At 53.0% G+C, this 114,592-nt stretch carries 112 protein-coding genes (2 of these 112 only partly in view); 49 read left to right on the top strand and 63 right to left on the bottom strand.

The window, feature by feature from the left end; genetic code table 11:
- The 3 genes from HF324_RS10395 to HF324_RS10385 form a co-directional block, all read right to left on the bottom strand.
- Nucleotides 1-250 carry the 5' end (the start) of a polysaccharide deacetylase family protein gene (locus tag HF324_RS10395; RefSeq protein WP_168802414.1) on the bottom strand. It extends 695 nt beyond the left edge of the window, so the window shows 250 of its 945 coding nt (coding positions 1-250); it begins with the start codon at nucleotides 248-250; its stop codon lies beyond the left edge, outside the window.
- A 108-nt stretch (nucleotides 251-358) separates the two neighbouring features.
- Nucleotides 359-820 (bottom strand): carboxymuconolactone decarboxylase family protein, encoded by a 462-nt coding sequence (locus HF324_RS10390; RefSeq protein WP_168802413.1) that lies wholly within the window; start codon nucleotides 818-820, stop codon nucleotides 359-361.
- 63 nt (nucleotides 821-883) lie between these two features.
- A complete protein-coding gene (locus HF324_RS10385) occupies nucleotides 884-1,459 on the bottom strand; it encodes a Crp/Fnr family transcriptional regulator (RefSeq protein WP_168802412.1) in 576 nt (191 codons plus the stop codon).
- 48 nt (nucleotides 1,460-1,507) lie between these two features.
- Here HF324_RS10385 and HF324_RS10380 point away from each other — a divergent pair, with 48 nt between their 5' ends.
- Entirely contained in the window at nucleotides 1,508-2,443 is a 936-nt protein-coding gene (locus HF324_RS10380; RefSeq protein ID WP_168802411.1) for an ADP-ribosylglycohydrolase family protein, read from the top strand.
- On the opposite strand, the gene HF324_RS10375 is transcribed toward HF324_RS10380, so the two are convergent.
- Nucleotides 2,428-3,180: an SDR family NAD(P)-dependent oxidoreductase gene (locus tag HF324_RS10375; RefSeq protein ID WP_168802410.1), complete on the bottom strand. Its 753-nt coding sequence runs from the start codon at nucleotides 3,178-3,180 to the stop codon at nucleotides 2,428-2,430. The two genes, HF324_RS10380 and HF324_RS10375, sit on opposite strands and share 16 nt — an antisense overlap.
- 95 nt (nucleotides 3,181-3,275) lie before the next feature.
- On the opposite strand from HF324_RS10375, the gene HF324_RS10370 reads away from it, so the two are divergent.
- Nucleotides 3,276-3,659 (top strand): winged helix-turn-helix transcriptional regulator, encoded by a 384-nt coding sequence (locus tag HF324_RS10370; RefSeq protein ID WP_168859726.1) that lies wholly within the window; start codon nucleotides 3,276-3,278, stop codon nucleotides 3,657-3,659.
- Here HF324_RS10370 and HF324_RS10365 read toward each other — a convergent pair.
- Nucleotides 3,643-4,143, bottom strand: coding sequence for a DUF2004 domain-containing protein (locus HF324_RS10365; protein WP_168802408.1), 501 nt, complete (start codon nucleotides 4,141-4,143; stop codon nucleotides 3,643-3,645). The genes HF324_RS10370 and HF324_RS10365 overlap by 17 nt on opposite strands.
- 299 nt (nucleotides 4,144-4,442) lie before the next feature.
- On the opposite strand from HF324_RS10365, the gene HF324_RS10360 reads away from it, so the two are divergent.
- The gene (locus tag HF324_RS10360; RefSeq protein WP_168802407.1) at nucleotides 4,443-5,354 is read left to right on the top strand and encodes a serine hydrolase; all 912 of its coding nucleotides are present in this window, start codon (nucleotides 4,443-4,445) and stop codon (nucleotides 5,352-5,354) included.
- A gap of 68 nt (nucleotides 5,355-5,422) precedes the next feature.
- Here the strand turns inward: HF324_RS10360 and HF324_RS10355 are convergent, their stop codons facing one another.
- From HF324_RS10355 to nirB, 6 genes are all read right to left on the bottom strand, one after another.
- Entirely contained in the window at nucleotides 5,423-6,862 is a 1,440-nt protein-coding gene (locus tag HF324_RS10355; protein WP_168859725.1) for a rubredoxin, read from the bottom strand.
- Nucleotides 6,863-6,864: 2 nt separating this feature from the next.
- A complete protein-coding gene (locus tag HF324_RS10350) occupies nucleotides 6,865-10,362 on the bottom strand; it encodes a nitrate reductase (protein ID WP_168859724.1) in 3,498 nt (1,165 codons plus the stop codon).
- Nucleotides 10,363-10,384: 22 nt separating this feature from the next.
- Nucleotides 10,385-11,674: an MFS transporter gene (locus tag HF324_RS10345; RefSeq protein WP_192023244.1), complete on the bottom strand. Its 1,290-nt coding sequence runs from the start codon at nucleotides 11,672-11,674 to the stop codon at nucleotides 10,385-10,387.
- A 40-nt stretch (nucleotides 11,675-11,714) separates the two neighbouring features.
- Nucleotides 11,715-13,031, bottom strand: coding sequence for an alginate export family protein (locus tag HF324_RS10340; RefSeq protein ID WP_246269482.1), 1,317 nt, complete (start codon nucleotides 13,029-13,031; stop codon nucleotides 11,715-11,717).
- A 79-nt stretch (nucleotides 13,032-13,110) separates the two neighbouring features.
- The gene (gene nirD, locus HF324_RS10335) at nucleotides 13,111-13,485 is read right to left on the bottom strand and encodes a nitrite reductase small subunit NirD (RefSeq protein WP_168802404.1); all 375 of its coding nucleotides are present in this window, start codon (nucleotides 13,483-13,485) and stop codon (nucleotides 13,111-13,113) included.
- Between the two features lie 23 nt (nucleotides 13,486-13,508).
- Complete coding sequence (gene nirB / locus HF324_RS10330; protein WP_168859723.1) at nucleotides 13,509-16,007, bottom strand: nitrite reductase large subunit NirB; 2,499 nt, start codon at nucleotides 16,005-16,007, stop codon at nucleotides 13,509-13,511.
- A gap of 176 nt (nucleotides 16,008-16,183) precedes the next feature.
- On the opposite strand from nirB, the gene cobA reads away from it, so the two are divergent.
- Nucleotides 16,184-16,915: a uroporphyrinogen-III C-methyltransferase gene (gene cobA / locus HF324_RS10325; protein WP_168859722.1), complete on the top strand. Its 732-nt coding sequence runs from the start codon at nucleotides 16,184-16,186 to the stop codon at nucleotides 16,913-16,915.
- Between the two features lie 55 nt (nucleotides 16,916-16,970).
- On the opposite strand, the gene asnA is transcribed toward cobA, so the two are convergent.
- The 3 genes from asnA to HF324_RS10310 form a co-directional block, all read right to left on the bottom strand.
- Nucleotides 16,971-17,954 (bottom strand): aspartate--ammonia ligase, encoded by a 984-nt coding sequence (asnA, locus tag HF324_RS10320; RefSeq protein WP_168802401.1) that lies wholly within the window; start codon nucleotides 17,952-17,954, stop codon nucleotides 16,971-16,973.
- A gap of 291 nt (nucleotides 17,955-18,245) precedes the next feature.
- Complete coding sequence (locus tag HF324_RS10315) at nucleotides 18,246-18,536, bottom strand: hypothetical protein (RefSeq protein WP_168802400.1); 291 nt, start codon at nucleotides 18,534-18,536, stop codon at nucleotides 18,246-18,248.
- A gap of 95 nt (nucleotides 18,537-18,631) precedes the next feature.
- A complete protein-coding gene (locus HF324_RS10310; protein ID WP_168802399.1) occupies nucleotides 18,632-19,567 on the bottom strand; it encodes an SRPBCC domain-containing protein in 936 nt (311 codons plus the stop codon).
- Between the two features lie 137 nt (nucleotides 19,568-19,704).
- Here HF324_RS10310 and HF324_RS10305 point away from each other — a divergent pair, with 137 nt between their 5' ends.
- Nucleotides 19,705-20,310: a 5'-methylthioadenosine/S-adenosylhomocysteine nucleosidase family protein gene (locus HF324_RS10305; RefSeq protein WP_168859721.1), complete on the top strand. Its 606-nt coding sequence runs from the start codon at nucleotides 19,705-19,707 to the stop codon at nucleotides 20,308-20,310.
- Between the two features lie 12 nt (nucleotides 20,311-20,322).
- A complete protein-coding gene (locus HF324_RS10300) occupies nucleotides 20,323-20,898 on the top strand; it encodes a thioredoxin family protein (RefSeq protein ID WP_168802397.1) in 576 nt (191 codons plus the stop codon).
- On the opposite strand, the gene xth is transcribed toward HF324_RS10300, so the two are convergent.
- From xth to HF324_RS10285, 3 genes are all read right to left on the bottom strand, one after another.
- Nucleotides 20,899-21,675, bottom strand: a complete 777-nt coding sequence (gene xth, locus HF324_RS10295; protein ID WP_168802396.1) for an exodeoxyribonuclease III — start codon at nucleotides 21,673-21,675, stop codon at nucleotides 20,899-20,901.
- A gap of 91 nt (nucleotides 21,676-21,766) precedes the next feature.
- The gene (locus HF324_RS10290) at nucleotides 21,767-22,414 is read right to left on the bottom strand and encodes a hypothetical protein (RefSeq protein WP_168859720.1); all 648 of its coding nucleotides are present in this window, start codon (nucleotides 22,412-22,414) and stop codon (nucleotides 21,767-21,769) included.
- A gap of 5 nt (nucleotides 22,415-22,419) precedes the next feature.
- Nucleotides 22,420-22,932, bottom strand: coding sequence for an RNA polymerase sigma factor (locus HF324_RS10285; protein WP_168802394.1), 513 nt, complete (start codon nucleotides 22,930-22,932; stop codon nucleotides 22,420-22,422).
- A gap of 255 nt (nucleotides 22,933-23,187) precedes the next feature.
- Here HF324_RS10285 and HF324_RS10280 point away from each other — a divergent pair, with 255 nt between their 5' ends.
- From HF324_RS10280 to HF324_RS10265, 4 genes are all read left to right on the top strand, one after another.
- Nucleotides 23,188-23,643, top strand: a complete 456-nt coding sequence (locus HF324_RS10280; RefSeq protein ID WP_168859719.1) for a hypothetical protein — start codon at nucleotides 23,188-23,190, stop codon at nucleotides 23,641-23,643.
- Between the two features lie 137 nt (nucleotides 23,644-23,780).
- Nucleotides 23,781-24,518 carry a hypothetical protein gene (locus HF324_RS10275; RefSeq protein ID WP_168859718.1) on the top strand — a complete coding sequence of 246 codons (738 nt, stop codon included), beginning with the start codon at nucleotides 23,781-23,783 and terminating at the stop codon, nucleotides 24,516-24,518.
- Nucleotides 24,519-24,596: 78 nt separating this feature from the next.
- Nucleotides 24,597-25,574 (top strand): 3-keto-disaccharide hydrolase, encoded by a 978-nt coding sequence (locus tag HF324_RS10270; RefSeq protein ID WP_168802392.1) that lies wholly within the window; start codon nucleotides 24,597-24,599, stop codon nucleotides 25,572-25,574.
- Between the two features lie 268 nt (nucleotides 25,575-25,842).
- Entirely contained in the window at nucleotides 25,843-26,592 is a 750-nt protein-coding gene (locus tag HF324_RS10265; RefSeq protein ID WP_168859717.1) for a metallophosphoesterase family protein, read from the top strand.
- Here the strand turns inward: HF324_RS10265 and HF324_RS10260 are convergent.
- Nucleotides 26,575-27,420, bottom strand: a complete 846-nt coding sequence (locus HF324_RS10260) for a helix-turn-helix transcriptional regulator (RefSeq protein ID WP_168802390.1) — start codon at nucleotides 27,418-27,420, stop codon at nucleotides 26,575-26,577. The genes HF324_RS10265 and HF324_RS10260 overlap by 18 nt on opposite strands.
- 65 nt (nucleotides 27,421-27,485) lie before the next feature.
- Here HF324_RS10260 and HF324_RS10255 point away from each other — a divergent pair, with 65 nt between their 5' ends.
- The gene (locus tag HF324_RS10255; RefSeq protein ID WP_168802389.1) at nucleotides 27,486-28,673 is read left to right on the top strand and encodes an MFS transporter; all 1,188 of its coding nucleotides are present in this window, start codon (nucleotides 27,486-27,488) and stop codon (nucleotides 28,671-28,673) included.
- Nucleotide 28,674: 1 nt separating this feature from the next.
- On the opposite strand, the gene HF324_RS10250 is transcribed toward HF324_RS10255, so the two are convergent.
- Genes HF324_RS10250 through HF324_RS10235 form a run of 4 tightly spaced genes read right to left on the bottom strand, consistent with a single transcriptional unit; the run spans nucleotide 28,675 to nucleotide 31,009 of the window.
- On the bottom strand, nucleotides 28,675-29,367 hold the full coding sequence (locus HF324_RS10250) for a class I SAM-dependent methyltransferase (protein WP_168802388.1): 693 nt from the start codon (nucleotides 29,365-29,367) through the stop codon (nucleotides 28,675-28,677).
- 57 nt (nucleotides 29,368-29,424) lie between these two features.
- Nucleotides 29,425-29,994, bottom strand: a complete 570-nt coding sequence (locus HF324_RS10245; protein WP_168802387.1) for a Crp/Fnr family transcriptional regulator — start codon at nucleotides 29,992-29,994, stop codon at nucleotides 29,425-29,427.
- 21 nt (nucleotides 29,995-30,015) lie between these two features.
- On the bottom strand, nucleotides 30,016-30,420 hold the full coding sequence (locus HF324_RS10240; protein ID WP_168802386.1) for an NUDIX hydrolase: 405 nt from the start codon (nucleotides 30,418-30,420) through the stop codon (nucleotides 30,016-30,018).
- 25 nt (nucleotides 30,421-30,445) lie between these two features.
- Nucleotides 30,446-31,009 carry a peroxiredoxin gene (locus HF324_RS10235; RefSeq protein WP_168859716.1) on the bottom strand — a complete coding sequence of 188 codons (564 nt, stop codon included), beginning with the start codon at nucleotides 31,007-31,009 and terminating at the stop codon, nucleotides 30,446-30,448.
- Nucleotides 31,010-31,132: 123 nt separating this feature from the next.
- On the opposite strand from HF324_RS10235, the gene HF324_RS10230 reads away from it, so the two are divergent.
- From HF324_RS10230 to HF324_RS10195, 8 genes are all read left to right on the top strand, one after another.
- On the top strand, nucleotides 31,133-31,792 hold the full coding sequence (locus HF324_RS10230) for a GNAT family N-acetyltransferase (RefSeq protein ID WP_168859715.1): 660 nt from the start codon (nucleotides 31,133-31,135) through the stop codon (nucleotides 31,790-31,792).
- 70 nt (nucleotides 31,793-31,862) lie between these two features.
- A complete protein-coding gene (locus HF324_RS10225) occupies nucleotides 31,863-33,446 on the top strand; it encodes an oleate hydratase (RefSeq protein WP_168859714.1) in 1,584 nt (527 codons plus the stop codon).
- A 31-nt stretch (nucleotides 33,447-33,477) separates the two neighbouring features.
- Nucleotides 33,478-34,374, top strand: a complete 897-nt coding sequence (locus HF324_RS10220; RefSeq protein WP_168802382.1) for a 3-hydroxyacyl-CoA dehydrogenase — start codon at nucleotides 33,478-33,480, stop codon at nucleotides 34,372-34,374.
- 148 nt (nucleotides 34,375-34,522) lie between these two features.
- Nucleotides 34,523-34,648: a cytochrome c oxidase subunit 2A gene (locus tag HF324_RS10215; protein ID WP_168802381.1), complete on the top strand. Its 126-nt coding sequence runs from the start codon at nucleotides 34,523-34,525 to the stop codon at nucleotides 34,646-34,648.
- Between the two features lie 12 nt (nucleotides 34,649-34,660).
- Entirely contained in the window at nucleotides 34,661-35,113 is a 453-nt protein-coding gene (locus HF324_RS10210) for a cupredoxin domain-containing protein (RefSeq protein ID WP_168802380.1), read from the top strand.
- A gap of 6 nt (nucleotides 35,114-35,119) precedes the next feature.
- A complete protein-coding gene (locus HF324_RS10205; RefSeq protein ID WP_168802379.1) occupies nucleotides 35,120-36,802 on the top strand; it encodes a cbb3-type cytochrome c oxidase subunit I in 1,683 nt (560 codons plus the stop codon).
- A gap of 1 nt (nucleotide 36,803) precedes the next feature.
- Nucleotides 36,804-37,463, top strand: coding sequence for an SCO family protein (locus tag HF324_RS10200; protein ID WP_168802378.1), 660 nt, complete (start codon nucleotides 36,804-36,806; stop codon nucleotides 37,461-37,463).
- A complete protein-coding gene (locus HF324_RS10195; protein WP_168802377.1) occupies nucleotides 37,453-37,989 on the top strand; it encodes a c-type cytochrome in 537 nt (178 codons plus the stop codon). The genes HF324_RS10200 and HF324_RS10195 overlap by 11 nt, the downstream gene beginning before the upstream one ends.
- A gap of 34 nt (nucleotides 37,990-38,023) precedes the next feature.
- On the opposite strand, the gene HF324_RS10190 is transcribed toward HF324_RS10195, so the two are convergent.
- From HF324_RS10190 to HF324_RS10175, 4 genes are read right to left on the bottom strand one after another with little or no spacing between them, the layout of a single operon-like run.
- Nucleotides 38,024-39,184 (bottom strand): TlpA disulfide reductase family protein, encoded by a 1,161-nt coding sequence (locus HF324_RS10190; RefSeq protein WP_168859713.1) that lies wholly within the window; start codon nucleotides 39,182-39,184, stop codon nucleotides 38,024-38,026.
- 18 nt (nucleotides 39,185-39,202) lie between these two features.
- Nucleotides 39,203-40,432, bottom strand: coding sequence for a TlpA family protein disulfide reductase (locus tag HF324_RS10185; RefSeq protein WP_168802375.1), 1,230 nt, complete (start codon nucleotides 40,430-40,432; stop codon nucleotides 39,203-39,205).
- A gap of 32 nt (nucleotides 40,433-40,464) precedes the next feature.
- Nucleotides 40,465-41,808, bottom strand: a complete 1,344-nt coding sequence (locus HF324_RS10180) for a RagB/SusD family nutrient uptake outer membrane protein (protein ID WP_168859712.1) — start codon at nucleotides 41,806-41,808, stop codon at nucleotides 40,465-40,467.
- A gap of 11 nt (nucleotides 41,809-41,819) precedes the next feature.
- Complete coding sequence (locus tag HF324_RS10175) at nucleotides 41,820-44,876, bottom strand: SusC/RagA family TonB-linked outer membrane protein (RefSeq protein ID WP_168859711.1); 3,057 nt, start codon at nucleotides 44,874-44,876, stop codon at nucleotides 41,820-41,822.
- Nucleotides 44,877-45,183: 307 nt separating this feature from the next.
- Between HF324_RS10175 and HF324_RS10170 the strand changes: the two genes are divergently transcribed.
- The 3 genes from HF324_RS10170 to HF324_RS10160 are packed head-to-tail and all read left to right on the top strand — an operon-like array spanning nucleotide 45,184 to nucleotide 47,877.
- Entirely contained in the window at nucleotides 45,184-46,125 is a 942-nt protein-coding gene (locus HF324_RS10170; RefSeq protein ID WP_168859710.1) for a LytS family sensor histidine kinase, read from the top strand.
- A complete protein-coding gene (locus tag HF324_RS10165) occupies nucleotides 46,118-47,176 on the top strand; it encodes a sensor histidine kinase (protein ID WP_168859709.1) in 1,059 nt (352 codons plus the stop codon). The genes HF324_RS10170 and HF324_RS10165 overlap by 8 nt, the downstream gene beginning before the upstream one ends.
- Before the next feature lie 5 nt (nucleotides 47,177-47,181).
- Nucleotides 47,182-47,877, top strand: a complete 696-nt coding sequence (locus HF324_RS10160; RefSeq protein ID WP_168802370.1) for a LytR/AlgR family response regulator transcription factor — start codon at nucleotides 47,182-47,184, stop codon at nucleotides 47,875-47,877.
- 1 nt (nucleotide 47,878) lies between these two features.
- Here the strand turns inward: HF324_RS10160 and HF324_RS10155 are convergent, their stop codons facing one another.
- Nucleotides 47,879-48,460 carry a PhnA domain-containing protein gene (locus HF324_RS10155; protein ID WP_168859708.1) on the bottom strand — a complete coding sequence of 194 codons (582 nt, stop codon included), beginning with the start codon at nucleotides 48,458-48,460 and terminating at the stop codon, nucleotides 47,879-47,881.
- Between the two features lie 223 nt (nucleotides 48,461-48,683).
- Between HF324_RS10155 and HF324_RS10150 the strand changes: the two genes are divergently transcribed.
- The 4 genes from HF324_RS10150 to HF324_RS10135 are packed head-to-tail and all read left to right on the top strand — an operon-like array spanning nucleotide 48,684 to nucleotide 52,738.
- Nucleotides 48,684-48,938 (top strand): hypothetical protein, encoded by a 255-nt coding sequence (locus HF324_RS10150; protein ID WP_168802368.1) that lies wholly within the window; start codon nucleotides 48,684-48,686, stop codon nucleotides 48,936-48,938.
- 46 nt (nucleotides 48,939-48,984) lie between these two features.
- Nucleotides 48,985-50,706, top strand: coding sequence for a carbamoyltransferase family protein (locus HF324_RS10145; RefSeq protein WP_168859707.1), 1,722 nt, complete (start codon nucleotides 48,985-48,987; stop codon nucleotides 50,704-50,706).
- A 6-nt stretch (nucleotides 50,707-50,712) separates the two neighbouring features.
- Nucleotides 50,713-51,699 carry a glycosyltransferase family 2 protein gene (locus tag HF324_RS10140; RefSeq protein WP_168802366.1) on the top strand — a complete coding sequence of 329 codons (987 nt, stop codon included), beginning with the start codon at nucleotides 50,713-50,715 and terminating at the stop codon, nucleotides 51,697-51,699.
- 19 nt (nucleotides 51,700-51,718) lie between these two features.
- Nucleotides 51,719-52,738 carry a glycosyltransferase family 9 protein gene (locus HF324_RS10135; protein WP_168859706.1) on the top strand — a complete coding sequence of 340 codons (1,020 nt, stop codon included), beginning with the start codon at nucleotides 51,719-51,721 and terminating at the stop codon, nucleotides 52,736-52,738.
- Here HF324_RS10135 and HF324_RS10130 read toward each other — a convergent pair.
- From HF324_RS10130 to HF324_RS10110, 5 genes are read right to left on the bottom strand one after another with little or no spacing between them, the layout of a single operon-like run.
- Entirely contained in the window at nucleotides 52,713-53,795 is a 1,083-nt protein-coding gene (locus HF324_RS10130; RefSeq protein WP_168802364.1) for a glycosyltransferase family 9 protein, read from the bottom strand. The genes HF324_RS10135 and HF324_RS10130 overlap by 26 nt on opposite strands.
- Before the next feature lies 1 nt (nucleotide 53,796).
- Nucleotides 53,797-55,290 carry a D-glycero-beta-D-manno-heptose 1-phosphate adenylyltransferase gene (gene rfaE2 / locus HF324_RS10125; RefSeq protein ID WP_168859705.1) on the bottom strand — a complete coding sequence of 498 codons (1,494 nt, stop codon included), beginning with the start codon at nucleotides 55,288-55,290 and terminating at the stop codon, nucleotides 53,797-53,799.
- Nucleotides 55,274-55,858 carry a D-glycero-alpha-D-manno-heptose-1,7-bisphosphate 7-phosphatase gene (locus HF324_RS10120; protein ID WP_168802362.1) on the bottom strand — a complete coding sequence of 195 codons (585 nt, stop codon included), beginning with the start codon at nucleotides 55,856-55,858 and terminating at the stop codon, nucleotides 55,274-55,276. The genes rfaE2 and HF324_RS10120 overlap by 17 nt, the downstream gene beginning before the upstream one ends.
- Nucleotides 55,859-55,861: 3 nt before the next feature.
- The gene (locus HF324_RS10115; protein ID WP_168802361.1) at nucleotides 55,862-57,115 is read right to left on the bottom strand and encodes a glycosyltransferase family 4 protein; all 1,254 of its coding nucleotides are present in this window, start codon (nucleotides 57,113-57,115) and stop codon (nucleotides 55,862-55,864) included.
- 32 nt (nucleotides 57,116-57,147) lie between these two features.
- Nucleotides 57,148-58,128 (bottom strand): glycosyltransferase, encoded by a 981-nt coding sequence (locus HF324_RS10110; RefSeq protein ID WP_168859704.1) that lies wholly within the window; start codon nucleotides 58,126-58,128, stop codon nucleotides 57,148-57,150.
- Nucleotides 58,129-58,438: 310 nt separating this feature from the next.
- Here HF324_RS10110 and HF324_RS10105 point away from each other — a divergent pair, with 310 nt between their 5' ends.
- The 3 genes from HF324_RS10105 (at nucleotide 58,439) to bglX (ending at nucleotide 62,396) form a co-directional block, all read left to right on the top strand.
- Nucleotides 58,439-58,942 carry an inorganic diphosphatase gene (locus HF324_RS10105; RefSeq protein ID WP_168859703.1) on the top strand — a complete coding sequence of 168 codons (504 nt, stop codon included), beginning with the start codon at nucleotides 58,439-58,441 and terminating at the stop codon, nucleotides 58,940-58,942.
- A gap of 235 nt (nucleotides 58,943-59,177) precedes the next feature.
- Complete coding sequence (locus tag HF324_RS10100) at nucleotides 59,178-60,092, top strand: TolB family protein (RefSeq protein ID WP_168802358.1); 915 nt, start codon at nucleotides 59,178-59,180, stop codon at nucleotides 60,090-60,092.
- A 33-nt stretch (nucleotides 60,093-60,125) separates the two neighbouring features.
- Nucleotides 60,126-62,396, top strand: coding sequence for a beta-glucosidase BglX (gene bglX / locus HF324_RS10095; RefSeq protein WP_168859702.1), 2,271 nt, complete (start codon nucleotides 60,126-60,128; stop codon nucleotides 62,394-62,396).
- 158 nt (nucleotides 62,397-62,554) lie between these two features.
- Here the strand turns inward: bglX and HF324_RS10090 are convergent, their stop codons facing one another.
- On the bottom strand, nucleotides 62,555-63,319 hold the full coding sequence (locus tag HF324_RS10090; protein ID WP_168859701.1) for an SDR family NAD(P)-dependent oxidoreductase: 765 nt from the start codon (nucleotides 63,317-63,319) through the stop codon (nucleotides 62,555-62,557).
- Between the two features lie 151 nt (nucleotides 63,320-63,470).
- Here HF324_RS10090 and HF324_RS10085 point away from each other — a divergent pair, with 151 nt between their 5' ends.
- On the top strand, nucleotides 63,471-64,361 hold the full coding sequence (locus HF324_RS10085; RefSeq protein ID WP_168802355.1) for a helix-turn-helix domain-containing protein: 891 nt from the start codon (nucleotides 63,471-63,473) through the stop codon (nucleotides 64,359-64,361).
- On the opposite strand, the gene HF324_RS10080 is transcribed toward HF324_RS10085, so the two are convergent.
- From HF324_RS10080 to HF324_RS10050, 7 genes are all read right to left on the bottom strand, one after another.
- Nucleotides 64,362-65,465 carry a Gfo/Idh/MocA family protein gene (locus HF324_RS10080; RefSeq protein WP_168802354.1) on the bottom strand — a complete coding sequence of 368 codons (1,104 nt, stop codon included), beginning with the start codon at nucleotides 65,463-65,465 and terminating at the stop codon, nucleotides 64,362-64,364.
- Nucleotides 65,466-65,567: 102 nt separating this feature from the next.
- Nucleotides 65,568-66,986, bottom strand: a complete 1,419-nt coding sequence (locus HF324_RS10075; protein WP_220101289.1) for an arylsulfatase — start codon at nucleotides 66,984-66,986, stop codon at nucleotides 65,568-65,570.
- An 18-nt stretch (nucleotides 66,987-67,004) separates the two neighbouring features.
- The gene (locus tag HF324_RS10070; RefSeq protein WP_168802353.1) at nucleotides 67,005-68,783 is read right to left on the bottom strand and encodes a RagB/SusD family nutrient uptake outer membrane protein; all 1,779 of its coding nucleotides are present in this window, start codon (nucleotides 68,781-68,783) and stop codon (nucleotides 67,005-67,007) included.
- An 18-nt stretch (nucleotides 68,784-68,801) separates the two neighbouring features.
- Nucleotides 68,802-72,236 (bottom strand): TonB-dependent receptor, encoded by a 3,435-nt coding sequence (locus HF324_RS10065; RefSeq protein WP_168859700.1) that lies wholly within the window; start codon nucleotides 72,234-72,236, stop codon nucleotides 68,802-68,804.
- 226 nt (nucleotides 72,237-72,462) lie between these two features.
- The gene (locus tag HF324_RS10060) at nucleotides 72,463-73,575 is read right to left on the bottom strand and encodes a FecR family protein (protein WP_168859699.1); all 1,113 of its coding nucleotides are present in this window, start codon (nucleotides 73,573-73,575) and stop codon (nucleotides 72,463-72,465) included.
- Between the two features lie 111 nt (nucleotides 73,576-73,686).
- The gene (locus HF324_RS10055) at nucleotides 73,687-74,244 is read right to left on the bottom strand and encodes an RNA polymerase sigma-70 factor (protein ID WP_168859698.1); all 558 of its coding nucleotides are present in this window, start codon (nucleotides 74,242-74,244) and stop codon (nucleotides 73,687-73,689) included.
- A 95-nt stretch (nucleotides 74,245-74,339) separates the two neighbouring features.
- Entirely contained in the window at nucleotides 74,340-75,560 is a 1,221-nt protein-coding gene (locus tag HF324_RS10050; RefSeq protein WP_168802349.1) for a sensor histidine kinase, read from the bottom strand.
- A 296-nt stretch (nucleotides 75,561-75,856) separates the two neighbouring features.
- Here HF324_RS10050 and HF324_RS10045 point away from each other — a divergent pair, with 296 nt between their 5' ends.
- The 5 genes from HF324_RS10045 (at nucleotide 75,857) to HF324_RS10025 (ending at nucleotide 80,155) form a co-directional block, all read left to right on the top strand.
- Entirely contained in the window at nucleotides 75,857-76,774 is a 918-nt protein-coding gene (locus tag HF324_RS10045; protein WP_168802348.1) for a glycerophosphodiester phosphodiesterase family protein, read from the top strand.
- Between the two features lie 81 nt (nucleotides 76,775-76,855).
- Nucleotides 76,856-77,584: a hypothetical protein gene (locus HF324_RS10040; protein WP_168859697.1), complete on the top strand. Its 729-nt coding sequence runs from the start codon at nucleotides 76,856-76,858 to the stop codon at nucleotides 77,582-77,584.
- A gap of 50 nt (nucleotides 77,585-77,634) precedes the next feature.
- A complete protein-coding gene (locus HF324_RS10035) occupies nucleotides 77,635-78,489 on the top strand; it encodes an NAD(P)-dependent oxidoreductase (protein ID WP_168859696.1) in 855 nt (284 codons plus the stop codon).
- A gap of 44 nt (nucleotides 78,490-78,533) precedes the next feature.
- Entirely contained in the window at nucleotides 78,534-79,409 is an 876-nt protein-coding gene (locus HF324_RS10030) for a helix-turn-helix domain-containing protein (RefSeq protein ID WP_168802345.1), read from the top strand.
- Between the two features lie 56 nt (nucleotides 79,410-79,465).
- Entirely contained in the window at nucleotides 79,466-80,155 is a 690-nt protein-coding gene (locus HF324_RS10025; RefSeq protein ID WP_168859695.1) for an SIP domain-containing protein, read from the top strand.
- Between the two features lies 1 nt (nucleotide 80,156).
- On the opposite strand, the gene HF324_RS10020 is transcribed toward HF324_RS10025, so the two are convergent.
- From HF324_RS10020 to HF324_RS10010, 3 genes are all read right to left on the bottom strand, one after another.
- On the bottom strand, nucleotides 80,157-82,517 hold the full coding sequence (locus HF324_RS10020) for an ABC transporter permease (protein ID WP_168859694.1): 2,361 nt from the start codon (nucleotides 82,515-82,517) through the stop codon (nucleotides 80,157-80,159).
- Between the two features lie 144 nt (nucleotides 82,518-82,661).
- A complete protein-coding gene (locus HF324_RS10015) occupies nucleotides 82,662-83,132 on the bottom strand; it encodes a GNAT family N-acetyltransferase (protein WP_220101288.1) in 471 nt (156 codons plus the stop codon).
- 27 nt (nucleotides 83,133-83,159) lie between these two features.
- Nucleotides 83,160-83,993 carry a mechanosensitive ion channel family protein gene (locus HF324_RS10010; protein WP_168802342.1) on the bottom strand — a complete coding sequence of 278 codons (834 nt, stop codon included), beginning with the start codon at nucleotides 83,991-83,993 and terminating at the stop codon, nucleotides 83,160-83,162.
- Nucleotides 83,994-84,151: 158 nt separating this feature from the next.
- Here HF324_RS10010 and HF324_RS10005 point away from each other — a divergent pair, with 158 nt between their 5' ends.
- From HF324_RS10005 to HF324_RS09995, 3 genes are read left to right on the top strand one after another with little or no spacing between them, the layout of a single operon-like run.
- Nucleotides 84,152-84,376: a hypothetical protein gene (locus HF324_RS10005; RefSeq protein WP_168802341.1), complete on the top strand. Its 225-nt coding sequence runs from the start codon at nucleotides 84,152-84,154 to the stop codon at nucleotides 84,374-84,376.
- A gap of 20 nt (nucleotides 84,377-84,396) precedes the next feature.
- A complete protein-coding gene (locus HF324_RS10000) occupies nucleotides 84,397-84,621 on the top strand; it encodes a hypothetical protein (protein ID WP_168802340.1) in 225 nt (74 codons plus the stop codon).
- A 37-nt stretch (nucleotides 84,622-84,658) separates the two neighbouring features.
- The gene (locus HF324_RS09995) at nucleotides 84,659-84,859 is read left to right on the top strand and encodes a hypothetical protein (RefSeq protein ID WP_168802339.1); all 201 of its coding nucleotides are present in this window, start codon (nucleotides 84,659-84,661) and stop codon (nucleotides 84,857-84,859) included.
- Between the two features lie 61 nt (nucleotides 84,860-84,920).
- On the opposite strand, the gene HF324_RS09990 is transcribed toward HF324_RS09995, so the two are convergent.
- The 4 genes from HF324_RS09990 to HF324_RS09975 all read right to left on the bottom strand — a co-directional run bounded on the left by HF324_RS09990 (nucleotide 84,921) and on the right by HF324_RS09975 (nucleotide 88,529).
- A complete protein-coding gene (locus HF324_RS09990) occupies nucleotides 84,921-85,829 on the bottom strand; it encodes an SDR family NAD(P)-dependent oxidoreductase (RefSeq protein WP_168802338.1) in 909 nt (302 codons plus the stop codon).
- Between the two features lie 72 nt (nucleotides 85,830-85,901).
- The gene (locus HF324_RS09985; protein ID WP_168802337.1) at nucleotides 85,902-86,645 is read right to left on the bottom strand and encodes a metallophosphoesterase family protein; all 744 of its coding nucleotides are present in this window, start codon (nucleotides 86,643-86,645) and stop codon (nucleotides 85,902-85,904) included.
- A gap of 2 nt (nucleotides 86,646-86,647) precedes the next feature.
- Nucleotides 86,648-87,394, bottom strand: a complete 747-nt coding sequence (locus HF324_RS09980; RefSeq protein WP_168859693.1) for a nucleotidyltransferase — start codon at nucleotides 87,392-87,394, stop codon at nucleotides 86,648-86,650.
- 154 nt (nucleotides 87,395-87,548) lie between these two features.
- On the bottom strand, nucleotides 87,549-88,529 hold the full coding sequence (locus HF324_RS09975) for a GlxA family transcriptional regulator (RefSeq protein ID WP_168802335.1): 981 nt from the start codon (nucleotides 88,527-88,529) through the stop codon (nucleotides 87,549-87,551).
- Nucleotides 88,530-88,637: 108 nt separating this feature from the next.
- Here HF324_RS09975 and HF324_RS09970 point away from each other — a divergent pair, with 108 nt between their 5' ends.
- Complete coding sequence (locus HF324_RS09970) at nucleotides 88,638-88,784, top strand: hypothetical protein (protein WP_168802334.1); 147 nt, start codon at nucleotides 88,638-88,640, stop codon at nucleotides 88,782-88,784.
- A gap of 14 nt (nucleotides 88,785-88,798) precedes the next feature.
- On the opposite strand, the gene HF324_RS09965 is transcribed toward HF324_RS09970, so the two are convergent.
- Nucleotides 88,799-89,575, bottom strand: a complete 777-nt coding sequence (locus HF324_RS09965; protein WP_168802333.1) for a 3-keto-disaccharide hydrolase — start codon at nucleotides 89,573-89,575, stop codon at nucleotides 88,799-88,801.
- 32 nt (nucleotides 89,576-89,607) lie between these two features.
- The gene (locus HF324_RS09960; protein ID WP_168802332.1) at nucleotides 89,608-89,907 is read right to left on the bottom strand and encodes a hypothetical protein; all 300 of its coding nucleotides are present in this window, start codon (nucleotides 89,905-89,907) and stop codon (nucleotides 89,608-89,610) included.
- 149 nt (nucleotides 89,908-90,056) lie between these two features.
- Here HF324_RS09960 and HF324_RS09955 point away from each other — a divergent pair, with 149 nt between their 5' ends.
- The gene (locus HF324_RS09955; RefSeq protein WP_168802331.1) at nucleotides 90,057-90,560 is read left to right on the top strand and encodes a DinB family protein; all 504 of its coding nucleotides are present in this window, start codon (nucleotides 90,057-90,059) and stop codon (nucleotides 90,558-90,560) included.
- On the opposite strand, the gene HF324_RS09950 is transcribed toward HF324_RS09955, so the two are convergent.
- The gene (locus tag HF324_RS09950) at nucleotides 90,561-91,460 is read right to left on the bottom strand and encodes a polysaccharide deacetylase family protein (protein ID WP_168859692.1); all 900 of its coding nucleotides are present in this window, start codon (nucleotides 91,458-91,460) and stop codon (nucleotides 90,561-90,563) included.
- Nucleotides 91,461-91,564: 104 nt separating this feature from the next.
- Here HF324_RS09950 and HF324_RS09945 point away from each other — a divergent pair, with 104 nt between their 5' ends.
- Genes HF324_RS09945 through HF324_RS09935 form a run of 3 tightly spaced genes read left to right on the top strand, consistent with a single transcriptional unit; the run spans nucleotide 91,565 to nucleotide 93,473 of the window.
- Complete coding sequence (locus HF324_RS09945) at nucleotides 91,565-92,200, top strand: ABC transporter ATP-binding protein (protein WP_168802329.1); 636 nt, start codon at nucleotides 91,565-91,567, stop codon at nucleotides 92,198-92,200.
- On the top strand, nucleotides 92,197-93,318 hold the full coding sequence (locus HF324_RS09940; protein WP_168859691.1) for a hypothetical protein: 1,122 nt from the start codon (nucleotides 92,197-92,199) through the stop codon (nucleotides 93,316-93,318). The genes HF324_RS09945 and HF324_RS09940 overlap by 4 nt, the downstream gene beginning before the upstream one ends.
- Before the next feature lie 35 nt (nucleotides 93,319-93,353).
- Nucleotides 93,354-93,473, top strand: coding sequence for a helix-turn-helix domain-containing protein (locus HF324_RS09935; protein ID WP_309475662.1), 120 nt, complete (start codon nucleotides 93,354-93,356; stop codon nucleotides 93,471-93,473).
- A gap of 3 nt (nucleotides 93,474-93,476) precedes the next feature.
- Here the strand turns inward: HF324_RS09935 and HF324_RS09930 are convergent, their stop codons facing one another.
- From HF324_RS09930 to HF324_RS09915, 4 genes are read right to left on the bottom strand one after another with little or no spacing between them, the layout of a single operon-like run.
- Nucleotides 93,477-94,289 carry a DNA glycosylase AlkZ-like family protein gene (locus HF324_RS09930; RefSeq protein ID WP_168859690.1) on the bottom strand — a complete coding sequence of 271 codons (813 nt, stop codon included), beginning with the start codon at nucleotides 94,287-94,289 and terminating at the stop codon, nucleotides 93,477-93,479.
- A 55-nt stretch (nucleotides 94,290-94,344) separates the two neighbouring features.
- A complete protein-coding gene (locus HF324_RS09925; protein ID WP_168859689.1) occupies nucleotides 94,345-94,665 on the bottom strand; it encodes a DUF3817 domain-containing protein in 321 nt (106 codons plus the stop codon).
- 2 nt (nucleotides 94,666-94,667) lie between these two features.
- Nucleotides 94,668-95,132 (bottom strand): hypothetical protein, encoded by a 465-nt coding sequence (locus HF324_RS09920; RefSeq protein WP_168802325.1) that lies wholly within the window; start codon nucleotides 95,130-95,132, stop codon nucleotides 94,668-94,670.
- A 53-nt stretch (nucleotides 95,133-95,185) separates the two neighbouring features.
- Complete coding sequence (locus HF324_RS09915; protein ID WP_168802324.1) at nucleotides 95,186-96,097, bottom strand: helix-turn-helix domain-containing protein; 912 nt, start codon at nucleotides 96,095-96,097, stop codon at nucleotides 95,186-95,188.
- Between the two features lie 70 nt (nucleotides 96,098-96,167).
- Between HF324_RS09915 and HF324_RS09910 the strand changes: the two genes are divergently transcribed.
- On the top strand, nucleotides 96,168-96,623 hold the full coding sequence (locus HF324_RS09910; protein WP_168802323.1) for a hypothetical protein: 456 nt from the start codon (nucleotides 96,168-96,170) through the stop codon (nucleotides 96,621-96,623).
- Here HF324_RS09910 and HF324_RS09905 read toward each other — a convergent pair whose 3' ends face one another.
- The 4 genes from HF324_RS09905 to HF324_RS09890 form a co-directional block, all read right to left on the bottom strand.
- Complete coding sequence (locus tag HF324_RS09905) at nucleotides 96,624-97,196, bottom strand: NADPH-dependent FMN reductase (RefSeq protein ID WP_193114989.1); 573 nt, start codon at nucleotides 97,194-97,196, stop codon at nucleotides 96,624-96,626.
- A gap of 69 nt (nucleotides 97,197-97,265) precedes the next feature.
- Complete coding sequence (locus HF324_RS09900) at nucleotides 97,266-97,580, bottom strand: hypothetical protein (protein ID WP_168802322.1); 315 nt, start codon at nucleotides 97,578-97,580, stop codon at nucleotides 97,266-97,268.
- A gap of 6 nt (nucleotides 97,581-97,586) precedes the next feature.
- Entirely contained in the window at nucleotides 97,587-99,035 is a 1,449-nt protein-coding gene (locus tag HF324_RS09895; RefSeq protein ID WP_168859688.1) for an alpha-L-fucosidase, read from the bottom strand.
- Nucleotides 99,036-99,136: 101 nt separating this feature from the next.
- Entirely contained in the window at nucleotides 99,137-100,900 is a 1,764-nt protein-coding gene (locus HF324_RS09890; RefSeq protein WP_168859687.1) for an erythromycin esterase family protein, read from the bottom strand.
- Nucleotides 100,901-101,086: 186 nt separating this feature from the next.
- Here HF324_RS09890 and HF324_RS09885 point away from each other — a divergent pair, with 186 nt between their 5' ends.
- A complete protein-coding gene (locus tag HF324_RS09885; RefSeq protein ID WP_220100710.1) occupies nucleotides 101,087-102,124 on the top strand; it encodes a mechanosensitive ion channel family protein in 1,038 nt (345 codons plus the stop codon).
- 23 nt (nucleotides 102,125-102,147) lie between these two features.
- Here the strand turns inward: HF324_RS09885 and HF324_RS09880 are convergent, their stop codons facing one another.
- The gene (locus tag HF324_RS09880) at nucleotides 102,148-103,638 is read right to left on the bottom strand and encodes an aminotransferase-like domain-containing protein (protein WP_168802319.1); all 1,491 of its coding nucleotides are present in this window, start codon (nucleotides 103,636-103,638) and stop codon (nucleotides 102,148-102,150) included.
- A 65-nt stretch (nucleotides 103,639-103,703) separates the two neighbouring features.
- On the opposite strand from HF324_RS09880, the gene HF324_RS09875 reads away from it, so the two are divergent.
- From HF324_RS09875 to HF324_RS09860, 4 genes are all read left to right on the top strand, one after another.
- The gene (locus HF324_RS09875; protein WP_168802318.1) at nucleotides 103,704-104,330 is read left to right on the top strand and encodes a pyridoxamine 5'-phosphate oxidase family protein; all 627 of its coding nucleotides are present in this window, start codon (nucleotides 103,704-103,706) and stop codon (nucleotides 104,328-104,330) included.
- Between the two features lie 221 nt (nucleotides 104,331-104,551).
- Entirely contained in the window at nucleotides 104,552-105,886 is a 1,335-nt protein-coding gene (locus HF324_RS09870; RefSeq protein WP_168802317.1) for a GntP family permease, read from the top strand.
- A 101-nt stretch (nucleotides 105,887-105,987) separates the two neighbouring features.
- A complete protein-coding gene (locus HF324_RS09865) occupies nucleotides 105,988-108,522 on the top strand; it encodes a phosphocholine-specific phospholipase C (protein WP_168859686.1) in 2,535 nt (844 codons plus the stop codon).
- 50 nt (nucleotides 108,523-108,572) lie between these two features.
- Nucleotides 108,573-109,343 (top strand): hypothetical protein, encoded by a 771-nt coding sequence (locus HF324_RS09860; RefSeq protein WP_168859685.1) that lies wholly within the window; start codon nucleotides 108,573-108,575, stop codon nucleotides 109,341-109,343.
- A 44-nt stretch (nucleotides 109,344-109,387) separates the two neighbouring features.
- On the opposite strand, the gene HF324_RS09855 is transcribed toward HF324_RS09860, so the two are convergent.
- The 4 genes in view from HF324_RS09855 to HF324_RS09840 are tightly spaced (at most 19 nt apart) and all read right to left on the bottom strand, a layout consistent with a single transcriptional unit that may run on beyond the window.
- On the bottom strand, nucleotides 109,388-110,383 hold the full coding sequence (locus HF324_RS09855; RefSeq protein ID WP_168859684.1) for a Gfo/Idh/MocA family protein: 996 nt from the start codon (nucleotides 110,381-110,383) through the stop codon (nucleotides 109,388-109,390).
- A gap of 19 nt (nucleotides 110,384-110,402) precedes the next feature.
- Nucleotides 110,403-111,596 carry a Gfo/Idh/MocA family protein gene (locus tag HF324_RS09850; RefSeq protein ID WP_168802313.1) on the bottom strand — a complete coding sequence of 398 codons (1,194 nt, stop codon included), beginning with the start codon at nucleotides 111,594-111,596 and terminating at the stop codon, nucleotides 110,403-110,405.
- A gap of 11 nt (nucleotides 111,597-111,607) precedes the next feature.
- Entirely contained in the window at nucleotides 111,608-112,807 is a 1,200-nt protein-coding gene (locus HF324_RS09845; protein ID WP_168802312.1) for a nucleoside permease, read from the bottom strand.
- A 4-nt stretch (nucleotides 112,808-112,811) separates the two neighbouring features.
- Nucleotides 112,812-114,592, bottom strand: the 3' portion of a protein-coding gene (locus HF324_RS09840; protein WP_168859683.1) for a PQQ-dependent sugar dehydrogenase. Its footprint extends 1,312 nt past the window's final position; only the last 1,781 of its 3,093 coding nucleotides appear in the window; its start codon lies off the right edge, out of view — the gene reads right to left on this strand; the stop codon is at nucleotides 112,812-112,814.

Below are 114,592 nucleotides of genomic sequence, written 5' to 3'. Positions count from 1 at the left end.
AGGTGGATGCCGGCAGATCGCGGTAGCCCTGCTGCATGTTTTGCGGAAAAGGACTTTCTGCATTGTCCGGCTGACCGCCGGCTTCAAACTGCATGGATACGGACACCACCAGCCGGGAACCATCTGCCCACCGGGAAGTATTATCGATGGTTTTCGTTTGCTGACCGTTAGCCCAGAGATGGGTAAAGGGTAAAACGCCGAGTGCGCCTGCGGCGCTTGTTTGTTTAATAAATGTTCTGCGGGTGCTCATACATTCGGGCTGTTTATAACCACAAATGTCGGCTGCCGGCAAGCTATTTTTTTTGTACTTCTGATTGAAAAATCAGTAAAAGTAAAAGACAGGCTTGCCGCCACGCATTTACTGCTTATGTTCGGCAGCCACCACCGGCACCCGCATATGCGTGCTGACCCCTACCCTGGTCAGGGCGTTGATGGAGAGAATTGCTGTGATCAGATATGCAATATATGTTTCGTCAAAATGATGCAAAGCCAGCTGATACGTTTCTTCGCTCAGCCCATGCTGATGGATCAGCGTAATCTCTTCTGTCATGGCCAATATTACTTTTTCTTCATCGCTGAAGAGTCCGGCCTCGCGCCAACCGCTTAATACGAACAACCGCTGCAGCGACTCGCCATGCTGCAACGCGGTACGGTTATGCATATCCATACAATAAGCGCAGCCGTTGATTTGCGCAGTACGTATATCGATCAGGTCCTTATGGGATTTTTTCAGCGGGCTGGCGGACAGAAACGTATCCATAGCCAATATGGCTTTATATCCTTCGGGAATCAGTTTTTTCATGTTGAGACGTTGACTCATGGCTGTTATTTTTTGTTACTTCACAAAAATACAACGCCTTCTTCCGGCAAAACTTAAACCCGTTTAAGAAATACGTCTGGCCCTCAGTTCGCTGAGATATTCGGGCGTAAGGCCCAGGTAAGACGCCAGCAGGTGTTGCGGCACCCGTTGTGCGAACTCAGGGAAATTGCGGCTGAAATGAAGATATAGCTCTTCCTTGGAATAGTCGCCCTGGTAACGGGTCCGGTACTGCGCCGCGGCATGTGCCTTTTGATGTACCAGCCGGAAATAACGTTCCATCTTCGGAAAACGTGCCAGCATCGTTTCGCGGTCAGCCACGCTGATAGCCAGCACTTCAGATGTTTCTACCGCCTGAATGCAGAATTCGGAAGGTATCTGTAATTGCAGCGAAGTATAGTCGGCTATCCACCAGTTTTCAATGGCAAACTGAATGGTTTTCTCCACGCCTTTATTGTTGACGAAAAATAACCGCAGGCACCCTTTCACCACAAAGTAATCGTACCTGCAGACTTTCCCTTCTTCCAGCAAGCGGACCTTTTTCGCGGGGGTAACGGTCTCAAAAAAAGAGAGGATGGCCGTCAGTTCCTCTTCACTGACATCCACCAGTTTCCGGACGTGTTGTTTAAATACTACAGACATGGTCCTTCAAAAATACCACAAAATCTGCAAAAGCCTTATCTTCCGGACATGATGACATCAGGAACACCGGCGCTGGCCTGGCGGTCGCTATGGGGATTATCCATAGGGGATGCTTTCGGTGAAACATTTTTCGGCAAAGAGGCGGAAGTCCTTGAAAGGATGGCCAACAGAACCCTGCAACCAGGCGATTGGCTATTTACCGATGATACCGTACAAGGTATTGGCGTATTCCGGACTTTGTCCGCCTGTGGTACTATTGATCAGGACTACCTCGCCCAGGCGCTGGCCTGTAATTACCTGCTCGATGACTACCGCGGATATGGCGGCACTGCCCATTCCATCATGAAAAGCATTGCCGCGGGAGAATCGTGGCAAACCGTAAGCTGTGCGGTATTTGATGGGATGGGCTCTGCGGGTAACGGTGCTGCGATGCGTTCAGGGCCTATAGGCGCCTGGTTTGCCGGCGACCCGGTCACCGTAGTGGCACAGGCCAGGCTGGCAGCAGAAGTCACCCATGCACATCCGGAGGCCATCGCAGGCGCCATTGCAGTAGCGTTAGCCGCCTGCTGTTGCGCCACAGCCCGGACACAGGACACGACCCTTTCGTCTTCCGTATTCTTCGATTTTATTATCCATCATCTGCCCGAAAGCGATATCAAATATAAAATCCGGAAAGCCGCTACATTGCCCGTCAGCTACGATATACGGACCATCGTGTCCGTACTGGGCAATGGCACGCTGCTGACGGCGGCAGACACAGTTCCTTTCGCACTCTGGTGCGCGGCACATCATCACGAACACTTCGAAAATGCGCTGTGGACAGCTGTCAGCGGCCTGGGAGACCGCGACACCATCGCTGCCATTGTTGGCAGCATCACCGTATTATACGCAACAGATGATACTATTCCCACAGTATGGGCGGAACGCACGGAGAAAATAGAGACCTCGCCGTTTTTTAACAGTGATTATCAAAACGCGCCATAACGCATACCGCCGTCCACCGTCACTGAGGTACCGGTCACATACTTCGCTCTTGGCGACGCCAGGAAGGTGACCATATCGGCTATGTCCTCTGTTTCCCCGAAATCACCCAGAGGTATTTCTTTTGATGCAAACTGTTGCCTTGCCTCTCCCTGGAAAAACGGACGGATATTCTCTGTATCGATCAGCCCCGGCTGCAGGTTCACCACCCGGATACCATATTTACCCAGCTCACCGGCCAGCTGCTTGGCCCATACCACTACCGCAGCTTTGGCCACAGAGGAGGCATTGATGGTCCGCAGTTCAAAAGTGCTGGTCACATTGATGATAACACCCTGGCGGCGTTCGATCATCGCCGGCAGGAACTGTTGTGTCAACTGCCGTAGCCGGTCAAAATGCAGCATAAAAGAAGCATCCCAGTCTTCATCTGCTCCGATAACGTCCAGCGGCACGCTTCTGCCGGCATTGTTGACCAGGATATCCACCTGTCCCAAACCAGCCCATGCGGCGGCAGCGATTTTCTCTGTTGCGTCAGCGGCCATAAAATCCTGCGACAGCACCACCGGTTCCACACCTCCTGCCGCCACCACCTCCTCCCGGAGGCTGTTCAATAAATCATCGTTTCTGCCGATAGCCAGTACTTTTACGCCTTCTGCTGCCAGTTCTTTGGTAATAGCACGGCCCATACCCTGACTGGCACCTGTTACGACCGCTGTTTTTCCTTTTAAAAAGAGATCCATGACTGTTGCTTTAAATTTCTTTGTAAAAGTAGCGGGCAACGGTTAATTTTAGGTAGTATACAGTCAATTGTATGGTACATACAAATATGTAAGTAATGGGAACCAGAAAGCAAAACTCTACCTATAGCCGCAATGAAAAATGCATCATCGATTGCGATCTTACCTTCGCCGTTTACCTGCTGGGCGGCCGATGGAAACTCCTGATACTCGATAAGCTCGCGAAACGCAAAATGCGCTTCAGCGAGCTCAAAAAAGAATTTTCGTATATCACTGAACGTATGCTCACGCTGCAGCTCCGGACGATGGAACAGGACGGACTGGTAAAACGGACCGTTTACGCTGAAGTACCGCCACGGGTAGAATACGAGCTGACAGAAACGGCACGTGAACTGGCCCCTATCTTAAGTCAACTCAGCGACTGGGGCGGCAAACAACGGAAAATAGCACAGCAGGGAACGGCGGTTAACTCTCCCACGTGATGTCGATGAGTTCGCGTTGTGCATCCCGGTTTACCACCAGCAGTTGATCTTCCGGCTCTCCGTCGATATAAATCGTATAGTCGAAAACAGCATAACTGGTAGTTCCGTATTTGCCATCCGGGTAAAAACCTACGCGGCATAATTGGAGTTTAGACAACAGGATGGCGGCCTTTTCTTCATCGGTCTCTGCCTCTCCTACTAAATCAGCCAGCTGCTCCTCCGGCAATTCTTCGATATAAAAACGGAAATACTTCTGCGTTTCGCCCTCACTCGTTTCAAAATCCTGTTGAAGCGCAGCCTTGTTCTTCACATCCAGCTGATCTATATCGCGCAACCATTCGGCCAGCATGGCCGCGTTGTCTGCATCGATACGGGTATGTTCAAAATTTAAGTCAAGGTTAATACCAGCTGTCGTGGTTATGCTGTAATACTCTTCCAGCTGCTCGCGATTGATTTCTCCGAAGTGGGGTAATGGATGTTGCATGTGTTGTTATTTATTATTTTAGATCGCAAATGTAACCCATTCAAACGGTATATTAATGATTAAAGAAACATCCACAGAATATATTGTGACTGGAAGCTTGGTGGCCAGGAATAAAATTATTCTTCGGCGCTGACTTTAATCATCTAAGAAATCCGCCTGATGACAGGAACTGTATACTATCAGCGTTATAGCTATCAATGTAAAAAAAGGCAGGGACGCATAAGATAACGATGTCACCAAAGGTACTTTTATTCCTCCGCTTTTCTTGCTATCTTTTGCCGCACAATTACAAGACTCCTATGCGTACACTCACTATCCTCGCGTTGCTGCTATGGCCTGTCCTCACTTTTTCACAACTGAAGAAAAAGCCGAATGCCCGTCTGCAGCAAAACCTGCAACAGATTGTCGATAAGTTTAAAGGCACCGCAGGCGTGTACGTACAACAGTTACAGACCGGCGAATGGGCAGCCATCAATGCGGACACCATCTTCCCCACTGCCAGCATCGTTAAAATCCCGTTGCTGGTGGGCCTGTTCGACAAACTGGAAAAAGGAGAACTGGGATACCACCAAACACTGATATACCGCGACTCTGCCAAAACCGGCGGCTCCGGACTAATGCAGTTTTTCAAAGACAGCTCCGAAACGGAGGTAAGTATACTGGCAGCGTTAATGATGGCTTACAGCGATAATACCACCTCGCTCTGGAACCAGCAGCTGGCCGGCGGTGGCGCCGCTGTCAACGCACTATTGGAAAAATACGGCTTAAAAGATACCCGCGTTAATTCCCGCACACCGGGACGTGAGGAAAACAGGAAAATATATGGCTGGGGACAGACAACGCCCCGTGAGATGGCTACCCTGGTCACTAAAATTTTCCGGGGAGAAGTGATCAGCCGCGCTTCCAGCGAACGGATGTACCGGCTGATGACCAAAGGATACTACGACGAACAGGCCCTCACCCAGGTCCCGCCCTATGTACAGGCCGCTGCCAAAACAGGTTCCGTCAACGAGTCACGCTCGGAAGTGGTGCTTGTCAACGCCCCCCACGGCGACTACGTTTTCTACATCGGCACCAAAAACATCAAAGACCAGCGTTGGGTGGCCGACAATGAGGCAGTCAACATGATCCGGGAAATTTCCGCCCTCCTCTGGAAACACTTTGAACCCAAAAGCAAATGGACACCCGTTTTCCGGACCGATAAATACTAAGAAATATTTAGAGAAAGTCCTGTAAATAACAACAGCCGTCCCGCTTTACGGAGACGGCTGTTGTCATTTTATACGATCGCCGGAACTTCCCGGAAGGTGTCCTTGTCTGCCTCGCACACCGAACAACAATAACTGTCCGGCAACTCCGCAAAGGGCGTCCCCGACGGCACCTGCTGTTCTTCGTCGCCCACCGCTTCATCGTAGACCGTCAGACAGGCCACGCACTGATGCACCTTCTTACCGCTGCCGGCAGGCGCCACCGGCAACTCCTGCGCTTTCACGAAATGCTGCAGCATGTCCGTCTCGCTTCGCTGTTCGTAAAACAACCTGCACAGCGACGTCACATAAGGTCCCAGCTGTTCTTTGGACACATCTTCGCGGTAAGGTATCAGCGAAGAAGAATTAGCGTTAAACCCCGCGGTATACAGGATGTCGTAACGCTGCATATATTTCAGCTTACTGCCATGGCGGCTGGCCCTCCTCCGGATCACGATATTACCGAACAGGCTCGTCTGCTCCTGTGTCCGGATACTGAAACACAGCCCGTAGGTACGCACATCCGCCACATCAAAATGACGGATGATATGACGTTTTAGTATCAGCCCGTCTTCGCCGTTGTCCTCCACCTGCCAGTTTAACTCGTTAGCGGCATGGCGCACATTAATACCGTACTTCCCCAGCAAATAATCCCAGAGATACCGGTGCCCGGGATCAATATTTTTGATCACCAGCGATTTCCAGGGAGTACTGTACAACTGCCCCGTACGGGTTTCCATACACAACCGGCACACCTCCTTTAAAAAAGGAACAGGAAAAGCTTCGTCCCTCCGGTAGATGCCCAGCCAGTAGCTGTTTTCATACTTATTAAAGCCTTCGTAGTAAGGCAGATGAAAAGCCGGCAGCTCCGGCTCTCCGTCCTTTTCCCGGAAAAGATAGGGCAGCTGCGCTTTAATATCCGCAAACACAGCAGCAGGCGACTGCCCCCGTCGCAACAATGTTTCTGCCGCTTTGCTAACTGCTGCAATGCTGTTGGTATAAATCAGCTCCGGCCAAAGAAAAAGTTCCTGGCTCCCCGGCAAACGAAGGTACAAATGCCAGTAGTGAACGGCGCCGGAAGACACCCAGTTGATATGCCCCGTAAAAAGGGGGACAAATGTCTGCTTGCTGTCGCAGATATTTATTTTTAATGTCGGCGAATAATCAAACTGATTGAAGACGTCTTTATATATACCTTCTACCAGCCAGGTATCATGCAAAAAAATACCTGCCGCGGGGTAAGCGCTCAGAATATTGGGATGCTCCGAAAGCACTATCTGCCGGTCATTACAAGCGGCATTAAAAGCAGCCAGCTGTTTGTCGGGCACATCGAGCAACAACTGCTGCCGCAGCCCGAAGCGTACATGCGTGACCGTTGCAGCTGCTGCAATGTCCAACAGCTCCAGCAGCATTCCCGGAGGAATAATGCCGCCCCTGAAATTAACTTGTATGGTATGTGTTTGTCTGGCCATAATTACGCTGGCATAGATACCGGAACAGCGAGGCTTTTTTCCAGTATTGCTTTTACTTCAGAACGACAGCTGCCGCAACCCATTCCCGCGCCGGATGCCTGGCACAACGGTTGCAGCTGATGACAGCCTGCCGCTATTTTTTCCTGTATATTCCCCTCCCCCACATTGCCGCAGGAACAGACCAGCCGGCCAATCACAGGCGCTCCCTTTTTCCCGGAACGCAACAACTCCAGCCGCTTGTCCGACAGTTCCATGCGTTGCTGTATCAGGTCGCGGAACTCCGGGAATTCGGACTTATCGCCGATCAGGATAGCCCCCACGAGGCGGTCCTGGTGAATAATACATTTTTTGTAATACCTTTTGGCTTTATCGATAAAAACCACTTCCTCATAAGCCGGATCGTCGGGCGTTTCCACCATCCCCAGCGAACAGAAATCGGCGCCGTGCATTTTGAGGATGTTCATCGACAGTGAACCCTGGTAATAACTTCCGATGTCTCCGTTCAGGTAGCGCGCCACCACTGCGGCCTGCTGCTCTGCCGCCGCCGTGATGCCGTACAACATCCCTTTAAACGAAGCTATTTCACCCATGGCGAAGATATCCGGGTCAGCCGTCTGCAGGTATTCATTGACGATGACGCCACGATCACAGGGCAGCTGTATGGCTTGCGCCAGCTCGATATTAGGCGCCGTACCGATGGACATCACCACGGCCTGGCAGGCGATATACCGCCCGCTTTTCAGGTGGATGCCTTCCAGCTGGCCCTGCCCGGAGAACCGGTCCACTTCATCATTGTAATAGATCTCTATGCCGCGGTCTGTCAGCTCCTGGTACAACAGCTGGCCGCCGAGCGTGTCCAGCTGCCGGTCCATCAGCCGCGAGGTGCGCTGTAACAGGCCCACATCTATCTGCATCTCTTTCAGGGACGCCGCCAGTTCAATCCCCAGCAGCCCCCCACCGATGATCATGACCTTTCCTTTCTGCGGACGGACATGCGCTTTAAAAGTGTCTGCGTCGTGGCGGGTGCGCATAGTGAAGATACCGTCCAGCGCAGGCACATTCCTTAAAGTGGCGGCACGGCTGCCGGTGGCCAGTATCAGCACATCGTACGTATGAGTGTTACCATTACTGTCCGTCACCGTCTTCAGGGAACGGTCGATATGCACGATACTGACGCCCCTATGTAAGGTAATGCCGGTTGCTTTTTCTTCGCTGTGCGTCATTTTCACCAGCTGCTTCCATGACTGTGTGCCGCTGATATAATCAGGCAGCATCACCCTGTTATAAAACGGCTGGTCTTCTTTGCCGAAAACCACCAGCTCATCGCGGGTATTCATTTCCCGGAAGGTTTTCACAAAGCCGCATGCAGCAGCGCCGGCGCCCACGATCACGATCTTCTGCACCGGCTTGTTGTAACGCGCTACCTGCACTGCGGCGAATTTAAAATCCGGCTGTTTGGAAACAGGGTCCAGCCGCTTGCTGGTGAGGTTATTGGCCCGATGCAGATCGTTGTTCAGTATTTTACCCCAATGCATGGGCAGAAACACCACTCCTTTTTTGATGGTATCACAGCAACGCGCTTTTACCCGCACCTCGCCCCGTTGATTCGTTACCGTTACCATGTCACCGTCGGCGATATTCCGCTCGGCGGCATCCTCGTGGTGTATCTCCAGGAATGCGCTGTCGATATGCTGCTTCAGCTTGTTCACCTTGCCGGTTTTGCTCATCGTATGCCATTGATCGCGGATACGCCCCGTGGTGAGGATGAGCGGCCACTCCGGCGTGAGCGGTTCCGAGCGGTGATCGTCGCCAAAACTGTGTATCACCGCCCTGCCTTCGCCGGTATAAAAACGGTGGTCGGTAAAAAGCCTTGGCGTCCCTTTTCCTTTGTAATAGGGCCACTGCACGCTGCGTTGCGCTTTCAGTATATCATAATTCAGTCCGCTGATGTCGATGTTGGTACCGGCCGTCAGCTGCACATGCTCCTTGTAGATATCTTCCATGGAAGCATAGTCAAATCCTTTATAGCCCATCTTCTGCGCGAAGCGGCAAATAATTTCCGCATCGGGGAGCGCTTCTCCCGGCGCATCGGTGATCTTTCCGAGGTAACTGATACGGCGCTCGGCATTGGTCATCGTGCCTTCTTTTTCCGTCCAGGCGGCGGCGGGCAACACCACATCGGCATAATGCAGCGTTTCCGGCCGCGAGGAGATTTCCTGCACGACTACATACTTCGCTTTTTGCAGCGCCGCCTCTGCGAAACGCACATCGGGTTGGCTGACCAACGGGTTGGTACACATGATCCAGATGGCTTTCAGCCGGCCGTCATGCAACGCATCGAACATCTCCGTGGCGGTGAGGCCCGGCCTGGCGGAGATCTCTGTTCCGCCCCAGAACTGCTGCACTTCCCGGCGATGCGCCGGATCACTCAGCAGCCGGTGCGCCGGCAACAGGTTGGACAGCCCGCCTACTTCCCGGCCGCCCATCGCGTTGGGCTGGCCTGTCAGCGAAAAAGGGCCGCTGCCCGGCTTTCCGATATGCCCTGTGACCAGGTGCAGGTTAATCAGGCTAAGGTTTTTATGGGTACCGGCGGCGCTCTGGTTCAGGCCCATCGTCCACAGCGACATGAAGCCGCCCGCTTTACCGATCCAGTCGGCCGCTTCATACAGTGCGCTTACTTCAATGCCGCAAATAGCGGCGGCTTCCGCGATGCTACGCTGCATCACGGCAGCCTCGTATTGCTGGTAGCCTTCTGTATGCGCCGCTATAAACCGTGCATCCACATCGCCATTTTCTATCAGCGCCCTGCCGATGGCATGATGCAGCACGATATCCGTTCCGGGGTTGATTTGGAGATGAAGGTCTGCGATGCTGCAACTCTGCGTTACACGCGGGTCGCTGACAATGATCTTCAGCCGTGGGTTGGCGGCCCTGGCGGCTTCCACACGCCGCCAGAGGATGGGATGGCACCAGGCCGGGTTGGCGCCGGCCACCAAAATACAGTCTGCTTTTTCTATATCGTCGTAAGTACCGGGCACCGCATCTTCCCCCAGCGCCATTTTATACGCCGCCACCGCACTGCTCATACACAGCCGGGAATTGGTATCGATGTTATTGCTACCGATAAATCCTTTGATCAGTTTGTTGACAACATAATACTCTTCGGTGAGACATTGCCCCGAGGCGTAGAACGCCACTGCATCCGGTCCATGTTTCTGTATGACGGACGCAAAGACCGCAGCGGTCCTTTCCAGCGCCTGGTCCCAGCTCACCCTTTGCCGCGGCAGGTTACGGTGGTACCGCATTTCAGGATACAGCAGCCTGTCCGACGTATCCATCACCGTATAATGCAGGTTCATTCCCTTGGAACAAAGCATGCCTTTGTTCACCGGGTGGTCCGGATCACCTTCCACCTGCAGCTTTCCCTGCCGGTCTTTGTGTACCAGTATGCCGCATCCTACGCCGCAATAACAACAGGTCGTTTTAAGAGGGGACTGCATAGCTGCCGTTTTAAAATTATCATCAGGAAATCACTACCGGCGCATCTTCCGTAGTCACAACAGTCATTTCCGCTTTCGGTGCAAACCGGGTAAAAAGTACCAGTCCGCCTACTGCCATCACTATCACGCCGATATAACTGAATGCTTCGATGTACGTGATATGCTCCGACTTAAACAAAAAGCCGAACAGCATACCGCCGATGTTACCACCGGCGCCTACGATACCGTTGATCAGCCCCGCATTGCGCCGGCTGAGAAAAGGCACGATGCCATAGGTCACGCCGTTGGCCATTTTAAGGAACAGGGCAAAACTCAGCATCGCCACGATGGCCATGCCCAGTGAACCCGCACGGGCAAATAACAGCAGCCCGGCGCCTTCCAGCAGCAACATCGCCGCCAGCAGCCAGCCTTTGCCTTTGATACCGGCTTTGGCGCCGGCTTTATCTGCCGCGATGCCGCCCAGCGCACGGGCAAAAAGATTCATAAACCCGAAGACGCCGGCCCAGAATCCGGCGCTGCTTTGTGATAAATGGAAAGTGTCTACGAAGTGTAATGCCGCCACATTATCAAAGGTGATCTCCATGCCAAAACACATCCCGTAGGCAATGGTGAGCATCCAGATACGCCAGTCACGCAACACGCTCCAGTCGATGCTGTCTGCTTTTGCGGTACGTGGCAGTGTATCAAAGTTACCTTCCGGCGTGTCCTGTGTATAGCGGTAGTACAACCATGCCACGCCCAGCATCATAAGGCCCGGCAGGACCATGGCGTAACGCCAGGCTTCTCCTTTCGTATAGCCGAGACCGACGATAGCCGCAAAGATCAGCGGCATCACCATATTGGTGACGCCACCGCCAAGGTTGCCCCATCCGCCCGCGATGGCATTGGCCGTGCCTTTGATGTTGGCGGCAAACATGAGGGACGTATGAAACTGCGTGATGACAAATGCGCCGCCTATCACACTGATGGCTAAACGAAAAAGTAAAAAAGAGGTATAATCTTTTGATAGCCCCACAAGGAAAACCGGCAGCGATCCCAGCAGCAGCAGTCGGACAGCCGTTTTACGCGGCCCCCACAGGTCACAGAGACGGCCGATCAGCAGCCGGGCGATGATAGTGCCCGACACAGAGGCAATCATGATATTGCCGATCTGCGCTTTGCTGAGTCCCATGTCTTCCCGGATGGTGGGCATCAGCGGCGCCAGGCCAAACCATCCGAAAAAACAAACAAAAAACATCAGCCAGGTAATATGAAAAGTCCGCATCTGTACGGAGTCTATACGGAATATATTGAGTTTATCGAGTGCGGGCATATCATTGGGTATTTAGTCATTTGGATATTTAGCTATTCAGTTATTTGATCCGCCATTCAGGATGGATATTGACGGTCACGTACGCCCAGTTATTATTACCGGATGCGTTAGCGACCTGTTTTATCTTCGCCAGGGAAGGCGTGCTCCAGAAATGGCTGTAACCGGCTTCAAAAGCGATCATACCGGTAAGCGTATACGTTGCTGTTATATCGGCTTCGGTGCCTAGTCTTTTATTGTAGCCGTCAATAGCGGCGGCGCTGAAGAACGCATGTACGTCGGCGCCGGCTGTAAAGCGGCTGCCGGCTTTCCACTTCGCCCGGAGGTAGTAATCCTGTAGTCCTTTACCGGCAAAGGGACTAGCGACATAGAAATAGTCCATATATCCCCAGAACTTATGCGGCGTACCATAGAGCGGATCAAAATCGGGCGTGGTAAAGTCGGCGCCCAGGCCGGTGCTCAACTGCCGGCCCCACCCCTGCTGCAGGTACCCTGAGAGCAATGCGCCGCTGACCGTTTGCCCGTTAGCGTTAGTACCGCCCTGGTAGTAACCGGCGGCCGTCCACAGCAGGCGGTCGTGCTGACCGGTATAGTATAATCCTGTCGTCATGCGGCTGTACACCCCCGCCTGCCATTTTTTCTGTGCCGGGCTAACGGTCGTGTCTATCTGAAATGCGGAGAACTGGTCGGCCAGGAAAAGGAAGGAAAGGCTTCCCTGCTGAAACCTGCGCGACACGTATAAAAACTCCAGGCTTTTATAGGCGGGACCGCCGTTGGTATTACCCGGATAGTTACCGGTGGGCAACGGGTTGTATACCGTTCCGGAGGCGTTTTCTTTGTTCTGGTTAAACGCCAGCCCCGCGTGTGCGGTCCAGGCGGCGGTTTCATATTTCAGGAGGGCTGCGTCGTGGCGGCGGCCCTGTTGTAGCCAGTCGAGGTTGCCCAGCAGCCGGCTGTCGTCGTATACGAGTTCCTGCCGGCCAATCTTCAGCGACAGGCGGCGGTCCTTCGACAGGGTGTCTGTAAGCAGTATCTCTGCCCAGGCTTCATGCAGCATAAAGCCGTTGTTGTCCGGAGTGGTGGTGCGGTTAATAGTGGAGGCGTCCTGTCCCCAGACGCGTATATCCTGTACCGTAAGTCCCAGTTTGAGGCGGTAGCTGTTCAGGCCGGCCATGAGACGGGTACGCTGGGAAGTAAAAAAGGCGGGGGAAGCGCCCCGGGTCTTGGGGGCGCCCTGCCCGTCGCGCAGTTCGGTGCGGGTACGCAGCTGGGCGCCTAACGTAAACTGGCCATAGCCTTGCTGCGACAGCAGCAGACCGGGCAGCATCCAGGGGATGCCACCGTAAAACCACTTTTTCATGTACCTTTGGTTGATTTTAATTGAGCCAATCAATATAAGATCAGGAACCCGGTCAGCCTGCCAGCTACCGGGTTTCGCTTTATACAACTACCATTGCAGTATCTTCACTGACGCCGATATATACCAGTCCGTCTGTAACGCGTACCGGGTAAACGGTCAGCGAACATTCCGCCTCATCGGACAGGCAGCGCCCGTCGAGCAGGGAGAATGTTTTTTTGTGAAAGGGACAGGCTACTTTCGGCTCATCTTTTACCGTGCCGGTCATACCGCGGCTCAGCGCCATCTGTTTACGATGTGGGCACAGGTTTTGTGTGGCGTACCACTGGTTCTTCCGGGCGAAATAAAACAACGCAATTTGCTCTTCTCCGTATTTTACGCACACGCCTCCGTTGTGTGGCACGTCCGACGCTTTACAAGCCAGGAACCAGTGAATCGTTGTTGATGAGATAGACATAGCAGTGCATTTTAAGGATAATATTATTTCCACTCTGCGGCTTTCTTCTGGTTACGCAGGGTTTCAAATTTTACAGTAGGGTCTTTTTCCTCCGGGGAGTTGATGAAGTGGGAGAAGCGCCGGCGCAGTTCCGGGTTTTCCACCACTTCCCGCCATTCGCATTTGTAGCTGTCCACCAGCGCCTGCATTTCAGCTTCCAGCTGGGCGCCGATACCGAGGCTGTCCTTTACCACTACGTTGCGGAGGTAGTCGATGCCGCCGTCCAGTTTGTTCAGCCAGGTGGCGGTGCGGGTGAGCGGATCGGCGGTTTTGATGTAGAACATCAGGAAACGGTCGATGTAGCGGATACAGGTTTCGCTGTCCAGGTCCGCCGCCAGCAGTACCGCGTGTTGCGGTTTGGAGCCGCCGTTGCCGCAGACGTACAGGTTCCAGCCTTTTTCGGTAGCGATGATGCCGAAGTCTTTGGACTGCGCTTCCGCACATTCGCGGATACAGCCGGAGACGGCCGATTTGATTTTATGTGGCGCGCGGAGGCCACGGTAACGTTCTTCGATACGGATGGCGTAGCTCACGCTGTCATGCAGCCCGAAGCGGCACCAGGTGGAACCGACGCAGCTTTTGACGGTGCGCAGCGCTTTGCCGTAGGCATGGCCGCTTTCAAAACCGGCGTCGATCAGTTCTTTCCATATCAGCGGCAGGTCGCCGAGGTGTGCGCCGAACAGGTCGATGCGCTGCCCGCCGGTAATTTTTGTGTAGAGGTTGTATTTCTGTGCTACCTCGCCGATAGCGATCAGTTTCTCCGGGGTAATTTCCCCGCCGGGGATACGCGGTACAACAGAATAGGTGCCGCCTTTCTGGATATTGGCCAGGTAGCGGTCGTTGGAATCCTGTGCAGTATCATTTCCTTTGGCGAGGATCATGTCGTTCCACAGGCTGGCCAGGATGGAAGCTATTACCGGTTTGCAGGTTTCGCAACCATCGCCCTGACCGTAGTGGTCCAGCACTTCATCAAAGGAGCGGAGTGATTTTACGCGGATAAGGTCCAGCATTTCCTGCCGGGAATAGGTAAAGTGTTCGCAAATCACGCTGCGGATGTATTTGCCCTGTGATTTAAGGGTGGCAGTGATGATATCTTTTACCATGGGGGCGCATCCGCCGCAGCAGGTGCCGGCTTTGGTGCATTTTTTAATATCATCGAATGATTCATGTCCTGCCGACACCGCCTCGCAGATGGCACCTTTACTTACGCTTTCACAGCTGCAGATAAGCGCATCGTCCGGCAGGGCGTCCACGCCGGCGCCGGCAGGCGCGCCTTCTTTCGCAGGCCCCATCAGTAATGTGGCGGGGTCCGCAGGCAGGGTCAGTTTATTTTTCACGGTCTGCAACAGCATATTATACGCGCTGGCTTCTCCGATTAAGATGCCGCCCAGCAGCTGCTGCCCGTCGGGCGTGATATCGATACGTTTGTAGATGCCTTTCAGCCGGTCTTCAAATACGATGCTGTGGCAGTTGCCGGCAGGGGAAAAGGGGTCGCCGAAGCTGGCCACTTCTACGCCGACGAGCTTCAGGCGGGTGCTCATGTCAAACCCGGTGAAGGCCTTTATTTCGTTGGTGAGGTGTGCCGCTACCACTTCCGCCATTTCATAACCCGGCGCTACCAGGCCATAGATCATATTTTGATACAGGGCGCATTCGCCGATGGCGTAAACAGATGGGTCGGAGGTCTGTAGCTGGTCGTTGACCACGATGCCGCCACGGGGACCTGTTTCGAGGCCGGCCGCTTTTGCCAGTTCATCCCTGGGTTTGATGCCTGCCGATATCACCAGCATGTCTGTTTTCAGGAAGGTGTCGTCTGTGAACTGCAGGCCGCTGATAGCATCTTCCCCGGTTATCTTTTTGGTGTTTTTGCTGGTCAGTACTTTCAGTCCCAGCTGTGCCAGTTTCTCCTGCAGTAACAGGGAACCTTTATCGTCTATCTGGCGGGGCATCAGCCGGGGGGCGAACTCTACGACATGGATGTTCGTCATGCCCAGGTCCAGCAGGGCTTTGGCTGCTTCGAGGCCCAGCAGGCCGCCGCCGATGACGGCTCCTGTGCGCGCATGCGGCGCATAAGCCTTCATCATTTCCAGGTCTTCTATGGTGCGGTAGAGGAAGACGCCTTTTTTCTCCACGCCCGGGATGGGAGGCACAAAGGCTGCCGATCCGGTGGCCAGTACGAGGTAGTCGTATGTTTCCACGATGCCGCTATGGGTGTGCACCGTTTTCTGTTCCCGGTCGATGGCCGTTACCGGATCGGCAAGATGCAGCCGGATGCCTTGTTGCGCATACCATTCAGCGCTGGCCATTAAAAGCTCGTCCCCTGTTTTACCCTCGAACCAGGAGGTGAGATGTACACGATCATAGGCCGGACGAGGCTCTTCACCGAATACGACCAGTTCAACAGACGTTTTCGCGGATTTGGCGAGCATTTTCTCACAGAACTTGTATCCGACCATGCCGTTTCCGATAACCACGATTTTCATTGGAAGAGATTTTGGATGAGAATTATATTATAATATTATTAATATGATATTATTATTAACAAATACTATCATTTTTAACACCGTTTCAGCTATCTTGATGATGAAATTAATTATTTTGACTTTATTTTTAAATAGTTTTCTTGTAATTACTTCATATTAATTTATTCATAATATAAATGATAACACCCTTTTTATCTCTGGTAGGCGCTGGTCCGGGGGACCCGGAGCTGATCACCCTGAAAGCCATCAACGTGATCCGGCAGGCGGACGTGGTCTTATATGATGCACTGGTACATCCGGCCCTGCTGGACTATGCGCCGCCACAGGCGGTCCGGCAGTTTGTAGGCAAGCGTTGCGGCAGCCACAGCCTGCCGCAGGAAGAAATTAACCGGTTGATTGTAACGATGGCCCGGCAGTATGGCCATGTAGTGCGCCTCAAAGGAGGAGATCCTTTTATTTTCGGCAGGGCAACGGAGGAAATAATGGTTGCCCGGCAGCATCATATAGGCGTGGCGGTTATTCCCGGCATCAGCAGCGTAACGGCGGTACCTGCTTCACAAATGATACCGCTGACCAGCAGGGGGCTGGCGGAAAGTTTCTGGGTGACGACCGGCACCACCCGGTCCGGCCGGCTGTCGGACGATATTGAGCTGGCCGCCCGGTCCAGCGCCACGGTCGTCATCCTGATGGGCATGCACCACCTCGGAGACATCCTGCAAATCTTCATCCGGCAGGGTAAACAACACACGCCGGCAGCCATTATACAGGAGGGCACCACGCCGCAGGCCAACATAGTCACAGGTACAGTCGCCGATATCCAGGCACGCGCACAGGCAGCAGCTATCGGTCCGCCGGCTATTATTATTATAGGAGAGGTGGTTCCTTCCTTATCCCGGAAGCATCCATAAAAAAAATCCCCGGAAGCGGTGCGCTTCCGGGGACTTTCCTTTTAAAGAATATCGTTTATAGTTGACCTTCCGGCCAGATACCGGACTGCACGTCTGAGATATGTTTACGTTGCAGCAGGAACATACAGAGGCGTGACTGCCCGATACCGCCCCCCATACTCAACGGGTATACCTCGTTCAGTACATTGCTGTGGAACAACAATTCGCTGCGATGGCCACAGTCTTTCAGCGACAGCTGTTCACGCAGGGAGCCGGCGTCTACCCGGATACCCATGGAAGACAGTTCCAGCGCACTGTTCATAACCGGGTTCCAGAGGATCAGGTCACCGTTCAGGCCATTGAAACCTTCTTCGTTGGCTGTGGACCAGTCGTCATAATCCGGGGCACGATCGTCATGTACCGCCTGGTCAGACAACAGGCCGCCAATGCCCATAATAAACACAGCGCCATATTCTTTGGCGATACGGTTCTCCCTCTCTTTGGGTGTAAGGCCCGGATAACGTTGCAGTAATGTTTCGCTGTCGATAAAATAAACAGATGAAGGCAGGTCAAGCGTCTTTTCATGCGCTTCTTCCAGCATGGCATTGGTATCGAGGACCGCCTGGTAGATCTGCGCTACCGTGTCTTTCAGGTAACTGATACGGCGGTGTTCCGGCAGGATGCGTTTCTCCCAATCCCATTGGTCTACGTAAAAGCTGTGAACCGGCGACACCACTTCATCCGGACGGATAGCCCGCATGTCTGTTACGATGCCCTGTTCCGGCTCCAGTCCCAGTTGATACAGACGCATACGCTTCCATTTGGCCAGCGACTGAACAATTTCCACCGGGTAGGGAATATTTTTCAGGTTGAACTTTACGGGTTTTTCCACGCCATTGAGGTCGTCGTTAAAGCCGGTACCGGATTGAACGAACAGAGGGGCAGACACTTTGGTCAGCGACAGCCGTTGGCTGAGGCGTGCCGGGAAATAATCTTTGATGAGGGATATTCCCTTCTCCAGGTGGAGAATATCGTTTGTTTTTGCAGTTAATGTGATCATCTTCTTAAAGTGGTATAAGATTGTTTTGGATAGATTTTAACATTTAACACAAAACTATAAATATTCACTAACAAATCATCACATTAAAGAATATTTTTTCAACAAAAACAGGTTCTGATTAATAAAAAATCATAAAAACTATGCAGATTTTGCATTTTTACTATACAGATCTTGTTAATATATTTTAATATATTAATTATCAAATGATTACACATCATAATGAGAAATTGAAAAATAGAAGGAAAATAGATGGCCAGAGGGCGAAACGGCCACAAAGAACAGCTGAGAGATTTAATTTATGGTGGCCTCTACCCACCTTTTCAACGTTTCCCGCTCCTCACCTGTCAGTTTCACTTCACCGCCAAGCGGCATTCTTCCTTTCACAAACACCTGTTTATAAATGTCTTTGGCGTTTCTTTCCATATTCTTCTCTTTGAAAACGCGGAACGGGTTATTACGCACATGACAAACATTGCATTTTTCCCGGAGCACCAGCAGGGCTTTCTGTTTGTCATCTTCCGGGGTGGCGGGGGCTGCATAAGCAATACACAACAGGGCAATGAGTATGATCAGGTATTTCATGGTTTTATTTTTTACTCAAAATTACCTGCCGCCCTCCCCGGAAAATAGAACAAAACCGTCAGGCTTCATAAATAAAAATGATACCATCTTTTTCTTTAAACTGCCGCCTCACAACGTTTTTTGATCAACGCCAACGCTGTGCCCCAGTAGTAGTTGATATGCCTGTCCGTAGCATATTTACCGGTGTTGGTCTGCGTAAAATCAAGCATAGTGCCTGTATCTGCAGCATTCAGGCGGAAGGTAATGATCCCGTATTGTTCCGGTTCATCCGGTCTTTCGGAAAGAGAGCTCCAATGGGTATATGACAGTAGCTGTTCCGGTTCGAACGCCAGGATCACCCCTTTGTTTATATAAGGGATGCCGTGCAGATCGCCGGTGAACACCAGCGGGCTACCTGCTTTCCAGCCGGACTGAATATGCACCGGGGAATCCATCATCCATAAATTTATCTTTTCCGGGTTGGTCAGCATCTCCCACACCGTGGCTGCCGGCGCCTGAATGAACACCGACTTGTTCACCGTATTACCGGCAAACAACTGCGCATCTATCCGCTTTTTCTGCCGCAGGTGATGCTGCATGTGCACCACTGCGAAACGCAGCCACTCCCCCGCCGTGAAATATCCCAGCCCCGGATGCTGTGTTTTCCCGGTGGCACTGTCAATATCAACGTTGCGGCACACCGCTGCCACTGACTGTTGGATAGATAATAATCCCTGCCGCAGCTGGTCGATGCTTTCCGGTTGCGGAATAAATGTGTTGGTAGCCGGACCGGCAATCTGCACGTCCGGAAACCCGTGGGCCAGTATCTTCCGGCCTTCTTCCGTTATAGGCTCATGTTGGTGCTCATTAGCCGTCAATGCCGCAGCCACTTGTTCAACGTACCAACCGGTATCGTCGATGATATGCTGGTATACCTGCCCGAGCGACCATGCCGCCGCCTTTGTGGGCCTGCAGATCATCTCCAGTGAATAATCGTCCAGAAAGGCCACCCATTGGCCGAGGGTATCGTTAAATTGTTGCAGTGGGTCCATGGTAAGCCAATGTAAGAAAATCAGGGCAATAATCCGGTATCCTGCAGGTAACCATCTCCTCAAAACACCGCTCCGGTACCGCATTTTAGCGTAACTTTGCGGCAATTTAATATTACCAACACAACTGTAGAAGACATATGATCCATGGACCGTCGGCACAGCCGCAACACATCACCAACCTGTTGAACCAGCGACCGCTTTTTGTTTTTGCGCTCAGCTCTGAAGCTGCAGAAGAATTCAACGAAGACAATATCCTGATTGCAGGCATCGGAAAAGTGAATGCTGCTTTTAACCTGACGAAGAAAATACAGGAAGAAAGGCCCGGCCTGATCGTTAACCTGGGCTCCGCCGGCAGCTGCACTTTCAAACGTGGCGAAGTAGTATGCTGTAACCGGTTTATTCAACGGGACATGGACGTCACCGGCCTCGGTTACCGTAAATATGAAACGCCATTCTCCAACCTGGAACCGGTGCTGGAATACGGCATTCAGCTGGACGGTTTTCCCTCCGGCATCTGCGGCACCGGCGACAACTTCGAGACAGCACACGTGGCTGCCGATTATAATGTCCTCGACATGGAAGCATATTCCCTCGCGATGGTAGCAATGAAAGAGAATATACCTTTTCTGTGCCTGAAATATATCACGGATGGCGCCGACGGCGGTGCAGCAGAAGAGTGGACCGAACAGGTACACCACGCCGCAGCAGCCTTCCGGAAGATTATCTCCGGCCTTCAACAATAAAAAATGTGAGTGATGAATTTTACAGACTATTTGCAGCTGTTTGAAAACATCCTGCAGGACGCAGATCCGAAAGCACCTTACAACAATCCCGACTACCTCAACTACACCAAACTTAACTGGTCGAGGCAACAGCGCTGGCTGAAGACCGGCGTTATTACCGACGCGATGGCCGCCGCCGTTAAAAATATCACCGCACCTCAACAGTGGGTGATCATCACCGAACCGTGGTGTGGCGATGCCGCGCACATTGTTCCGTTCCTGTATAAAATCGCAGCCTTAAATCCGCTGGTCACCATAGACATACAACAACGCGATACGCCGCCTTTCCTGATAGAACAATACCTCACCAACGGCACCAAGTCCATCCCGAAACTGGTCATCCGTGACAGTGACGGCAACGACATGGCCGTATGGGGACCCAGGCCGGCAGGTTGCCAGGTATTGTATAACAAACTGAAAGAAGAAAAAGCGGATTTCGAGCGGATGAAGATCGAACTGCAGCAGTGGTACAACGAAGACAAAGGCAAAAGCTTACAGGCGGAATTGCTGGAAGTACTGACACAGGTGCAGAAAGTCAGCCTCGCCTGATTACGCGCCTTTTAATTCCACCCATACCGGCGCATGATCGCTGGACTTCTCCCATCCCCGCACATGACGGTCGACGCCCGCCGCTATCAGGCGTTTATCTACCTCGGGGCTCAGCAGAAAATGATCGATCCGCAGGCCGGCATCCCTTTCATAGGCATTACGAAAGTAATCCCAGAAAGTATAGATCTTCTGATCCGGATACAGCTTGCGGATAGCGTCTGTCCATCCCTGTGCTACCAGCGCATGGAAAGCTGATTTCACTTCCGGCCTGAACAGGGCGTCGTCTACCCAGCGCTCCGGCTTATACACATCGAGGTCGGTAGGCATCACATTATAATCGCCCGTAAGGATGACCGGTGTTTTTTGCGCAAGCAGTTCCTTTGCGTGGTCCGTCAGCCGTTTAAACCAGCTGAGCTTATAATCGAATTTAGGTCCCGGTGCAGGATTGCCATTAGGCAGGTACAGGCACCCGATCAGTACGCCGTTGATAGCCGCTTCCATATACCGGCTGTGCACATCTTCCTCATCTCCCGGCAGCGTTCTTCTGATTTCCTGCGGCTTTCCCACTTTCGACAGGATCGCAATACCATTCCAGCTTTTCTGGCCATGCCATATCACATCATATCCTGCTTCCCGGATGGCCGATTCGGGGAACTTCTCCTGCGGCGCTTTCAGTTCCTGCAGACAAGCCACGTCAGGGGCAGACTCTTTCAGCCAGCGTAGCAGCACCGGCAAACGGGCATTGATACCATTGACATTATAAGTAGCTATTTTCATGGGAAACAGGTCTTGGTTATCTATCCAAGATAACTAAAAATCCCGGAAGCTAACGCCGGAAGAGACGATGATCACGTACTATCCCTGTTTATCATCCTTCGCGGAATACTTTGATTTCTTCCAGCATTTCCATGGAGCGGATGACGGGCGTCCACTCTTTTCCTTCAAAGAGCCACCGGAACCATGAACGGCCCCTGTTTTCATAACGGATATTACGGAAAAACCAGACCGCAGCGATGGTAAAACCGGCTGTCACGATTCCCTGTGCTGCCAGCAGCCAGCTGTTTTCTTTCACAAACATGCCTGCATGAAGATAAAAGGTCGTCCATACCGGCAGTTGCAGCCACAGCAAACGGGCGCACCACAAGGTGGAGGACTTCAGCCTGGATAGTTTTTCCTGTGTGTCCAGCACGGGTCCCGAGATATCTATCTGTTCTATCAGCAACAGCTGATAAAGATAGATACCGATAGCTATCGTGGTGAGGAGGGACTGAATACCCATAGACACCAGGAAAAAAGGGCTGGCGGTATAAAACATGCTGACCAGCAGCGTGTCGATAAAGGCAACCCACAAAATACCCGCCAGCAGGGCAAAGTATTTGACAGGTCTCATAGAGGCGAGAAACGAATGGATTTTAATGCCGGTAATTTCTGCTGCGTTTTTTCTGTTCAACAACAGGTTGTCTGCCAAATGTTTTTCGTACGATTTCCAAAGATGAATAATGTCTTTGTCTTCCATGACGGTTACGTTTTAATACGTGAAAATTGCTGCCTCAGCAGGTCTTTGATCCTGCCGATCTTTGTCGCCACATTCGTCACGGAAATGCCCAGTATGTCCGCAATCTCCTGATGGCTTTTTTCTTCAAGGTATAATAGTATCAGCGCACGGTCCAGCTCCCTGAGGTTATGAATAAACCGCTGCAGCCACTGCAGCCGCTCATCCGTTTCCTTCCCCGGCCCGGTGTCCACCATTTCCAGCACTGCCGTCTCCAGCGTCCCCGTCGCCGCTTTCCGGCGGGTCTCCCGGCGGTAAAAAGAAATGGCCACATTCAGCGCAATACGGTATACCCAGGTACTGTACTGCGCCTGCCCGCTGTTATAATGCCCAAATGCTTTCCATAACTGTATTATAATCTCCTGGACCAGGTCTTTCCTGTCCTCCTCCTGCCTGCACCAGGCGCCGGCCACCTTATAAATGATGCCCTTGTGCGCCTCCATGACGGACAGGAACTGGTCTGTACTAATAGCTGCATCCATTGGTGAAAAATGTTACTGTTATATTATTCGCCGGAGGAAAGAAAAAATCACAGGACAGGCTGTTTTTTTTCGGAAGGGTCCGGCAACGGGCATGTTAATCGGCTGTTAATCATTGATTTTTAGGGAGATCAGGAGAGACGAACCCTTGTTTGTGCCGTAGTATTGCAGTAACATGGCGAAGACCACATCATCGTCCCGTCCATGCCAGACCAGCCATCCCGGCTTCAACCCAAAGTTTCAACTAACCTGATTGTTATGAGAAAAACTGCACTGCTCCTGCTCACCATTTTACTGTACACCCCGCACATCGTCGCACAAAACAGGGACATCAACTCTACCGGGTTGTATATCCATACCGATAAACATATCTACACCCCGGCAGAAAAAATATGGTTCACCGGCTACCTGCTCAACATCCGCGCTACGGACACCCTACCCTATCATACACTTTTCGTAGCCCTCATCAATCCCAATACCCGCAAACCAGTGCTCAACGAACGTTTCGCCTTCGACCGCGGCGTGGCCAAAGGCCTGCTGGTACTACCGGACACCCTTCCCCCCGGCGACTACGCCCTCGTCGGTTACACCAACAACTACATCGCCGACAACCACGAACAGGAGTTCCAGCAGTGGATCTCCGTCCGTAAACCACATCAGCCCCCTTTAAGACCAGGAAAACACCGGCGGACACTACGCGCACGGCTACACTAAAAATACCCGGGTCCAATATCTGCATCCGGCTGGACACCGACTCAACAACCTATCGTCAACGGGGCCTGGTCAACTGCCGCCTGGAACTCACGGACACCACCGGCAAACCCATACAGGGACTGTTCTCCGTAGCCTGCGTGTGCGAAAAAAGACTGCGCAAACATGATAAATGGGATATCAGCCATTATTACTTCATCGACCAGTACCGGCTTCCCGCTTCGATAGACCTTTCCACGGCGCAACAAGAGCTCAACCCCGTCAGCGGCTTCGTCACCAAAGGATCTAAAAAAGTAAAGAAACCCATCCCCCTGCTGCTGATGAAAAACAATGAAATGATCACACTCAAAACCAATAAGGACGGCATCTTCTGCCTCAACTCCTATCAGCTCATCACCCCCCCGGGCCAACCGGACGCCATCCTCAGCGTCGTGAAAGGCAACCAGTCAGAATTTAAAATCAATTTTCTGAATGATATAGAAAGGGTGAATCACCAACTGGCTAAAATCAACTACCCTTACACACCGGAAGAGATGACCGACAGCACCATCTTCATGCCTGAAGAAATGTCCGCCATGGCTGCTGCCGCACAGACGCCCCCCGCGCCCGGATTACCGGTGCCCCAACAGGAGCCCGGGTATGTTAAAAAAGTCAAACCGGTATATACGCCCCCTGAATTTCAACAGGCCAGCGACACCATCGCCACGCCCAACTTCAACAGCACCCTTTACTGGAACCACCTGATCAATACCGATGAACAAGGTCACGCAAACTTTACCTTCCGGCTCAATGATCTCCCCGGCGTATTCGTCTGCGTGGTCCAGGGCATCTCCACCATGGGCGTCTTCAGCAAATACCTGCGGTTCGTAGTAAGATAAGCATTTGTAAAAAACCGAATAAGGCGCTATCTTGTTCTGCTGATAGATTTTATGAATCAGCTAAAAAACATGATACATATGCGCAGAAACATCCTGGTACTCGGCATGAGCGGCTTGTTAACACTGGGAGCCATGGCTCCGGCAATGGCCTCCGGCCGTACGCAGCCCGGCACCACCCAGGCGCCCACCGACGCTAAAGCACTGATTGGCCGCTGGGACATCACCATCGACGAAAACGGCAAACCTGCCCCTTCCTGGCTGGAAGTAAAGCTCTCCGGCTTCAAAACCCTCGTGGGATATTTTGTAGGCACCTCCGGCAGCGCCCGCCCCGTCGCTAAAGTGAACTTCGACAACGGCAAATTCAGCTTCTCCATCCCGCCACAATGGGAAAGCGGCAACCAGGACTTCCTCATCGAAGGCGAACTGACCGACGCCGGCATCCAGGGCACCATCACCACCAGCGAAGGCAAAAAATACAACTGGAAAGGCGTAAAAGCCCCTTACCTGAAAAAAACCGGCGCTGTTGCCTGGGGTAAACCCATCAACCTGTTCAACGGTAAAGATCTCACCGGATGGAAAGCCGCCGGCAAAGAAAACCAATGGATCGTGAAAGATGGCATCCTCACCAGCCCTCACTCCGGCGCCAACCTGGTGTCCGAACAGAAATTCACCGACTTCAAACTGCACGCTGAATTCAGATACCAGAAAGGCAGCAATAGCGGCATCTACCTGAGAGGCCGTCATGAAGTACAGATCGAAGACAGCAATCCGGACACTCACCCGTCCAGCGTGCTTTTCAGCGGTGTGTACGGCTTCCTCGCCCCCAGCGAAATCAACGCCCTCGGACCCGATAAATGGCAGACCTACGACATCACCCTCACAGGTCGCATGGTCACCATCGTGGTAAATGGTAAAACCGTCATCAACAACCAGGAAATACCCGGCATCACCGGCGGCGCGCTGGACAGCAACGAAGGCGAACCCGGTCCGATCTACATCCAGGGCGACCACGGTCCGATTGAATTCAGGAAACTCGTGATCACCCCCGCTAAATAGGATTTACGATTTTGATTTAGGAATTTTTTGATTTACGATTTTTTGATTTGAGGGAAACCATATATCCCCGAAATCCCTAAATCGTAAATCAAAAAATCCCCAAATAAAGTATTTATGATTTTTTGATTTGAGGAAACCATATATCCCCGAAATCCCTAAATCGTAAATCAAAAAATCCCCAAATAAAGTATTTATGATTTTTTGATTTGAGGAAACCATATATCCCCGAAATCCCTAAATCGTAAATCAAAAAATCCCCAAATAAAGGATGATGAAAATAGCCGTTATCAGCGATATCCATGGTAACCTGCCCGCCCTTCAGGCGGTACTGGAAGATATTTCCCGCTATGGCGCCGATCAGATCTACTGCCTGGGCGATCTTACCGATGCCGCCCCCTGGCATAACGAGGTCATAGCCCAAATCCGCGCCCTGCGCATTCCCACTATCATGGGCAATCACGATGAACGCATCGCATACGATCTCCCGGTAAAACCACTCGCCAAACACGGCCCGGAAGAACGCGCCGCCCGCATCACCGCCATTGAATACACCCGCAATACCATCACGGCCGATCATAAACAGTTTCTTCGCACGTTGCCTTCGCTGCTGCACCTCCGCTTTGGCCAACACCGGCTGCTGCTCGCCCACGGCAGCCCCGAAAGCAACGAGACCTACCTCTATGCCGATCACCCGGAAGCAGCGCTGCTGGACATGATGGAAAAGGCGCATGCAGACGTCCTCATTATCGGCCATACCCACGTATCGTATATCCGCCCCATCGGTTACGGACAGAAACTGGTGATCAATACCGGCTCGGCCGGACGCAGCAAAGAAGCCGACAGACGGGCAGCTTACCTGCGCCTCGAGATCCGCGACCCGCACGCCGCTACACTGCCGGAACTGCTCCGGGCAACCATACAAAAAGTAGCATATAATATGGAACTAACGACAACGGGCATACGCAACAGCCCCGTTCCGGACTTTTATGCCGATTTCCTGTCAGGCGCCCTTACCTGACTTTAACTGCGTACGGTAGGAACGGGGATTGGTCCCCTTCATTTTGCGGAAGAATTTATTGAGATGACTGAGGTCGCCAAACCCATACTGGCCGGCAATTTCCTTAATACTCATGTCACTGTAGCGGAGCTTGTTTTCGATCTGCCGGCTTTTGTATTCGTTGATATAATCGCGGACAGAGACGCCCAGTTCCTGCTTGAACAATACCTGCAGCCGCGCTTTTCCCATCTGCAACGCCGGCGCCATCATCTCCTGCTGTAATTGAGCGGGGTTGGTAATATGCGTATGGATATAATGCATCGCCTGCGTGAGCGCCACGGAACGCTGCGGGCCCTGTTCCGCTTCTGCCGGCAGTCCCGCCAGCAACGCCAGCACACCACGTATCAGGTGCAACACCCCTTCATTGGAAGGTACCGGCTGCAGCTGCCATTCCGCTGCAATCACCTCCATCACACTGCTGATACGGACCAGCACCTCTTTCGCCATCACCGGTACGCCATGCGAACGCGTGGCCACGATCAGCTGCTGAAAACGCTGCTCCCACTGCGCGATGGCCGCCGGCTGCAACTGTTGGCCGAGATACACATTGGTAAACTTCAGCACCGTGTATTTCGTCTCTTCTTCAATATAAAAGATATGCTCATCTTCCGGCGCCAGCGCATAATAACAGGGGCCTTCATATCGGAAGGTCTCCCCGTTCAGCTGGTGCGTACCGCTTCCGTGATGAATGAATATCAGTTCAAAATGATTGTGGTTGTGCAGTTCAAAGGGCCACTCCCGTGTCTGAAAATGCCGGATAAACAAATCGTCGTGCTGGATCAGTCGCATTTTGATACAAGTAATATCCTCAAAAGTACAAGTTTTCCGCAGCCCTGCCAATGTAGGTTTGTAAGATGAAAACAACGCCTTACCATCCATTTACCATCCCGCTGATGGCCATATCCGCCGGGGTGACCGTAGCCAACATCTACTACAACCAGCCTATCCTGAACGATATCAGCGCCGCCACAGGCGCCACTGCAGGCGAAGCAGGTAGGGTGTCTACCCTGGCCCAGCTGGGATACGGACTGGGCATGTTTTTTATCCTGCCGCTGGGGGATAAGCTGGACCGCCGCAAACTGATCACCGCGCTGACCAGCCTGCTGTTTGTCTCCCTCCTGTTGCTGAGCATCGCCCGGAGCATACAGCTCATCTGCCTGCTCAGCTTCCTCGTGGGCATCGGTTCCACGCCCGCACAGATACTGCTGCCGATGTCGGCCACTATCAGCACGGGCGACAGGGGCAAAACCGTGGGGCGGGTATTTGCCGGCATCCTCATTGGCATACTGGGCGCCCGCGTCGTGGCAGGCGTAGTGTCCGACCTGCTGGGCTGGCGGTATGTATTTGCCATCTCCGCTTTGCTGGTACTGACCGTCACCATTCTCCTCCACCGTTACCTGCCGGTGGTGCCGCCGAAGTTTCGCGGCAGCTATCCGCAGTTACTCCTTTCTACCGTAAAACTGATCGGCGAATACAGCGTTTTACGCCAGGCAGCCTTGCTCGGCGCTTTTACATTTGGCACTTTCTGTTCTTTCTGGACCACGCTGACGTTCCACCTAAGCGCTGCGCCACTGCACTATTCCGCCTCCCGCATCGGCCTCTTTGGCCTGATCGCTATCGGCGGCGCACTGGCGGCGCCAGCCTTTGGCAAACTGGCAGACAAAGGACAGATATACAAATCACTGCTGCTTACCGTTTCGATGATCATTGTCAGTGTCCTGCTGCTGAAAATATTTCCACACTCGGTGCTCATGCTGTCTGTCAGCATCTTCCTGCTGGACGTAGGCGTGCAGGCCACCCAGATCACCAACTTCACCAGGATATACAGCCTGCATGAACATGCCCACAGCCGGCTCAACACCGTATACATGACCGCTTATTTTATAGGCGCCGCCATCGGCACCTCCTGCGGCGTTGCCGCCTGGCAGTATGGCGGCTGGGACATGGCCACCTGGCAGCTGCTGCTGTGGAGCGTCATCGCACTGGGCATCGTAGGATGGTCCGCCAATACTCAGCCCCGCATGATGACAGCCAAACGGTAAACTATTTTATCTTCTGTCCGTGAATAAATACGGTACTGCCGATCACATAACTTTTGACCTGCAGGGAAGGTTGACCAAACAGGGCTACCGTTTGGGCAACAGAATACACTTCGCCGAATTCATGTATCAGCCGCAGGGATGACATAAAAACGCGGCTGATCTTCCTTTGGCTGGTCATCGAATAGAAATAGTAGCGGCCACCGGGTTTCAGCACCCGCAGCGCTTCGTTTACAAACGCCTGTTTATTGTCAAAAAGGTGAATGGTGCCAAAGCTGCAGACGGTGTCGAAAGTATTGTCCGGGAAAGGCAGCTGAAAGGCGTCGCCCTGCAACAGCTGTATATGGGCGGGCAACGGCCGGCCGCCCCCTGAGAGCCTGGCCCGCGCTATCTTCAGCATTTCGACGGAGCGGTCCAGCAGTATGCAGTCATTGCCGGTAGCCCTGTACAGGTGCGCCGTTTGCGCGAGGCCGCCACAACCGATGTCCAGCACGGTGCCGGATGAACGGAGAATAGCATCGGCGGCGAACGCCTGGTAGTCCTGCCGGGAGGTGTCCCAGAAAAAGCGGTTGAACCAGCGGGTACTGACCAGCCTTTCGTAGTAGCCGGCCTTACAGTCATAAGAGGCCCGGGCGGGGTTGTCCAGGCAGGTGTAGATGCCCCGTGTCAGCGGGCGGATTGGATCGGTATGGCTCACTTCATATAGTTTTCAGCAAAGGTAGCTGGCAAACCTCCCGGCGTGGATGAACCTGGGTTAAGAAATCCGTTTACGGATGCGGCTGAGTGCCTGAGGGGTGATACCGATGTAGGAAGCGAGGTGTTTCAAAGGTACATAGCGGAACAACTGCGGCGCCAGGCGGAGCAGGTCCAGGTAACGTTCTTCGGCCGTCTTCGTCAGCAACGACAGCTCCCTGGCGGATTTGATCAGCAACATCTGTTCCGTCGCCAGCCTGCCTATCCTGTCTACGATCCGCAGCCGGTCGTACATTCGCTGCAGATCGTCATGATGAATACGCCACAACCGCGTCTCCGTGATGGTTTCACCGTAGTAACGCGAAGGCTCACGGGTATAAAACGAACTGTATACGCACATAAACCACCCGTCAAACGCAAATCCGACAGTGGTTTCATCGCCGTTGCCGTTTTCCACGTAGAAGCGCACCACGCCGCTGTCCACGAAGGTGAGATAGTTCTCCGTCTCCCCCGCCTGCAAATAGAAGGTTTTAGCCGGATATGTTTTCGGCTCGAAGCAAGCGGAAAAAATACGCCAGTCCTCCTCGGAAATATTGACCTGCTGACGGAGAAAATCGTACATGCGCTGCATGGTATCTGTATTAAGAGGCTATTAATCCACCAGTCCGTCCTGTTGCAGTTTTTCAAATGCCAGCAATACGCCGCGCACCTGGTGAGGTTCCTGCCGGTAAGCTTCCAGGCTGAAGAAGCGTACGGCGCCTATTTCCGCGGAAGGCTGCGGTGTTTGCCGCAGCTGATGCCGGAAACAATCCTGCCGCATGAGCAGGTCTTTTTCGCCGAAAGCAGGCGCCGTGATGTGATAATACCATTGCAGGCTGTCCGCTGTAAGGTCCATGTTCAGCTCTTCTTTTATTTCCCGCTGCATGGCCTGCAGCGGTGTTTCGCCGGCATCCACCTTGCCGCCCGGCAGGTACCAGGCGCCTTTGTTCTTACTGAAAGCCAGCAGCAGCTCCCTGTTTTCAACGACAATCAGGCCAACACAATCTATGTAGTTCATCCCGCAAAAGTAAACAAAAGCAGTTTTACCTGGTAGTAGCCTTCAGATATGCCAGCACGGCGTCGATATTTTTATCTGGCGGGAATACAGGGTAAAAATATTTGCGAAGATATCCGTCTTCGAAGACGAGCGTCACTCTTTTCAGCAGTACCAGTGACTCCACATAATGCAGCGGCAGCCGCAGCGCTTCGCTGAAGTATCGTTGTTCGTCGCTCAGGAGATGAAAGGGAAGGTGTATGCGTTCCCGTTCGGAACGCTGCATCTCCGGTGATTGGGTGCTCATACCGAATACGGCCGTCTGCAGCTGCTGCAGCTCCTGGTAATGGTCCCGGAAAGAGCAGGCCTGTGGCGTGCATCCACGGGCGCCGGGTATCTCGTCCCATCCCGGTGGCAGCGGGATATGCGAAGGCCCAGTCATTGGGTAACAGTAAATCACTAGTCTGCCCGGTATATCCCGCAGCGATACCTTTGTCCCGTCGGTAGATGGCAGCTGAACCGCCGGTATTTGTATGCCGCTGAGATGATCGCAGGCACCGTCGTCTTCCGGCACCGGCAGATGCGGCGGTAAATAAGTCAGATCCGTTTCCATGGTATTCCGTTTGTGATGTCAAAATTAGTTCGTCAACGAAACATATAACAGATACAGAATACAAATATTTAACTATAACAGATGTTGTTGTGAGATCTCAAATGACTACCTTTGTGCTGTCTTATGACAACAGATGAAACATATGAGCAAGCAGACCCTCATGTAGTGGAAACATGGCTGAAAGGATGGTCACTGGCGCGGGAACTCCCTCTTCCGATAGCCGACCACGGCGGACTTAGGGTAGATGTAGGATGGCCTGACCAACAAACACGATACGTTTTTCCTGCGCTCGGTCCCGGTTTATTTCATTTCGCCAACACCATCGTTCAGCCGGCAGTTTTTCTCAAAATATGTGCGCCGGCATCCCTCGTAAGACCTGTGCTTCCTCCCCGCTGGGTAATACAGGCGCCCGGATTTATGATGACCCGCACCCTGCCTGCCCACCCCTCCCGCTTACCGCTGCCGGAAGGATACACACTGACTTTTGACACCGCCAACGCCGGCCCCATCGCCAGCATACATGCATCCAACGGCGAAGTAGCGGCCAGCGGCCGCCTGGCTATCGTTGACGACTACATCATTTATGACCGCATCGCCACCACGCCGGCGCATCAGCGCCGCGGGCTGGGAAGCGCCGTCATGGCCGCCCTCACCACTGAAGCCGTCTCGCGTGGCATCAGGAAGGGCATACTCGTGGCCACCCCCGCCGGTAAAGCACTGTATGAAACGCTCGGCTGGAAAATGTACTCGCTGTACACCACTGCAGTTATCCCGCACAATTAACACAACAAAACAACCACCCGGTTGTTAACTCTTCACATACTCCGTTAAACCGCTTAAAAATTGATTGATTATGCACGATAGCAACAAACACGCCTGGTTTGTAGGCGGAGGCCTCGCTTCACTGGCAGCAGCCGTTTACCTGATTGAAGACGCAGGTTTCAAGGGAGAAAACATTCATATCATTGAAGCGCTACCGGTCCTCGGCGGCAGCAACGACGGCGCCGGCGCCAAACAGGAAGGCTTTGTATGCCGCGGCGGCAGGATGCTCAACGAAGAAACATACGAGAACTTCTGGGACCTCACCAGCCGCATCCCGTCCCTCGAAGTACCCAATATCTCCGTAAAAGACGAGATACTGGCTTTCGACCACGCTAACCCCACCCACGCAAAAGCGCGACTGATCGACAAATACGGTAAGATCCTCGATGTACATTCTATGGGTTTTGATCACGACGACCGTATGAAGATGCTCAAGCTCTTTTTCACCGACGAAAATGAACTGGACCATATGACCATCCGCGAATGGTTTGGCGACCACTTCTTTACCACCAATTTCTGGTACATGTGGCAGACAACGTTCGCATGGCAGGAATGGTCCAGCCTCTTTGAATTCAGGAGATACATGAACCGCATGATCCTTGAGTTTTCCCGGATAGACACGCTGGAAGGCGTTACCAGGACACCTTACAACCAATATGAATCCGTGATATTGCCCATCAAAAAATATCTTGACAAATTCGGGATAGACTATTCCCTGAAAAGGACAGTAACCGATCTCGTTTTCAAAGATGGCGACGGTATCACGGTAACGGCTATACAATACCAGGACGCCGACGGAAAAACCGGCAGTATCGCCTTACAGGAAGGCGACCTGTGTTTCTTCACCAACGGCTGTATCACCGATAACTCCAACAACGGCGATTACAAAACACCGGCCCGCTACCTGCCGGACAATCCGCCTTCTTTCGCACTCTGGAAAAAAATCGCGCTCAAAAAACCGCGTCTCGGCAACCCGGACCCTTTCTTCGGTAAACCCGACGAAACCAAATGGTACTCCTTTACCGCTACTTTCCGGGGCAATACCATGCTGAAGCTCATAGAGGCCTTCTCCGGCAATAAGCCCGGCAGCGGCGCACTCATGACCTTCCGCGACTCTTCCTGGCGTATGTCCATCGTGGTAGCCGCGCAACCGCATTTCAAAGCGCAGGGCGACGATACCACCATCTTCTGGGGCTACGGCCTCTATCCCGACAGGACCGGCGACTTTGTCCAAAAACGGATGATCGACTGCACCGGTGAAGAAATCCTCACGGAACTCATTCACCAACTGCATTTTGAACAACATGAAAACGAGATCAAAGAAAGCGTCGTCAATGTCATCCCCGTGATGATGCCCTATATCGACGCATTGTTTCAGCCGCACGCCAAAGCCGATCGCCCGCCGGTAGTACCCAAAGGCTCCACTAACCTGGCCATGATCAGCCAGTTTGTGGAAATCCCGCAGGATATGGTGTTTACAGAAGAATACTCCGTCAGGGCCGCCCGCACCGCCGTATACACGCTGCTCAACATTGATAAGGAAGTAGCGCCGGTAACGCCTTACAACCGCCGCCCAGACGTACTGGCGAAAGCCGTACACACCGCTTACCGTTAATCGTATTTCCATCACCGGCCAATCCTAAAATATGAATATAAAAACAGTCACCGTAGCCGGCAGCGGCGTATTAGGCGCACAGATCGCCTTCCAGACCGCCGTCCACCAGTACCAGGTCCATGTGTACGACATCAGCGATGCCGTACTCGAAAAAGCCAAAACTACCCTGCAGCAATTGGCTTCCGCTTATCAGCATGACCTCGGCCTGGAAAAAGCAGACACCGATGCAGCATTTAGCCGTATCCGTTATTTCACCGACCTGGCCGCCGCCGTAAAAGGCGCCGACCTGCTGATAGAAGCCATCCCGGAAAACCCTGCCATCAAAACGGAGTTTTACCAAAAGCTGGCCGCCGTAGCCGACCCGCAGACGATCTTCGCCACCAACTCCTCCACCCTGCTGCCCAGTCAGTTCGCAGCAGCCACCGGAAGACCGGCGCAGTTCCTGTCACTCCACTTCGCCAATGAAATCTGGAAACACAACACCGCAGAGATCATGGGCCATCCGGGAACGGACAAAGCCACCTTCGACACCGTGGTAGCCTTTGCGAAATCCATCGGCATGGTAGCGCTGCCACTCCACAAGGAGCAACCCGGCTATATCGTCAATTCCCTGCTGGTACCGCTGCTCGACGCAGCCACCACCCTGCTCGTAAGAGGCGTGGCCGATGTGGAAACCATCGATAAAACATGGATGGTAGCTACCGGCGCGCCCGTGGGCCCATTCGGTATCCTGGACGTGGTAGGTATCACCACTGCCTATAACATCACCAACATGGCCGCCGAAAAGACCAAAGACCCGGAGAAAATAAAAGCCGCCGCTTTTCTCAAAGAGAACTTCATTGAGAAAAACAAACTGGGCACCGCCACCGGCGAGGGCTTTTACAAATATCCCAACCCCTCCTACCGGCAACCCGGTTTCCTGAAATAACGATGATCCGTTTCCCCGGGCTAAACCCCGGGGAAACGGATACATAAAGCTCCTTAAAAAATAGTTTTTCTTCCCCTCCGGCCCCCCAAAATCAAACATTTCCCGCGCTCGTTTGTAATACAGAAAGATCGCTATTAAATCCTGTTCTATGCAAGAATCCAACAATCCGGAAAAATTCGTCCCCCGCGGCGCTATTGCTTTCTTCGCGCTGCTGATAGTACTGGGACTGATAATATGGTTCGGTATCTATTTTCTCATGCTCTCCAGGATATAAACCGTTTTCCTCATGATCGACAAATATGAACGGAACGTCATCATTGTGGCTTTGCTGTTATCCGCCCTCTTTATCTTTTCACTGTTCTACGCGATGGGCGCCAGAAAAGCAGACGTCACGGAATGCCTTCCCTACGACAAATCGTACGAAACGGCGAGGGTCAACCAGATCGACAAATCCACCTACCAGATCTTTTATGTAGCCCGCATGTGGAGCTTTGAACCAGCTATCACCTACATACCGGTAGGCAGCGAAGTAGACCTTTTCCTCACCTCGCAGGATGTGGTGCACGGCTTCGACATCTACAACAAAAACGTAAACCTGATGGGCGTTCCCGGCGGTGTGGCCAAAACCACCGTCCGGTTTGACCAGCCCGGCGTATACAAAGTGGTATGTCATGAGTTCTGCGGCACCGGCCACCAGAACATGCAGGCGGAAATAATTGTCAACTATCCCAAAAAATAAGTCGCAATGAATGTAAGCAGATACCTTAAAAACATCATCCTCGCTGAACTGTTTGTACCGGTATTATTACTCACCATTGGTATTTATCACGGGCTGATGCAGGTGATCTACCGCGCCGGTGTGATCCACCAGGCTTCTGTGGCTAAGCTGGACTACTACCAGGGCCTCACGCTGCACGGGGTGATCAATGCCATTGTGCTCACCACCTTTTTTGCCGTTGCTTTCGGCCATGCTACCATCGCTTTCTTCCTGAAGCAGGAACCGGGCCGCAAAGCCTCCCTGCTGTCACTCCTGCTGATGGTGATTGGCACCCTGATGGCCGCTGCCGCTATGTTGTCGGGCAAAGCATCGGTCTTATATACATTTTATCCGCCGCTGAAAGCACATCCGGCTTTTTATATCGGCACCGCCATGCTTATCGTAGGCTCCTGGGTAGCTTACTGGGACTGGGCCGTCATTTACGTACGCTGGAAACGCGGGCACCGGGAAGAAAACACACCGCTGGCCGTGATCGGCACACTGGTCAATTTCACTATCTGGTTCGTATGTACGCTGGCGGTAGCCTACGAAGTGCTGGTACTGCTGGTGCCCTGGAGCCTTGGCTGGACCGCCGGGGTCAACGTAATGCTGGCGCGCACCCTGTTCTGGTTCTTCGGCCACGCGCTGGTATATTTCTGGCTGTTGCCCGCCTACATCATGTTTTATACCATGCTGCCCAAACTGGCCGGCGGCAAGCTCTACTCCGGCACCGCAGGACGCATCGCCTTTTTCCTCTTTCTGCTGTTCTCTATCCCCATCGGCGTGCACCATCAGTTCGGAGAGCCATCCATCGGCAGGGGCGTCAAACTCACACAGTCGCTGCTTACCTTCGCCGTAGCCATCCCCAGTTTCATCACCGCTTTCACCATTGCGGCCTCGCTGGAACATGCCGCCTGGCTGCGGGGTGGCAGAGGACTCTACTCCTGGATATGGAAACTGCCGTTCTTCCGGAAAGATGTATTCCTCTTCGGTTACCTGATCAACGGCCTCATCCTGTTTATCTTCGGCGGACTGACCGGCCTGGTGAACGCGTCTTATTCACTCAACAATACTGTACATAATACGTCCTTTATACCCGGACATTTTCATCTCACCGTAGCCGGCCCGGTATTCCTGGCCATCCTGGGCATGTCGATTTTCCTGGTATCGCAGCTCACCGGTAAAAAGATATACCTGCCGGCTATTAATACCATTATCCCCTATCTGTGGACCGTAGGCGTACTGATCTTCTCTGCGGGGCTGATGTGGGGCGGACTGATGGGAGAACCACGGCGCACCAATATGGGACTAACGTACCTTAATCCCGCCAGTGAACAGTACCATCCCTACTGGGTGATCTCCAGTATGCTGGGACTGGCAGGCGGCGGTATCATGTTTGCCGCAGGGTTCCTGTATTTCATCGTGTTCTTCGGTACTTTCTTCCGCAAGCGCAGCGCGGCATCCATGATCGACTTTCCTGTCAGCGAAAGCCTGCACGAAGAAAAAAGAATTCCGCTGTTCGATACATTCCGGCCATGGCTGGTAGTGATGGGTTTCATCATCTTCATGGCTTACCTGCCTGCCATCTCCGATGCATTGAACAATACCGGCAAAAAGGCCCCGCCCTACCTGCCTACGGACCCTACCCCCATCGTGACTAAAAAACCATGACATGCGCATCCGCTTCCGGAACATATTGTATTCGTGGCAGGCAGCCGTTATCACGCTGATATGCCTTCCGCTGCTGGCCTATGGCCTCGTGCGGTGGACCGAAGACCGCTATGCGCCGCTGCCCTTCTATGGCACCAACAACGCCGTCGTCAGCGGGCCGAATGACGCAGCGCGCCTGCCGGCATTTGCATTCACCAATCAATATGGAGCAACGGTAACGAACACACGGCTGCAGCATCATATTACCATCGCGCATTATTTCTTTACTTCCTGCCCCACTGTATGTCCCGCCATGATGCGGCAACTGCAGCAGGTATACGCCGCTTTCCGCAACGATACAGGCATCTGCTTCGTATCACTGACAGTAGACCCGCTGCGCGACAGCAGTACCGCCCTGCTGCGTTACGGCCGGCGGCTGTCTTTACCGGCACAGGGCTGGGAACTGCTCACCGGCGACAAACCATCGCTCTACCGCTTCGCCCGCAAAGGTCTTTATATCACCGCTACCGATGGCGACGGCGGCCCGGACGATTTCATTCATAGTGAAAATATCGTATTGCTCGACCGGCAGCAACATATCAGAGGTTATTACCAGGGCACGTCTGCAACAGCTGCCGGCCAGCTGATCGCAGACATCAAAAAACTGCAACATGAACGGTAAACTGATCCTTATAATACTATTGTTTTGCTACAGCCTGCCCTCCGGGGCGGCTGACCCGGCAGAAGGCAAAAAACTGTTCCAGGCACGTTGCGCCTCCTGTCATAACGTGAATAAAAAACTCACCGGTCCTGCCCTCGCCGGGGTAGACCAGCGTCACAGCGAAGCATGGATCCTCCAATTTGTAAAAGCGTCCCAGAGCATGGTGAAAGCCGGCGATAAAGAAGCGCTGGCCGTATACAACGCCAACAACCAGGTAGCCATGCCGGACCATCCCGACCTCTCAGATGACATGATCCGCGATATTCTGGCCTATGTGAAAGAAGAAGCCGGCAAAGCGCCGCAGGCCGACGATGCACCTTTCTCCCGGCCTGGACAAAAAGAACCCAACCTGATGCCTCTCAGCATTTATAATTTCCCTTTTATGATTGCCTACATTGTGCTGGTGGTTATCATCATTATACTGCTCGTATTCCTGGTCAATGTGAAAGGGTATGAACACCATATGGAAGAAAAACAGAAAGAATAAAAAGCCCCGCAGTAAAACTGCAGGGCCGTTACGATTACAAACCAAACACCGATTTAAGTTGCTGGTCAAGTTCATCACCGCCGTTACCGACAATTTTGAACAACACCTTACCATCCTTATCGAGTAATATCTTGGTCGGAAACCCCTCAATGCCATAGGCCATGACCATGTCTGCATCTTTTTTGTTGTAGTTGTTGAGTACCTGTATCCAACTCAGGCCATCTGACTGGATAGCGCCGAGCCAACTTTTTTTAGCGGCCTCCAGATCGTCTGATTTCTCTTCAGCGATACCTACTATCTCAAATCCTTTGTCTTTGTATTTTGAATAGATCTCTTTCAGATGTGGATGGCTCGCACGGCAGGGGCCACACCAGCTGCCCCAGAAATCGAGCAGCACATATTTTCCCTTCAGCGAGGCTAATGTAAACGGCTGTCCGTGATTATCCATCTTGGTAAATCCGATCGCCTTTGCCCCTACTTCGGTAGCTTTCGCGCCGGAAATACGGGAAACAATGTATTTAGCGAGATACGTATTTTTATACGTGCCGGACAGTTTATGATACGCCGCTTCATAAGCCGTCATATCGTAATCGCCGGTCAACCGGCTCAGTAACATAAGGCTCACAAAAGATCCCGGGTGTTTGGCAATAAATTGTTTCCGGATGTCCAGCAGCCGTTCCTTCGCTGCTTTCTGTTCTGCCATCGCGGCATTCCTGGCCACACTGTCCTCTTTTTTGAATCGTTTTTTCCTTATCTCCCAATCCTGCGCAATGAATGGCGCTTCTGCCTGATGCAGTTTGTCCAGTTCCTTATTCTCCCGGCCCCCGGCAACTGTTCCTTTATACAGTTCCGTGGCGTCGGCAGTGATAGTGATATCCCTGTTGGTGATGATAAAGTCCAGGCTGGGGGCGGGCATGAACATTCCGCCTTTTACAAACTCATAACGGGCCGACGGGTGCGCAGAAGATAAAGTACCAACAACGGGTTCGTCTACGCGGCCGGTGTACACAAAGGCATCGCCGTTGTGAGCGACCGCAGTATCCATGATACGTTTACCGTCGGCTAAGCGGGAAATCGAAAGCCGGTAATCGCCCTGCCCTTTGATATTGGCGGTAATTTTAAAGCCCCTTTCCTGGGCGCTTGAAATGATCGCCAGCAGTAAACCGCCGGCGATCATCAGGATTGTTTTTTTCATGATTGGTGTATTGATTTTCTAGAAGCCCATCATCGGCATGGCCGCTGTTTTCTTCGGCTCGGCCTGGGTGCCTTTTGCTACGATATCTTTTACTTTAGCTTCTGCCTCATCCGAGTAACCGGTAAAACGTTCCAGGATTTTACCTTGCCGGTCAACCAGGTACAGCGTTGGAATGCCGGAAAACTGGAACTGTTCCATGGTTTTGTCTTTGTTATCGCTCAGCAGCTGCTCCCAGGGCATAGCTTCTTCCGTCATCGCTTTTTTCCAGGCTTTCTGATCGGTATCAATAGAGATGCTCACAACTTCAAAGCCCTTGTCTTTGAAAGCGCTGTACAGCGCTTTCACTTTGGGAATAGCCTGGCGGCAGGGACCGCACCAGCTTGCCCAGAAATCTACCAGTAGGTATTTACCCTTGTATTTTTCCAGTCCTTCGATGGTGCCCTGCGCACTCGGGTATTTAACAGAAGGCATGGGTTCGCCGGTTTTCAGTTTCATGGCCTGTGCCCTGTTGGTCAGAATGGTCTGTTTCAGCTTCTGCGCTTCTGTCAGCCAGGGATAACGGACAATGAGGGCTTCCAGCATTTTCATGGCTTTCTCGTATTGCGCCGTGTTTTCCGTGCCGGCCATACCGCGCAGTGCGTATACCAGCACCGGACGGTCGATGAAGGAACGAATGAGGACATCCTCACGCTGCTTGTAATCGTCGCGCATAGGGTTGTACTTTTTGGTGTTCTTCATATAGGCGGACCAGGTAGTGTCGGTTGACTTTTTAGCATAGTACTCCATATTGTACTCATCGATCATCCGCCGGTAGTTCAGCTCACCGTTAAGCGTCATCATATTGATGAAGTTGTTGTCGTAAGATCCCTCCACATAGTTATAATGTGGTATTTTTACTTTGTACCGTGCCGTATCATAACCTCTCATGGCCACTTTCACATCGGCATCGCTCCAGAAGGAAGCACGGTCCCAGTGCAGCGCATCGATCACATATATCCCCTGATGGTCTTGTTTGACATGAAAAGTGAAAGTATTGTCCTTGCCAACAATGGTGGAGTCTACCGCCACCGGTTTTCCGGACAGGTTATCTTTTAAAAGCCATACCTTTTGTTCCGTTGCTTTGGGATCGGTAAATTCAACAGACCCTTTTACTGTAATGGATTTCACCTGCTTGTTCTGCTGTGCGTGCAGTGCGGCCGGAGCGGCCAGTAAAGCCAGCAAAACACCGGTTCTTCCTGCTTTTTTCATGATTGTCATTGTTTAAATTTTTATGATTTCCGCTATTTACTATAGTCAGCGTTTTGTGTCAGATCAGGATTGAGTGCAAACTCGCGGCTGGGAATGGGCAGCAGCACATGCGATGCCGGCTGTCCGAACGACTGCAGCCAGGCGTTCATTTTACCAAAGCGCTGCATATCGCTCCAGCGAAGTCTTTCGCCTACAAACTCACGACGGCGCTCCATTTCTATCTCTGCGAGGAAAGCGGTGGTATTGGCGAAGTCGCTGTTGTTGCGCTGCGATGCATTTCTGGCGGTACGCAGCTGGTTATATGCCGTTACATCCACCACGCCTTTGCGAGCGGTGGCTTCCGCAACGATCAGGAAAGCTTCGGCATAGCGGCAGATGGGATAAGAAGGTGTGGCTTCCTCCGGGAACTTGGTCACGAAGTACACGGAGTCCAGGATCACGCCGCCTTTGTTTTTCAGGAAAAAAGTGCGGCGCACGTCGCTGGCATCGTAGGTTTTCAGCAACATGCTGTCCACCCAGGTATTGCCGCTGCCTGCTCTGGGCATGTCGGCATATTTACCGGGACCGAATACCTGTCCCAGGCCATATTGCGTGCTGCCATTGATAGCCATCTCATTGATATGGTATATCATTTCCGTACTGTTGGTAGCGGACCTGAAGATATCGCCGAAGCCGGACTGCAGCGCCAACCGTTTGGAGTTGATCACCGCATTGGCCATCGCCAGGGCATCGTCATGACGGCCCAGGTTGAGGTACAGTCTGGCCAGCAGCAGTTGCGCAGCCTGCCTTGAGCCATTCAGCGACCTGCCGTTATAATCCGGCAGTTGCGCCGCGGCAGCTTTCAGGTCTGCCTCAATGAGCCGCCTTACTTCACCAACGGCATTGCGTACCGGATGGCTCTTGGGGTTTTCACCCCCTTTGATGATCACCACATCGCCAAACATTTCCGTCAGCAACATATAGGAATATGCACGAAGAAGATAAGCCTCTCCGAGGTTGGCGGCGATCAGGCTGTCACCTCCGGGCTGCTGTTCCCCAAAGCTGATGGCCATGTTCACATTGGCAATGCACTGATACGGCTGCTTATAGGCAAAGGTGAGCGCGTTGTCGGTAGAAGGGACGTTGTTTCCTTCGTAGGTCAGGTTGGAAACAGACTGGAAGTCGTCTCCCATCACGTCCTGCAAACCGAATATCTGGTACAGGGCGTTGTTGGTGAGCGCCAGTTTGGCGCCATTAATCACCAGCGGCAGGTTGGCACGGTTGATCTGGTCAAAGGTCACCTGTGTATTGGGTTGCACATTGTCCAGGTTTTTGCTGCAGGATGCGAACAGTAAGGTACCGGCAACGGCTATATGAAATATACATGTCTTTTTCATGAGCGCAACAATTAGAAGGTCAGGTCAATACCGATAACAGCGGAACGCGGGTTCGGCAGGTTAGTGGAAACGATGCCTGTGTTGGACACCGCTTCGGGATCAAAGCCCTTGTAAGGCGTAATGGTCAGCAGGTTCTCCACAGACCCGTAAATGCGCACCTGGTTGAGCTTTGCTTTCTGCAATACTTTTACCGGCAGCAGGTAAGCCAGCGACACGTTACGTAAACGCAGGTACGACGCATCGGTGATGAACTGTGTGGACGGCTTGCTGTTCCAGTCGGCCGTCTGGCCTGCGCCATGCACGCCGGTCACTGCCCGTGGAATGTCCGTCACATCGCCGGGCTTACGCCAGCGGTCTGCCAGGTTACTGAACTTATTAGGCATCACGCTGGTGTAGTCGAGGCTGTAATTGCGTAACGTCTGTTCGTAATAATCATACACTTTATTGCCTGCGACATAGGTAACCAATGCGTCCAGCGTAAAACGTTTATATGACAGGGAGACAGCAGTGCCGCCGGTGAACTTTGGTAAAGCAATGGGGATAGATACATAGTCGTTCGCATCCCAGCGACCGTCTTTGTTGCGATCGGTATAGGTCATATCGCCGGTCAGCGGATCGACGCCCTGCGATTCAAACACCATCACGGAACCTACGGGTTGTCCTACTTTGGAGCGGGACTGTGGCCCGCCAAACACCAGCGCGCCAAAGGGAGCGGTCGAGTCTTTCATGGAAAGGATCACGTTGCGGTTGATGTTCATATTGGTGCTCACCTTCCAGCCAATCGTCGCTCCGGCGCGGCTGTTGACCGTCAGTTGCAGATCCGCGCCATAGTTGCGGATGCTGCCGATGTTGTCCGGCATACTGCCAGCGCCGAATATCCAGGACACATCGGTATTGCTCATCAGCCCGTCGGTGGTTTTGTTGTAGTAATCTGCCGTCAGGGTAACACGGTTGCCGAACAAGGCAATGTCTACGCCGGCGTCCATCTGTTTGGTTCGCTCCCATCTGATATTGGGGTTACCGATCAGGGTATTCAGCACCAGCGCCTGACCACCCATGTAAGAGGTTGCCTTCAGTAGGTTGCGGGCATCGAAATAACCCAGGGGACGCATGTTACCGCTGATACCATAGCTGGCACGGACCTTCAGTTGGCTGACCGCGCGCTGGCCTGCCATGAAACCTTCGCGGGACAAGTCCCAGCCGGCGGAGACGGAAGGAAACCAGCTGTAGCGGTTGTCCTTCACCAGTTTGGAAGATCCATCGCGACGCAGGGAGGCGTTCAGCATATATTTACCGTCCCAGTCAATACCAGTACGCAGGAACCAGGCATCAGATATCTCCTTGTTGTTCAGATGAAGGCTGCCGATATTGGAAGCAGCACCGTAACCGGCTGCAGCAGCGCCGCCGGTGACATTGTCAATTTGCGGGAAGCCGTTCAACTCATAACCGAAACTGTTCAGCTCATTGTTATAGTAGGTATAGCCCAATGTGCCGTTGACGCCCAGTTTACGGAAACGTTTATTATACGTGAAGTAGTTATCGAAGTTATAGGAGAAATTATCGGTGCCCTGCATTTTGTATAAGCCGCCGGTGCTGTAAGCGAGGTAACCGACAGGCAGCAGGAAACTGCTGTTCAGGCCATTGTATTTGGTAGCATTGAAGGAAGAGCGGAAGGATAACTCCTTCAGCAGTTGAAGATCTGCCGACAGGCTTCCCAGGTAGATGTTGGTTTTGTTCTTGTTATTATTGTCCATCATGATGCCCAGGGGGTTGTTTTGCAAACCGGCGTAGTACCCCATCCTGCCGTTGGACTGGTACACCAGTTCATCAGGTGTATCCGGCCGCACGGCAAAAGCCGTCGCCAGCGGATTGGACATATCTTTACTCACAGATTGCGTCAGGTTGATGTTACCGTTTATTTTCAGCCAGTGGTTTACCTGCTGGGTAACGTCGAGACGGCCGGTGTACCGTTCAAACCTGCCGACGCCCATAGAAGCCACCTCCGCGTAGCGGCCGAGGGACATATAGTAGCTGTTTTTTTCGCCGCCGCCGCTCATACTGGCCTGCAGGTTGTTGACCGGTGCATTTTTATGTTTGATACGGTCCAGCCAGTCGATGCTGCGGTCACCCATTTTCAGGCCCGCCAGCTGCCCCTGCAACACTGTTTTTTCATCCTGCAGCTGCTTGAGGCGCCCGGGAGGCGTTGCGCCAGGGTTGGCCAGGATGGCGTCGATATCACCGATACGATTGTTGCGGGAGTCGTTAAAAGCGGAAGTGTATTCCGCGGTGTTCATCATACGGCGCTTGAACGGCACGTTATTAACACCGGTATACATGTTGACATTGAGGGAAGGTTTGCTGTTGTTTTTCCCTTTTTTGGTGGTGATGATGATCACCCCGGTGGAGCCTCTGGCGCCGTAGATCGCTGCGGAAGCGGCATCTTTCAGTACTTCGACAGACTCGATGTCCTGCGGATTGATACTGTTGATAGAGATGGTATTGCCATCCACTACCAGCCCGTCGATAACGATGAGCGGATTGGTAGCCACCGCGCTGACTGACTGGGCGCCGCGGATCATAATGCCGGATGCATTGCCCGGCGTTCCTTCGCGGGAAGCGACATACACTCCCGGCACACGTCCCTGCAGCGCCTTCCCAAAATCGCTGACAATGTTTTTCTCTGCCGTCAGCTCGCCGGCTTTCACCGAAGCGATGGAGTTGGTCACGCTGGACTTGGATTGTGTACCGTAACCCACTACGACGGCATCCGTCAGCGAAATAGCTTTCATCTTCATGAAGATGGGTGTTGTTTTAATCAGGCTGGCCGCTACCATTACGTTTTCAAAACCGATGGAAGTGATCTGCAACTGTGCATTGGCCGGCACATTTAGTTCGAATTCGCCTTTTTCGTTGGTGGTGGCGCCCGTTTTAGCGCCGATCACCTTCACGGTGGCCCCCGGAACAGGCTGCCGGGTGGTGGCGTCTTTTACCGTCCCTTTCAAGACCTGTTGTGCATAGGCGGAGATACCGGACATGCATAAAAGGATAAATAAAACTGACTTTCTCATACAAGTGGTTGGTTGATGATAATGGTTGGTTACTGTCCCCGAACATTGTGTTGCCAAAATAGGGATCGTGTTATTTTTTCATCCGGATAATGGACGTACCGGGACCGTAAATGTATATTCCCACCTTTTCCGGGGATGAACGCCACTATGGGTCTGGCAGGCGCTTTTCCGCCGGCAATAAGGATTTAGCAGGTATCATCCTGTCATTTGAAAGGATGAACAGGCGTTTTACGGGGACGAAAAAAATAAGCCGGCAAGGATGCAGAAAACCGTGGGCCATGTACTATCTTCAACCCGCTGTTAACTTATGCGCAATCGTAAACCATACCGTTATTTTACACACTTGCTGGTGTGGATGGCGTTGGTACTGCTGTATGCCTATCCATCGCTTAAACTCAATCTTCATTCTGATTTCGGACTGAAAAGGGTACTGGTACAGGACATCCTGTATGGGTTTATCAACTTCCAACTGTTCTTTCTCCTGGTGTTTGCGTGGTTGCCGGCGCCGGTGCAGCAACGGCGGCATCAACAGGTGATCGTGCGGAGCATACTGGCGGTGGCGGGTTTTGCGCTGATAAAATATGCTATAGGTTGTATATTCCCCGATCAGGTCCTGTTAAGGATGTATTCCATGGTAGGAAAGCCGCATATTTACTTTAGCTTTTCAAATTATTTCCTGATGGCCACCAAAACGGGACTGGGCGTAGCTTTGCTGGCCTATAGTTACCGGCTGCTGTTGCAGCGGCAGCAAACGGGGCCCCGGGACCGTCAGTTGGCATCCGCCGCAGAAGCGGCACGGGCGCGTTATATACGAATGCAGGAGAACTCGCGGCTGCTAGTGCAGAACCTTCAGCAACTCACCCCTATTCTCGAAGATGAGCGCAAACGCGGTCAGGAGGGCGTGAAAGCCATCCTCCTGTTATCGGACCTGTTACGTTACATGTTGTACGACAAAGCGCTGGAAAAAGAAACCGTTAGTCTTCCAAAAGAAATGCTCAATTTTGAAAGATATGTGGAGCTGCGCAACCTGTGTCACCACGAACAACCGCTCGTGCTGTCCGTCACCGGTGATACGCAACAGGGAACGCTGGCCGCGCTGCAGCTCCAGCAAACCACCGAAACCGCGCTGCAACAGCTGTCTGCCGACGGCGCCCCGGTGGCCATCCGGATACAGGTAAGGCAGGATATGGTTAGGCTTAGTGTACAGGAGCAACATTATCAATTTAAACTGTATCCCGATCATGCCTGATGCTCGTCGTTCTTTCCGGGAGTTTGCAGGCATGCTGGCCGGCTGGCTGGTGCTGGTGTACAGCAGCAACCTGATGACTGTCTTACGTTTCAATGACCAAACCATCCGGCTGGTACATATCAACAGCGCCGCCCTGGGCCTGGTCAACTTCCTGTTCTTCTACTGCTGCTATCGCTGGATAGCCATACCAGTGCTGGAGAAGCGCCGCCCGTTGCTGGCGGGGCTGTTGGTACCGGTCCTGCCGGCATTCACCTTGCTGAAATACGGTTTTATTCATCTTTTTTTTGCGCAGGATATTTTATACCGGGGCCATCAGATTATCAACGGGCAAAAAGTGGAATTGTACACCTCCCTCGGGAACTACTTTGTGAACGGCCTTTGGAGCAACCTGGTGATAGTGGTCGCCGCCTTTTCCTTTTGCCTGTTTCGCTTATGGCTGCAGGAAGAAAAGAAAAGAGTACTGCTGCAACAGCAGCAGTTGCAGGCAGAATCCGGGTTTCTGAAGATGCAGCTCAACTCTCATTTTCTGATCAACAGTCTGAACAGCATTTATTCACTCGCGCTGATGGGATCACCGGAGGTAGTAAAAGCCAATAAAACGCTGGCACATTTGCTGGCTTATATGGTAGACCAGCCTTCCGATATCGCGTACCGTGCGCCTATCCGTGAGGAGATCAGCTACCTGCAGGACTTCGTGACTTTACAGCGGTTGCGTACCGGTTTTAATGAAGGCATTATCTTTCATACGCCGGACGTGTTACCGGAGAAAAATATTGCGCCGCTGCTGCTGGTGCCCTTTGTAGAGAATGCGTTCAAACATGGGGTCAGCAACCGTCCGGAGAAAGCGGTCACCATTACGTTGGCGTGCAACGAGCAGCAGTTGCTGTTCAGCGTGCATAACTATGTGTCGGGCCAGCAGCGCGACAAAACAGGCGGCATCGGGCTGGACAATGTCCGGAAGCGGCTGCAGCTCCTCTATCCCGGCCGGCATCAGCTGGACATCCGGGACACCGGAGCGGAATATTTCAGTAACTTAGTGATCAATTGGTAAAGGATATGGGTGTAAAGTGTATTGTGGTAGATGATGAACCACTGGCAGCGCAGGTATTGGTGTCGTTTATTCATAAAACGCCGGACCTGCAGCTGGCAAAGGTGTTCCACAACCCTGTGGAGGCGCTGGCCTTCGTGAAGCAGGAAAAAATCGACCTTATCTTCCTGGATATACAGATGCAGGAGCTCAGCGGCCTGGAACTGATGCAACTGGCGCCTCCGGGCGTACAGGTGGTACTGGTGTCCGCGTATGACGAATACGCAGTGGAAGGTTTCGACCGGGAAGCGATAGACTACCTGTTGAAACCTGTATCTTTTGAGCGGTTTGCCAGGGCTGTGCAACGGGTACTGGCCCGCAGCACGGTCGCCGTTTCACAGCCGGCCGGCACCGATTATATTTTTGTCCGTACCGATAAAAGGATCGTACGGGTAGATGTTAAAGACATCCTGTTTGTAGAAGCGCTCCGCAATTATGTGGCCATCCAGACGGTCAAACAAAAGATCCTCACCTTACAAAACCTCCGCAGTTTTGAAGAGATACTGGCGCCGTTCCGCTTTATACGGGTACACAAATCGTTTATCATCCCGCTGGATAAAATCGACAGCATCGAAAAACAACGCATTTTCACAGGGCCGCACTGCGTACCTATTGGCGACGCTTATCTGAAACAGTTTATGGAAGCTATCAGCATGCCGCGATAGCTTAGTTTTGTTTTCTCACATATTTGGTCAGAATCACGATCAGCTGGCCTTCGATCTTACCTTCGATCTGCTCTTTGTTATCTTCTACGAGGCGGATATTTTTCACCACCGTGCCCATCTTGGCGTTCAGGGTAGAACCTTTTACATCGAGAGATTTGATCAGCGTTACGCTATCGCCGTTTTGCAATACGTTGCCGTTGCAATCGCGATGAAGCTCTACAGCATCGTCGTTGTCATGGTCGCCGGTAGCCTGCGCCCATGCCAGCGTTTCCTCTTCCAGGTAGAGCATATCGAGGCTTTCCATGGCCCAGCTTTCTTTTTTCAGCCGGTGCAGCATACGCCAGGCCAGTACCTGGATGCCCGGTACTTCGCTCCACATGGCGGTGGTAAGGCAGCTCCAGTGCTGGCTGTCCAGCTCGGCCTTCCGGTCTATCTGGGCGCGGCAGGTGTCGCAGATCAGCACGGTGCTGTCCGGACCGTCGCCGGAACGGGGTGCTACGTCATGCAGGTTAAGTTTGTCTGTTGAGCCGCACAACTCGCACTGGTTGCCGCTTCTTTGCTGTAATTGTTCTTCGATTTTCATGATTCGTTCGCTAAAAAATGCGCGCAAAGATACTCTTTTTTACGGGTACAGCCATTCACCGGGCATTTAACCGGATACATGCTGTAAAATATCTCCCATTCTGTCCCCCGTTTCCCCTATCGGATGAGTAAGTGTTTCCGCATATTCGTTTCCATAACAGCGTATCTGCGGCCGCTGGCATCGTGGCGTAGTCTTTGGGCTTCCTTTCATAAAAATCACGCTTATGTTATTTCCGACACCATCATCAACCATCCGGCGGAAACGCCCGTCATTTCTGCCCAGTGCAGCATCGCAGAGAGTACCTGTGGCCATCGCAGCGGAACCAGGAGACACTCCCGACGAAGAAGACACAGTGGAAGATCCTGATCCTGTACTGGACGAAAGCGACCTGGAAGAAAACAGCCTCTCCGATGAGGAGGCCGATAACATTGAATGGGAACCTGAAGAAGAACAAGAGGGAAGTTCAGGAAATGCCTGAACTACTGCTACTAACCCGTTAGATTCATTGATTAATCATCCATCTTATGTACACCTTAGGTATTAACGCCGCTTTCCATGATTCAGCCGCCTGTCTGGTGAAAGACGGGCAGCTGGTGGCAGCAGCTGAAGACGAACGTTTTACGCATATCAAACACGGGAAAAGACCGATTCCTTTTGCCGCTTACGAACTGCCTTACCACGCTATCAACTATTGTTTGCAGTCAGCCGGTATCCGGTTACACCAGGTTGATCATTTTGCATATTCCTTTGATCCCTATTTGCTGATGCCTGCCGGAACGGGGGAAGAAGCGGAAATCAACCTTCCGCTTTTCCCCGCTGGCAAAGAGATGCCGGAGAAATGGCTGTCGCCCTGGGACCCGCTCTTTTTGCAGGCCATCGCCAATGCGCCCGGACAGTTGACAGATGGTTATCCACACCATCTGCAGCCCAACTTTAGGGATGCGGTGATCAACCGGCGGGACCAGTGGCATTACCTGGAACATCACCTCTGCCATGCCGCCAGCGCTTTCCTGCCTTCTCCCTACGAAGAGGCAGCCGTGCTGACGATCGACGGCAGGGGCGAGAAAGCCACCACTACCTTCAGCACCGGCGCACAGCACTCCCTGACGCGCATCAGCCAGGTGAATATGCCGCATTCGCTGGGACTGCTTTATGAAAGAATTACCACGCACCTTGGCTTTTTACATTCATCAGATGAATATAAAGTGATGGCCCTTGCCTCCTATGGAAAACCCGTTTATGTACAAGTCCTGCGGGATATCATCGCCTTGTCGGACAACGGCAGCTACCAGATAGCCGATATCCCGCTGGAGGAGATACTGGGGCCGCAACGGAAGAAAACCGATCCTTTCCTGGCCATGCATTTCGACATAGCGCATTCCATGCAGGCCGTATTACAGGAGAGCGTGCTGCAACTGGCATCCTGGCTCAAACGTGAAACGGGCAGCGACAACCTTTGTTTTGCCGGCGGCGTAGCGCTCAACTGCGTGCTCAACGCCACGCTCCGGGATGCCGGTATCTTCCGTAACATCTGGGTGCAGCCTGCCGCCGGCGACGCCGGCACTGCGCTGGGCGCCGCCCTGTGGGCAGACGCACGCCTGCGGCAACGTACATCGAAAGACTTTGTCATGGACCACGCTTACTGGGGCCCTGCTTATACCGACGCGGAAATTGAGCAGTTCCTGCAATGGACAAAAACGCCTTACCGCAAGCTGGACAATATTGCTGAAGAAGCCGCCTCGCTGCTGGCACAGGATAAAATCATCGGTTGGTTCCAGGGCCGTATGGAATTCGGTCCGCGTGCGCTGGGCAGCCGTTCTATCCTCGCCTCGCCACTGCATGCGGATATGCAGGCGCGGCTCAACGAGGTGAAAGACAGGGAAGACTTCCGGCCGGTAGCGCCGGTGGTGACGGAAGAAGCCGCGGCCGAATGGTTTGAAGGCGCCGACTATTCTCCCTTTATGCTTTTTGTATACCGGGTAAAGGAAGATAAAAAAGCGCTTATTCCCGCCGTGACCCACGTGGATGGCACCGCCCGCATACAGACAGTCAACCGGGAACAACATCCGCTGTATCACGAACTGCTGCAGGCCTTTGAAAAAAAGACCGGCGTGCCGGTACTGATCAACACCTCTTTCAATACGCTGGGCAAACCCATTGTGTGCACGCCCCGCGATGCGCTGGAATGTTTCTGGTCCTCCCCTTTCGATGCATTGGTGATCGGTTCGTTCCTCATCGAAAAATAAAGGCGTATGAAACAAAACATTAAAATATCTGTGATCATTCCAACGTGGCGCCGGCCTTCGCTACTGACCGACTGCCTGCATGCGTTATCGCTTCAGTATTTTCCTGTGGACCATTTTGAAGTGATCGTTGTCAGCGATGGCGACGATCCCGACACCGCAGCTGCGATCCGCTCCTGGCAGGGCACCAGCCCGTTGCAGCTGCAATATCTCCAGCTGCCGGCCAAAGGCGGACCGGCAGCTGCCCGTAATATGGGCTGGCAAAATGCCATCGGGCAGCTGGTCGCTTTCACCGATGACGACTGTCAGCCAGAACCCGGATGGCTGGAGAGCCTGTGGTGCCGTCATCGTATTACCAAAGCGCCGGTGGCCTACACCGGCAAGGTAGTAGTGCCGCTGCCCGCTGAAAAAGCAATCACCGATCATGTCCGTAACACCGCCCATCTGGCCCTGGCCGATTTTATTACAGCTAACTGCGCCTGCACCCGCGACGCATTGCTGCTGACAGGCGGCTTCGATGAACAGTTTACCATGGCCTGGCGGGAAGACAGCGACCTGGAATTTAAACTGCTGCAACAGCATATACCCATACAATATGTCCCTGCGGCAGTGGTACGGCATCCGGTGCGGCCCACCCGTTGGGGCAGCAGTATGCGCGACCAGCGCAAGGGCGCCTTCAACGCATTGCTGCATCGTAAACATCCGGAGCTGTACCACGAACGTATCGGACAGGCGCCGCCACCATTGTATTACGCAATGGTGCTGAGCCTGATAGCCGCCATTGGCAGCGCTGCTGCCGGGCATCCGGCTATGGCGCTGTTTTTCCTGGTGCTTTGGGTGATCGCCTGGTTATATTTCACCAGCAGAAGGCTCACCGGTACCAGTCATTCGCTGTCCCATATTTCCGAGATGCTGATCACGTCCGCCGCCATCCCTTTCCTTTCGGTGTATTGGCATATCTACGGTATGATCAAATACAGGTCGTTTTTTGTTTAACGAATTAACATCCACCGCCATGTTACAAGATGTGCAACGTATCATCATACTCCGCGCCCTGAAGCTGGGCGATCTGTTATGCACGGTTCCTGCCTTCCGGGCGTTGAGGCTGGCTTTCCCGACAGCGCATATTACGCTTGCCGGCCTGCCATGGGCCACTGCCTTTCAGGAACGTTTCCCGCATTATATCGATGAACTGGTGACGTTCCCCGGTTATCCCGGCCTGCCGGAACAGGAGCCTGATGCCGCGGCGTTCGATGCTTTTATGCAGGGAAGGCAGCAGGCTGGTTACGACCTGGCGCTGCAACTACAAGGCAACGGCACTATCGTCAACGATATTGTGAAACAGTGGAATGCCCGGTACACGGCCGGGTTTGTGCCGGCAGGCGAAACACCGCCCACGCCTTTGTTCACCACCTACCCGGAGGATTTGCATGAGATCCAGCGGCATCTGCGCCTGCTGGAACATATCGGCATACCCGCCACACAAACGATGCTGGAGTTCCCGCTCACATCGGCCGACAGGCGTGCTTTTGAAGCGCTGGCACTCCCGGCAGGCGATTATGAATATGTCTGTATCCATCCCGGCGCCAGCGTGCCGGAACGGCGGTGGCCCACCGCATACTTCGCCGCTATGGCCGATTACCTGGCCAGCGAAGGATGGAAAGTAATACTGACAGGCACCGCGCAGGAAAAAGCCCTCACCGCGGAAGTGAAGGGCTACATGCGGTTTCCCGCCATCGATCTTGCCGGCGGCACCTCGCTGGGCTGTATGGCACAACTGATCAGGAATTGCCGCGCGCTGGTATGCAATTGTACCGGCGTATCCCATATCGCAGCGGCCACCGCTACGCCCAGCCTGGTGATCAGCATGGACGGAGAGCCGCACCGTTGGGCGCCGCTCCGGCATCACCTGCATTGTACGATCGACTGGACACGGCAGCCTGCGATGGAGCGTATCTACCACCAGTGTGACGAATTGCTGGCACGCACCAGTCACAGAGAGCCGGTATTCAAACCAGCTGCAACGCCTTGTTGACGGCGTGCAGCACATTTTCCACCGTTGCCATGGGCAACTGCTTTTTCTTTATCTGCTGATAGTGCCAGGTCAACAAAGTATTCCTGCTTTGCTGTTTCTCCGGCACATCGAAATACAGCACCGTCCCTCTTCCATGCCACGGCGTATGCTGCAGGTTGGTCATGGCATACAACACGATCACCGGCGTGGAAGTAGCCGCCGCAATATGAATAGTACCGGTATTCACCGAAATGATCAACGGACTTCTTCTCACCAGCAAGGCGAACTCGCGAAGCGAAAAAGCACCCGCCATATTAATAGCACGATGGTCGCCGATGGCCTGTTGTAGCCTGGCAGCATCGGCCTCTTCCCCACTGTTGCCGGTGATCAGCAACTGGCAGTCATGCTGCCGGATAATTTCGCGTCCTATCTCCACCCATTTGACAAAACTAAACTGCCGTTTGGCGTCCTGTACCATCGGATGCAGCAACATCCACGGTTTGTGCGGATCTGCCTTATGCACTGCCAGTTTACGGACAATGCCCGGCCACAGCGTCTCATCCGTTTGTATGGATAACCTGGAATCGATCACCGGCGCTCCCATATACCTCACCAGCTGCAGGTCGCGCTCCACCTGGTGCAGCGGCGTTTCAAAAGGCTCCTTGTCAGGCATCCAGTGTGTCAGCAACTGGTAAGGATTCTCCCGGCAATAGGCCAGCCGCAGCGGAATGCCCGCCTGCATTGCCATTAAAGCCGCGGGTAAAGGACTCTGGCTAAAGACCGTGAAGATGATCGCGGCGTCAAAATGTTCATGGGCCAGCATCGCCACCAGTTCCTGGTAAGTATCCGGTGTGGTCACATGGTCCTGTTTTACCCACGGCGCGTTGAACACAAATACGTTGTCTATCTCGGGTAGCAATGCCGCGGCGGGGGCCGCGGCTGCAGAAGTAAGTACCGACAGCTGGCAGCGGCCGGCTTCTTTAAGCGCACGGAAAGCGGGAGCGCTCATGAGGAGATCTCCCATATTATCTAACCGTATGCACAGGATTTTTTTACATTCGTTCCATGGATAGTGCATATCAGACTCCTGTTTTATAAGACGCAGGTAAAAGCTTCCGGCTGGAGATCTCCCTGATAATAGCAGTAGTAGATCTTCCTTTCACCAGCGGCAACAACTGTACTTTTCCGCCCAGCTGTTCCACCAGCTGCGCTTCCGGCAGCGTTTCCAGTGTATAATCTCCTCCTTTAACAAAAATATCAGGCCGCAGGGCTGTAATCAGTTCACAGGGAGTATCGTCTGTAAACTCACCAAAGGGGATGATATGGGTCACGGCCGATAGTCCGGCCAGTACCTCCATTCGTTCTGCCAGTGTATTCACGGGCCTGTCGTTTCCTTTCAGGCGGCGGATGCTGTCATCGGTGTTAATGCCGACGATCAGTACGTCACCCAGCTCACGCGCGTTGCGCAGGTAGTTCACATGACCGCTGTGCAGGATATCGAAACAGCCGTTGGTAAAAACGATCCTGCTGCCGGCATTGCGGTACAGTGTGCCCAGCATGGCCAGGGTGGCGATGTCCTCCACAAATTTGCCCTGCACCGCCGATGCGGCCATCAGTTCCGCTGAAGTGCAGGACGCAGTAGTATCCTTTGTAATGGCAATGCCCGCTGCCATGCCTGCGATAGTGGCCGCAGATACCGGGTCCGCTCCATAAAGCGATGCCAGCGTATAAGTGCTGATATAAGTATCCCCGGCTCCGGACACCTGCGGATGACGCACCTTATGCGCAGTGGTATGTGCTGCCAGCTGATCTTTGATAAAGACCAGCGCTCCTTCGTCATCCAGCGTGACAGTAGTGACCGCTGCTCCCGTGAGGGCATAGAGGTCCCTGCCCACATCCTGAAGCGCTTCCGTCCTTTTACCGGCGCCAAACTGCAAATGCAGCAGCTGTGCCACCTCGAGGCTGTTGGGCTTTGCGACCGAAGGCCGTAATGATGCAAACTGCCGCAGGTCTTTCGCATCCACTGCTAAAAAATTATCGTATAGCCGGCGCAGTGATTCCAGCGCCGCTATCACACGGGGCGTAAACAGCCCTTTATGGTAATCAGCCAGCACAACGGCATCATACTGACCATAGCAGGATTCCAGTTTTGCTATCAGCTGTTGTTCCAACGCCGCTGATATCGCGGTTTCCGTACCGCTGTCGTAACGGGTCAGCAGCTGCGTGCCGGCCACCAGGCGCGTCTTCACCATCGTGCCCCTGTCGGGCGCTTTGATGACGGCGGCATTGATTTGTTGCTGGGTTAGCAGGCCGCAGATGTCGAGGGCGCCCTCGTCGTTGCCGGTAACGCCCATACAGGTTACTATCGCACCCATGCTGGCGAGATTGTATGCCGTATTGCCGGCGCCACCCGGCGCCTGTTCGCACGTAGCAATCTCCAGTACCGGCGCCGCAGCCTCCGGGCACAGGCGGGTACTCCGCCCTTTCAGATAGACGTCCAGAATAAGGTCTCCTACTACCAGTACTTTAAATTGTTTTTCGCGTGCGCATAACTGTTTAAAGAAAGTTTCCATACGCTTTGTTTTGGGCTGACTCAAGAATCGTGTCTGCCGCGGCTGTCAGTGATGGCACACGGAAGTCCGGTGTATTAAAAGCATTAAAATCCCATTGTGTTTCATGGCCGTTGTCAATCAGGATAGTACGGCAACCTACGCGGTTGCCCGCTTCCATGTCGTGCAGGATATCTCCGATCATCCAGGATTGATGCAGGTGCAGGTGATGATCGCGCGCAGCATGTAATAACATGCCCGGTCTCGGTTTCCGACAGATACACGACTGGCGGTAACGTTCTGTTTTACCCGCCGGATGATGCGGGCAGTAATACACGGCATCCAGTTGAACGCCGGCCTCTCCCAGCAGCTCCTGTATCCTGTCAAATACCGGAAGGAGGTCTTCTTCCTGGAAGTAACCATGGGCCACGCCCGACTGGTTAGTAACCATGATCAGCATAAACCCTGCCGCCTGCAAGGCGGCCAGCGCTACGCCGGCGCCCGGCTCCAGCACTACTTTGTGCGGGTCGGCATTATAGGGCACATCTTTAATCAGGGTCCCATCCTTGTCTATAAACACAGCTTTGTTCATTACTCATATGGCGGCTTTAATGGTCCTTGAATCCTGGTGAGCCAGCACTGTTTCGTATAACTTATGCATACGGCCGGCTACCTGCTGCCAGGTAAACAGCTTCCGTATCCGGTTTACCGCCGCTTCTCCCATCGCCTCGCGCTTTTCGGGATTGGCCAGCAGCTGATTGATAGCACCGGCCAGCGCTTCCGGGTCTTTCGGCGGTATCAGTTTACCGGTAACGTCATCGACTACACTATATTTAATCCCTCCTACATTGGCGCCAATGACCGGCGTACCGCAGGCCATGGCTTCCAGCGGCGTAATACCGAAGGGCTCATACCAGGGTGTCGTGATAAACAGGTCAGCTGCTGAATAGTAATATTTCAGCTCGTCCCTGTTTTTATGTCCCACAAAACAGATCCTGGCGGCCACACCCAGCTCTTTGGCCAGCATCCGCAACCGTTGTGCTTCGTGGTTATGCTGTGTAGGGTGCGCATCGCCGCCGACCACTATCAGCCTTGTTTTGTGCTGTCCGCTGCCCAGCTTCGCCAGCGCCTGGATGACATTGTCTATTCCCTTTCGGGGCACCACACGGCCCAGCTGCAGCAGTATCCGTTCGTCCTGTGGCAGACGCAGCAGGATACGCGACAGTTGTTTATCTATCGGAAAAAATTCTTCCGGCGTTACCCCGCAGGGGATCACCGCTATTTTCTCCGCCAGGGCGTTGTAATGTGTCAACAGGTCTTCCCTGTCCTGCGGACATTCCGCAATGATAGCGTCTGCGGCCGCCATGGTCTGTTCTTCAATGGCAACGCGCTCGGGCGGAAAGCGGTCCTGGTCGCCCTGGAACAAACGGCGGATATGTCCCAGCGCATGGAACGTAACGACATAAGGAATATGCAGTATGCTTTTCAGCTCCATGGCCACCAGGGCGGACATGAAAAAGTTAGCATGTATCAGCTGGTAGTCCATTTTCTCCTCCCGGATAAACCGCAGCATATCATCGCGGAAAGCTGCCATATACGGCAGTATCCGTTCTTTCTCCACCTGTTCCGGCGGACCGGCATCGATATGAATAATGCGGATGCCTTGCATCCATCGCAGGCACCGCGGGTAGTCCTTGTTCTCCCGCCTCGTAAAAATATCAACGGCATATCCTTTCTGGGCCAGCTGCCGGGCCAGTTCTCCCACATAGACGTTTTGTCCGCCGGCGTCAATGCCACCCAGTACTGCCAAAGGAGAAGCATGCTCACTGATAAATGCTATTCTTTTCATATGCTTGAAATTTATACGTAAAAAAACTGTTCCTAAACCACGGCGCTCTCCCGCTGAAAGAGGTTGCCCGATTGCCACTCCGGCGAAACCACCCTGCTGAACGCCGCTTCCCATTCTCTCGTAAAGCGGCCGATGTCAAACAACGCCAGCGCAGTTTGACGGGCGGCTGCTCCCAGCTCCAGGGCGTGGTCCCGGTCGTTGATAAGCAGCTGCATTTTTTCGATGAGGTAGTCCACATCGGTGTGGATATACCCGTTCACCCCGTCGCGAATGATGGTCACCAGCTCTGTGGTAGCCAGCGCCACCACCGGCAGGCCCTGCATCATGGCCTCGCATACTGCCAGCGCCAGGCTGGTATGCCTTACCGGGTGAAAGTAAAAGCGGTAGTGACTTCTCACCGACGGTAAGGCCGGGTGCAATATCTCTCCTATCCCTTCCGCATTACCCATGCCGGCGAGTTCCAGCGGTACCTCCCGGCTTACCTGCTGATAGATGTCCCAGCCCAGCGTACGGCCCCGCTGCTGCAGGTGGTTAATAGTTACCAACCCTCCGGGTATATCGCCGCAATAAGGCTCTACGGTATCGGTAACGCCGTGCGATATAACAGTAACGGGCGTACGATTATTATTCCACATCAGCTTGTTGTAATGGGTAACATGTACCAATAATACGCCGAGGTCATCTACCACATGCTGCTGGTTGACCGTATCGGTGTGGGGCGTATTATGTTCCAGGTAGATCTTCGGCAACGACCGCTGTTCCGCAGAGAGCACTTCATACTGGTCCGTCAGATAGTTCTTTGCAGACTGAAACAGGATGCAGTCGAAATGGTAGTGCTTTACATCCCCAAAAGGGATTTCATGCACATTATCACCAAAAGGAAATGTATGGCCTCTTCCAAAATAACCTTCATCACGGGCTTCCCGCACGGGGATGTAGATATCATAATGGCCTTGCGACAGATAGTACAGATAGCTACCGTGTACATGCCAGGTAAAAATGCTGTGTCTCATTATTACATTATTGCTTCACTAACGGACAGGCAACAATGAAACCACTTCGCACGAATGGCTCAAACACAGCTACCGCAAGCATTCCCGGCTGTCTTCATGAGCTTGGATCAAACACCCGAAGCGACTGTCAAATCGTTTAAAAAGCCATCAGGCAGCGTGCTTAACCGGAACCGCCTGTCTGTGGAACCATATGCATAGAATATAATTCACACTCCTAGCATCATTCTCTACAAGGTGTTTCGGTGAGATGCACACAGCTGTTCTCAGACACGGCCAGCATAGTTTATGCACACTATCTGAAAAAACGATTATGGATAAAACGGCTGTTAAGGTGGTGATTGAAACCCCCAGAGGTAGTACAGAGAAATATGATTACGATAAGAAGTCAGGTTATTTCCTGCTGAAAAAAATTTTGCCGGCCGGCATGGTGTTCCCTTATGATTTCGGCTTCATCCCCGGCACCAGAGGGGAAGACGGCGACCCGCTGGATATCATGGTGCTCTCTGAGTTCAGAAGTTTTCCCGGCTGTATGATGGAATGCCGGCTGCTGGGCGCCATCATCGCAGAACAGGGGAAGGAAAAACAAAAGAAAGTGCGTAACGACCGGTACCTGGCCGTTCCCATCTGTTCCGGTGCTTTTCAATATTTACACGATATTGATCAGCTACCGCCTGAAATGACCGTTCAGCTGGAAGACTTTTTCATCAACTACAACAAGGCGGAAGGGAAAGTCTTTCAGCCGCATGGGCTGATGAATGCTGACGGCGCTTTCAAAGAGATCAAAGCCAACAGCAGCAGGCAAAAGGGGAAGTGACGGTTTGTATTTATTCCCGGTGAGAGGCTTTTCGTATTTCTCCGTTCGCCAGGCGGGGGCAATGGCGCCGGCACAGACTCCAGGCGACCGATTTTTCGCGTTCATATCAAAAAGACTTTTTATCTTTCAGCTACGCAACATACAGGGACACCCATCCGATAGTAAAGCCCTTCTCCTGCAGACCATCTGTCCCGCGCCAAAAATTCTGTCGGCATACAACGCATATGAACCGCATATGATTACACGTACCCTGACGAGTGTCACTTTCTTTTTCCTGCAAGCCCTTTTTTGTATGGGGTATAGCTATGCGCAGGCCCCTGCCGGCGTGCACAGTTACCTCGAAATCATCGACATCAGGACCGGTAAACGAACGGTAGTTTATTCGGCAGCAGGACTGCTGGAATCGCCCAACTGGTCTAAAGACGGCCGTTACCTGCTTTATAATAAAAAAGGCCGGCTGTACCGGTACTGGCTGAGCGATCGGATAACGGACGAGCTGCCGTTTGACAGCACCTTACAGGCCAACAACGATCATGGTTTCTCACCGGACGGCTTACAGCTGGCTATCAGCGCCGGGGACGGCGGTTCCCGTATTTACACCGCTTCCGCCGAAGGAGGGCCCCTGCGGCAGCTCACCGGCCAATCCCCGTCTTATTGGCATGGCTGGAGCCCGGATGGTAAAACGCTGGCTTTTGTAGGGCAGCGCAACGGTGATTTTGACATCTATACCATTCCGGCAGACGGCGGGCCGGAAAAAAGGCTTACCCGGGAAAAAGGGCTGGACGACGGTCCGGACTACTCTCCCGACGGGCAGTACATTTATTTCAACTCCTACCGTACCGGCAGGATGCAGATCTGGCGGATGAAAGCCGACGGCAGCGATCCGGAACAGCTGACTGACGACCGTTACGCCAACTGGTTCCCCCACCCTTCTCCCAACGGGAAGCAGGTTGTATTCCTCAGTTTCACGGAAGACCAGCAGCAGGAACATCCTTTCGGCAGGAATGTACAGCTTCGTTTGCTCGACATCGTTAGCCAGACCGTCCGGGACCTTACACCGGTTTTCTTTGGAGGACAAGGCACAATCAATGTACCTTCGTGGTCTCCTGACGGCCGGCGGCTTGCCTTCGTATCCTACCGGATACCCTGATACGCCCCGCCTGCAGGCCCTAAAATACACGAGATGAAGAAGCTACTAATCGGACTACTGCTGGTAGTCGCCACGGAAACACATGCACAGGATGCTAAAATGAACGCCTTTATCAGTAACCTGATGGGCAAAATGACGTTAGAAGAAAAAATCGGCCAGCTGAACCTGGTGGTGCCGGGAGGCGGTACCGTTACCGGTTCGGTAGTCAGCCAGGGGGTTGACGACAATATCCGTAAAGGCAATGTAGGCGGCCTTTTCGGGATCACCGGCCCTGAGAAGATCCGCAAAATACAGGATATCGCCGTTAAAAGCTCCCGCCTGCACATCCCGCTCATTTTCGGGCTGGACATCATCCACGGCCACAAAACCATTTTCCCTATCCCGCTGGGCCTCTCCGCCTCCTGGGATATGGGACTGATTGAACGCAGCGCCCGCATCGCCGCACAGGAAGGCACCGCCGACGGGCTCTCCTGGGCTTACTCCCCCATGGTAGATATCTCCCGCGATCCCCGGTGGGGCCGCATCGCAGAAGGCTCCGGGGAAGACCCTTACCTCGGCTCCCGCATCGCCGAAGCAATGGTAAGGGGCTACCAGGGCAAAGACTACAGCCAGGGCACCACGCTGATGGCCTGCGTCAAACATTTCGCGCTCTACGGCGCCGCTGAAGGCGGCCGCGACTACAACTCCGTTGACATGAGCCGCATCAAAATGTTCCAATACTACCTCCCTCCCTATAAAGCCGCTATCGATGCCGGGGTTGGCAGCATCATGACCTCCTTCAACGATGTGGATGCCGTACCTGCTACGGGCAACAAGTGGCTGCTCACCGACCTGCTCCGCAAACAGTGGGGCTTTAAAGGACTGGTGGTAAGCGACTATACCGCAGTAAACGAAATGATGGCCCACGGCCTCGGCGACCTGCAAACCGTGTCCGCACTGGCACTCAAAGCAGGGCTGGACATGGACATGGTAGGTGAAGGGTTCCTGACTACCCTCAGGAAATCACTGCAGGAAGGGAAAGTCACCCTGCAGGACATCAACAACGCCTGCCGCCGTGTACTGGAGACCAAATACAAATTGGGCCTCTTCGATGATCCTTACCGCTATATACGGGAAGACCGCGCGGCCAAAGATATCCTGACCCCGGCCAACAGGGCCGCAGCCCGCGAAATAGCCGCCCGCTCCTTCGTGCTGCTGAAAAACGACCGGCAAACGCTGCCTCTCTCCGAAAAAGGCACCATCGCCCTCGTTGGCCCGCTGGCCGACAGCAAAAACAATATGCTGGGCACCTGGGCCGTATCCGGCGACCTGCAACAGGCCGTTACGGTTCGTGAAGGTATCCGCAACGTAGCAGGCGACAAAGTGAAAGTGCTCTACGCCAAAGGCGCCAACCTCACCGACGATACCACCCTCGCCAAAAATGTAAATGTCTTCGGTCCCCGCGCTGAAATAGACAGCCGCACCCCCGATGCCATGCTGCAGGAAGCCCTCGACGCCGCCAACAAAGCCGACGTGGTGGTGGCAGTACTGGGCGAAGCGTCCGAGATGAGCGGTGAAAGCGCCAGCCGTAGCAATCTTGACATCCCCGAAAGCCAGCAGGTACTGCTCAAAGCCCTGGTTAAAACCGGCAAACCTGTCGTACTGGTGCTGATGAACGGCCGCCCGATGACCATCAGCTGGGAAAACACCCATGTGACTTCCATCCTCGATACCTGGTTCGCCGGCACCGAAGCAGGCAACGCCATCGCCGACGTGCTGTTCGGCCGCTACAACCCCTCCGGGAAAATCACCGCCAGCTTCCCCCGCAACGTCGGACAGATACCGGTATTCTATAATCATAAACATACCGGCCGCCCGCTGGAAGGCGCCGCTTTCCAGAAATTCAAATCCGATTACCTCGATGTACCCAATACACCGCTGTATCCCTTCGGCTATGGCCTCAGCTATACCACCTTCTCCTACAGCGATGTGAAAGTGAGCAAACAAAATCCCGCCGGCAATGAAACCATTACCGCCAGCGTGACCGTGACCAATACCGGTAAATATGCCGGCGAAGAGGTAGTACAACTCTACCTCACCGACCCGGTAGCCTCCGTCACCCGCTCCGTACAGGACCTCATCGGATTCCGTAAAATATCCCTGCAGCCCGGCGAAAGCAAGGAAGTAAGCTTCAACATCTCACCGGACAACCTGAAGTTCTACAACAGCAATCTCCAATACGTCTGGGAACCGGGCGAATTCATTATCCGCATTGGTACCAGCTCCGCGGATACAAAATCTGCGACGGTCAACTGGAAAAAATAATACTATAAATTATTCGCGCGAAAAGCGAAATAATCACAGAAAAATCAAAAAAATAAAACAGCCATGGCATCGCGCCCATGGCTGTTTCGTTATTCATCCGCCTGGATGATTACCAGCGGCTTACACCTGCATAGCAGGAATATCCCTGCTCATCGCAATTACAGATGTATCCCCCCGGATACCTCTATCCGCTGCCCGTTGATCCATCTTCCTTCTTCGGTCAACAGGAAAGCCACCACACCGCCGATATCTTCCGGCAAGCCCACACGGCCCAGTGCCGTAGCATCTGCAATGCTCCTGTTAAGCTCCGCATCATCTCTTACATGACCGTTGCCGAAGTCTGTTTCAATAGCGCCGGGGGCTACTACGTTGGCGGCTATACGACGAGGCGCCAGCTCTTTGGCCAGATAACGGGTCAGCGTATCTATCGCGCCTTTCATGGAACCATAAGCGGAACTGCCGAAATAAGAAAACCGCGCCAGGCCGGAGGAAATGTTGATAATACGGCCGCCGTCGTTCAGCAAGGCCAGCGCCTGCTGCGTCAGGAAAAACACGCCTTTGTAATGCACATTCAGCACGGTGTCAAATTCTTCTTCCGTCGTTTCGGCAAACGGTTTATAGAGGGCGGTACCGCCGTTATTCACCAGGAAATCGAAATGGTCTGCCTGGAAAGTGCTTTCCAGCAAGGCTTTTAACCGTTGAAAAAAATCCTGGAAACTTTTGATATTACCGGCGTCCAGCTGAAGCGCCGCTGCTTTACCGCCTTTTTCACCGATGGCCGCTACCACCGCTTCCGCCTCTTCCTTCCTGCTGTGATAAGTAATCACCACATCGATACCTTTTTCTGCAATACGCAGCGCCATATTTCTACCCAGACCACGGCTGCCGCCGGTTACCAGTGCTATTTTTTTACGGGATGTCATAAATGAAATTTGTTTTTGTTTTTGATAACACAAAGGTAGGCCCACTACTGCTGCGGCTGGTTGTGTGTATCAATCCATTGTTTGCAAAATTCAAACCGGCGGACGGATGTCCTCCTTTTCGTACCTTTGAATACTGTAAATCCGATACTATATGGATAGTACTACGCTGAAAGATTTCTACCGGGAAACCAACAGGCAGGAACCGGCAGACGCCCAACGGGAGATCGGTCATTTTAACGTGTTCAATACCGCCGAAGTCAACAAAAAGGTAATGCCTTATAACCGGCGTACATACTATAAAATCAGCCTTATCCAGGGAAGAAACCGCGCTGAATACGCGGATAAGGTCATCTCCGTGGAAAAAAACGCGTTGCTGTTCGCTACGCCCCGCATCCCTTATAACTGGGTGCCGCTGGACGAAGAACAGGGCGGCTGTTTCTGTATTTTCAACGATGAATTCCTGACCCGCCATACAAGCGGCGTTGTGCTGGAAGATCTGCCGATCTACCGGCCCGGTGGCGTTCCGGTGTTCCAGCTGTCGGATGAGGAAGCGGCCGAAATACTGGCCATCTTCCGGAAAATGCAGAAGGAACTGGCTTCCGACTACCGCTATAAATATGACCTGTTACGCAATTACGTTATGGAGCTGATCCATCACGGCCAGAAACTGCAACCGGCAGACACCTTAAATCCCACCCATAATGCAGCTACCAGGGTATCTTCCCTGTTCATGGAACTGCTGGAAAGACAGTTCCCGGTAGCCACGCCGCAGCACAGGGTTGGACTGCGCACAGCAAAGGATTACGCCGGGCAACTGGCCGTACATGTCAACCATCTTAATAAAGTACTGAAGGAACAGACGGGCAAAACCACCACTGAACTGATCAGCAACCGGATTTTACAGGAAGCCAAGATACTGCTGAAGCAAACAGACTGGAGCATCTCCGAGATCGCTTACAGCCTCGGTTTCGAAGAGCTGGCCCATTTCTCCAATTTCTTCCGGAAACAGACATCGCTGGCGCCCAATACTTTCAGGGGATAGTTATCCCAGGTGCAGGTCCACCCGGCGGCCCGTCTTCACCGCCTGATAGATAGCGTCGATGATCTGCAGATCTTTCAGCCCTTCCTCACCGTTGACAGGCACCACCGGTTGTTTGTTTTCCAGCAGGATGCCCGCCATCTCATCCATCTGTACTGTTTGATGGGTTTTATGCGGTTGCGTCAGTTCCCCTTTATGTGTACGGCCGCGGATAGGGCCATAACCGGTGGATGGCTGCAATTCCGCAAATCCTTTCTCCCCGTTTAAAAAGAAACGATCGAGATTATTCATGTTGTAGGTCGACAGGCAGGAGGCTACAGTGCCATCCGGGAATCCCAGCTGAAACTGTATCGTTTCATCCACGCCTTCTTTAAATTTCACCGGATCTGTTTTCGTTTCCTGCGCCGTCACCCATACCGGCTCAGCACCCACCATATAACGGGCGCCGTTGATCGCGTAGATACCGATGTCCATCAGGGAACCTCCCCCGGCCAGCGCCTTGTTCAGCCGCCACTGCGTAGGGTCGCCGATGCGGAAACCACACAGCCCCTGGAAGAAAAGGACCTTTCCGAACTCCCCATCGTTACGCATCCGGACCACCTCCAGCGTTTTGGGTTCAAAATGCATACGGTAACCTACCAACAGCTGCACGCCGGCTTTTTTACAGGCTGCGATCATCTCCCTGCCTTCTCTGGCATTGAGCGCCATCGGCTTTTCGCAGATGACATGTTTACCTGCCGCAGCCGCACGGATCACATTGTTGTGATGCAGCGCATTGGGCGTGGTTACGTAAACGACGTCGATGTCAGGGTTGTTTTTGATCTGATCGAACGTGTCGTAGCTGTAGCAGTTCTTTTCGGGAATACCATACTTGTTTTGCCAATCCTTTATTTTGGAAGGCGTACCGCTGACAATACCGGTGAGTTTGGCTTTTGTGCAGGATTGCATGGCTTCTGCCACGCGGTTGGCATAACCGCCAAGGCCCATCAGGGCCACACGGAGCACCTGTCCGTCACGGCGCGGCATGGCAAGCGCGGAAAGCGATGATAGTGGAATGGCCATGGTAGCGGCTGCCACCTGTTGCAGAAAATTACGGCGTGTATGCATAAACGGGAATTTTAAACGTCACTAATAATACAAAAAATTAACCGTTAATGCAAAACGGCCAGCCTTTTACAGGCCGGCCGCTTCATCCGTAGTGTCCTTTCATTAATGTGCTGTCAGCGGGAACACCGGGCTTTCCACATGTGCTTCCTCCATATATCCTTTTATTTTTTTCACGATATCGGGATGAGATGCCGCCACATTGTGCTGCTCTGCCGGGTCTTTATCGAGGTCGTACAGCTCCAGCGGCGCCTGTGCGTCTTTCATCACTCCTTTGCGGAACCCTTTCCATTTGCCCATACGTACGGCCTGTGTACCGTTGTCTTCATGAAACTCCCAGTACAGGTAAGGATGCTGAGCCTGCTTACCTTTGCCGATAAGCGTGGGCACCAGGGAAACACCATCTGTATAGGGTGGCTTCGGAGCGCCGGCGATTTGCGTAAAAGTAGGCATCAGGTCCCAGAACGCGCCCACAAAAGCATTGCGGCTGCCCGCTTTCACCTTGCCTGGCCATTTTACGATGAAAGGCGTGCGGATACCGCCTTCATACAGGTCCCGTTTGAAACCCCGCAGTCCGGCGGAACTGTTGAAGAACACCGGGTCGGCGCCGCCTTCACGGTGTGCACCGTTGTCGCTGCTGAAGATAACGATGGTATTTTGAGTAAGCCCCAGCTGGTCCAGCTTGTCGAGGATCTGCCCTACATAGGCGTCCAGGCGGGTGACCATCGCCGCATAGGTGGCATGTGGCTTCTCCACGGAAGCGTAACCCGGCACCAACGCGCCGGGGCCGTAGTCGTTACCCTTATGCGGCGTTTCCGGGAAAGCGTTTTCATATTGTTGGTAATACTGATCGTCAGGCCCTGATAATTCTGCGTGTGGCAGGATAGACGGTACGAACAGGAAAAATGGCTTGCTGCGGTTGTTTTCAATGAAAGCCAGCGTCTGTTGCTGTATTAACTCCGGCGCATATACTTTTTTCTGCCGGAGATCATTGCCTTCCAGGTCGATGCGCGTGTTGTTGCTCCACAGGTGTGTGGGATAGTAGCGGTGCGACTGCCGCTGGCAGTTATATCCGTAAAACACATCGAACCCTTTTTTATCGGGCGCACCGGTAGTCCCTACCATGCCCAGTCCCCATTTTCCGAATGCGCCGGTCACGTAACCGGCCTGCTGCAACATCTTCGCGTAGCTCTGCACGGTGTCTGCCAATGGCTCCTGCCCTTCCGGCTGTATCTCTTTGTTGCCGCGCACGTAAGTGTGACCGGTATGCTGCCCTGTCAGCAGCGCAGAGCGGGACGGCGCACACACGGACGTTCCGGCGTAAAAGCGGGTAAACAGCATCCCCTGACGGGCCAGCCGGTCAATGTTCGGCGTTTTGATTTTCTGCTGCCCATATACGCCCAGGTCGCCATAGCCCAGGTCATCCGCAAGGATAAACACGATGTTGGGACGCTGCTGCGCTTGCGTGGACGCCCCTGTGAACAGTAAGGCCGACAGCAGCGGTAGAACAATTTTTTTCATCATCACGTTCAGTTTTACGGGTTATTTCCATCCGGGGTTCTGTACCAGACTGGGGTTCAGCACCGTTTGATTGGATGGGATCGGATAAAGATAATAATACTCAGGGAATGGAGCAGGCGGCACCTTCTCGTAGGCGATGTATCCTTCGGTAGCGCCGTTCTGCACAGGGATGGGCGCTGTGGCGGATACGTCCACCCCTTTTTTGATCCAGCGGCCCAGTTTCTGTTGCAGTGCATAGTCCATTTTCTTCCAGCGACGGAGGTCGTCAAACCGGAAAGATTCACCCATCAACTCTATCGCCCGCTCACGGCGTATCTCCCAGAGTGCAGGCGTTACCGTTGGATCGCGCGTAGGGTCTGCAGGGATGGCCGCCAGCTGCAACGGCGCCACACCGCCGCGGGCGCGCAGTTTATTGATCGTCTGATCAGCAATGCCCTGATCAAATTCGCCCAGCTCATATTTCGCTTCTGCATAGTTGACCATCACCTCTCCCATGCGGAAGATGGGCGCATCGTTCACATCGAGGTTCTGCACCATCTGTATCTTGTTGCTGAACTTATAGAAACGGTAACCGGTATACGTTACATTAAAAGGTTGCCCACGGTTATCGTCTGCAAAGTGCGGCTCCTGCCGTACCACCAGCCCCTGCCAGTTGAGCGTAGGCAGCGTTTTGTTTTTAGGACCGGAGATAGCGGCCATCACCGGGAAATACTCCTGGTCCGCAGGATCGCCGGTAGGCTGCCAGTTCATGCTGGGATGGTTCACCACCACTTTAAACGGTGGCGGCACGGTGAAGTATAAACGTTTGTCACGGTTGCGGAACTCGGTGTAGGGAGACTGATCACCGGCAAACTGCTGACTGGTCCAGCGGGTTTGCCCGTCTGTCATCAGGTACATGTCCACCGCCTTTTTGGTCAGGTCCCAGCGGCCTGCGGAGTTACGGCCCAGCGATGCCAGCGAATGGAACACCTGCGTTTGTTCGTACTGTTTATACAGCAGGATGCCCGGTACGTTGGCCAGCGACTCGCTGTTGAAATCCAGGTCGTAGTTAGGGTTCAGCAGCGGAAAATCTTTTACCAGTTTGGCAGCGGCATCAGCGCTGGCGCGCAGGTAAGGCAGCGGATCACCAAGCTGGTGGTACCTGCGCCAGGTGCCTTCCGTAAGCCCGAAACGGGAAATCAGCGCCCGCACAACATGTACATTGATGGTATTGGGACCGTCGCCGGCAGGTTTGATATGTGCTTCCGCCCACAGCAGCTGATCGAGGATCTTTTGCGTCACTGCTGCGCGGGGCGTACGTTTGGCGTAAAGCTGGTCCACATCGCCGTCCGACAATGCCTTCTCTACCCACTGCACATCGCCGTATTTATTCACCAGGTTGGCATAGCTGTAAGCGCGGAAAAAATATCCCACGCTGCGCCAGTGGTCTTTATCAGCCGCTGAAATGGGCGACTGGTCCAGGTTATCGAGCATGATGTTCACCGCGCGGATCCGTGCATAGGGATCTTTATAATCATCAGAAGACGACGGGATGGTAACGCGCTGCCATATCCAGTTGGACTCCCCGTTGGGGTTGGCATTCAGGAACAGGTCCCCGTCATATTCTTTATTCACGTTGGCGCTGCTGTATCCGGGAAACACTTCATAGAACTGCCATGCGTAAGCTTTGATATTATCGTATTGTGTAAACGTGGTTTTCTCTGTGAGCTGGTCTTTTGGTTGCAGGTCCAGCCGGCCCTGGCAGCTGTGCAGCAACAAGGCGGCAGCAGCAACGGAAACAATATGTTGAATACGGTTCATACTGATTGGTTTTGCTGGTTAGAAATTAACATTTAGACCGAAGCTGTATTTCTTCAGGAAAGGATAGATACCGCCGTCGCTCACGATATTGGCGTCAGCCTCCATACCATCCGGCAGGTGATCGAAGGTGAAAAGGTTTTCACCGGTCACGAATACACGGATATTATCGATGAAAATGCGTTTCAGCAGCGACTTGGGAACAGTGTATCCCAGCGTGATATTTTTCACCCGCAGGTAAGCGCCGTTGGATAAATACTTTGTCTGCACGAAACGGCTCTTGTCTGCGTTACCGGCGCCATCAGGATAGCCGCGCGGATAAAAGCCATTGGGATTGGAAGGCGTCCAGTAGTCGAGATTGTGTTTGTACATGGTGCCGAACTGGTTGAGATAGGGCCAGTACAGCTGGTTGCTCAGCCACAGGTCTCTTTTGCCCACGCCCTGCAGGAAGAAGGAGAAATCGAAATTATTCCAGGAGGCGTTGCCGAAGATACCGAACTGGAAGCGGCGCTGGCTGTTGCCGATAATTTTCCGGTCGCCCGGATCTGACAGCGTGTTATTGCCGGTGAAAATCTGGCCGTCGCCGTTCAGGTCTTCATAGCGGATATCACCGGGGTTCTGCGGTACGCCGCGGTATCCGGGCACACCGGGCAACAGCGTGCCTTTCTGCAGGTTAGCGTCCAGCGATCCTTTCCGGAAATCATCTACGGTGTAAAATCCATAGGTGCCGAAGCCCCATATCTCCCCGATCTCCTGCCCGGTGTAGTAGTTGTCCAGCTGCCCGTTTGCGTTGATGTTCAGCAGGCCGGCGGGGTTGTTGTACCGGGTAATGAAAGCGCGGCTGTCTGACAGGTTGAAGCCGATGGAGTAGCTCACTGACCTTATTTTATCTTTCCAGGACATCTGCAGTTCCCAGCCTTTGGATTCCAGATCGGCCACGTTCTGCAATGGTGCGGGAGCGCCCAGGATGGCAGGCAGTTCCGCGCCTGGCGCCAGCATGTTCAGCGTGCTGCGGCGGTACCAGTCGAACGTGGTATTGAGGCGGTCGCGGAACAGGCTGAAGTCTGTACCGAAATCGAGGGTACGTACTGTTTCCCAGGTGAAGTCGGAGCTAACCAGTGCAGGCATGCCCAGCGACACATAACGGATGTTGGTCGCGGGGTCCGTCCAGGCGGCGTTGTAGGGTTCCATGCCAGGGATATAAGGATAATAGTTAGGGACCCTGTTGCCCGCTTTATCTGTTTTAAACACCACCTGGTTGCCGATTTCGCCAAAGGACGCACGCAGTTTCCATTGTGACAGCACCGGGCTGAGTGGTTTCATAAAAGCTTCTTCACTCACATTCCAGCCGGCAGACACGGAGGGGAAGAAACCGAAGCGGTGGCCCGGTGCAAAGCGGCTGGAGCCATCGAAACGGCCGTTTACTTCCAGCAGGTATTTGTTTTTGTAGTCATAGTTGATGCGTCCGAAATAACCGGAAATAGCGTACTCGCCGAAGCCGTCGCCGCCGGCGATGGTGCCCGTGGAGGTAGACAGGGAAGGTACCTGCGGGCTGAGGATGTCCAGCCGGTTGATACTGAAGTTTTCCTGCTTGCTGATTTCCTGGTTGGTACCGATCAGTACGGTGGCGTGGTGCTGCCCCAGCGCTTTGGTATAACTCGCGTATAGGTTGACCGCCTGGTACACCGTGCGGTCATTGGCGCGGGTGTAGCGGGTATTGTTGTTGAGGAACTGCCGGTCGTAGGTGGCGGCATTGATGTATTCATTTTTACCCCTGATCTGCCGGTTGTCCTCATTCTTTTTGTTGTAGGTATATTCTCCGGTGATCTTTAATCCGTTCAGCGGATTGTACTCCAGTTTACCGAACAGGCGCAGATCGTCTCCAAAGGCCGTGTTGACCGGCTCTGTACGCACCACGTTGTTCGGCGTGTTATAAGGCAGCACATCGCCGTTAGGAGCGGTACCATAACCGGTAGGTATATACGAACTGTAGGTGATCGCGTTGTAGAACAGGCTGCCGAAATCTGCCGGCGTGGTGCGGTTGCTGTTTTTGTAGAACAGGTTGACGCTGGCGTTAAGGTTTTTCGTCAGCTCCGTTCCGAGATAGGCATTGAAGTTATAACGGGTGTATTTGTCTTTGTTGGTGACAAGGATGCCGTCTTCCCCGGTGTAGCCGCCGGACACGCGGAACGTTGTTTTTTCAGAGCCGCCGCCGAAAGAGAAGTTGTGCATCTGTTCAAAGCCGCGGTTGAACAGTTCACCGTAGAGGTCTGTTTGCATCAGCGGATATTTCAGGCCGTTCACCGTCGTATAGCCGTCGGGGTAAGCAGCCGGGTTTTGCTGGTATTCCTCCAGCAGTTTCAGCCAGGTGTTCACGTTCTGGCCGGTCCAGTAGGAGTTGGTACCGAAGTCTTTCAGTGCGCGCACCAGTTCCAGCGGCGTGGCTTTCTGCGGCAGCGTGGTAGGTGAGCTGAAAGTGAAGTTGGTGGAATAGTTAAAGCGGACGGGCTGGTTTTTCTTTCCTTTTTTGGTGGTGACCAGTATCACGCCGAAGGCAGCGCGGGCGCCGTAGATAGACGCTGCCGCTGCGTCTTTGAGTACAGTAACGTTGTCGATGTCTTTGGGATTTACATCATCGATGTCCATGGGAACGTTGTCTACCAGCACCAGTGGTTCGCCGCCGTTGATAGAGGTATAGCCGCGGATGTTGATAGCTGTGGAGGTGCCGGGCTGTCCGGAGCCGTAGGTGATCTGCAGGCCCGGGACCGCGCCCTGCAGGGCTTGTGAGGCGGAGCTCACGGGCCTGTCGCCGAGGACTTCATCCATTTTCACGGAGCTGACGGCGCCGGTGAGGTTCGCTTTTTTCTGGGAGCCGTAGCCCACTACCACTACTTCGCTCATGGCAGACAGGTCTTCCAGCAACACGATGTTCATGGTGACCGCGGCTTTGATGTCCTGCTGAGCGTACCCGATAAAGCGGACCGTCAGCACTGACGCCGGTCCCTGCACGTTGAGCGAAAACGCGCCTTGTCCGTCGGTAATGGTGCCGTTGGCGGTCCCTTTCTCGAGGATGCTGACGCCGGGGAGCGGTTCCCCTTTGTCGTTGGTCACCCGGCCTTTCACCGGCATCTTCACGAGGAGCGGCGCGGTGGCGGGGGTGAGTGTTTTGCTGCCAATCAGGATGATTTTCCCTTCGACCCGGTATGACAGGGGTTGATGATAGAGCGCTGTGGCCATCACTTCGTCGATGGAAGCGTCTTTTACCGATATGCTTACCGGGGTGGCTTTCTCCAGTATTTCCGTGCTGAACAGCACATCATACCCGGTCTGTCGCCGGATTTCGGCGAACACTGTTTTCAGGGAGGCTTTTTCCAGTCTGAGCGTCACCTGCTGCGAAAATGCTGCAGCCGACACCTGCATAAAAGCGACCGTCATCAACAGAAACGTCAGCTTCATAACATTTAAAAATTTTGTTAGGTACTGGTGACGGGGGTTCCTGGTGGTGGGACAAAACACCCCCTTGTATGGATTTCTGAAATTCATACATTTGCTTGGTTAGGTGAAAGAATAGTTTACTGAATGTGCGTTTGGTAACTGTTTTACCTTATCTGTGACCGGTCATGTTGACGCATGGCCGGTCTTTTTTTGGTTGACGAATTTTTTTCCTCCTTGTTTTGTTTTTTTAATGTCTGATACTGATTTTGTTATTGTTCACGCTGAATTTTACGCCGCCGGTGAATTCGAGCATCTCCAAAGCTTTTGACAGCGGTACGTTCCGTGGAATAACGCCGTTGTAACGCATTGTTGGAATTGTTTTGAGATCTGCCTCTACATCATACCAGCGGGAGAGTTGTTGCAACACTTCCGTGAGATACGTTTCATTAAAAATAAAATACCCGTTTTTCCAGGCGATGGCGGCGTTCGCGTCTGCCGGGGCTTTGGACAAGGCGCCCTGGTGGGTGAGGCGGGCCTGTTCTCCGGGACGTAATATCAGTCCGTTGCCGCCTGCGCTGACTTTTACGCGGCCTTCGAGCAATGTCGTCTGCGTATGCGTATTGTCATCGTAGGCGTTTACATTGAAATGCGTGCCTAATACTTCCACCTGTTGCGATGGTGTTTGCACGATGAAAGGCTGACGGGCGTTACCGGCAATTTCGAAGTAGGCCTCTCCCTTGAGTTGCACTGTCCGGGTGCTGCCGGTGAAGGTGGCCGGATAACGAAGGGAAGAAGCGGCATTGAGCCATACTTTGCTGCCGTCCTGTAGTACTACCCGGTATTGTCCGCCGCGGGGGGTGGCTATTTCATGGAAACCGCTACCGGCGCCGGTGGCCTCATAGACGATCTCGCCGCTGTCGCTCCGGTACACCCGCAGACCAGCCTGCCTTGCCAGCGCCTCATCATCGGCTGTTCCCAGCGTGATCTTTTTACCGTTGGCGAGGGTCAGCACTGCTTTATCGCTGCCGGCCGGGAGGTCTTGTTGCACGGCTGTAGCCAGTGCCGGCCTGGCAGCATGCCTTGCCGGTTTCAGGTATACCGCCAGCGCAATGAGGCCGGTCAGCATAGCTGCTGCAGCATACCAGTACCACCTCATACGGCGCGGTTTTCCGCGGCCGGTACGCTGGTGAATGGCCTCCAGCATCCGCTCCTCCACCCCTTTGGTACCAGGCGGTGGCAGCATGCGTTCGCCCTCCTGCTCAGCGGATGCGCAATACCGCAGATACAAGGCCATTTCCTCGTCCGTGGCAGTGCCGTCGCTGATCTTACCGAATAAATGTTGTAGTTTTTCCTGTTCCATAAGGACGTTCCTGTATATGAGGCACCTTAACAGGAGAGATCCCCCAAGGGGTTTAAAAGTTTTTTTGGGTATAAGGGGGTATATCTATGGGTATATAGTATCCACACTAACTCACATCAACAAACTCATACTTCCCAGTCTTACTCTTAATTTCTTCAATGCAATCGTCAGTTGGTTTTCCACCGTTTTCTCCGAAATGCCCAGTTGACGGGCGATTTCACGGTTCGACAAGTGGTCCTGCCGGCTCAGTTGGAATACTTCCCGGCAGCGGTCGGGCAGTGTGGCGGTGAAGTGAGCGATCACGGCTTTCAGTTCTTTCAGTTCCAGCGCGTGGTCGAGGGCGCCTTCTTCACGGGCCTGCATGGCTGTTTCTGCGGCAAAGGCGGCGCGTACTTTCCGGCGGCGGAAATAGTTGGCGGCTTTATAACGTACCGCCATCAGGAGATACCCCCGCAGGGTGGTCAGCACCAGGTGGTCGCGATGTTCCCAGAACCAGACGAATACGTCCTGTACGATGTCCATAGCGGGCGCTTCTTCCTGCAACAGGTAATAGGCGGCGTGATAGAGGGTATGCCAGTGGCGGTGGTAGATTTCATCAAATGCGGCTTCATTGCCCGACTTCATAAAGTCAAGCAGTTCACTGTCCTCGTATACGTGGTAAGCGGGCATTGGTTTGGCTGATGAAAATGTTTATGCTCGAAAACAAAGCTATGAAAATATTTCATCAAACCCAGCATCATGCAAAGTTGGGAAGATACAGGCGGCTACCAGTCTTCTCCTGTTTCCTCCGGCGCCTCTCCCCCGCTGCGGGGTAATGTCAACCGAAAAGTGGTGCCTTTGCCCGGTTCACTTTCCACGGAAATATCCCCGTTGTTCTGCCGGATAAATTCGGCACACAGCACCAGGCCGATGCCCGATCCCCGTTCGCCTGCCGTACCGTAGCTGGGTTTATAACCGAAAGAGAACAGGGTGGCCTGCCGGTCAGGGTCCATTCCTACGCCCTGGTCATTTACATGCAGACATATATTTTTATCTTCCATGGTAGCATGGATGGTGATTTTCCCGCCCTGATGGCTGAATTTAACGGCATTGCTGATCAGGTTGCGTAATACAATCATCAGCTGGTTCACATCTGCAAATACCTGTACATCTTCTGCAATGGACAGGTCCAGCTGAATCTCCTTCTGCCGCACATTCGGCTCAAAAGTGCCCAGCGCATCGCTTACCAGCGGCGCCAGGGGCAGCATGGCGGGAACAGTGTGCAGTCCTTTCATTTGTCCGGCCGTCCAGCGCAGCAGGTTATTGAGCGTTTCTCCCAGCTGGGACACTTTCAGATGGAGTTCCACCGCGGCAGATTTCATGTCCTTTTCGCTGTAGTGGTTATTGCTGAACATGAGCAACAGCCCTTCCAGTGTGGCCAGCGGGCTGCGGATATCGTGGGCGATAATGGAGAACAGTTTTATTTTGTCGCGGTTCAGGATATCCAGCGCTTTGCGCTGTTCTTCCGTCTCCTGTTGATATTCCGTATGTACGCTTTTAAAATAAAGCAGGGCGATGACCACCAGGCTCAGGGCGATGACCAGGTTCACCAGTACTCTGCCGGAAGGGACCAACGGCTCCAGGTACCATATTACCGGCGCGTAATAAACAAAGGCAATCACGGAGATGATCAATACAGAAAGGAAGCCTAATAACCATTTATTATCATAAATGAGATAAATGAGTACCAGTATCAGGATAAGATAAAACTCTACGCCGTTCCGGAAAAAGAACCCGGAGACGCCGTACAGGAGAAGGCTGAATATGATCACCGCGGCGCGCGCCTGCAGGTAACGCTGTCTTTTATTGAGATACAGGACCAGCAGGTCGGCAAGCGTGTGGATAATGTTCACCAGCGCCAGTAAAGGACGATGCTGTATCAGGTTGAGGACACAGAAATACAGCGTGAGTATTACGCCGGGAATCGCCACGGTATTCAGCAGCATGGTCCGCCTCGTTTCAATGAAAGACAAGCCGGGGTGTATTCCAGTGTTTACAACAGCATTCCAGAAGTTAGCGATTTTCCTAAAGAACATGGTATGATTATATCACAAAAGGAAGCGCAAAAATAACTCATGGTCCTCAAAGATTTAGGGGAGTTTTCCCGTTTTTATCTCCTCTCAAAAGCATAGGTATTATAAAATATACAAATAATATCAATATTAAATTAATATCACCAGTCAGCGCCAGCAGTAAATGCTGCGGGAAAATAAATATATTTCGCCCTTGTCAAATTCAGACCATGATAAAAAAATTGTTTCTGGCGACAGCCCTGCTGGCACAGCTGTCCACACAAGCACAAAAAATGCATGTGCTCAACATCCGCAACAGCAAAGAACTACAGGCGTTCCTCCGTTATACCGGCAAAGACATTCCTTTCATCAGCGGCCATCGTGGCGGCGTCAATAAAGGCTTCCCGGAAAACAGCATCGCTGCCTTTGAAAACACCCTGCGGCATACTCCCGCCACTTTTGAAATAGATCCGCGGCTCACCAAAGACAGCGCCATCGTGCTCATGCACGACGCCACGCTGGACCGTACCACCACCGGCACCGGCAAAGTGTCCGATTACACGCTGGCGGAACTGAAACAGCTGAAACTCAAAGATGTGGAAGGAAATGTAACGGAATACCGCATCCCCACGCTGCAGGAAGCCATTACCTGGGCCAAAGGAAAAACGGTCCTGATCCTCGATAAAAAAGACGTGCCTTTTGAAATGACGGCCAGCCTCATCACCCAAAACAAAGCGGAAGGCCATGTGATGATCACCGTACATACCGCGAAAGAAGCCCGCTGGTACTACGACCGCAACAAGGACTTTGTGTTTGAAGCCTTCGTCAAAACACCGGAAGCCATGGCAGAATATGAAGCCGCCGGCATTCCATGGTCCCACATCATGGCCTATGTAGGACCGGACAACAAACCACAGCTGCAACCACTGTACGAAGCGCTCCACCAACGCGGCGTGATGTGCATGATTTCCACAGCGCCCACCTACGACAAACAACCCGATGCCGCCACCCGCGCCGCCGCCTACCAGGCCATCATCCGCGATGGCGCCAGCCTCATAGAGGCCGACCGCTCCATCGAAGCCGCTGCCGCCATCCAAAGCCTGATACCCGCTAAAAGCGATAAACAACGGTTCTTCGGCAGGAAATGATTGCCCTCGCCGGCAATGAATCATACGAGCTCTTCCTGTAACCGGTTCTTTCGTACATTAGCACTTTTAAACCTGTTTGCCATGAGTGCCCCGGAAAAACAATACCCGTTTTTTCACGATATGATCATCCGCTGGTTCCAGGGAGAGCTGACCACCCGGGAACTGATGTTCCGGCTGGAAGCTACGCTGCAACCGGAACCCTATGAACCGGGATTCACGGACCCCGTGTCCCTTTTCGAAACAGCGCTGGAAGCCGCCCACCCGGACTACTGCTTTGAGTGGCTGGACTATAAACAATACGCCAAAGACACCGCCCCTACGGTAAATGGCCTGTTGCATCAGTTAAAAGCGTTGCTGGCCGGCAAACAGCCGCTCAACGAGTTCATGGAATGGGCCACCTGGCACAACATGGACGGCGGAGAAACCACCAGTGGCGTTTTTGAAAACAGGAACATTGAATATTGCTGCCTGATATTCCTGCCGCTGCATTACCAGCAACTGAACACCGCTTTCTATGAAAAAGCCGGCGACATTATCGCCCGCAGCAACGACACCGCCTACGGCGCTTTTGTGGTCGCCCTGCACCTGCTGCTGGAAAAAGAACACAAAAGCCTGTATTATTTTCTGACCTCCTACATCGAAGGACATAAAACTGACGTGGAACTGAACCAATACCTCGAAAAAAAATTCAGCCACCAGCTTCCTGCCTTCCGGTATAATATCAACACCTTCCCCTACCTTGACGAATTGCATGCTGCGCGCGAGCATAAAAGCGATACCGCATCCTTCATGCAGCTGATGACATTGTAGGGACAAAGCATATTCGCGCTCTTTCCTACCTTTGCCAAAAATTCAACATCATGGTAGCATTTTTAGGTATGGGCCTGCTGGGATCTAACTTTGTCAGGGCAATGATCAGCAAAGGAATGCAGGTACAGGTATGGAACCGCACCGCCTCCCGTGCAACAGCACTGGAAGCTTACGGCGCCAAAGCATTTGAAAATGCGGCAGATGCCGTAAAAGGAGCAGACAGGATTCATCTTACCCTGAAAGACGACGCGTCTGTAGATGAGGTGTTAGCCGCCGCCAGCGCCGGATTCAAGCCGGGCGCCATTATCATAGATCATACCACTACTTCCGCCGAAGGCGCCGTTCAACGCACCAAAGCATGGAAAGAACGTGGCTTCATTTACCAGCATGCACCCGTATTCATGGGCCCCGCCAACGCACTGGACAGCAGCGGCAATATGCTCGTTTCCGGCGACCAGGAGCTGATCGCTCAACTGGAACCGGAGCTGTCAAAGCTGACCGGCCAGGTGCTCAATTTCGGACCGGAAGCAGGCAAAGCGGCCGCCATTAAACTGATGGGCAACCTCTTCCTCGTGACCTTCACCTCCGGCCTCTCCGATATGCTGTCGCTCTGCAAAGCGCTGAACATACAGCTGAACGAAGTATATACGCTGTTCAGCGCCTGGAACCCCGGCGCACAGGTAGCCCCCAGGCTCAAACGTATGACGGCCGGCACTTACGACAGCCCCTCCTGGGAGCTCAACATGGCCCGCAAAGACACACAGCTGTTCCTCAACGCCGCTGCCGAAAAGGGTACTCACCTCGCCGTTATCCCGGCCATCGCGGAAGAAATGGACCGCTGGATAGCCAAAGGACACGGCAACCAGGACTGGACCATCATCGCTAAAGATAATATCCCGGCATAACCAGTGACCTCTCCGGCACGCCGGAGGGGTCTTTTAACAATATCATGCGCAGCAAACGACAAAAGAAAAAACAGGTGCCCGTTCACAAAGCCGATTTTGGCAACGGGATAGAAATTAAATACACCCAGATACAACCCGGCACCATGGCTGCACTGGAGCCACATCGCGATGACTACTTTGTCTTCTTCCTACAGGACAACGGTGAAATGGAACTCATGATCGATTTCTCGCTCCAGCGCACTAAAGGCAAAAGCATCGGGTACATCGCACCCGGACAGGTACATCACTATACCAATAAAGGCACTGTCTCCGGCTGGTTCCTGGCAGTAGACATCCCGCTGGTGCAGGACGCATGGCGCAATATTTTTGAAGATGCCAAAGGCTTGCTGCAATGCCTTCCCCTGGACGACATCGCCCCTTTTTCCCAATGCCTGCAGCTGGTCATGCAGTACGACCAGTACTCCAACGCTGATGCGCTGCAACGTAAAGTGCTGCATTCCCTCATCGATGCCTACGTGGGCATGGTGGCCACCGCCTTCCTGCAGGCCAACGACGACAGCCGGCAACAGACAGACCGCGCGGCCATTATCTCCCGGCAGTTCAAGGAACTGGTAAAAGAACACTTCCTCACGCTGAAAAGCCCCGCTGCCTACGCAGATAAAATGAACCTCTCCCTTTCCTACCTCAACGAAATGGTGAAAGGACATACCGGTTTCCCCGTAAGCCACTGGATTCAGCAGGAGTCCTTACGGGAAGCCAAACGGCTGCTCTACTATACAGACCTTACCACCAAAGAAATCGCTTTCCGTACCGGCTTTGAAGATCATACCTATTTTGCCCGCGTATTCCGGAAACTGGCAGGCGAAACGCCCCTGACCTTCAGAGCCAGATACCGCGATTTGTCCAATCTTTCCCTTTGATTGTCTATTTTCCCGGACCTGATTCGTTCGTTGCTTTGCATCATAAATAATTGATGATGGAAACAACAACTTTACGTCAACGCCGTCTGGGATTTCTCGAGAAAACCATCAACCGGCAAGGATCTGTGCTGGACGTTCGTCACTGGGATCCATCCGGTTTCTGTGAAATAGATCTTCACCTTCCCGGTGTGAACATGCAAAACTGGCAATCACCCCCGCATATCAAATGCCGCGTGGCGCCTTATCACTATCGCGACTATACGCCGGCACGCTGGAACGCCACCCTCCGCACCTGCACCCTTTTTATTGACACCAGCCACGAAGGCCCCGGCAGCCAATGGGCGCAAAGCCTTGTCCCTGGCGATGTATTTCACTACCTCGGGGCTGACGGTACCCGGCAGAAAATTATTCAGGGCTCTCACCTGGTGATGCTGGGAGACAGAAGCGCGATTGGACATTTCAACGGACTGCAGCAACTGGCCGCTTCCCACAACTGGATATCCGGCATGGTGGTCATCCCGGACGAAGCGCACCGCCACCAGTTTGCAACGGCATTTCCCGAGCTGCCACTGGAAACCTTACCCGACGCGGACACGCTGCTGGCCCAACTGGAACAGCAGGCACTGCATCCCTCCTGGCAATACTATCTCGCAGGCAACTCACATCTCGTAGTGGCGGCCAGGAAAATATTAAAAGCAAGGGGTTGCCCCGCCAATCACATACAGGCGCTGGGCTTCTGGAAATAATTTATTCTGTTCTCAGACTTTTGACAGGATTGGCCATGGCAGCCTTGACAGATTGAAAACTGATGGTAAAAAGTGCTATCAGCAAAGCTATGGTCCCGGAAAAAAGGAAGACGGTCCAGCTGAGCGGAATACGGTACGCAAATTCGTTCAGCCACCGGCTCATAGCCCACCACGATACAGGTAAAGCAATAACGTTAGCGACCAATATTAACCGGATAAAATCCAGCGTCAGCAAACGGACAATACTGCTGACGCCGGCCCCCAGCACCTTGCGGACGCCGATCTCACGGGTACGCACCTGCGCTGTATAGGCTGTCAGCCCCAGTAACCCCAGACAGGACACGAAGATGGCAATACCGGCAAATACATTGAACAGGCTGCCCGTCCGCTGGTCCGACCGGTAAATATCGTCAAACGTTTCATCCATGAAATGATATTCGAACGGTATATCCGGATTGTATTGCTGCCACACCTCTTTTAAGGCCGTAATAGCGCCGGACGCCCCCCGACCGTCGGTTTTCATTAACAGCAGGCCGGCGCGCTGCGGCTCATAATACAACACTACCGGCTCTATCTTTTCTCTCAGCGAAGCAAAGTGAAAATCTTTAATAACGCCCACAATCGTCCCTTGCCGCTTCCACAGGCTAAAACGCTGCCCCACCGGATCTTTGAGGCCCATCTCCTTCACGGCGGTTTCATTCAGGATATAGTGGCCGGAATCAGCCGGGGTGCCGGAAAAATTATTCCCGGCCATCAGCTGCATCTTAAAAAACGGGATAAAGTCTTTTTCCACACTGAGCGGATATACCATCACTGTTTCGCCTTTCTCTTTTCCTTCCCATTGGGTGTCCCCGGACTGTATGCCCAGCATGGCAATATTGCCGGAAGCCCTCACCATGCTTTTGATCTCAGGCTCCCGCAGCATCCGTTCACGGATAGCATCGTAGTGCGCATTGCCCTGCGGCATCCAGCACATGAGTACATGCTCTTTATCGTAACCGGGATTTTTTGTCCGCATAAAATGCAGCTGCTGCCCAATGATCAGCGTGCCCGTTATCAGCCCGATGGAAATGGCAAACTGCCCCACCACCAGCACCCTGCGGAAAGCCACATCGCGGATACCGCCTGTCAGCACTCCTTTCAGCGCTTTCAACGGTTCAAAGGCCGACAGCATCAAAGCTGGATAAATGCTGGACACCGCCAGCGTAGTCACGCCGATAATACCTGTCAGTATCCAAAGGCGTCCGCTCATCAGGTCAATCACCAGCACCTTGCCCGACAACCGGTTGAACAGCGGCAACAGCGCTTCTGCCAGCATTAATGCCAGTACGAGTGACAACAGGAACAGAAAAGCAGTTTCGAGTATAAACTGTAAAAACAACTGCTTTCTTTCTGCGCCAATGATTTTCCGCACACTCACTTCTTTGGCCCGCAATGCCGCCCGCGCAGTGGACAGATTCACATAATTGATGGCAGAAATAGCCAGTATCAGCATTGCTATGATGGTGAAGATCCGCACTGTCTGCATACCCTCATCGCCGCCGTCTGCATCGAACAGGTGCATGCTGACCAGCGGTTGTAACAGGTACTCTATATCGGTATCATTCGGTTCATGCTCCAGGTGTATGTTCCGCAATTGATTCGCCAGTGCGGCTTTGTCCGTACCGGGCTGCAACAGCAGGTATGTCTGAAAATCGAATTCTTCCCATTCATGGTCACAGTCTTTTCCCTTGCCGGCACGATGCATATCGTTCAGTAACTGCATGGGAAAAAACAATTCACCCTGTATGGAGGAGTTCCGTGGAAAATCTTTGATGATACCGCTCACCGTGAAGCTGGTCTTGTCATTGGCTACGATCACCTTTCCCAAAGGGTTTTCTTTGCCGAAATATTTACGCGCCGCTGTTTCTGTCATTACCACCGTATGTGCATCGGTAAATGGCCTCGCCGCATTTCCCTGAACGAGGGGAAAATCAAAAATGCTGAAGAGGGTGGTATCTGCAAAGAAAGATTTGTTGGCAGGAAACAGCTGGTTGTTGTACCGGAAGGAGGAATACACACCGTTTCCTGTCATGCGCATCATGCCTTTTACTTCGGGCAGCCGGGCCTGTGCGTTCACGGCAACAGGCGCGTTGGTAACGGTCCAGATGTGGCGGCTGATACCGGTGCCCACCCTGTTCTGAAGACGGTACAAATGATCGGCCCGCTGGTGGAACCGGTCGAAGCTGCGCTCGTCCTGTACCCACAGCAGGATCAGCAAACCAACCGCCAGCCCGGTAGTAAGACCGGCAATATTGATCAAAGAGTAAAATTTGTTTTTTACCAGGTTACGCCATGTGGTCAGGAAGTAACTTTTAAACATACTATAGCGGTTTTATACAGACACCTTCCGGCTGCATATCCAACGCCAACCTCAACAACAACTATCTATCAAAATAATATAAATAGCGCAATTATTTAAATTGTTCGGTTTTGATACAGATGCTGTTCATTTCCGGGATGGTGGTCACAGGATTTTTTCCAGCATGATCATATGTTTGCACGGTATCCCGTTTTCATAGATAGGCTCGGGATAATGTTGCACAAAAAAATCTTTACGGATCGCAGTGATCTCGAAACCACTGCGCTGGTAGAGATACAACTGCGCCACGCTGGAATTCCCCGTACCGATAACCAGTATCTCAAAGCCCAGCTCCCTGGCCTTAATGGCGGCATCGGCCAGCAGCTGTTTGCCCAGCCCTTTTCCCTGCCAGCTTTCCTGTACGGCAATATTTTTCACCTCGGCTCTTTTATCATCGAGAGGCGTCAGCACGTATACGCCTACACGTTCATCGCCGATCCGGGCAAGATACACACGGGATTCGCTGATATACGCGTCAATCATCTCCCGCGACGGGTCGGCCAGCAGTAACAGGTCGTACGGAAGGGCATCGTGCCGTTCCAGCAGTGCAATCGTCATATTTTCAGCGGGCGTCATGCGGGAAAGATACATAAAAAGGCGGCATCAGAGTATGCCGCCTTTCTTCAGCGCTCCCGCTACATTCACGATCAGTTCATGCACGGTATCTTCATAAGTGCCTTCCTGTTCATTGTTCACCCAACAGCAGAGCAGCGCTTTTACATTGCTGCCATCGATGCTGTCGAAACGCACGGTACGGGGCCGGTCGGTCATTACCACCTTGCTTTGCCGTACAATGTCCAACATAATTTTTTCCGCCTCCGGCAGACGTTCGCCGGCTGGTAAGGTAAACGTGAGGGAAATACGCCGCAGGGGCGTCAGGGAATGATTGATGATCGGTTTCTGAAAAATATCCTTGTTGGGAATGATCACATGTAAACCGTCGGCCGTGATCATCGTGGTGGAGCGCAGCCGGATATTATTGACCGTGCCGGTAAATCCATTGGTTTCGATGATATGCCCTACGGCAAAAGGCTTGCGGAAAGTGATAAAGATACCGGAGATAAAATTGGCGGTGAGGTCCTGGAAAGCAAAGCCCAGCGCCAGGCCAATAATCCCCGCACCGGCCAGCAGCGAGGTTACGGCTTTGTCCAGCCGCAGCACGTTCAGCGAAATGAAGAGGCCTACCAGCAGCACCAGCAGGTAAACAGTGCTGGCTATCAGCCCGGAAATGGCCGCCGTTTCGGTGACCCTCCATACCAGCCGGTTGGCAAGGCCGCGCACCAGCCGGGCCATCAGCCAGAAAACGACCAGTACGATAATGGCCAGGACCAGGTTCGGCAACATCTTTATTGCCGCGGTCCCCCACCTGTACAACTTGTCGAGTATCAGCGCCTGGTAGCCGGTCCACTCACCGGCCAATATCGGAGAATAATGCATGACCTTTTTACCGCAAATTTCGGGCAGAGGCCCGCATCCGCAAAAAACAAGGCAGTAGCCGGTTTTCACCGTAGAACAACCTACACAAACCATGAAAAAACCGGGATAGGAATACCCCGGTTTATCATTAACCTACAACTGTTATAAAAGATAATCTTTTGTCAAAAAAGGTGAACGGTGCCCACGGCAGCGGTGGTTTACCGGCACAAATACAGAATATGCTTTATGTTTTTACTGTTCATGCAGATACGCTACCAGCGGTTGCGTTTGTCAGAGCAAAAGTAATGCAGCCTACGGTCAACTGCGTTGCACATTTCCCTGATTTTATTGTAATAAACAAAGAAAATGATCAGCGGCGGCGGCATGGTTTTTTAGGCAGGTAAATGGAGAAAACAGCTCAATTATGAACCATTTCTCATTAGAAGGAGAACATGTAAAGATAGACTATAGCAATCCGGCACTTCCGCCTGCCGCCAGAAATTTTATGCCCGATGTATACCGCGACGGACCTGAATATTTCTGTGTACTGGGTGCAGGAAGTGATGCTGTTATCCTCGGAACCGGTAACTCCGCGGAAGAAGCTATCAATGCATGGGAAGAGGCCTACCATCTGAAGGCAGGCCGGTAGCGTACCGGTTTTATTGTTCATCTAAATCTCTTTTTTTATGCCAGCGAAAGAAAAAACAACCGGCTCTGACCGTAGCAATGAGCACAAAAAGGTTACAGATGAAACGATGCATCCGCCTGGTCCGCACGACAAACAGCGGACCATGCAACAAAAAAGAGCAGAAGAAGATATACCGGAACAAACGTTCATCGACGATGAGGAACTGGCAGGAGACGAACCGTTGACAGACGATCTGTAACAAACGTGAAAACATTTTAAAAGGGACCGCCTGCAGCGGTCCCTTCGTATATCCGGTATCGTTATCGCCGCTTTCTGTCGCCGCTGATACTGCCGGTTTCTCCCATGATACTTTCCCGTTCTTCCATGGATGCCGCATGTACCGGCCATTTTTCGCCCCCGCCTTTGGAGCTCGGCTCATTCAGCTTACGGGCGTCCGAGGCCACTTTCTCCGTAGGAAGCCATTCGCCTTCAAATACATGCAGTTTGGTCCTTGCCCCGGAAATCACCCTGTTTTTGCCCTTCATCAGCGCCTCATAACCATCCCTGGCCACTTTCTCCGGGGTCAGCAACGGCTTCTCCCGGTAGGTAACGGTATCGTCCTGTTTGGCTTTGTGGAAGAAATCGGTATCTGTGGCGCCCGGCAACAGCGCCGTTACAGTGACGTTGGTATCTCTGAGCTCCTCTGACAGCGCCGCGCTGAATGACAATATAAATGCCTTGGTGGCGGCATACACCGACAACAGCGGCATGGGCATGGTACCGGCTTCCGAACCCATCTGCAGTATCCGGCCTTCATTCCTGCGCAGCATTTCAGGCAGGTACAGCCGGGTAAGCGCTACCGGCGCATTCACATTCAGCTGGATAATATCCATGTCGCGCTCCAGCGCCGTCTCTGCAAAAGGCCCCCATTCTCCCTGCCCCGCGTTATTCACCAGCACATCGATCTGTATCCCCATGTCACTGGTGGCCCGGAATATTTCCTGCGCCGCGGTGGACTTAAACAGGTTGACGGCCAGTGGCGTCACTTCCACACTGTATAACTGCTTCAGCTTGTTGGTCACCTCCTGTAAACGGTCTTCGCAGCGGGCCACTAATATCAGGTTGTAGCTGTCCTGCGCAAACAACACCGCCAGCTCATAACCAATACCGCTGGTTGCGCCGGTGATCAGCGCATAACGGTTTCTGTTTTCTACATTCACAGTACTCATACAAATAATATTTTGTGAGATAATCATTTACCGGGAGTAACGGCACAAACACGGGGCCAGCGACAAACGGCTTCAGTCTATTTCATACATAAAAAACGGATGCTGAAACCCTGCTTTCAGCAGGATGGGCCTGGCTACATTAAAGATCTTCACATCGCCCAGATGCCCTTCCAGCCGGCCGTGATGGGCATGCCCGTGGAAAGCCGCGGTCACCTTGCGCCTGGTCAGCGGCTCCGCCAGCCGCGACGATCCGAGGAAAGGAAAAATCTGTTCCGGTTCGCCGGCAATGGTTTCCGACACGGGTGAATAGTGCAGCAATACCAGTTTCCTCATACCCGGATGTTCCTTTTCTATTTTGGCCAGCGCCCTGTCCAGGTGCAGCGCCTCATCCACCGCTTCCTGGACAAACGCTTTCATGGCGTTCTCCCCGAACATGGCCAGCATATGGCCGTCGAACCCGCCGCCGAAGCCTTTCACCCCCGCAAAGCCGATATCATGCACCACAACGGCCTCGCCATCGAGGATATGCACATTGGCAATGCCCTGTATGATATTGCGGATAATTTTCTGACGCCCCTTTTCACAGTCATGGTTGCCCAGCACCCCGATGACGGGGATAGTGCACACCTTCAGCTCATCGTATAACACCGCCGCTTCTGATTCGTCGCCGGTATCGGTAAGGTCGCCGCACAGCAGCAGGATATCTGCTTTAGCAGACACTTCTTTGAAACAGTCGGTCCATTTGCCTTTGTCCTCTACCGTCACGTGCAGGTCGGCCACGGCGGCTATACGGACAGGATGTTTGGTTTCGGTCATGACTATACGGTTTTAATCGTGTACGCTTTGTAATCCCATACTTTGATATCGATCTCGTATTGTGTCTGATCAATAAAAGGGCCACGGCATACTCTTTCCACCGCCCTTGGCAGTTCATATTGCTGACGGGCCCTGTCCATCAGCTCATCAAACAGCCAGCGCGGGATCACGTCGGGATAATCCGCCGGGTATACGAACTGGAATATCAGCAGTTGCGCCAGCAGCAGATGCCAGTGCTGGTCCAGCCGGAAAAGCAGCCGTCGCCAGTCAAAGTTTTTATGCCGGAGCAGGATATGGTTCACGTCCGCCCCGTCGAAGCGTTCGCGGTTCTGGACATAGATCTTGCACCATACCAGCTCTTCAGGCGCCATCAGCTTCACCGACACGCCTTCAAAAGTGGTGGTAACGGTATGCTGGTACCAGGTATCATCTACCCGGCAGATATTGTTGACCGTATCAAAAATGATATCGATAAAATAATCGCCTTTATATACTTTGGCGAGCCACCGTACATCGGTCAACTCTACCCGATAACCGGGCTGTGCGGAAAAATATTGCAGGATCTTGGGGTATTCGGTCCATTTACAGAAGATGTCCAGGTCTTTGGTGTCCCGGTAAATACCGGTATAGAAGAACATGGCAAAAGCGCCGCCGAGCATGTAATCGGCGCCGCTGGCGTTCAGATGGTGCAGTGCTTCCTGGTAAAAAGCGTGGGCCTCCTGGTTAGTTTCGTCCGGACAGGTTTTCATCTCACCGTTTTTTATAACAGTGATAAAAAACTATGCCTGTCCCTGATAGCACAGCGACAAGGCAAATCCATGCCGGATGGGCAGTAAAATACCCATCCGGGCTAAGAAGGAATGAGGAAGAAAAGCTACAAAAGGCTGACAGCCGTCCCTGCAGTTAGCTGGCCAGCGCCCTGTTGTATTTATTGCGGTATTCCTGTGGAGAAAGTCCCGTGATCTTTTTGAAGGTGGTACGGAATGCTTTGGTGTCGGTATAGCCTACTTTGTACATTACCTCGCTGACGTTTTCTGAACCTCTTTCCAGGCTGTTTTTGGCTGCTTCGATCTTTACACGCTGCATGTATTCCACAGCGGTATTGGAGGTGGCTTTCTTAAAGCGTCTTTCCAGGTTTCTGCGGCTGAGGGAAAACATGGTGGCCAGCTGGTCTACCGTGATCCTTTCCGAGAAATTCTGTTCGATGTATTCCTGGGCTTTGCGGATAGGTTCATCATCATGCCCTTTCTGGCCTTCAAAGATGATAAAGGGGGATTGGTTGCTGCGTTCGAATTCAATCTCGAACATCTTGGAACAGAGAATCGCCAGTTCTTTGCCTGCGTACTTCTCCACCAGGTAGATGATCAGGTTGTAGAAAGATGCCGCCCCGCCGCTGGAGTAGATACCTCCTTCGTCGGTGATGATTTTTTCTGACACCAGTGTTACATCCGGGAACATCTTACGGAAGTGGTTGGCGGCAAACCAGTGCGTGGAACATTTTTTACCGTCCAGCAGGCCGGTAGAAGCCAGCAGGAAAGCGCCCACGCATAAGCTGGCCACTTCCGCGCCTTTATGGTGCTGCTTCACGATCCAGGGAAAGAACTCCTGGTTCATACTGATGACTTGCTGCATGTCGCCATTAACCGCCGGGATAACAATCAGGTCTGTCTGATTGACTTCATCCAGTGTGAGGTCCGGCGTAACAGCAAAAAGACGGTGGTAGGTTTCTGGATCCCGTGCAAGGCCCACCAGTTGCACTTTAAATAAAGGGGATCTGCCCGATGCGGCCAGAAAGTCATTGACCTTGTTAAACACAGTAAATGAGCCTTCGATGCAAGATAGGGCTACATCACCTTTGGGGACGAGGATGGATATGTGTTTCATGTACCAAATATAGAGAAAACCAATGTCGTAAACAACCTCCTTTTTTGTCGTAATGGAGGCCCCCGGATATTAAAATACGACAGTAAGTTTGCAGTCAACAAATACTACATGAGCTACCGGATAACAAAAATAATGGGGACGGTCATTGCTGCGTACAGGCGCGGTCAGGAAGACCCATTGTTTGACTGGCTGGTGGAGGATATGCAGTTACTGCTGCGGGAGATAGTGATTGCTGCCCACCAGGTGTTCCGGTGAGCAGCAATAAAATATTATAATTCGCGGATCCAGATGTTGCGGAAGCTCAGCGGCTCGCTCTTATCGCCATGGGCCTGCAGCTTGATAGGGCTTGGGCCGTGCGCCTCACGATATGCCGGAGCACCAATGTACTGGGTAGGCCCCTTCAGTTCCACATTGTTTTGTACCAATACCCCGTTGAACAGTACGGTCACCCTGGCCGGACTAACCAGTTTACCATCGCTGCCGAATACCGGCGCCGTCCAGATCACGTCATATGCCTGCCATTCACCCGGTTTGTTGGTCGGATTGGCCAGCGGTACATGCTGCTTGTAGATACTGGCAGCCTGACCGTTGGTGTAGGTCTTGTTGTTATAGGAGTCCAGCACCTGTAATTCATACCCCGCATCGCCTTTACCGATGGAAGCCAGGAACACGCCGCTGTTGCCCCTGCCCTGGCCGGTGCCGGTGATATTGGCCGGCACCCGCCATTCGATATGCAGCTGGTAGTTGTTAAACGATTTTTTGGTTTCGATATTACCCACCTTTTTGTTGACCGTCAGCACGCCTTTAGACACGTCCCATTTGGCAGGCGTATTCCTGTCGTCCGCCATCACCCACTGGTCCAGGTTGGAACCGTCAAACAGGATGATCGCGTCGGAAGGGGCGTCACCGCATTTTTTGCCCGGCTTTACTTCCGGTGGTACCGGTGTATATACTTCGGTATCTTCCGGTTTGGCTTTCTGGTCCTGCGCCTGTGCCATATAACATCCGCCGGCTAAAAGGGCGGTCAGTATAATTTTTCCTTTCATAATATTTTTGTTGTGTTAGATAGATTAGATGATCACTTTTTACCTGCACCCAGCAGCTGTTTGACGAGCTGTTGCCATTCTGCTTCCAGCCCCACGGCAGGACTTTTTTCTCCGGCCCTGCGGTACCAGTAGTCAGCATTCCATTGATCGCCCTCTACACGATGCAGATAGGCGTGAATATGGGCTGCATCGCGGTCGGGCAAATCCTGTACCAGCTCATGCGCCTGGTCCCAGTTGCCTTTGCCGGCATACCACAATGCCTGCAAATACACCGTCAGCCCGTCAGGAGGGCGGGCAGCATTCATGGCAGTCATAAATGTTTGAAAATCCATGGTGAAGTTATTTTTTTACGTGGAATTAATGTTAACCCGCACAAGATAGCTATTAAAATGAATTGTCGCAATGCGCCCGCTGAAAAGTCAGTCTTACACCCCCTCGGGGTGATAAAATGATAGTAGGTTTGTATCAAAACCCATCTACTATGCGTCAGGAACTGGTTAACGAAATAGAAGCCACCGGCAATGCCTTACTGAAAACGATTTCTTCCTTTTCAGACGAACAACTCAACGCCCTTCCGTTTGAAGGCAGCTGGACGGCCGGACAGGTAGCCGAACATGTGCTGAAAGCCGGCGATTGCGGCATCCTCTACGGCAATACAGCGCCCACCGACCGGCAGCCGGACGAGAAAGCCCCCGCCATCCGCGACCTGTTTCTTAATTACTCGCTCAAATTCCAGGCAGCAGAGGATATCCTGCCCACGCAGGAAAGCCACCGGAAAGCGGCACTGTTGCAAGACCTGCAGCAAACATGGAATAAAGTGATCGCCGCCGCGCAAACCATTCCGCTGGAAGACACCTGCCTCGATTTTGAAGTGCCGGGCTTCGGTCCGCTCACCCGCTACGAATGGCTGCAGCTGATCAATGTTCATACCCAACGGCATGTTCATCAGCTGGAAAACATCAAAGCGCGACTGGCAGCAGCCTGATTATTTAAACACCGCCAGTTCTTTGTCCGGTTCCGGGCTGTTGCGCAGGTGTGATTTGCGTATAGCCGCATCCGGTATCCAGCGGAACAGCCAGGAAAAACCGAACCGGCGATGATCGTGGAGCGGCGTAGCATAGGCTTTGTCCTGCATCGCCTGCTCTAAGGATATGCATTGATAGCCCCGCTGCTGCAAGGCTTTTACCAGCGTGGTGTAATAGTCGGCGTTCAGCTGGTTCACATGACAGAGATATACCTGTGGTATGTCTCGTCCGAACACTTCGCGGGCCAGCTTTTCGAAATAATCAAAAGAAAACAGCGTGTAACGGATATAGGCGGCGCCTATATCCTTCGCCTTATGGTGATCTCTCTTTTTTAAGGCTTCCTGGTAGGCTTGTTCAAACATATAATCGCTGCTCTCCACCGTAAAAGGAACGGCGGTATATCCTTTTTCCTTCAGGTAACCGATGGTGGCGGCCTGCGCCAGGCTGTCCTTCCCCATGGCGTTAAACGGGAAACGGAAGTAAGGCACGGGCTTATCTTTCGCCACTGCCCTGATAATATAATCGTTGATCGTTACCTCCATCCTGAAACTATCCAGTGGCAACGCCGCACAGTCAGGATGGTTCAGCGTATGGCTGCCCAGCGTCACCAGCGGATGGTCCGCCCATTTTTTCAACAGCAGCTGATTATCAGGAACGATGCAGTTGGCGCCGTTGATAAAAACACTCACCGGTGTATGCAGCACGGTAATCTGTTGCAGCAGCTTTTCATTGACAGCTTTCCGTTGGGCGACGGTATAGTAGCCCGGCAAAGCCATCACAGGTGCATCATCCATGGTGATGGCCACCTGGTGCTGCGCGAAAGAAAACAAAGGAAAAAATATAAAGAGAAGACGTTTCATGGAAAGTAAGATAAAAAAATATCTCAGTTATCAAGGTATAATATTAACAAAGCATATAGGGACCGTAGCATGACAGCAAAAGAGAAATTACTTTAACTTGGACCATGCTTCAGATAAAACAATTCAGGAAATTTTATCATCACCGGCTGGTCCTTTCTGTCAGCGATTGTAGCATAGGCCCCGGGATTTACTGGGTCAAGGGCGCCAACGGGTCCGGCAAAAGCACTTTGTTGCGGTCTATAGCCGGTATCCTGCACTTCGAAGGAGACATCATTCTGCACAATAAACTGTTGCTTAAAAAACATACACGGGCTTACCGCAGCGAGGTCAATTTCGCGGAGGCCGAGCCGGTGTTCCCCCCCTATCTCAGCGGTAAAGAGATGATCGCACTTTTTGCCGCCGCTAAAAACGCTGCTGCCACGCAGGCGGAGCAATACATTGACGCCATGCAGATGCAGGCTTACATCACAGATCCCATCGATACCTACTCCAGCGGCATGCTCAAGAAGCTGTCACTGGTGCTGGCTTTTATCGGCAAACCTTCGCTGATCCTGCTGGACGAGCCACTGATCACGATGGACCAGCCCTCGCTGGAGGTGCTGTACAGCTGGATCAGGAAAAGCCGGGAACAAGGCGTCAGTTTCCTGCTGTCGTCGCACCAGTCGCCGGAAGAACAGGCGCTTCCTATGACTGCCACTATACTTGTGGAAGCACAAACGCTTAAGCTGGAAACGCCATGAAACATCCTGTAACCATTTTGCTGACACGCGTGTTCTCCTATGGTTTTTATAAGGTCCACGCCGGCCTGCTCCTGTTCCTCTTTGTAACGTTTGTCAGCTATGCTTTTTTTATCAATACCGCAGGCGATATTCCTCCCGGTGCCATGGCCTACTTTCAGCAACTGATTACCATTACGCTGGTCAGTAATCCGTTTATCCTGTTGCTCTTTTTTATTACCTGCCTGCTATACAATATCAAGAGCTGGCAATATGTACTGTCGCAGCTTTCAGCGCCGGAGCAACAGTTTATCTTTTACAGCGCCAATGCCATGCGCCCGGAGAAACAATTTTTCAGCTGGTTTTGCGTACAACTGCATATCAATATTCCCGCTTTTGCCTATGCCTTTTTTGCGCTGTTTATTGGTATTTTATGGCAACATTACCTGTTGCCCGTCCTCCTGTTTATTTACCTGTTTTTGTTGACAGCTGCGGGAGCGCTGATCTGCTTCCGGCAGGCCAATCGTTTTACCGGTCAATCCTCTTCCCCGGCGCTGTTGTGGCTAAGCCGCCAGTGGAAAAAACCGCTTCCAGCTATTTTTCTCTATCACATAGCCGCCCGCCATAAACTTAGCTATGCTATTACCAAAGCGCTTACTGCGCTGATTATCGGGACCGGCCTGTTCCGGCTGCTGGAAAATCCGCAACGGGACCTGCGGGCAGCCGGTGCATCGGTACTGTTCATTGCACTGACGCACGGTGTGCTGATATTCCGGGAACATCACTTCGAGCGGCATTACCTGCGGTTTATGAGAAATTTCCCGTACAGCATCCCGCGTGTTTACCTGTCCTCCGTACTGACACATGTATTATTGCTGCTGCCGGAACTTACCTGGCTGCTGCTGGCCTTTCCGCCGGCTATGAATGTGATACTGGTACCCTCCCTGATCGTTTATGTGCAGTTATTACGGAGTATCTGTTACCGTTATCCCGTCAACATGAGAAGTTATCTGCCGGTGATTTTCCTACTCTATGGCCTTCTCTTCTGGTGTATTATGTTTGGCGGAGTATACTGGCTCTTTCCCTGCTGTTTTATTGCTTCCGTCCTGTTCACCGCCAGGGGATATTACCGCCAGGAGTAATTACTGTTCAAAAAAGCGGGGCTTACGCTGGCCATTTGTCCATCCTCAAAAAAGGTAAAGCCAAAGCGGTGCGTTTCAGCACGCTGGACGTTATCTGCGAAGCACTGGACTGCCAGCCCGCCGACATCCCGGAATACCAACGGGACGAAGCATAAGTTTCAGCTATCATAAGCCATCCTGAATTCGCCATCTTTGGGCAATTCTTTCATGCGTCGTATAACCGGTGCCGTTACCTCCATATCGGCGGCATACCAATAAGCTTCTCCTTCCACCACCTGGTAAGCCAGGCGCGCCATGGCGATGCCTTTCTTTCCCTGTGGCGCCGATAGTCCGCTCCATGCCACGAAGTCCTGCAGCCGTGCCGGGCCGCGGCTGCGGAAATAGCGGTCGGTCAGCAGCCACAGGGCTTCTGCGGCATCATAGTTCGTGGGGGCATGCGGCTGCAATTGATAGGTAAATGTATTTCCTGCCAGCGGGCCGTTCCGGATCACGCCTTCCAGCTCTGCGTCCATCAGGAGAAAAGGCATCCGCAGGTCCTGCGGCCCCAGTCCGAGTATGGGCGCCAGTTGCACGCGGGTCAACTGCTGCCCGTCCCGCAGCGCGGCCTCCAGCCGGCGGCGGCTCTGCTTCAGCAAAACCGCATCGATGCCCAGCATCCGGTGTAATCGCCGGCCGGCCTGCTGCACGCCGGACAAGGTGAACGGCTGTATCCGCGCACTGTCCGCGGCCGTTGCCAGCGCGGGCAAAGGCTTCAGCAGAAAGCTGCGCCGCAGCAGCCCTTCGTTGATCAGCCGGTCGGTATCGTTGTAACGGGGCGCCAGCAGCCGCGCTGCGATGCTCCGTTTGGCGGCGGCGTAATCGTCCGCCTGCACACATCCCATCCACTGCACCACTGTCGCGGCCGACGTATGGGAACTGCCCCCCAGCAGCTGATTGCGCAGCCGGTGACGCATAATGTCGCTGTCTGTCATAAGCCCTGCATCATCATTTATCACAAAGCTAACAGCGGCATGTGACAACAGTATGTCAGCTGGGTTGCTTTTCTTCCATTTTTGCCAGGATGTGGCGGTCCACGTAAAAAGTCCCGAACGGGATCATGCAGGCCAGCAACACTTTCCAGGTGGTGGTGCGGAAGGCCCACTTATAGGCGATCCCCACGCTGATGGTGTTCACGACAAAAAAAACGAACAGTAGTCCGTGTACCGGCCCTATCGCTTTTACCAGCGCCGGGTTCTGCGCGAAATACTTCATGGGTACGGCTATACCGACGAGCAACAACAAAGAGATCCCTTCCAGCAGGCCTAACAGCCGGAGCCTGCCCAATTGTGTGGTGAAAAATCTGATCATAACTAAAACATTCGGATATATGGCCGGTGGGCCAGTGGAGAAAAAGGCCAGGGTATGGCCGCCATTATCAGTAAGAGCGCCAGCAAAAACCAGAAGGTCATAGTCCTGAATTTCCGTGCGTCAGCCGCCTGCCGTTTGGCCGCAGCACTGCCTATCGTGAGCAGGATGACGGCCACCGTCATCAGCAGCACATGTATCCAGCCGAAAAAACGGAATTCAAAAGGCATAGACGCCTCTTTGGCATGCGCCCGGAAATAAGCGGTCAGCGGGCTTTGAAAATAAAGGACATAGCCGATCAGCAGCTGTATATGCGCGATGGTGGCGGTGAGATGCCGTACCAGGTTGTCCTGGCGGGTGAAGGCCCTGCGGCCCGCCCATCCGGCCACGCCCCTTCCGATGGCATATACAAGACCTGTCAGCAGTAACCAGCGGGTAACGCTGTGCAAAAACAAAAGCATGGAATACATGCTGCAAAATTCAGGAGGAATGCAGCGGTCCGTTAGGACAGATAAAGCATGTTTCAGGACTTTTCAATCCTGCTTCGGAATTCCGTTGGCGTGACACCTTCATACTTTTTAAACAGCCGGGCGAAGTAGGAAGCATCTTCTATCCCTACCGCCAGCGCCACTTCGCTGACAGTCATTTCTTTCTGCGACAATAACATTTTGGCTTCCAGTACCGTCGCTTCCGCGATCCAGCGGGTAGGCGTTTTGCCGGTCACGGCTTTGACCGTTTTATTGAGATGATTGGGCGTGATATGTAATGCCGCTGCCAGATCTGCCACCAGCCGCCATCGGGGCATGCCACCGAAAAGCAGGTCCTGGAAACGGTTCGTGAGCTGCAGCGCCGCCGTGCCCTCCGGCCGCTGTAAGGGGCGGCAAACAGCATTCACTTCGCTCAGTAAGGTGATCAGATAAGTTTGAATGATCTCAGCACGCTGAATACCCTGCTGCCGGTATTCGTAGTACAAACGCTCCAGCAGCTGCCGGATAAAACCGGCCGTCCGGCTATCGGGGCGCACGGCAGGATGGCCCCAGCTGCGCAGGCATTCAAAATCTTTCAGCAACATACTGCTGAGAAAACGGCCCATCAGCATGTCGTCATGAAAACCATACAGGTAACCTTTGTTTACCTGTCCCCCGTTAAAAGAAAACAATTGCCCGGCAGCCACAAACAGCAGTTCATTTTCAAAGATGGTGTGTGTTTCGCTGCCCACTTTCATGAACGCGCTGCCTTCGGTCAGAAAGAGGCAGAAATGCATGGCCGATCTCGAAGCCGGCACCTTGCCTTTCACATGCGGATACATGTCCTCCAGCTTCACGATAAAAAATTTTTCCCGCCCTCCGCTGAATACCGATTGCCTGTCCATTCCCGGCATAAAGGCCGCTGTAAAGGCTGCGGGGTCATCTATACTGATGGTTTTTTCCGGCATCGTCCAACAGGTATTAAATTATTTACATACTTTAGTACTCAGGTAGACGTTTATATACCACACATATTTTATGAAGAAGTATTTTATTTACCTGTTGCCTGTATGCATGACCATTGCCTGTGCTGACCGAAATAACCAACAAGGGAAGACCGACACCACCACAGCTACTGTCAACACCGCACCAACTGCCGCCGGTAACGCGCAAACACCATCAGCAGCCGGCAACGAGACCGATGCTGCGCCCGGCTGGGCAGATTCACTGATCCTGGCGTATGCGCAGGAAACCAGTAATGAACTGATCCGCTATGCGGTGAAAGACAAAACACTCGAATGGATGCTGGACCGTACCGAAGAAACAGATTCGGCGGTGTACCTGATTTACCATCTCGGTCATCACATGGAGGAACCGGACCATTCCGATCCCCGCTTCGTCACCGATGGCTGGGTGTATATCAACAAAGCGACAAGAAAACTTTACGAATACGATCTGCCGGCAGACAGCCTCATTCCCTGGCAGAAAAAATAATTAACGCAATGATGGTGGAGGAAGCAACTCCACGGGTTCTTCCTTCACCACTGCTATCAACGCGTGTATCAGCCCCTTCACCTTTCCCAGTGTATCCGCATCCGTTATCACCCCTTCCTGGTCCAGCTTCGTTCTCACCGCGGAAATCACCAGCTGCGCAGCCACAGCAATCTTCGATTCTATTATCAGCAACGTGCCCAGTAACGATGCATGGGCTTTGACGCCTGAAGTGCCGGCTGTAATCAGCGCGACCGGTTTTTTGGAAAACTCCATGGAAGACACCGTCCAGTCGATCGCATTTTTCAATGTGCCAGGCACACCGATGGCATACTCCGGGGAGCAGATCAGTACCGCGTCAGCGGCACGCAGCCTTTCCCGGAAGGCCGTCACCTCCGCCGGCGGCTGGTCCTGGTCAAGGTCAGGATTAAAATGCGGGATACCGGTCAGCCCTTCGAACAATTGCACATCTGCCACATCTGCCGCCAAAACGGCAATGGCCTGTATCAGCTGGTGGTTGGAGGATTGCTGCCGGGTGCTGCCGGAAATAGCGAGCAACTGTATTTTTTTTGCCATGCGGTCGATTCTTTTTTTACCGCCTAAAAATACGAAACCCCGGCTGCATACAACCGGGGTCAGATTATTTTATGCTGTTCGCTTCAAATGCTGCATCGCTGCGATTATATCCAGCATCAGTTCTTCACTGGCGAATACATCATGCATCCACGGGTCTACTGACTCGAACAAGTAATACTGCCCTACCCGGTACAAACGGGAATAACCGTCTGCATCGGCCAGCTTCCGCAGCAGCTCTACCTTCCGTCCGGTTGTTACCTGCGGCAACGCCAGCGGGTACAGGCGGCGGACATCGTCTTCTGTCCAGCCTTCTCCCAGCATAGACTGCAATGAGGGTGCATCGAGCAGCCCGGCCTCGCGGAGGCAATCTCCTTCAAAGTTCATGAACGCTTATTTTATCTTCACTACAAAAAGTTGCGGAGACACATCTCCCGGGCGAAGCCCTGATAAATTGATCACAAAATCCTTCCCCTCCTGTTGTCCTTTGATTGATTTGCTGCAACCCAGAATGCTACAGGTGGCATTCCCGGGAGCGGTATAGTTACGGATGCGCAGTTGTTGTTCAAAACGTGGCACTATGCAATATAACGCATCTTTTGTTGTAGTGAAAAACATTTCTATATGTGCGTGCGCGGCAGAAGGCTGAACCATCTCAGCGATATTATAACCGGACATGTAGCTGGCTTCCTTCACCTCCGGCCGCTTGCCGCTGCTCCATTGACGGGTTTCTTTCCATGCTTTGGTTTCGTAGATGGCCTCCCCGTTTACTTTCAGCCAGGCGCCCATGTCCAGCAAACGTTGCTGCATGATCACGGGAATACGGCCGTCTGCCGTGGGACCAATATCCAGCAATAAATTACCGCCGCGGGACACGATGTCTGTCAGCAATAACAACAGGTCGTTGCTCTTTTTGTAATCGTCGGCCGTCTCCATCCTGTTGTAACCATACGACTGCCCGATGCCCTGGCTCTCCTCCCATACCACGCCCGGTTGCATGCCGCTGCCGTACTCCGATGTCAGGTAGGTGGCGCCGTTGTTTTTGCCCCGCGTATTGCTGCCCCAGCGGTCATCCACTGCTACTTCGTCCTTCACCGGCGATTCGTTGTACAACCACGCCAGCAATTCCGTACTGTGCCAGGCAGTGTCCGACATCTCCCATTCCCCGTCAGAAAAAATAACGGAAGGCTTGTAGCGGGTCACCAGGTCTTTGAACTGCGGCATCATCACTTCTTTCACATATCGTTGTTTATCTGATTTATACAACGGGTTGAACCATTCATACAAAGAATAATAATATCCCATGCGTAAGCCCGCCTTGCGCACCGCCGCCGTCAGGTCGCCCAGCAAATCGCGTTTAGGCGTCCCCGTTACAGCATTCCACGGCCGGCCCCAGGAGGCGTCGGCCTGTTTATTATCCCACAAACAATATCCTTCGTGATGTTTGGAAGTCAGCACCACATAACGCGCGCCGGAACGTTTGAATACATCGGCCCACTGCGCCGGATCAAATAACGAAGCGGTAAATTGTTTTTCCAGCTGCTGGTAAGGCACATCACGCCCGTATTGCTGGTCGTGGAAAGCCCGTACTTTCGCATGGCTCCCTTCTTTCGTGCCGTCGAGATTGTACCAGTACCATTCGGAATAACCGCCCGGCCCTACCACGGCAAAAGAAGGTACGGCGTAAACGCCCCAATGGATAAAGATACCGAACTTGGCCTCGTTAAACCAGGCAGGGATGCCCCGCTTGTTGAGGGAGTTCCAGTCAGCCGTATATTTTTGCGCAAAGAGTGTGGAAAAACAGCATAGCATCAAGGCCATGCCTGATAGCATTTTCTTCATGAATAATGGAATTTTAGCAGTAACGTGAAATCCGTAGCTTACCGGCACTAAATATATAAAGCACGCGGGCTAATTCCAAATGTGCTAATGATGGTACGCTCTTACAACACTTCGCTGGCGCTGGTGTTATCCAAATAAATAAGGGCGTCATAGGCATCCGGTAATATGTTGTATTCAAATTGTGCGTTGCCGCCATCCATCGCCATCGATCCGATACTTCGTAAACGGGCATAGCGTAACAACCACGATACAGGCTCCTCCTGCAACTGCCGCTTACGGATGTCAAGGATAAAATTACCTATGCCGCTGGCCTGCGCATACCCTTCAAAAGAACGGGGTACCGGCGGCGCCAGCACATTATCCCGCTTTATCTCACCTTTTTTAATGGCGGTATAAGATCCTTTGGCCGTACCAAAACCGATCACCACCATCTGTTTTTTGAATGTTTTATCGAGATGGCCGCCCATCAGGGCGGGATGCCTGCTGACATGACCATTATGCGCCCACAGTACTATTTTCTGACCGGGATAGCGTTTGGCCAGCCATTCAATATTTTCCGCCATGGCCTTGTCGCGGATATTAAAACTGCTACCATACTGGGTAGCGAGCAAAAAATACTGTTGCAATACCACCAGGTTACGCGCCTGCCACTCCACGATGCTGTCACCGGCCTGTTGCGTGTAACGACGCTGGTTCTTCTTCAGCAGATCACCTGCCTGCTCCAGCCACTCCTTTAAGCGCACTTTATCTTCGCGGCTAAAGGCCTGATCAGCGCCGGCCGTTTTTAACCTGTCACAATACCGCACCACCGAATCCATGAGCGGTTTAAGTTCAGCGGCATACTGTGCGGCAAACTGTAAAAGGTTATCACAGGCGCCTTTGCTGTACTGCATATCAAAACCGGTAAACTGCACCATCTTATCCGGATGCGCGATATTATAGGCACGCATCCATTTCGCCATCTCCAGCACTTCCCTGGTATGCCAGGTCCAGAAATACAGCGCATCCAGCCCTTTCTCCGCGGTACCTTTACCATACAACACATACTCATTCATGATGCTGGCTTCCGGCAGGTTAGCTTCTATCGCAAAAATCCGGAATCCCATTTCCGTTACCAGGAACTCCAGCAGCCGGTGTTTCACCCGGAATACTTCGCCCGAACCATGTGTACATTCTCCCAATGCCACTATGCGCGCATTGCCGATCAATGGTTTCAGCCCCTGCAAATCATCACCGCCATGACCGGCATCCACTGCCTTTAACGGCATGGCATGGGTCTTCAGCCAATTCATTTCTGCTGTTTTGGCCGCTATATCTTCCGCCGGGATCAACTGCGCATTTTTACCATCCACAAACAAGGTCAGGCTGTCGATCCATACCCTGCCTTTTCCCGTCAGCAATCCGCCTAAAGAAATCTGTGTGGCGTTCCCGTCGAGCTTTAATACGATTTCGTAGGGTGTCCATGGCGTAGTACCTTTAATACCGCGCTGCTGCATATTATCGAAAGCAGCGGTGCCGTCCACCCGCATCCACAATCCTGCCCAGCCGCCTTCTACAGCTTCTGTACGGACATACCCGCGCAGCTTTATCGTTTTGCCGTAAAAATCCACCGGCACCGTGTAAGCAGCTATGCCAGGCGTTTGCGCGCGACTGCTGTCTTTCGTTAACCGGATGGCATACCGCCCGGAATACACCATGGTACTGTCCGTCGATACGCGGCTGTCACTTTCCGGTGTGGTAAATGCTGTCCAGCCGGCGGGCAACGCCGTGCGCACATCGGTTGTTTCCATGCCGAGGTTGTAACGTTGCTGCGCGCGCAACAGAGAAGGGGTTAATATCAACAGTAAAAGCAAGATTTTCTTCATAGCGGAATAACAGCTCTTGGTACCACTAATTTAACCGTCAGCCATCACAAAAAATATTCAATTGTCTTTTTTTAACCGACAGGACAATTTGATTCTAATGTTATTTTAATGTTTAGCTACCCCTGCGGCACCGTTTTTGTGGCCTGCGCGCCTATGTGGAATGATATATTAGAAAAAACGGACCATTTGCCCAACATCCTGTGGGACCTGATGTTGGTGGGCATTTCAGTAATTGCGGGATGGCTGATCAAGTTTCTGCTATCGCTCTTCCTGCGCAGGACAACGGTAAAAGAAGGAGACTTTTCACTGATACACAGCGTGCTCTTTCATCTGGGGAAAGCTTTCAATTATTTTCTGCCCCTGCTCATCCTCAACATGCTGATGCCGCTCATGCGGGTGCCCGCAAAAGACGAAGTGCTGCTGAACCGCATCGTGGAAATCGCTTTAACGCTCTCTTTCGCCGCGTTGATGATCGGCGCTGTCAAAGTACTGGAGGATTATGTATACCATACGTATGACCTCAAAAAAGCCAACAACCTGAAAGAGCGGAAAATCCGCACCCAGCTGCAGTTTGTACGCAAACTGGCTATTTCGGTAATACTGGTGCTCACCGCCTGTGCTATCCTGCTGAGCTTTGACAGCCTGCGGAAGTTAGGAGCAGGACTCCTGACCGGTGTAGGCGTTGGCGGTATCATCATCGGTTTTGCCGCACAGAAATCGCTCGGTAACCTGCTCGCCGGTTTCCAGATAGCCTTTACACAACCTATCCGTATCGACGACGTATTGGTGGTGGAAGGAGAATGGGGACGTGTGGAAGAAATTACCCTTACCTATGTGGTGCTCAACATCTGGGATCAGCGCAAGCTCATCCTGCCGATTAATTATTTTATAGAGAAACCTTTCCAGAACTGGACACGCACCGGCTCCGAAATACTGGGCACCGCTTTCTTTTATCTCGACTACACCGCGCCTGTCGATAAAATAAGGGATGCTTTTAACCGGCTGTTGCAAGCATCTCCTTTGTGGGACAGACGCGCCAGCGCATTGCAGATAACGAACACGACTGAACGGACCATCGAAGTAAGAACGCTCATGAGCGCCGCCACTTCCGGCAATGCCTTTGACCTGCGCTGCTACATCCGCGAAGAACTGGTGAAATATATCCGGGAAAATCATCCTGAATGTTTACCGAAAACAAGAGCCATCGTCTCGCAAAGCAGCTAAGATCTTAGCGCTCTTACCACTCGCTAAGATCTTAGCTTGCTTTGCGAGATAATTTTACGAAGGATGCCCACCGCCTGTTCCAGTTCCGATGGATTGGACGACGCGAACCCCAGCCGGGTATGATTCAGTTTGACGCCGGGGCCGTCGAAGGTATGCCCGTCGTAAAAGTACAGCCCCTGCTGCAGGGCTTTCTCCGCCAGCGTTTTCAGGTTAATACGGGGATCGAAGCCGGTCCATACCGCAAGGCCGCCTACCGGCACCTGGAAATGCACATCGTCGCCCAGTTCGGAGCGCAGCAGTTCGCAAAAGATGTCTCTGCGCTCCCGGTACAGGCGCAGCGATTTGCGCAGGTGCCGGTGGATAACGCCGCTCTGCAACAACGCCGCAAATGCATTCTCCAGCATCAGGTCTCCCTGGCGGTCTACAATACGCCGCAGCTTCGCCAGGTAGTTGATCACGTTCTCCGACCCAACAAGATAGCCTACACGAAAAGCCGGGGAAATGGCTTTGGTGAACGACCCTCCGTACATCACCATACCGGCCTTGTCTGCGCTGGCCAGCGGCGCCAGCGGTTTGCTCAGATAATGAAAATCGTAGTCATAATCATCTTCAAAAATAATGAAGCCGTATTTTTCGGATAGGCGTAACAGTTGTAAACGCCTGTCAGTCCGTAATACGACCGTCGTGGGATAGTGGTGATGCGGTGTCACATACACCATGCGTACTTTTTTCTGCTGGCAGATACGTTCCAGCGCATCGGTGTCCATCCCGTGTTCGTCTACCGGCACGGTATGCAGCTGGGCGCCGGCCTGCCTGAAGTTAGCCGCTGCGCCGGCCCATGACATGCTGGCGCTCACCACATGGTCGCCTTTGCCTACCAGCCCGGTCGCTACCAGGAAGAATCCCATAATGGTGCCTCTGACGATCAGGATATTTTCAGCGGTGGTATTGAGCCCGCGGGTTTCATTGAGATATTCGGACAGCTCCTGCCGCAGGCGGGAAGCGCCGGTAGTGTCACCGTAGCCCAGGCGCACATAGGGATTACCATTCAGCAGCTGGCTGCGGTAATTACGCGTCAGCTCATCCAGCGGGGCGAGGCGGGCGTCAGGAAAACCGTCGTCCAGGTGCAGCTGGCTGTAGGCCTTCATCACGGGGCGGTTAAGGTGCTCGGGCACCGTGAAAGAGAAACCTGCCGTCCGTAGCGGATTGAAAGTGGCCTCCTCGTTGGCCGTCAGCGTCTGTAGTTCTGTTTTAGGGAGATGACGGGCTACGAAAGTGCCGCTGCCGGTATGGCTTTCCAGCCAGCCCTGCGCCAGCAGTTCGTCATAGGCGCGTACGACCGTCTTGCGGTGCAGCTGCAGTTTTTCAGCCATCTCACGGCTGCTGGGCAACCGCTGGCCAGCATGGAGGGGGCCGGTCCGGATGAATCCCATCAATTGATTCGCCAGTTGCAGGTATACTGGTTGCTTGTCATCCCTGTCTAATTGCAACAGGGAGAAAATTGGACTACTCATTTTATCTGAATCGGATGATAACACCGAGCCAATAAAGGTACAACTTTGTAAAAAATTACAACGACATGCAACCTATTCCCCCACATCTCACCCCCAGCCGCTATCCCAAAAGGGCCTCCTACGACCGGGACGCTATCTATGCCATCCTGGACGAGGCTCTTGTGTGTACGGTCAGTTTTACGCTTGACAATAAACCATTTGCTATTCCGACCGGCTTTGTACGCCATGAGGACAAAATATATATCCACGGTTCCGTGGGCAGCCATTTCATCCGCGAAATAGAAAAGGGACTACCGGTATGCATCACCGTTACCCTGCTGGATGCTATCGTAGTCTCCAAGTCCGCTTTCAACCATTCGATGAACTACCGCTCCGTCATCCTGTTTGCCACCCCTGAAAAAATAGAAGACCCGCAGCAGAAAACCGAGGCCTTCCGCTGGCTTACGGAGAAGTTTGTCCCCAACAGCTGGGATTACCTCCAGCCGGTCAAAGAGAGCGAAGTCCGGAAAACGACCATCCTGGCCTTTTCTCTCGAAGAAGCCTCCGCTAAGATACGCACCGGCATGCCCGGCGAAGATGAATACAAAGACCTGCCCGTCTGGTCCGGTATCATCCCGCTGGAAACACGGCGCCTGACACCGGTGACAGAAGCGCTCAGCGAAGGAATACCGTTGCCTCCGCATTTGTTGTAATAGCACATACCCCTGATTCCCCTGCTAACGAAGATCAAAGCGAAGATGAATACGATGACTCAACAGCCGAATGAAACAACCGATCAATGATAGTCCTGCGCTGATCTTCGCTATCAGGGGAATCAACCACAGCTCCGGGCTTCAGCCCGGGGCTAATTATAATTTGCGGGATGCGGATATAATAGATATCTTGTAGGATATCAGAACTATCACTGCCGCCCATGAACAATATCTCGCTGTTGCAGAGTATCAGCGGGCTGCTGGCTGGTATCGCACTGATTGTGATATTGACCGCACGCTTCCGGATACACGCTTTCTTCGCCCTATTGCTGGCCGGACTCCTGGCCGGACTTATTTTCCAGCTACCGCTGACGGATATACTCACTACTATCAAAACCGGGTTCGGACAAATCATCGGTTCTCTCGGCCTGCTGATTATTCTCGGTACTACGCTGGGACTCATTCTCGAACACACCGGCAGCACTACGGTGCTGGCCGCCTATGTGCTGCGGCAAACCGGCACGGGCCGTTCCCCGCTGGCGCTCAATATCATCGGCTACGTGGTAGGCATGCCTATTTTCTGCGACTCCGGGTTTATTGTGCTCAGTGGCCTGAACAAAGCGCTGGCATGGCGTTCCGGCGTATCCATGGTCATCATGGCCTCTTCGCTGGCCACCGGCCTGTATGCCGTACATTGTATGATGCCGCCGCATCCGGGCATTACGGCCGCCACCGGCGTTATCCAGGCCGATATGGGGCGCGTGATGTTATACGGCCTGCTCATTGCCCTCCCGGCTTCTTTCTGCGGATATGCGTGGTCGTTATATGCCGGCCGGCGGCTGCCCGCCGTTGCACCCGCTGCTATGGAGACCGACACCACGCCGGACACGCTCCCCTCCGTCCGGATGTCTGTTCTGCCTATTGCCGTGCCCATTCTGCTGATCGCCCTGCGTTCATTTTTTACGCTCGGACAAACAACCCTTTCTCTTCCGCTGCAACTGCTGAACCTTGCAGGCACGCCAGAGATCGCCATTACCATTGGTATCGCACTGGCGCTGTTGGGCATGCGTAAAAGTCAGGGTGACGGTTTCCGCAAAATACTACAGGAGGGCGCAGAGAAAGCCGCCGGTATCCTCGTGATCATCGGCGGTGGCGGCGCATTTGGCGCCATTCTCGCGAAAGCAGGCATCGGTGCGCACATTGCCGGCAACCCGGCCATAACGGGCACGGGCATACTGTTACCTTTCATCGTCACCGCCATCCTCAAGACCGCCCAGGGCTCTTCTACCGTGGCGATCATCACCGCCGCCTCTATCATTCATCCGTTATTGCCTGCCCTCGGACTGCATACGCCCGACGGCTCCATACTCTGTGTACTGGCTATGGGCGCCGGTTCCATGATGGTATCCCACACCAACGACGCCTACTTCTGGGTGATCTCCCGCTTCTCCGGCCTGGAAGTAAAAGACATGCTGCGCGTGTATACGATAGCCACGCTGGTAATGGGTATTGTTGCCATGTTATGCGTGTACCTGCTGTCACGGCTCATATTATGATATCGTAAAAGATGGATGAATGGTTATAATCTGATAAAAATGATGAGTATTTTTCGCCCTGACACAAACTAACCAGCGACACATTTAAACAATTTCCACTCATGGACACTCGGAGGGAATTCCTGAAAAAATCGTTATTGTTATCCGGAGCGGCCGGCTTCTCCACTATCATGCCGGCATCTATTCAACGGGCACTCGCGATAGACCCGACACCAGGCAGCACCTGGCTCGATGCGGAACATATCGTCATCCTCATGCAGGAAAACCGCTCTTTTGACCACTGCTTCGGCACGCTGCAAGGCGTCAGAGGTTTCCGCGATCCACGCGCCATCCCACTGCCCGATCTGAAACCGGTATGGTTCCAGACCGACGAAAAAGGCGACACCTATGCGCCTTTCCGGCTCGATATCAAAGACACGAAGATCACGTGGATGGGTTCCCTGCCGCATTCCCGCGCCAGCCAGGTAGATGCATACAACGCAGGCAAACACGATCAATGGCTGCTCGCCAAAAAACCGGGCAACAAACAATATGCACACATGCCGCTCACCATGGGGTATTTCACCCGGGAAGACCTTCCCTTCAACTACGCCATGGCAGACGCTTTCACCATATGCGACCAACACTTTTGCTCCGGCATGACCAGCACCACGCCCAACCGCTCCTTCTTCTGGACAGGCAAAATCGATAGCCAGGAAAACGGTCGCACCAAACAAAATATCCGCAACGACGACTTCGCCTACGGCAAGCAGACCTGGAAAACATTCCCTGAACTGCTGACAGAAAACAATATCCCCTGGAAATTCTACCAGAACGATCTTAGCTGCGGCGGCGGCTTCAAAGGCGAAGAAAGAGCATGGCTGGCAAATTTCGGCTGCAACCTCCTCGAATTCTTCGAAGCCTATCACGTAAAATTCTCTTCCCGCTATATCCAGACCCTGCTCAAACAGGTGGAAACCCTGCCGGAAGAAATCAATAAACTGCAGGTAGCTTCGCCTTCTTCCGATGCAGCAGCAGAGAAAATACGCACCGAAGTGGCGAAAAAACAGGAAGTGCTGGACAACGCCACCAAAGAGCTGGCCAAATGGAACAAAGAAAGTTTCGAACAACTGACAGCGCAACAGAAAGAACTTTACAACAACGCATTTGTGATCAACAGCGGCGATCCCAACTTCCGCAGCGTCACTACCTTCCGGTACACCGATGATGGGCAGGACCGCAAGGTCACCGTCCCCGCAGGCGATATCCTGCACCAGTTCCGCCAGGACGTGCGCAATGGCAAACTACCCACGGTGTCCTGGCTCAGCGGTCCGCAGAATTTCTCCGACCACCCCAGCGCCCCCTGGTACGGCGCCTGGTACGTGTCTGAAATCATGGACATCCTCACCGGCAACCCGGAGGTATGGAAAAAAACCATCTTCATCGTTACCTACGATGAAAATGACGGCTACTACGACCACGTGCCTCCCTTCTCCATCCCCGATGAAAACAAGCCCGGTACCGGCAAAGTATCTGCCGGCATTGATACGGAAGTGGAACATGTGCGGCTGGAAAATGAACTGGCGCAGGGCATCCATAAAAAGCAGGCCAGGGAAGCCCCTGTCGGCCTCGGCTTCCGCGTTCCGATGCTCATCGCCTCCCCGTGGAGCCGCGGTGGCAAAGTGTGCTCACAGGTGTTCGATCACACGTCTACCCTGCAGTTTTTGGAAACATTTGTGAACCGCAAATACAAAAAACAGGTACACCTGGATAATATCAGCCAGTGGAGACGCACTATCTGCGGCGATCTCACCGCTGCCTTCAGCACTTTTACGCCTAAGAAAGAAAAACTGCCATTCCTGGAAAAAGAAAAATTCGTGCAGGAAATCTATAACGCGCAGTTCAAAACCATCCCCGGCGGCTTTAAAAAGCTTTCGGCAGATGACCTCACGCAGGTCACCGGCAAAACCACGCCGGCACGGCTGCTGGCGCCGCAGGAAAAAGGCGTACGCCCCTCTCCCGGCCTGCCTTATGAACTGTACGCCGATATCGACTGTCTGCCCGGAAGCGGGCAGGTGAAAGCCAGCTTCGCGGCGGGCAACAAAGTATTCGGTGCGGCGGCCGCAGGCTCACCCTTCACCGTCATCGCCCCGGTAACCTATAAAGACGATAAAGGCAACACCGACAAGTGCCGCAACTGGTCCTTCGCCGTGAAAGCGGGCGACCAGCTTCACTACGAATGGCCACTGGAAGCGTTTGAAAACAACCGCTACCACCTGCAGCTGCACGGCCCCAATGGCTTCTTCCGCGAAGCCACCGGCAATACGGAAGACCCGGGCATCACTACTACGTGTACCTATGAACGAAACAAGTCTTCCCAAAAGCTGACAGGCAACGTATTGCTCTCCGTGGCCAACAGCGGCCGCAAACCGCTGCACATCACCATCCGGGACAATGCTTACGGCAACAAGGCCATCACCCGTACCGTGGCAAATGAACAGTCCGCACAGATCACCCTGCCGTTGCAGTCCAGCCACGGATGGTACGATTTCACTGTGCTGGCCGAAGGTCACGCCCAATACGCACGGAGGTACGCCGGACGCGTGGAAACAGGCGCAGAAAGCATTACTGACCCCTATATGGGAAAAATTTCCTGATAGTTTATGGAATCCGGGCTGCTGATGACATCATACTTTAAAAAGCGCGCATGAAGTTTTGTTTTTTAATACTTTCCACGATGTTCAGCCTCTTCACCTCCGGCCAGCAGCCCGGTTCCTCCTTTCCCGCCCTCACCCGCCATGATTCCATCGGCAAGGGCATCCTGCAAATCAGTTTCGGAGAAAAAATCCCCCTGTATGCCAACGCTACAGATAAAACGCCTTTCGATACCCTCGTCATCCGGCAAAAGAAAGACGGCAGCTATGCCTTTCTGACAAAAGTGCTTAAAAACCGCTTCGAGCCCTATCGCCTGAGCGAAGGCGATACCTACGAAACAGGCCGCGCCAATATCCAAAGGGGACTGGTCCACTTTCCGGCGAAAATGCAGCTCCGCGTAGTGGAAGCTACTTCAACACACTTCCGGGTAGTCATCAACGAAAAAGAAAAACTCACCTGTTATATACATCGCCAACCCGGATATACGCTGTATAACACCCTCCGGGAAAAAGAGTCCTCCAAAGGCGGACATAAACCCCGCTGGTACCTGTACGAGACATGGGAACACCTGCTGCAGCGGGTATATCTTATCGAAATAAAAAAGGGAATACCCCTCTTTGAATCACCGGACGGCCACCGGATACCTTATCCTAAACGGGAAGATAGCTGTGAAGAGTGTTTCCGTGTGGGGGAAGTACGGGGAGCATGGGCGCAGTTGCTGGACAGGAATGACTATCAACTCAAAAAGAAACCTTATGGCTGGGTGAAGTGGCACAATGGCACCGCCATGTACATTACCTACATGGAATTCGGCTACGAGTAAATAAAACCCCGAAGCAGGCACGATACCTGCCCCGGGGCAGGGCGCTACACATTCATCATTACAGGAGCGCCTTTTTTCTTTTTGCTGGCATCGGCAGCCTCCATAAAGGCCATCATTTCAATCGTCTCCTGCGGGTCCACCGGCGCTACGCCGGTTTCGAAGAAGGAAGCGATCTGCAAGACCAACGGCTGGTATGAGCTGAAATCACCGATGGGCATAATACCTTTCTCGCCAAAAGCATGACCGCCGAAACCGTATGGCCCTTTGATCACGCCACGCAGCGTACCGATACGGCCATCGGCCCAAACGCCGGTCACCTGGTCCATATCCGCGGAAGTGGTACGGGTTACCTTACGGCAACCGGGGCCCATCAGGGCAAACAGCATCTCCACGCCGTGGATACCATACCAGAACAAGTCGGGATGCGTTTTTTCCGTGGGCGACGGCGTATACACATCCGCGCCGGCCACCTTGCCGATCTTGCCCTGTTTCACCTGCTGAATGCTGTCAATAAAACGTAAGGCGGAAGAAGAGAACACTGGCACCTTGTATTTTTCGGCTGCCTTAAAAATAGCTTTGGTATCTGCCAGGGAAGCGGCTATCGGCTTATCGATAAACACCCTTTTGCCTGCTTTGAACACCGGGAGCGCCTGCTCCAGGTGTACGCGCCCGTCATTGGACTCCAGCAGCACCACATCCACTTTCTCCAGCAACGCTGCGATAGAGTCCACGATCTCCACGCCCAGCTCCTTTACTTTGGCGAGATTGCCCGGCACCATCTCCAGGCTGGAGGCAATGTCTTTGCTTCCCTGCGGATAAGCCGCCACCACTTTAAAACCGTGGTACGCCGGGTCTGCATCCGGTGCGTTGAACATTTTGGTGAACTCCACACTGTGCGAAGTGTCCAGCCCGATAATGCCTATCCGTTTGCCTGCTGCGCGCGTGCCGGCAAACAGGGAGCCGGCCCGGCCAACCAGGCCGAGCCCCACACCCGTTATTGCCGCTGTTCTGAGAAATTTCCTGCGATCGTATGCGGTCATAATTTTTTCTGTTTGAGGATTAACGGGTCACTTCAATGATCTTCCCGCTTTGTTTTTCTTTTAATATCAACTTGGTACTGCCGAAGTGCGTCTTTTCTTCCTTGATCAGGTAATGATGCTCATCATAATCCACCAGCGAAGCGCCTTTGGCAACGCCTTCCAGGCCACGCCATATGTCCAGTTTCACCGGCTCCCACAGCTTGCTCGCCGCGCTCCTGTAAGCAGCGTCCAGGATAGCGTTCACCACATAACCGTCGTAAAAAGATTCCCGCGGCGCCTTGTTTTGTTCGATAGCGTTGAACATATCGGCGAACATATGATTATACCCCAGGTCATTCAGTTCATCTCCTACGGGAAACAACCAGCCGGTGTTGCTTTCTGCTTTCTCTGCCACATAATCCGCTCCCTTGCCGGTGGTGAACATATCAAAACCGGTACGCAGGAAATTGTTGAGCCAGATGGTCCCTTCGGTGCCCATCACTTCATCGCGGAGGTCCAGGCCGCCGCGGAAAGTCCAGCTCACCTCAAACTGGCCAATGGCGCCGTTTTCATACCGTACCAGCGCAATGGCATGATCTTCCGCATCGATGGGTTTCACCTGCGTATCTGCCCAGCACATCACCTCCACCGGCCTGATGTCTTTACCGATAAAGCTGCGGGAGATCTCCACACAGTGACAACCCAGGTCGAGGATGCAACCGCCGCCGGCCTGCTCTTTGTCCCAGAACCATTCGCTATGCGGACCGGGATGCGTTTCCCTGGACTTAGCCCAGAGGATACGGCCCAGCGCACCGGCCTGTACGCTCTGCAACGCCTTGGAAAATTTAGGCGTGTATACCAGGTCTTCCATATAACCGTGGAAGATGCCCGCCGCTTCTACCGCCAGCAACATCCTTTTGGCTTCTTCCGCGTTACGTCCCAGCGGCTTGGTGCATATCACCGCCTTCTTTGCCTTGCAGCAGGCCATCACAGCCGCTTCATGCAGGTTGTTAGGCAAAGCGATACACACCACGTCCACCTCCGGGTGGTTGATTGCATCTTCCATCACCGTGGTCCAGTGGGGCGTGTCGTAGTCTGCAGCAAATTTCTGCGCACTCTCTTCCCGGCGCGAATAAATGCTGACGATCCTGTCTTTACTGCGCTGGCTATGGATAGAATCGGCATAAAACCGGCCGATAAAACCACTGCCCAGCATGGCAATTTTTCTTCCCATATAAAAATGTTTTATAGTTTTTGTTGATCATCGTCCCGGAATAAAAAAACAAACAACAGCAGGAATACCCCGGTAATACCTGCAGGCACCAGCCAGATCGTCTGCCAGTCGTAAGTAGCGCCGGCGGGGGTAACATGACTGAAGCGCCGCGCCACAAATCCCGACACATAAGACCCCACCAGCATACCAATGCCATAGGTGGCCAGCGTGATCAGCCCCTGTGCGGCGCTCCTTACCGCCTCTCCCGCTTTCCTGTCAGTATAGATCTGCCCGGTCACAAAAAAGAAATCATAACACATGCCATGCAGCACAATACCGCCATACAGCATCCAGGCGCCGGCGCCGCTGTCGCCATAGGCAAACAGCACATAGCGCAGGATCCAACAGGCCATCCCCAATACCAGCATCCGCTTTACGCCCATGCGCACAAACAGTAACGGCATCAGCAACAGGAACAGAAACTCCGACACCTGTCCCAGCGTCATCTTCCCGGCAGCATTGCTCATGCCGCTGCCGTTGAGGAAGGCATTGGTAAAACTGTAGTAGAAAGCCAGTGGCACACATACCGCGATAGCGGTGATAAAAAACAACCAGTAAGACCGGCTCTTAAACAATACCAGCGCATCCAGTCCCAGCACGTCGGACAGCTGCACCTTCTTCTTCACCGGCGGCGTGTCGGGCAGGAAAAAGCTGTATACCCCCAGCAGCAAAGAACTGGCCGCTGCGATATGAAAAGTCAGCGCAGAAGCTTCCACTTTTGCAAACCCTATCAGCAGTCCGGCAGCGATCCATCCTACGGTGCCGAATACACGTACCGAAGGAAACTCCCTCCCGCTATCGGTCATCTGCCGGAAAGAGATAGCATTGGCCAGCGACATCGTAGGCATATACAACAACGTATACAGCAATATCAGCCACCAGAAACTGCCAAAGTCCTGTACACTGCCGGTCAGGTAAAGCGTTACCGCGCCTGCCAGATGCAGCACGCCCAGCACCTTCTGCGCCGCAAAAAAACGGTCGGCGATCAACCCCACAAAAAACGGGGAGATAATGGCCGCAATGGAGAGGTTGGCATACGCCGCCCCTACCTGCACCGCATCGGCCTTCAACGCAGTGATCAGGTAAGTGCCCATGGTGACATACCAGGCGCCCCAGGTGAAGTACTCCAATAACATCAGGACAGACAGCCGTAGCCGTACGGAAAAGGACATAGGTTTAGTTGTTGTTGGAGAAATATATCCAGTCTATGTTAAAAAGATAACCGTCTTTACCGTCCGCGCTCTTAAACACGAAGTACAGGTCATGCTGACCGGTAACCGGTTGTATCGCGGCCGAAACGGTTTTCCAGCCTGCGGTACGGCCGGCAGCGGCTGCATTACCGCCCTTTACAGCCACCTGGCCTGCCAGCGGGCCATCCTGCCTGTCCAGCCGTATTTCCACCACGCCGCCCAGGCCCTGCTCCTGCACGTTGAACTGCAGGCTCTTCACACCGTCCAGGTACAGACGGTTAAACCGCATGTAACTGTTATTGCGCGCCGCAGTATAAGCCAGGCCGGCAGTAGTGATCGTGATCACGTTTACATTGCCTTCGTCAAAATCCTCGGCCTGCACACGCGGATTTTTCAGCATGATATACTCCCTGCCGGTAATAGGTTCTATGTTATTAGCGCCTTTATCGGTGTAAGTGGCCATCAGCAGGTAACCACCATCGGTGCCTTTACCCACGTGCGCTTTAAAGGACTGCACGCCCTGCATTGGCAGGGTGCCCTGCTCGCTGCTGAGGGAGAGGATATAATGCACAATTTCTTTGGCATCCGCCGCAGACATGTCCGGATGGGCGGACATGGTGCGGTTGCCCCAGCTGCCGCTGCCGCCGGCGATGATCTTCTCCGCCAGTTTGTTCACATTGGCCTCGTTATCAGGATAACGTTTGGCCACTTCCAGCAGGCTCGGACCGATGGACGCGGTATTCTCCGTATGGCAGGACTTACAATCCAGTGACCAGAACAGCTGATGTCCTTTCGCAAACTTCGTGTTGCCACCACCGTTATTAGCGAGTACCAGTGCGAAATCTTTTCCCATCGGGAGATAATCAAAGGTGACTTTAATCTTGCTGCTGTCCGGGCTGCCATCTTCGGGATCTGTGACCATCACCTTGTAATCCAGTGCCGCATTGTCCCAGTAGAAGCTCTTATTGGCGGAAGTGAGTATTCTTACATCGGGTGGCGTGTTGCCTACTTTAATATCCACAGAAGAAGTTCCCTTGCCCCCATGATCATCGGATACGGTCAGGTCTACCTTATACACGCCCGGCTGCGCGAAGGTGTAATCCACCTGTTCACCGGTCAGCTGTTTATCGCCGATCTTCCAGGTATACGTAAGCTTGTCGCCTTTATCGTAATCCATAGAGCCGTTGGCAGAGAGTTTTACTGTCAGCGGAGCGCCGCCGTACAACTGGCTGCTGCGTATGTTCGCCACCGGTTGACGGTTGCCTTCCGAATAAGTGATGCGTACCAGCTTCGCGTTGGAGTTTTTGGAAAACCAGTTAGTACCATATTCCAGCATGTAGATGCTGCCGTCGGGAGCGAACTTCATATCGGTAGGCGCCGCAAAGTCGATATTTTCGAGGAATGGCTCCATACGCAGGTAATTACCCGCGGAATCCAGTGTTACCGCCATGATCCAGTGCCGCATCCATTCGTAGATGAAGAGTTTACCGTCGTAATAGTTGGACAGTTTATAGGGTGCATCCTTAAACTGGTCCGCATAAAACACGGGACCTGCCATGGCGCTCTCCCCTCCTTTGCCCACCATCGGGAACACCGGTGAAGCGGCATCGCCATACCAGATCATCGCCGGTTGCGCGGGAGGCAGTTCCTTAGTGCCGGTATTGTGCGGTGAATTATTGACAGGCCGCATGGGATCTTTTCCCGGCCGCTCCTTCATGGTAGCATAATCCAGCAAGGGATATGCTTCGTTGTTACCATTGAAATAAG

The organism is Chitinophaga oryzae, assembly GCF_012516375.2.
Taxonomy (GTDB): Bacteria; Bacteroidota; Bacteroidia; order Chitinophagales; family Chitinophagaceae; genus Chitinophaga; species Chitinophaga oryzae.
Note: the sequence above shows the minus strand (reverse complement) of the source record. Positions and strands in the feature narration are given on the sequence as shown.

Bases quoted from the DNA above. Each gene is read 5' to 3' on its own strand.
- HF324_RS10390 (WP_168802413.1), bottom strand. From the start codon at position 820: ATGAGTCAACGTCTCAACATGAAAAAACTGATTCCCGAAGGATATAAA.
- HF324_RS10385 (WP_168802412.1), bottom strand. From the start codon at position 1,459: ATGTCTGTAGTATTTAAACAACACGTCCGGAAACTGGTGGATGTCAGT.
- HF324_RS10380 (WP_168802411.1), top strand. From the start codon at position 1,508: ATGATGACATCAGGAACACCGGCGCTGGCCTGGCGGTCGCTATGGGGA.
- HF324_RS10375 (WP_168802410.1), bottom strand. From the start codon at position 3,180: ATGGATCTCTTTTTAAAAGGAAAAACAGCGGTCGTAACAGGTGCCAGT.
- HF324_RS10370 (WP_168859726.1), top strand. From the start codon at position 3,276: ATGGGAACCAGAAAGCAAAACTCTACCTATAGCCGCAATGAAAAATGC.
- HF324_RS10365 (WP_168802408.1), bottom strand. From the start codon at position 4,143: ATGCAACATCCATTACCCCACTTCGGAGAAATCAATCGCGAGCAGCTG.
- HF324_RS10360 (WP_168802407.1), top strand. From the start codon at position 4,443: ATGCGTACACTCACTATCCTCGCGTTGCTGCTATGGCCTGTCCTCACT.
- HF324_RS10355 (WP_168859725.1), bottom strand. From the start codon at position 6,862: ATGGCCAGACAAACACATACCATACAAGTTAATTTCAGGGGCGGCATT.
- HF324_RS10350 (WP_168859724.1), bottom strand. From the start codon at position 10,362: ATGCAGTCCCCTCTTAAAACGACCTGTTGTTATTGCGGCGTAGGATGC.
- HF324_RS10345 (WP_192023244.1), bottom strand. From the start codon at position 11,674: ATGCCCGCACTCGATAAACTCAATATATTCCGTATAGACTCCGTACAG.
- HF324_RS10340 (WP_246269482.1), bottom strand. From the start codon at position 13,031: ATGAAAAAGTGGTTTTACGGTGGCATCCCCTGGATGCTGCCCGGTCTG.
- nirD (WP_168802404.1), bottom strand. From the start codon at position 13,485: ATGTCTATCTCATCAACAACGATTCACTGGTTCCTGGCTTGTAAAGCG.
- nirB (WP_168859723.1), bottom strand. From the start codon at position 16,007: ATGAAAATCGTGGTTATCGGAAACGGCATGGTCGGATACAAGTTCTGT.
- cobA (WP_168859722.1), top strand. From the start codon at position 16,184: ATGATAACACCCTTTTTATCTCTGGTAGGCGCTGGTCCGGGGGACCCG.
- asnA (WP_168802401.1), bottom strand. From the start codon at position 17,954: ATGATCACATTAACTGCAAAAACAAACGATATTCTCCACCTGGAGAAG.
- HF324_RS10315 (WP_168802400.1), bottom strand. From the start codon at position 18,536: ATGAAATACCTGATCATACTCATTGCCCTGTTGTGTATTGCTTATGCA.
- HF324_RS10310 (WP_168802399.1), bottom strand. From the start codon at position 19,567: ATGGACCCACTGCAACAATTTAACGATACCCTCGGCCAATGGGTGGCC.
- HF324_RS10305 (WP_168859721.1), top strand. From the start codon at position 19,705: ATGATCCATGGACCGTCGGCACAGCCGCAACACATCACCAACCTGTTG.
- HF324_RS10300 (WP_168802397.1), top strand. From the start codon at position 20,323: ATGAATTTTACAGACTATTTGCAGCTGTTTGAAAACATCCTGCAGGAC.
- xth (WP_168802396.1), bottom strand. From the start codon at position 21,675: ATGAAAATAGCTACTTATAATGTCAATGGTATCAATGCCCGTTTGCCG.
- HF324_RS10290 (WP_168859720.1), bottom strand. From the start codon at position 22,414: ATGGAAGACAAAGACATTATTCATCTTTGGAAATCGTACGAAAAACAT.
- HF324_RS10285 (WP_168802394.1), bottom strand. From the start codon at position 22,932: ATGGATGCAGCTATTAGTACAGACCAGTTCCTGTCCGTCATGGAGGCG.
- HF324_RS10280 (WP_168859719.1), top strand. From the start codon at position 23,188: ATGAGAAAAACTGCACTGCTCCTGCTCACCATTTTACTGTACACCCCG.
- HF324_RS10270 (WP_168802392.1), top strand. From the start codon at position 24,597: ATGCGCAGAAACATCCTGGTACTCGGCATGAGCGGCTTGTTAACACTG.
- HF324_RS10265 (WP_168859717.1), top strand. From the start codon at position 25,843: ATGATGAAAATAGCCGTTATCAGCGATATCCATGGTAACCTGCCCGCC.
- HF324_RS10260 (WP_168802390.1), bottom strand. From the start codon at position 27,420: ATGCGACTGATCCAGCACGACGATTTGTTTATCCGGCATTTTCAGACA.
- HF324_RS10255 (WP_168802389.1), top strand. From the start codon at position 27,486: ATGAAAACAACGCCTTACCATCCATTTACCATCCCGCTGATGGCCATA.
- HF324_RS10245 (WP_168802387.1), bottom strand. From the start codon at position 29,994: ATGCAGCGCATGTACGATTTTCTCCGTCAGCAGGTCAATATTTCCGAG.
- HF324_RS10240 (WP_168802386.1), bottom strand. From the start codon at position 30,420: ATGAACTACATAGATTGTGTTGGCCTGATTGTCGTTGAAAACAGGGAG.
- HF324_RS10235 (WP_168859716.1), bottom strand. From the start codon at position 31,009: ATGGAAACGGATCTGACTTATTTACCGCCGCATCTGCCGGTGCCGGAA.
- HF324_RS10230 (WP_168859715.1), top strand. From the start codon at position 31,133: ATGACAACAGATGAAACATATGAGCAAGCAGACCCTCATGTAGTGGAA.
- HF324_RS10225 (WP_168859714.1), top strand. From the start codon at position 31,863: ATGCACGATAGCAACAAACACGCCTGGTTTGTAGGCGGAGGCCTCGCT.
- HF324_RS10220 (WP_168802382.1), top strand. From the start codon at position 33,478: ATGAATATAAAAACAGTCACCGTAGCCGGCAGCGGCGTATTAGGCGCA.
- HF324_RS10215 (WP_168802381.1), top strand. From the start codon at position 34,523: ATGCAAGAATCCAACAATCCGGAAAAATTCGTCCCCCGCGGCGCTATT.
- HF324_RS10210 (WP_168802380.1), top strand. From the start codon at position 34,661: ATGATCGACAAATATGAACGGAACGTCATCATTGTGGCTTTGCTGTTA.
- HF324_RS10205 (WP_168802379.1), top strand. From the start codon at position 35,120: ATGAATGTAAGCAGATACCTTAAAAACATCATCCTCGCTGAACTGTTT.
- HF324_RS10200 (WP_168802378.1), top strand. From the start codon at position 36,804: ATGCGCATCCGCTTCCGGAACATATTGTATTCGTGGCAGGCAGCCGTT.
- HF324_RS10195 (WP_168802377.1), top strand. From the start codon at position 37,453: ATGAACGGTAAACTGATCCTTATAATACTATTGTTTTGCTACAGCCTG.
- HF324_RS10190 (WP_168859713.1), bottom strand. From the start codon at position 39,184: ATGAAAAAAACAATCCTGATGATCGCCGGCGGTTTACTGCTGGCGATC.
- HF324_RS10185 (WP_168802375.1), bottom strand. From the start codon at position 40,432: ATGAAAAAAGCAGGAAGAACCGGTGTTTTGCTGGCTTTACTGGCCGCT.
- HF324_RS10180 (WP_168859712.1), bottom strand. From the start codon at position 41,808: ATGAAAAAGACATGTATATTTCATATAGCCGTTGCCGGTACCTTACTG.
- HF324_RS10175 (WP_168859711.1), bottom strand. From the start codon at position 44,876: ATGAGAAAGTCAGTTTTATTTATCCTTTTATGCATGTCCGGTATCTCC.
- HF324_RS10170 (WP_168859710.1), top strand. From the start codon at position 45,184: ATGCGCAATCGTAAACCATACCGTTATTTTACACACTTGCTGGTGTGG.
- HF324_RS10165 (WP_168859709.1), top strand. From the start codon at position 46,118: ATGCCTGATGCTCGTCGTTCTTTCCGGGAGTTTGCAGGCATGCTGGCC.
- HF324_RS10160 (WP_168802370.1), top strand. From the start codon at position 47,182: ATGGGTGTAAAGTGTATTGTGGTAGATGATGAACCACTGGCAGCGCAG.
- HF324_RS10155 (WP_168859708.1), bottom strand. From the start codon at position 48,460: ATGAAAATCGAAGAACAATTACAGCAAAGAAGCGGCAACCAGTGCGAG.
- HF324_RS10150 (WP_168802368.1), top strand. From the start codon at position 48,684: ATGTTATTTCCGACACCATCATCAACCATCCGGCGGAAACGCCCGTCA.
- HF324_RS10145 (WP_168859707.1), top strand. From the start codon at position 48,985: ATGTACACCTTAGGTATTAACGCCGCTTTCCATGATTCAGCCGCCTGT.
- HF324_RS10140 (WP_168802366.1), top strand. From the start codon at position 50,713: ATGAAACAAAACATTAAAATATCTGTGATCATTCCAACGTGGCGCCGG.
- HF324_RS10135 (WP_168859706.1), top strand. From the start codon at position 51,719: ATGTTACAAGATGTGCAACGTATCATCATACTCCGCGCCCTGAAGCTG.
- HF324_RS10130 (WP_168802364.1), bottom strand. From the start codon at position 53,795: ATGCACTATCCATGGAACGAATGTAAAAAAATCCTGTGCATACGGTTA.
- rfaE2 (WP_168859705.1), bottom strand. From the start codon at position 55,290: ATGGAAACTTTCTTTAAACAGTTATGCGCACGCGAAAAACAATTTAAA.
- HF324_RS10120 (WP_168802362.1), bottom strand. From the start codon at position 55,858: ATGAACAAAGCTGTGTTTATAGACAAGGATGGGACCCTGATTAAAGAT.
- HF324_RS10115 (WP_168802361.1), bottom strand. From the start codon at position 57,115: ATGAAAAGAATAGCATTTATCAGTGAGCATGCTTCTCCTTTGGCAGTA.
- HF324_RS10110 (WP_168859704.1), bottom strand. From the start codon at position 58,128: ATGAGACACAGCATTTTTACCTGGCATGTACACGGTAGCTATCTGTAC.
- HF324_RS10105 (WP_168859703.1), top strand. From the start codon at position 58,439: ATGGATAAAACGGCTGTTAAGGTGGTGATTGAAACCCCCAGAGGTAGT.
- HF324_RS10100 (WP_168802358.1), top strand. From the start codon at position 59,178: ATGATTACACGTACCCTGACGAGTGTCACTTTCTTTTTCCTGCAAGCC.
- bglX (WP_168859702.1), top strand. From the start codon at position 60,126: ATGAAGAAGCTACTAATCGGACTACTGCTGGTAGTCGCCACGGAAACA.
- HF324_RS10090 (WP_168859701.1), bottom strand. From the start codon at position 63,319: ATGACATCCCGTAAAAAAATAGCACTGGTAACCGGCGGCAGCCGTGGT.
- HF324_RS10085 (WP_168802355.1), top strand. From the start codon at position 63,471: ATGGATAGTACTACGCTGAAAGATTTCTACCGGGAAACCAACAGGCAG.
- HF324_RS10080 (WP_168802354.1), bottom strand. From the start codon at position 65,465: ATGCATACACGCCGTAATTTTCTGCAACAGGTGGCAGCCGCTACCATG.
- HF324_RS10075 (WP_220101289.1), bottom strand. From the start codon at position 66,986: ATGATGAAAAAAATTGTTCTACCGCTGCTGTCGGCCTTACTGTTCACA.
- HF324_RS10070 (WP_168802353.1), bottom strand. From the start codon at position 68,783: ATGAACCGTATTCAACATATTGTTTCCGTTGCTGCTGCCGCCTTGTTG.
- HF324_RS10065 (WP_168859700.1), bottom strand. From the start codon at position 72,236: ATGAAGCTGACGTTTCTGTTGATGACGGTCGCTTTTATGCAGGTGTCG.
- HF324_RS10060 (WP_168859699.1), bottom strand. From the start codon at position 73,575: ATGGAACAGGAAAAACTACAACATTTATTCGGTAAGATCAGCGACGGC.
- HF324_RS10055 (WP_168859698.1), bottom strand. From the start codon at position 74,244: ATGCCCGCTTACCACGTATACGAGGACAGTGAACTGCTTGACTTTATG.
- HF324_RS10050 (WP_168802349.1), bottom strand. From the start codon at position 75,560: ATGCTGCTGAATACCGTGGCGATTCCCGGCGTAATACTCACGCTGTAT.
- HF324_RS10045 (WP_168802348.1), top strand. From the start codon at position 75,857: ATGATAAAAAAATTGTTTCTGGCGACAGCCCTGCTGGCACAGCTGTCC.
- HF324_RS10040 (WP_168859697.1), top strand. From the start codon at position 76,856: ATGAGTGCCCCGGAAAAACAATACCCGTTTTTTCACGATATGATCATC.
- HF324_RS10035 (WP_168859696.1), top strand. From the start codon at position 77,635: ATGGTAGCATTTTTAGGTATGGGCCTGCTGGGATCTAACTTTGTCAGG.
- HF324_RS10030 (WP_168802345.1), top strand. From the start codon at position 78,534: ATGCGCAGCAAACGACAAAAGAAAAAACAGGTGCCCGTTCACAAAGCC.
- HF324_RS10025 (WP_168859695.1), top strand. From the start codon at position 79,466: ATGGAAACAACAACTTTACGTCAACGCCGTCTGGGATTTCTCGAGAAA.
- HF324_RS10020 (WP_168859694.1), bottom strand. From the start codon at position 82,517: ATGTTTAAAAGTTACTTCCTGACCACATGGCGTAACCTGGTAAAAAAC.
- HF324_RS10015 (WP_220101288.1), bottom strand. From the start codon at position 83,132: ATGACGCCCGCTGAAAATATGACGATTGCACTGCTGGAACGGCACGAT.
- HF324_RS10010 (WP_168802342.1), bottom strand. From the start codon at position 83,993: ATGCATTATTCTCCGATATTGGCCGGTGAGTGGACCGGCTACCAGGCG.
- HF324_RS10000 (WP_168802340.1), top strand. From the start codon at position 84,397: ATGAACCATTTCTCATTAGAAGGAGAACATGTAAAGATAGACTATAGC.
- HF324_RS09995 (WP_168802339.1), top strand. From the start codon at position 84,659: ATGCCAGCGAAAGAAAAAACAACCGGCTCTGACCGTAGCAATGAGCAC.
- HF324_RS09990 (WP_168802338.1), bottom strand. From the start codon at position 85,829: ATGAGTACTGTGAATGTAGAAAACAGAAACCGTTATGCGCTGATCACC.
- HF324_RS09985 (WP_168802337.1), bottom strand. From the start codon at position 86,645: ATGACCGAAACCAAACATCCTGTCCGTATAGCCGCCGTGGCCGACCTG.
- HF324_RS09980 (WP_168859693.1), bottom strand. From the start codon at position 87,394: ATGAAAACCTGTCCGGACGAAACTAACCAGGAGGCCCACGCTTTTTAC.
- HF324_RS09975 (WP_168802335.1), bottom strand. From the start codon at position 88,529: ATGAAACACATATCCATCCTCGTCCCCAAAGGTGATGTAGCCCTATCT.
- HF324_RS09970 (WP_168802334.1), top strand. From the start codon at position 88,638: ATGAGCTACCGGATAACAAAAATAATGGGGACGGTCATTGCTGCGTAC.
- HF324_RS09965 (WP_168802333.1), bottom strand. From the start codon at position 89,575: ATGAAAGGAAAAATTATACTGACCGCCCTTTTAGCCGGCGGATGTTAT.
- HF324_RS09960 (WP_168802332.1), bottom strand. From the start codon at position 89,907: ATGGATTTTCAAACATTTATGACTGCCATGAATGCTGCCCGCCCTCCT.
- HF324_RS09955 (WP_168802331.1), top strand. From the start codon at position 90,057: ATGCGTCAGGAACTGGTTAACGAAATAGAAGCCACCGGCAATGCCTTA.
- HF324_RS09950 (WP_168859692.1), bottom strand. From the start codon at position 91,460: ATGAAACGTCTTCTCTTTATATTTTTTCCTTTGTTTTCTTTCGCGCAG.
- HF324_RS09945 (WP_168802329.1), top strand. From the start codon at position 91,565: ATGCTTCAGATAAAACAATTCAGGAAATTTTATCATCACCGGCTGGTC.
- HF324_RS09940 (WP_168859691.1), top strand. From the start codon at position 92,197: ATGAAACATCCTGTAACCATTTTGCTGACACGCGTGTTCTCCTATGGT.
- HF324_RS09930 (WP_168859690.1), bottom strand. From the start codon at position 94,289: ATGACAGACAGCGACATTATGCGTCACCGGCTGCGCAATCAGCTGCTG.
- HF324_RS09925 (WP_168859689.1), bottom strand. From the start codon at position 94,665: ATGATCAGATTTTTCACCACACAATTGGGCAGGCTCCGGCTGTTAGGC.
- HF324_RS09920 (WP_168802325.1), bottom strand. From the start codon at position 95,132: ATGTATTCCATGCTTTTGTTTTTGCACAGCGTTACCCGCTGGTTACTG.
- HF324_RS09915 (WP_168802324.1), bottom strand. From the start codon at position 96,097: ATGCCGGAAAAAACCATCAGTATAGATGACCCCGCAGCCTTTACAGCG.
- HF324_RS09910 (WP_168802323.1), top strand. From the start codon at position 96,168: ATGAAGAAGTATTTTATTTACCTGTTGCCTGTATGCATGACCATTGCC.
- HF324_RS09905 (WP_193114989.1), bottom strand. From the start codon at position 97,196: ATGGCAAAAAAAATACAGTTGCTCGCTATTTCCGGCAGCACCCGGCAG.
- HF324_RS09900 (WP_168802322.1), bottom strand. From the start codon at position 97,580: ATGAACTTTGAAGGAGATTGCCTCCGCGAGGCCGGGCTGCTCGATGCA.
- HF324_RS09895 (WP_168859688.1), bottom strand. From the start codon at position 99,035: ATGAAGAAAATGCTATCAGGCATGGCCTTGATGCTATGCTGTTTTTCC.
- HF324_RS09890 (WP_168859687.1), bottom strand. From the start codon at position 100,900: ATGAAGAAAATCTTGCTTTTACTGTTGATATTAACCCCTTCTCTGTTG.
- HF324_RS09880 (WP_168802319.1), bottom strand. From the start codon at position 103,638: ATGAGTAGTCCAATTTTCTCCCTGTTGCAATTAGACAGGGATGACAAG.
- HF324_RS09875 (WP_168802318.1), top strand. From the start codon at position 103,704: ATGCAACCTATTCCCCCACATCTCACCCCCAGCCGCTATCCCAAAAGG.
- HF324_RS09870 (WP_168802317.1), top strand. From the start codon at position 104,552: ATGAACAATATCTCGCTGTTGCAGAGTATCAGCGGGCTGCTGGCTGGT.
- HF324_RS09865 (WP_168859686.1), top strand. From the start codon at position 105,988: ATGGACACTCGGAGGGAATTCCTGAAAAAATCGTTATTGTTATCCGGA.
- HF324_RS09860 (WP_168859685.1), top strand. From the start codon at position 108,573: ATGAAGTTTTGTTTTTTAATACTTTCCACGATGTTCAGCCTCTTCACC.
- HF324_RS09855 (WP_168859684.1), bottom strand. From the start codon at position 110,383: ATGACCGCATACGATCGCAGGAAATTTCTCAGAACAGCGGCAATAACG.
- HF324_RS09850 (WP_168802313.1), bottom strand. From the start codon at position 111,596: ATGGGAAGAAAAATTGCCATGCTGGGCAGTGGTTTTATCGGCCGGTTT.
- HF324_RS09845 (WP_168802312.1), bottom strand. From the start codon at position 112,807: ATGTCCTTTTCCGTACGGCTACGGCTGTCTGTCCTGATGTTATTGGAG.